Here is a 115,343-nt window from a genome sequence, read left to right as displayed (position 1 = left end):
TTACATCGCCTACACGGATTGGCGGACAAAAGGGACCATTGTGATTGAAAAATTGAATGCTGATTATCTTTCAGGAACAGGAGAGCATGTGAAAACTGTGACAGCGGGAAAGACCGAGGCACCGGGTTTGTTCAAACGCAATGGGGTTTATTATGTTACATATTCTGATCCGAACTGTGGTTATTGTTCGGGGACGGGAACTTCATACCGGACAGCTGCTTCGCCTCTTGGACCCTGGTCTGAGGGGATTAAAATCAGTGATAAATCATGTGGCGGCCAGCCTTCTTTTGTCTCTACGATTAAACTGAATTCAGAAACTATTTTCCTTTACGGCAGTGATTTATGGAACAACGCAGCCAGAAACGAAGCGCTGGCCAATTACTACTGGGCGCCGCTCACCTTTAACGAAGACGGCAGTATTAAACCGATGACCTGCAAGGACACCGTGCTGGTGACGCTTGATAAGGGTGTTAGGGAAAGGAAAGTAGCGACAGTGAAAGAGCTTGACAACAGTGCAGGGATTAATGGTTTTATCACCAAATGTGATATCGCGAAAAACATGCAGCGTTCCCAATCTTTTACGGCTACGCGCTCTGGAAACTTGTCAAAAGTAACTTTTACGACTTTTAAAAACGGGGCCACGGACGATGGTTTGCAAATTGAGATCTATCAGGCTGATCAATCTTTAAAACCGGCCGGAAAAGCTCTGTACAGTACCATTTTTGCTGCGGATGCGATTGGCTGGGCACCTAAAAATCTCGTTGCCACGCCTGATATTAAGGTAGAGGCTGGCAAACACTACGCAATTGTGGTGAAGTCGGCTACCATGACAGGATGTTATGGTCTGCAATATAATGATGACGCGATTTTTAAAGGCGGAACGGCTGCATTCAGTGTGAATGGCGGAGCGGTTTTTACGACAGAGAAAGACAGGACACTCAAATTTGAAACCTTTGTCAAAAGGAATTAAAAGAAGCCACGAATGCACGCATTGGTTTTATTAAATGAAACCGCTCAGCGTGCATTCGTGGCAAAAGTTATGCTTCAATTAATTCAGCTCTTTGATACGGATGTTACGAAACCAGACTTTTTCTTTCACATTATGATTTTGCAGGGCAATTTTACCTTTCGCATGGGCCGTGGCATAAGGCCAGTCTGCAAATTTACTTTTTGAAAGTTTGGCTTTCCAATCGTCACTTCCATACTGGTATTCAACAATTTTCTTGCCATTAAGGTAATGTTCAATCCGGTTGTTATGCACGACAATTCTTCCTTTGTTCCATTCGCCGACAGGTTTTACCACCGAAAGATCCGTGGGGGCATCCATATCATAATTTGCCCCGGAGAGCTGACTGTCTTTTAATTGCAAAATTTTTCCGTCAGCACTTTTCCAGACGTATCCTTTGTCATCAATGATCTGATATTCCGGACCTGAAAATACGGTGCGTTTGATCTCGGGTTTTTCCACGACCTTATACAATACCCCACTGTTGCTGCCTGCCGGTATTTTGAACTCAAATTCGAGGTCGAAGTTCTCATATTCCTTGTCTGTGACCAGATCTCCGCCGGTTCCGTCGGGCGTCAGCGAGCCGTCTTCGATAAGCCAGCCCACTGCTGCTTCTTTGGAATAACTATGCCAGCCGTTTATGGTTTTTCCATCGAACAGGGTTACCCATCTGCCCTTTGTCAAATCAAAAGGAATGCCGACCATCGAGATGAGGAATGTGGCGAAAATGATCATGCATGCTGGCGCGAAAACTTGTCTGCGTCGGGAAGTTCTTTTTTTCATATCTGTCAGTTTTGAAATTAGCTTTGGAAATATGTGGTAACTGAATATTAAGGTAATGCAAAGGCCATAATAAATCCGGAAGGATTGTCTTTATTTCCGCCGACTGATAATGCGACGAACTGTTTTCCGCCCGACACATACGTGCAGGCAGTAGCATTGGCAACCCCGGGAAGTTCGGTTTGCCAAAGAATTTTTCCTGTTTTTTTGTCAAAAGCCCTTAGTTTTTTATCGTTTGTACCGCTGATGAAAACTAAACCGCCGGCGGTTACGATGGGGCCAGCAGAACCTTCCTGCCCTGTTTCTGGACCATTTTTCTCCTGACGTTTCTCGTCATTTCCCAACGGAATCTGCCACTCATATTCACCCGTAGAAAGATTGACGGCGTTTAACGTTCCCCAGGGAGGCTGTAACGCGGGGTTTCCATCGGGATCACGAAAATGGCCATAGGCCGTCAGGTTAAGGTATTTGTCGGCGCCGGCTTTGGTTTGTCCGGTTTCAAGTTTGGTTGCTTTAAGCGAATTTTGTTCCCGTTCATACAAAAATGCAATAATACCTTTTTCCTTGCCTTTGACGACACTGGCAAAGGCTGGCATTTTACCACCGCCTTTTTTGATCTTATCCAGAGCAGCTTCCCGCGTCATCCGGTTTTTTAAACCAACCAGCGACGGATAATTTGGCTCGTCTCCGTTTTTATCCTGGCCATGGCAACTCACGCAATACGTCATGTAAACCGATTTCCCCTGCTGAAAAACGGTCTGGTTTTTAGCCTCTAACTCGGGATCTACTTTTTTCATCGATTCTATTTCGGGTGAATCATTTGACTTGATGAAAAGCACAGTGCTGGAAGGGTCATACGCGGCGCCTCCCCATTCTGCGCCTCCACGGGATCCGGGTAGCATTAGGGTGCCTTTCAAATCCGGCGGTGTAAAAAGTCCTTCATAACGCAGCGATCTGAATTTCTTCACAATCGAGTCGCGACCGGCCACGGAATAATTGGTCAGATCTTGTTCTGTCATCCATTGCCGTGCGAAAGGTTTTGGCTTCAAAGGAAAAGGTTGTGTTGGCCAGGATTGTTCACCGGGAATGGTCGAAACGGGTACTTTGCGTTCTTCAATAGGGTACAATGGTTTTCCGGTAATGCGGTCAAAAACAAAGATAAAACCATGTTTGGTGATCTGCGCGACCGCGTCAATTGCCTTGCCGTCTCTTTGAATCGTGACCAGATTCGGCGGCGCTGGCAAATCATAATCCCATAAGTCGTGGTGGACGATCTGGTAATGCCAGATGTATTTTCCGGTCGCTGCTTCGAGTGCTACGACACTGTTTCCATAGAGGTTACTGCCAAGTCTGTCGGCTCCGTAATAGTCATAAGAAGGAGATCCCAGAGCCAGAAAAACGATTCCGCGTTTAAGGTCCAGGCTCATGCCCGACCAGTCATTTACACCGCCTGCGTACTTGTAGGCTTCTTTTGGCCAGGTTTCATAGCCTGGTTCTCCCGGTTTTGGAATGGTGTGAAAAGTCCATTCGAGTTTCCCCGTCTTGCAGTTGTAAGCCCTGATATACCCCGGTTGTGCGCCATACAATTCAGAAACTTCTGCGCCCATGATCAGAAGATTTTTGAAAACAATGCCGGGCGAGGTGGGAATCACGGAGATTTTTTCAGGATCATCCCGCAAACCTACATTCATACTCACGCTGCCATTTTTTCCAAAGCCGGGGATCGGTTTGCCGGATCTGATGTCGAGCGCAAAGAGTTTATCGCCGCCTGTTACGAGAATTCTTTTGTCGTCACCTTCTTCCCAGTAGGTAAGGCCTCTGCTTACGCCACCTCCCTCGGCACCGTCAAAAGGGTCGAATGACCAGATTTGTTTGCCGGTTTGCGCGTTGACGGCGTACACCCAATGTTTGGCAGAGGTGGCATACATGACGCCGTCTACAACAATCGGATTGCATTCGCTGCTGCCGGGCCGGGCGCCTTCCTTCATATCATTTAAGGTAAAAGTCCATGCCGCTTGAAGCTGGGTGACATTGGAAGTGTTGATCTGATCCAGTTTTGAATAGCTGGTACTTTCGGCATCGGCTTTGTAAATACTCCACGTGCGCTCATCACCGTTCTGTGTCTGGTAAGCAACCAGAAGGAAAAAGGCTGCCAGGAGTGATAAAGAAACTATATTTTTATTGACAATCAGGTTGTAACACTTTTTTCGAAAGGTCATGAGGAAGTTATCGGTTCGGTTTCTGATTTAAGGATTTAGGATCTTATTGTAAATCAAAAAGGATATAAGACAACTGTTTTACTATAACGGTTACCTCACTGGCGGCTAATTTTTTTGATCGGCTTGGGGGCCAGGCGTTCGGATTGGCCGACCGACACCACACGCGGGCAATTTTCCGGATTTGTTGACGAAATCGATGTGTTTATTTGCTTGAAAACTAGATAGTTACTGCTGTTTTACGTTAAATAAGAATAGCTCGTAATATTAGGATTATCACAGGATGTTTCATTAAATTAGTTTATATCTAAACTAGTTAGGAACATGAAAAATCTGGCTACATTCCTGCTGTTGATTAGTATTTCCGGGTTTAGTGCTTATGCGCAGAATCCGTCGCCAAACACGAAGTCTTATAGGGTGCAAAAGTTGGATACGACGATTTCAGCTTACCAAAAGCAGACGAAGAAAGTTTCAAGCGGAAGTGAATATAACAAAGGTCTTTTAGAGCGAGGGGTTGCGCCAAAGGACACGCTCAAAAGCGATTCTATTCAGATTAACCCAGCGCCGGGTGTCAAGCCCAAAAATATTACTACTGAAATTAAAACGGAGCGTGATAGTGCAATATTGGACAAAACTCAGGAGCTGATCAGGGTGTTGGATTTAAGAAATCCTGCGGGCAACGAAGACTCGCTAAGTTTTTATTTGGATCAGATCCGGAATTATGAGACAATGGTTTTTCTGATGACGGCTTATCAGGTCGAGGTGGATTCTTTGGAAAGGAATTTTGAAAATTCAAAAAGCGTCTTTCTGGAAAAACAGCGGAGGAATTTGAAACAGGTTAAACGGCAATATCAATTTTTGGAGAATCAGATTTATTCGATTTATCGGGACAGCAATATCAGCAATGATTGGTTCAGAGCTTTTATGGCGTATCATGACAATGATTTTTTGCTGCTACCTCCTTTTGGAAAAAAGATGAACAAAGACCGGGATTATACCGGCGGGGCCCGACTTGAAATTTTGACGGACCAGTTTAAACTTCGTTTCTTTTCGGATCTTTTTAATCAGCTCTGGTTTATCAATGGCAGCGAACTATTTAACAATAAATTTATTCTTTCTTACCAGGGGATTTTCTATGGCGTTGAAGCCTACACGCCGTATATCCGCTTTGGAAGTGACAGCACGATTGCATTAAATGGTGAAAATGCTCTAAGGGATATGTCTTACAATGTTGACAGACCCTTCGCCTCTTTTCAATATTTTGGACGATCAAAGTATTACTTACACTATACCGGAGCTTGGCGGGCCAAATTAGAAACCAAAATTGGATGGATTGGTAAAGATGCCGGCCGAAAAGTGCAGGATATTTTACACCGGGATATTACGCTGGCATCCGTCCACGTCAATAGATGGGAGGATCAGATTGGTAACGGCGGACGACTTGCTTTCAACCTTGATTACAGCCTGGACTTGATGCTTTTTTCAAGGGATGGGGATGTTTTTAAACCAAAACGTCCGGACAATGAATCGAAAGAAACGTACAGAAAGAGACGAATTAATATTTATACCCCTGTGGAACTGCACTACGGAAATGTTTTGACGGCAGCAGGTGCCGGTATAGGATTTTCAAACCGAAGTTTCAAAGACAGAAGCGGTAATTATGGCTTTATGTATCCTGAATCAAGATTTGTCAAATCGAAGTTTCGGATTGTAAATTGGATAAGGCATACGTTCTATTATTCCGTTGAAACCAAACTGAGATATGTGATCCATAACTCGCTGATACAGGGCGTAGGTGTCTTTAAGACCAGAGAAAGCGATCAGGATGGCACCGATGACGAGTTTCTCTCCAAAAGAAAGCTCATTCCCTACACGGGACCGGCACCTTTGGACCCGCTGCTAAATTACAATTTTAAGGAAGGGAGATTGATTAACTGGATATGGACCACGGATTTTTCTTTATCCATGAAACTCCGTAAATCCACGCTCTTTATCACGCAGAGTTTTAATACGAGGGAATATAAATATCCGTCTCGCTATGTTGATGAAGTGGTGCAATTTGCCAATCAAAAAACACCCCTGGGAAGCAGCACCTGGAATGAAAATCGAAGGGAAATTGACAAAGAGGAAAAGTATGCGGTAAACCAGATCGACGCAAAACTGTATAATGCCAGAATAAGAGGTTTTGGCAGAGTCGGATTTTTATTTGAGTTTTAATTGAAAACGTGAATGCCTGAATGTGGCTGGATCGTTTGTTCGGGTGTTCGTTACTCGGTAATGTTTTAAACATTGGTAGAATTTATTCATGACAGGATCCCGAAGGCAGTTTTTCTTGTTTTTAACCACTGTGAATTTGCAGGAACCTTTTATCAATAAAACGACCCTACATGATCGTTTTGTTTTGATATTTGGCTACGACATTAATAAGTAATCAGTGACCGGAATTCAAAAGCAATCAGCCATATCCATAGCGCTAATCTTGTTCAGCTCCTGCTATTTCATTTATAGCTTCCCGGACGAGGATCATTTTTTTCCTACCGTGGCTATGCTGATCATGATCGTAGCCAGCTTTGTTTTGTACCAGACATTTTTAAAATACTTCCCAGATAACAATGTAGGAATACTGGCCTTTTTCCTTGGGAGACTACTCTTTGCCGGCGCGTTGATTGCCGTTAATGCCTGGATCTGTAATAATCTCAGGGAGAAATGGATTGAGCAAGACGGAATAAGAACTTACGCCATTGCGGGGCGTATTTCAAGCGAATATCGCAAGGGAAGGTACGAGTTTTACAGGCATTATTACTACCGCGCCAATGGGCGAGTGGTCGAAAAGAGGATGCCTTTTAACAAACAAATGAAAACCGGCGATACGCTTTATTTAAAGTATTCGGCAACTCATCCGTATGTGATTCAATTGGAAAATAATGACTAAAACCACTGGTTTGGTCTGAAAAATAGAGCTGCTAGGCTGTGCTAATACTTTGGAGACGGATGGTTTTAAATAGAAAAAAGGGATGTGACTTTTGAGAAATAACCGGAAGACTTTATCCTTGTTTTTGAATAAAAGCCGATATGGATTAAAATATAACCGACTGACTACATTAATATTAAACAATACTAAATATGGCCAGGCGGATATCCTTTTGCTGTGATAATTATTTGTGCGCTAGTTGTTTTTGTAATGTGTGATATTAATTTTTACGAGCTTGCCGTCTTTGAAATTTAAGTGGATCAGATCCATCAATTTGTCCCCCGGTATGTGGGTGAAATACCATTGCGGCGACTGCCCCAGGATAGGGTCATATTTTAAAGACATATCTTTGGTGAAGAGGGAAATACGCTCGAATTTATTGACATAGGCGCTCAATTTATTTATTTTTAACAGCCTGGCATAGAGTGAAGTGACGTCGTCACCGGTTCTTATGGCTGTTTCGGCATTTGCTGAGGTTGGCCATTGGGAAAGTTGCCGGCCGCTGTTTAGAAATATTTTTGAAACTTTATTTTTTTCAAATGAGATCTGAACACCGGAATCAGTACCTTTTTGCTCGTCCAGGAAAATGGACTGATATAGAGGAATTCGGTCTTTAAGCTGGCTCAAACCCGAAAATATGTTATTGACTACATTGAGATATTGAACGTTTTTCGTATCACGCAGCTGTTCCAGGGCTGTATAAACATCCGCTGCCTCTTTATTGATTTCCAGACCGAGATAACTTCCGGAGGTCAAACTATCCTTTCCGATAACATGGTTACTGAAGCAATCACACACAATTGGCGGAACCTCAGTTTCTTCCTTGATACAGCTGCTGGCTAGCAGGGATAAAAACAGAATGGCAATAAAATTACTTTTCATGGGCTATTCGTATGGGTTGGTTTATGGAATAACAGTAAATACTGATATTCTCGTGACACAACTTTGAATTCTATGGTTGTAACCGATAGAAAAAAAACTGCCCTATTTATTTGAAAGCCTCATTTTACATAAACTGTCATGCTAGAAGGCTTATAGAAAAACACCGTGACGCCCGATGAAAATGCTTCTTGATGAAAGAGGTTCAGCTGGATTTTATTTTTAGAATTTTTAAAGAGCGGCTTTCCTTTTCCAAGCAAAACAGGGTGCACCCAAAGCTGGTACTCATCGATCAGATCTGATTTGATCAAGGCAGAAACAATGCTGCCGCTTCCGAAGACAATGATATTTTTGCCTTTCTCTTCTTTGAGCCGCCGTATTTCCTTTTTTAAACCGCCTTTCACCAACCTTGAATTTTGCCATCCTAAATGTGTCAGAGTCCTGGAAAAGACGACTTTTTTGTAGTTGTTCATCATATCCGCAAACGCAATATCCTGTCTTGCAAAAGACAAATTGGTGGTTTGATAAGGCCAGTAAAGCGCCATGGCCCTGTAAGTGATCCGCCCGAGTAAAATGGTATCGGCTTTACTTAACTGCCTGGCGGCGGCTTCAGCCATTTCATCATTCCAGTAAACGAAATGCCAGTCCAGTTCACAGTCGGGACCGGCCATGAAGCCGTCGAGGGTAACGTTCATGGAAACAATTACTTTTCGCATTTTTCTATCAGTATAATTCGGTACTTCATCCGCAATAGCGAGGGTTTTATCACGATAATCCTGCTATTATTTCAGGTTTTCATTACAAAATTATAGGCAATTAGTATATTTGATGACGTGTAAAAGAGACTTCTTGTGGGGTACTTTGCGACTTCAAATTTGAAGGACATTGTATTTGAGTAATGCCGGATTTTAACCAGTAAATTACCGATTAGCCATTATATCCAATGAAACACATTTCAATTATTATTCCGAATGAGGCTGTTTTAGCCAGTATTGTTGACCCCCGGACGATATTTACCGGTGCCAACGATTTTTTAGAGGCGTTAGGGAAACCTGCACAATTTAAAGTTCAGCTTGTCGGACTTGCCAAAGATGTAAAAGTGCATGGCGGAATGTTTTCGGTACATGCGGATCTGCTGTTGGACGAGGTTGACAAAACGGATCTGATTATTATACCCGCGATTAGTGGTGATTTGGTCACAGCTGTGGAGTTGAACAGGGAATTTTTGCCGTGGATCGTGAAACAATATCAGCGCGGCGCCGAGGTTGCCAGTCTTTGTATCGGAGCGTTTTTGCTGGCTTCTACGGGTTTACTCAATGGAAAAGAATGTTCAAGTCACTGGAAAACTGCGCCCGAATTCAGGGAAATGTTTCCCGAGGTGACACTGGTTGATGGCAGAATTGTGACCGAGCAGCAAGGATTGTATTCTTCGGGCGGCGCTACTTCCTATTGGAGTTTACTTTTACATCTCGTTGAAAAACATGCGGGCAGGGAGATCGCCATTATGGCTTCCAAAATTTACGCACTCGAAATCGACCGAAAAAGTCAGTCTCCATTCGTGATGTTTAACGGGCAGAAGAAGCATGAGGACGATCCGATAAAAAAAGCACAGGAATTCATTGAAAATAATGTAACCGAGAAGATTTCAGTAGAGGATCTGTCGTCAAGATATGCCATTGGGAGACGGCATTTTGAGCGGCGTTTTAAGAAAGCAACCAACAATACACCCGTGGAATACATCCAGAGGGTAAAAATAGAGGCGGCCAAAAAACATTTTGAAACCACCGGTAAAAATGTCAGTGAGGTCATGTACGATGTCGGATACTCTGATGCCAAAGCATTCCGATCAGTTTTTAAAAAAATAACCGGCTTATCACCGATCGATTACCGGAATAGATATAACAAAGAAGCAGCCGTGGCATAACCGACCGCCTGCGTTTGTAATGGCGCATCAAGCCCCGGAGTTCAGGACAGTTTTTTCCCGAACTCCGGGGCTTTTTATGATATTTTCTATTTGTTTATGGAGACATTTTTATCGAAAATGACTGGTGAATAGCGGGTTACTCCGATCGGTCATTCGGTTGATAGCTACATTTTAGTAAGGGTTATTGTAAATATGTAAGCTTAAAATGCTCTTGTATCCAGGTATTTACTTCAATAATTAGCCTGTTATTTAATAAAAATTAAGTGAAATTGAATTTTTGAAAAAGGGAATTCTAATCTAAAAATTTTAATTTATAAATATAATTTTTAGATTTGTCTAAATTTAAACTTTGATACACTGGAAAGTGGTTTTGAGCGATATCAGAGTGTATTTTTTAATGATGGAAAATATTTCTCCTTGAATTTGATTATTCCGTAATAAAATAGAGACTTACAAAGAAAGTGTAGGTAAATACATTTATATTTGCAACATTGTTGCATTAATTGAATTATGAGCGCTGACATTATAAAACGACGACAAACTGCCTGCTTTTTGCTGGTATTGTGGGGCCTGATCTGCCTCAGCAATGTCGTGTTTCGTCACGCCCACCGCATGCCCGATGGACGGATTATCAGTCACGTACATCCTTATGCTGAATTTGGTAGTAAATGTAATTTTCCGGCACATCAGCATACGCAATCGGAGCTGCTTTGGCTGGATTGTATCGGTAATATACCTTTTGATTCATTTCTTCCGGAACTGACCTTCTTTGTTCCGGCCACTTGGTCGGCCTTGCGCATGATCTATGTTTATGAAGAAAGGGAAACGTTTCGGAATACCCGGGTCATTTTTCTTAGGGGGCCTCCAGTGCAGATCGGTTAACCTAACTCTTTTACTATTTAAATTTTTTAATTCAGGATTCGATCGTTACGCACAAATGATGCGGCTTTATGTACGACTGGAAGCCATTATTGCTACTCAATATTTTTTTCAATGAAAATAACTATCCTTTTAACATCTCTATTATTAGCCATCATTGCCAGTGCACAGGCACAAACCGGGCAGATTTCGGGCGTGGTTCGCTCGGGGGATAAATCGGTGCCTTATGCAAATATCACGCTGGCAAAAACGCGTTATGGAACCCAGGCTGACAGCTCCGGAAGTTACAAATTATCCAATTTTCCGGCAGGTTCTTATGAAATTCAGATTTCCGGCGTGGGTTTTCAGCGTTACAGAAAAATGATTGATATCATTGCTGGTGAGCCCGTTATCTATGATGTGGAATTGCATGCGGCCAATACCACGCTGAACGAAGTGGTGGTGACCGGTGTTTCCCGTGCTACGGAATTGCGAAAAAGTCCGGTCGCTATCGCCGTCATGACCAAAAAGGAAATGGACATGAATGTCAACAACAACATCGTGGATGCTGTTTTAAAGGGTGTACCCGGGCTAAGCGCGGTGACCACCGGTCCGAACATTTCCAAACCTTTTATCAGAGGTTTGGGATACAACCGGGTGCTGACGCTCTACAACGGTTTAAGGCAGGAGGGACAGCAATGGGGCGATGAACATGGCATAGAAATCGACCAGTATGGGATCGAACGTGCGGAGGTTGTGAAAGGTCCGGCCAGTCTTATCTACGGATCTGATGCGGTGGCGGGTGTGATAAATTTTATTCCTTACCTTCCCAAAGGTCCTGAGGGAAAGCTTAAAGGCGATATTACCAGCGAATTTCATAGCAATAATGGCATGATCGGAGCTTCGGGCGGTTTGGCTTACAACAAAAATGGCTGGAAAAGTGCTTTTCGTGTTTCTGGAAAAAATGCCACGGCTTATAAAAATAAAATTGATGGCAGAGTATATGGAACGGCTTATAATGAACTAAACCTGTCGGCTATGACCGGGTTTGAAAAGCGCTGGGGATCCTCCTATATCTACGCGACGCTTTACAATAACCTTCAGGAAATTCCTGACGGTAGCCGTGACTCGCTGACACGCCGGTTTACACGTCAGGTTTTTGAAAGTGGTCAGGACAATATCAAAGACCGTCCTTTTGTTTCGGAAAAAGATTTGAAAACCTACCATATCAATCCGCTTCACCAGCATATTCAGCATTACCGGTTATTTTCCAGAAATCACTTTTTACTTGGAAAAGGAGACCTGAACGCGCTGTTTGGTTTTCAGCAGAGCGTAAGACGGGAGTATAACCACCCAACTACGCCAAAGCAACCCGGACTGTATATTCAGCTCAATACGTATAACTATGACGTTAAGTATAATTTACCGGAATGGAAAGGGCTGGAAGCGACATTGGGTGTGAATGGGATGTACCAGACCAACAAAAATCTTGATGGTACGGATTTCCCGATTCCCGACTACAAACTGCTTGATATCGGAGGTTTTTTATTCCTGAAAAAATCACTTGGAAAGGTTGATGTGAGCGGCGGGGTTCGCTATGATACGCGCTCATGGAACTGGGTTGATCAGTACGTGCAGCACAATCCGGAAAGTGGATATGACGAGCTTCTTAAAGTTCCGCGCAATAGCAATGCCGTTCTTCAGTTCCCGGCTTACAACCGAAACTTCAATGGTGTCTCAGGAAGTTTGGGGGCCACCTACAACCTGTCGGAAAGGTTGCTGGTAAAAGCCAATGTTTCCCGTGGTTACCGCGCGCCGAATATCACCGAAATTGGCTCCAATGGATTGGATCCGGGTGCACATATCGTGTATCTTGGTAACCGTGATTTCAAACCGGAATTTAGTCTGCAAACGGATATCGGGTTTATCGGTTATCTGAGGGAGCTGGATATCAGCCTGGAATTGTTTAATAACAAGATCGATAACTATATTTATCAGGCAAGATTGTACGATGATGCGGGCAAACCGGTGATCATCGTGCCGGGGAATTTTACCTACAAGTATCAGCAGTCCAAAGCGCAGTTATTTGGAGCGGAGGTCAGTGTAAACCTGCATCCGACCAGGCTGAAATGGCTGACATTTAACAATAGTCTGGCATTTATCCGAGGTCTAAACCGCAATGATGCACTTATCGAGAAGGAGGGGGATGCGGCCAGATATCTGCCTTTTATACCACCAATTCATGGTCGTTCGGAGCTCAGAGTGTCTGTCAGCAAGGAAATCGGGAATTTGTCCTCGGTATATTTCCGTGCCGAAGTTGATTATTACGGAGCACAAAACAAGTTTTACGGCGTGGATAATACGGAAACGGCAACAGCGGGTTATGCGTTATTCAACCTGGGTACGGGGGCGACGGTGAATAACAGAAATAAAAGAGCGCTTTTTCAATTGTTCTTGCAGGTCGATAATCTGTTTAACAAATCCTATCAGTCGAATTTAAACCGGCTAAAATATTTTGAATATTACTCGGCCTCACCAAATGGCCGGTCCGGGATTTACAACATGGGGCGAAACGCAAGTGTAAAAGTGATTATCCCTTTTTAAGTTTAAGTTTTTAAATTGATAAAGGTCTGTCGGGTAACTACCTAGCAGACCTTTTGTTTTTTACAAATTGAGGAGGCTCCGATGGAGCCCCGTTGTTTTGTTTGTTCCGTTTAGGCTATAAACAGGGAGCTCTTACAGCGCTGTTTTGGCTTATCGAGAGTTATTATGTATACTTTGTTTTACATATCGAAAGCTCTTCCGATAACTTACCTCGAAGAGGTATCCTGTTTATAGAAATCAGGAGATAACAACTATCGAAAAACTCCATCGGAGTTTCCCCTGCGTATCGTCGAAATTGGGATAATTTCAAAATCAGGAACTAGAAGAAAAAAGGCTGCAAGAAAACCTGGCAGACCTTTTGTTTTTTATAAATTGAGGAGGCTCCGATGGAGCCCCGTTGTTTTGTTTGTTTCGTTTATGCTATAAACAGGGAGCTCTTACAGCGCTTTTTTGGCTTGTAACGAGTCATCAAGTATACTTCATTTTACATATCAGAGGCTCTTTTCGTGCTGAAACTATTCGATAACTTACCTCGAAGAGGTATCCTGTTTATAGAAAAAAGGAGATAACAACTATCGAAAAACTCCATTGGAGTTTCCTCTGCGTATCATCGAAATCGGGATAATTTCAAAATCAGGAACTAGAAGAAATTTCATGTCTCTGTGTAACCTTTTTGCTTTGATAGGGTTACCACAATGTATGTGTGAACCGGATGAGTTTATACCGTTGGCTAACAGATAAAAGCCAAATCAGAAGCAGATGCAACTTTTTACGGATTTTAGTGCCTTTGCAATAAATTGAACTAATTATTTAGCCATGAAAAAATTTTTCTTATTTATCCTTTTGCTATTCTTTTCTAATGTGCTGATTGCCCAGACATTTTCCGTGCAGGGTTTGGTTAACGACCAGCAGCATACCGGTGTTCCCTTTGCCGGGATTGCCGTACTCAGCAGTCGCGATTCCACACTGGTAAAAGCGGATGTAGCTGATGAAAGCGGGGTTTTTAAAATTACAGGCATTGCCAAAGGAAGTTACCTGTTAAGGATTACGGCAGTTGGGTTTGTCCCCTTTAAATCACCAATTCTAAAAGTAGAGGATAAGGATATTCAGCTGGAATCCATTGTTTTATCCTCCGATACAAAACAGCTCAACGAGGTGAAAATTACGGCGGCAAAACCCATGATCGAAATTGCCAATGACAAGATAATTTTCAATGTCGAAGGCAGCGTCAATGCCACAGGCTCTACGGCCCTTGAATTGCTCAGGAAATCTCCGGGTGTACAGGTAGACAAGGATGAAAATATTCTGGTGAAAGGGAAGTCGGGTGTCAGGATTTACATTGACGGACGTCCTTCTCAAATTTCCGGGCGGGACCTTGCTTCCACGTTGAAAAGTATGAATTCTGCCGACATTGAAGCCATTGAAATCATTACCAATCCATCGGCTAAATACGACGCGGCGGGTGATCTCGGCATCATTAATATTCGCCTAAAGAAGAACCGCAAGATCGGTACCAACGGAAATGTGAGTCTGGGCACCAATTTTGGGATAACACCTAAATACAATACTTCGCTGAACCTGAATCATCGGGATAAAAAGTTCAACATCTTCGGCACTTACGGATATAGCCAGGGTGCCTGGCACAACCGCACGCTGGACGATCAGATTCTGAATGATATTAGCTACAAAAAGACATGGAAAGGACTTTGGCGTGATACGACGCACAACGCCAGGATAGGCGCCGATTATTTTCTGAGTTCAAAAAGCACATTTGGTTTTAATGCCAACGGACGTGCCAGCAATCACAACGGAGGCGGAGAGAGCCGGACGCTGATCAGCAAAAGATTTGCAATGGATACCGATTCTGTCGTGCTGAATTCAAAGACTTCCAACCCCGAAAAGAACAAAAATCTTAATTTTAACCTGAACTACCGCTACGCCGATACCACCGGGCACGAATTGAATGTAGATGCGGATTACGGGATTTTTTCTTCCAGAGGAATCAGTTACCAGCCCAATACCTATCAGTTTGACGAGCCGGAAAAAGAACCTTTGGAGCGAAACTACGTGACAAAAACACCTGTCGAAATCAGGATCAGGTCTTTCAAGGCCGACTACGAGCAGCCGTTTAAGAAAGGGAAACTGGGTTATGGTTTCAAACTTTCCGATGTGAAATCAGACAACACATTCGATTTTTTTAACGTCATCCACGATACCGAAGTGATTGATATTGACAAAAGCAACCGGTTTAAATACACCGAAAGAGTGTATGCTGCCTATATCAATTACAACAAATCTTTTGCGAAAAAATGGGACTTGCAACTTGGCCTGCGTGCTGAAAATACCCATTCACTTGGGAATCTGATCAGCTACAAAGAAAACGCGCTGAATAAGGTGGACACTTCTTACACCAATCTTTTTCCAAGCGGTGCTTTGTCTTTCAAGGCGTCAAAAAATCATAGTTTTAACCTGAATTACAGTCGCCGGATCAATCGTCCGAGTTATCAGAACCTCAATCCGTTTGAGTACCGGATCGACGAGCTTGTTTATTCCAAAGGCAATCCTTTTCTCAAACCGGAGTATGCCAACAGTTTTAAACTGACGCACGTTTACAAGGCGAAACTGACCACTTCCTTTGGGTACCGGAGGACCCGTTTGCCGGTGGTAACGCTGCGCATTCCGTATGACAGCAGCCATACCTATTTTATTACCCAAAATCTGGACTATTCGCAGGGATTTAACCTGGATGTCAGTTTGACGACGCCGGTTACCAAATGGTGGGAAATTTACTTTACTATAAGCGGTTATCACAGTTTATGGAAGGCTCAGCTTGAAAATGGTTTGATTATTAATAACAAAACGACCGCGTTCCTGCTTAATGGCCAGAATACTTTCAAGCTGAAAAATAACTGGACGCTTGAACTGTCGGGCTGGTATAACTCGCCTTACCGACGTATCGATTACAACTGGGCCATGGGCATGATGGATGCCGGTGTACAGAAGAAATTCTGGAAAGATAATGCCACTTTGAAGCTTTCATTCAGCGATATTCTGCATACGGCCAGAGGCGGTTATACCTCTGAATACGCGGGTATTGAAACCCGTCTGCGGTTCAAATTTGAAGGACGCATGCTGAAACTGAACTTTAACTACCGGTTTGGAAGTAATGAAATTAAAGCTGCCAGAAGCCGTCGGGCCGGAAGCGAAGACGAGTTGAACCGTATCAAGGGTGGTTGAAAAGAACCTGAAAATCCTTTTTACATAATCTGATCACGTCGTGGAAATGCGTTTGCTTTGATTTATATTTTGGTAAATTGAGGGCTTAATCAGAAAATACTGGAACAGAATCTTATGAATATCATTAAAGCAAGTGAAATATCGGATCTTTCCGCTACCGGAGATACGGTGATCATTGACGCACGTGGTGGTGCCGATGCGGAAGACCGTTTTGATACAGGTCATTTGGAAGGAGCACTTTTTGTAAATCTGGAAACGGATCTTTCCGACAAAGCAGAGCATGCGGCAGACGGTGGCCGGCATCCGCTGCCCGATGTGAAGAAATTCGCTTTGCTGCTGGGTCAGCTTGGTGTTACGCCTGAAACGACGGTTATTGTTTACGATGATAAAAGAGGGGCGATGGCGGCTGCGCGTTTTTGGTGGATGTTGAAAGCTGTCGGCCATCAGGAAGTCTATGTGGTAAGCGGCGGTCTGGAAGCTATTGTGAATGAAGGACTCGTTGTTTCTCAGGATAGCCTGGAATTGCTGACAGAATATCCCGGGTATCCCGCTGAGGCGTGGCTTTTGCCTACGGTTGATCTGGCAAAGGTTACCGAGGCATCGTCAGACCCGAATTATGTGATCATTGATGTGCGGGAAAATTACAGATACAACGGCGAAAGTGAGCCGATTGATCTGGTGGCCGGGCACATTCCGGGAGCAGTCAATATACCTTATCTGGGCAATATGGGGGAAGACGGTGATTTTCTTTCGGCCGAGGTGCTTAAAGCAAAGTATGCAGAAGCATTAAAGGGGCATGCACCGGAAAAGATAATCGTTCATTGCGGGTCAGGGGTAACGGCTTGTCACACCCTTTTGGCGCTTGACGAGGCAGGTATCACGGGTGCAAATCTGTATGTGGGGTCATGGAGTGAGTGGTCCAGAAACGACAAGCCAATCGTGACGGAAGTATAAGCTGATACCTGAACTGTCAACTTCCCGGACCGATTTGTGATTTTCATGATCTAAGGCAGATGTAAAGAGAAGATTAAATTATTTTGCTCCGGTTACATATTTGGATTTTACAGGTTACATTTGAGTATCCATCACTAGCCGGAAAACCTATGAGACCTGTAATTTTCCTTCTTCTTCTAATTGTTTCTTTGCCGGTGTTCAGTCAAATCGTCTTCGAGAAAGATCTGACCTGGGAGCAGGCTTCTAAAAAAGCAAAAGCTGAAAACAAGCTGGTTTTTATTCATTTGGAGGGCAACAAATGCCAGCAATGTAATGAAGTTGCTTCACAAGGCTTTAATTCGGGAGTTTTGAGAGAAAAATTTGCTGTCAATTTTATTTCGCTTCGTGCCAATGTTGAAACGGAGGCAGGCAAAAACTTGCAGATAAATTCGAGATAAAGGGGGCTCTTGTTTCGTTATTTGTGGATCCGCAGGGGAATATTTTACATCGTTATGAGGGTTCTACAAGTGCCGGTTTTGTTTACGCCGAACAAGCAGATATTGCATTGAGCAGACGCGGAGGAAAACAACTGGACCAATTTATGAAAGAATATGAGGCGGGAGATAGGTCTTTGCCGTTTTTGAAAGATTATATTGTGAAGCGAAAGCAAAGCGCTCTTTCTGTTGAGGATATCTTGGACGAATATGTTGCCTTGATATCTGTCGATTCCCTGAAAAACTTTAATACAATCAGATATCTTTATGCACAAGGGCCTTCACTGGATAGTAAAGCTTTTATGAGTATTCGTGCTGCTGCCCCCAAGACTTTGATGGACAGCATTTACAGGACAGTTCCTTTTAGTGAGGCAGTGGCCATGAACAATGCCATCATTAATGCTTCATTCCGGAAGGCTGTGAATAAGAAAGATCGCGCGTTGGCCTATGCAGTTAGCAGTTTTTCTGCGAACTCGTATTTGCCTGATTTTACCAAGGGGATGCTTGCTTATAACAGAAGTATTTTGCGTTATTTTTATTCTGTAAAAGACACTTCCAGGTATTTTCTGGAAACCCGAAGATTTTTAGGGGAGGTTCATCAGCGGCTTACAGTTGATTCGCTTTTGAAAATGGATGAAAAAGAGTTTCGTAATCAGTCATTTCCCAAGCCGGACCCTTCTAAGGAAGTGTCAGTACAAAAAATTGGCTTTACTGCTCCTTCGCAATTTTTCCATATCGAGCTGAATGAACACGCCTGGCACTTCTTCGAAATGGCAGGAAAAAAGGAAGATCTAGAAAATGCCTTACAATGGTCGCAGTTATCGATGACCTGGTTTGACGAGTTAACTAAAAATAAGCAACATCCCATGAGACTGGGCAATGCAGCGTACCTGGATACCTATGCACATATTTTGTACAAACTAGAAAGAAGAGATGAAGCGATAGCGTGGCAAATCAAAGCAGTGGAGGCCCAGAAAGTAACAGGGAATCCAACCCGTTCCTTTGAGACAACGTTGGCAAAAATGAAAGATGGTAAATTATGACAGGTGTTGAATGGCGCGAATTAAAGTCCTGCCATTCAACACATATATTTTGTGTGACTTAAAGTAATTTTTGACAAAGAAATAGGCAAAATAACTACTCGCTTCGCAAAGACTTTACCGGATTCATCAATGCCGCTTTAATCGCCTGGAAGCTTACCGTGAGCAATGTGATTATAATGGCCATGGCGGCTGAAAATACAAATGCTTCCCAACTCAGACTGATATGATATTCATAACTTTTAAGCCAGTCACTTAAAAAATACAGGGCGATGGGGCAGGCGATGAGACATGAAATACTAACCAGATAAACAAATTCCTGGGACAACATGGCCCACATTTGTACCACATTAGCGCCAAGTGCTTTTCGGATGCCAATTTCCTTGGTACGTTGTTCAGCAGTGTAAGCCGCAAGTCCAAACAGGCCAAGGCAGGAAATCAGGATGGCGAGCACGGCAAATACGCGGGCGAGTTTGCCAACCCGTTCTTCTGAGTGGAACTTTGAGTCATATTCGGTGTCAGCAAACTTAAACTCGAAAGGTGTTTCCTGGTCGTACTTTTTGAAAATAGCTTCTACTTTCTTAACCGCCAGATCCGTTGGGATCTCCGGTTTTAGCTTGATATTAATCAGATTGGCCCCTTCGTAATCCATCATAAATATGGTTGGAAAAGTTGCTTTGTATGGTGATTTCATCACCATATCTTTGACGACACCGACGACAATTTTGGGCTTTTGATTGTAGCGAATGGTTTTTCCGACCACCTCTTTCAAACCAGTTAGCTTTACTGCGGCTTCGTTGAGGATAATGGCCGAGGTATCGGTCGAATAGTCTCTTGAAAAATCTCTTCCTTCAATAATTTTCCAGCCGATTGTTTTTCCAAAATCATGCGTACAGCCGATCGTTCCAAACAACGGGTCGCTGTTCGGATCTTTACCTTCCCAGCTGAATCCGATCTGGTTGGACCATATTTCCGTTGTAGGACTGGATGATTCGCTCATTTCTGTCACTGCTCCGGATTTCAAAAGATCGTCACGAAGCGGCCCATATTTGCCATAATGACTCGGTACCATCTCAACTTGCAGCAAACCGGTGCGGTCGTAACCCACGGGCCGGTTTTTGGCGTGTTTGATTTGCTGAAACACAACGATTGTTCCAATAATCAGTGTGATCGAAACTGTAAACTGGACAACAACCATCACTTTACGCGGCGTAGCTGTCCAGTTTCGGGATTTCATTCTTGAAGATAAAACACCGCCTTTCAATACTTTTAGCGGATTGAAAGAGGAGAGGTAAAACGCCGGATAACTACCGGAAACAAACCCTGTAAAAAGAGAAAATACCGTTATAATCAGCCAAAAAAGCGGATACTGAAAGGGAAAACTTACATTTTTGCCCGCCAGATCGTTAAAAGCGGGTAATACCAGGAGCACAATGATGATTGATAACAGCAGTGAAAATGCAACAACCATGATCGATTCACTTAAAAATTGTCCGATAAGCTGGCTGCGCAGCGACCCCACGGCTTTGCGTATACCAACTTCTTTGGCACGTTTTTCAGAACGGGCTGTACTCAGATTCATAAAATTGATACATGCCAGCAGCAATACAAAAGCGCCGATAATGCTGAAAAGCCACACAAACTGAATGCCGCCGCCAATATTCTTCCCATCTTTGAACTCTGAATACAAATGCCAGCGGCTCATCGGATGAAGAAAGTGCTCCGGGTGATCGGTTTTTGATTCAGCATGGGGTTTTTCTACGTCCCGGATTTTGAGGGAGACTTTGTTCAAGTCAGCTTTGTCGGTGAGTTGCACAAAGTATTGAAAAGAGTGGTTGTCCCATTGCTGCTCGGATTTTTTCACCCAGGGTTCTGCCACGCCATAATCCGACCATGGCAAAAAGAATTTAACGTTGTAAAATTCGGAGTTGCCGGGCATATCCTCGTAAACACCCGTAACCTTGAAATTATATTTTGTATCCAGCTTGATAACTTTGTTGACAGGGTCTTCATGTCCAAAAAGTGCCTCGGCGATGGATTTTGAAATTAATACCGATCCCGGCTCTTTGATGGCGTTTGAATAATCGCCTTTAAGCATTTTCAGGGATAACATGGCAGGGAAATCCGGCTGGGCATACATTCCGGTTTTGTTTATTTTCCTTTCGCCACTGACCAATAAATGGGTCATGTTCCAGGACGTCAATGCCGTCTGTTTAAAATCGTTCTGATATTTTGTTGCTATTTCTGTTGCTGACGGAAATGATAAAGCGTTACTCGTTCCGATTGTTCCATTGAAGGTCTGATTGATCATCACCTGCGCAAGTCTGTCGTAAGTCTTGTGAGATTTATTGAAAGAGATTTCATCCCAAACCCAAAGGCCTATCAGCATCGCTACGGCAATACCAACGGCAAGTCCGGTTATATTGATAAAGGAGTAGATTTTGTTCTTGCCGAGATTTCTTAGTGCAATTTTCAGATAGTTTTTAAACATGGCGTTTCAGGTTTCAGGAACAAGGAGTTTGGATGTGAACGACTGCTCTTGGGTATGATACCAAATTTATGCCTGTAAATTAATTAACTTATAATGAGATTGTTATGTGATTTTTAAATAACAAAACTGTCCGAATGCGGACAGTTTTGTTCAGTGTTGGACAAGTTTCGTGGAGCGTATTTTGAAAAACACCGCTCGATTTGGGACAGGATCGTTAATCAGAACTGATTTCATTGATCCTGATATGGCACCGCTTTTATGAGCCGAATGTTATTATACTCCGCAATGATTAACGTGTTTTCAGACGGCACAATGCCTCTTTTAATCCAGTTGCTCACTGTTTGCGTATTGGGGATATTGAACCGGTTACAATATTCGGCGACGGTTACCCACTGGTCGGTGGGGTACTTTTTGCCATTTATATACAAGTAATTTCGTAGAGCGTTTTCGCTGTCCGCTAGTAATGTATCCAATTCTGTTTTTTTTATTACTGCTTTCATAGTCCTTATTTACTGTTGACAAATTCAACCGATCAACTATTTTTCTCATTTAGTGCATCCAATATACGGGCGATGAGGTCTAAAATTCTGTTTATCTCGTCTTCTGTCATTTCGTGCTGCCTGTCTCTGAGATATTGCCTGAGTGCAGCAAGCTGCATTCGGAGGTGAAACTCTTCCATGTATCGTGTGTGTTTGTCGTTAAATTTACACAATGTTACGTTGCGTAACAAACGAATTTCAACGACAAACACACGATAATCGAAATTTGAATAAAATATTTAAACTAAACCTTTTCCACTAACTGCCACTCTGCACGTCATCGTTTCTGATCCCTCTTTTATTCTTTCTGATCGCGTCTTTTAGCTTCCCGAATTTATAATTTACACTGAAATTAAAGGAACGGAAATAATCCCGACGGTCATTGTTCTGGGCAAAATCCGGGCCAAATGATTCATTGTGGTTACGTCTGAATTTGGTAAATGGATTGTTTACCGATGCCGAGAGCGATAACTTGTCTTTCACGATATCCTTGTTGACGCTGAACGAGGAGCTAACCATTGCATTGGAAGTGCCTTGCAAGCTTACACTCGGTCCGTTTGCATTCAGGTTTGCGTTAACCCGCCATTCTTTTTCAAAACGATAGCCGGTTGAACCCGAGAACTGATACATCAGTCCTTCATTTTTAATCAGCACATTGTTGACCAACCCTTGCACCATGCCATACGCGGCTCTTAAATTCATGCTGAAATTCCATTTTTTTGTAATCGGGTAGTTGATATTCAGGTTTGCCTGAGGAAGTTTTGCACGGCCCGTGTTACCGTATGAAGTCCTGGTAATATTGGTTGTAGAATCATAGACGGAAACCGGGAAAATAAGATCTTTGAAAAAAGTATAACCAAGTCCGAAATTGATGGATGCCTTCTTCGACCAGTTGTATCCAAGCTGGATATCGTTCACATTGGCAGGACGAAGGTCCGGGTTTCCGGTACGTTCAAAATTTGGATTGGATTTATCGACGAACGGATTTAACTGGTAAATACCCGGACGCTGAATTCTTTGCGTATAACCCAAATTCAAAGCGCTGTTACCTTTCAGTTTTCTGTTAACAGATACCGAAGGAATCACATTGAAATAATTCTGCCGCACCTTCGAGTCCGTTGAAATAAAATCGGCATTAATCACAGTTTGTTCGATCCGGGCACCGGCTTTAAAACTCCATTTTTTTAGGTTGTACTGATACGTATTGTAAGCCCCGAAAACATTCTGTCCGTTCCTGAATTTATTTCCCAGACCGGGTTGTACTTCATACTGATCCGTTTCATCGTTGTAAGACCAGTTTTGAAAATCACTTTTATTATCCCGGATAATGGCTTTCAAACCGGCCTCGATGTTCAATTTTTTTACCGGATAAACATAGTCAACCTGGAAAGTTTGTTCCGAAAAGCGCTGATCATTAAGCTGTTTGTAATCTGGGATGTCGTAGTTCACCCGGTCGGTAAAGGCCAGGTTATTGTTCGATTTATTACCATAAGAAAAGTAGCGGTACGAAAAAGTAAGCAATCTGTTTTTGTCGGCCTTAAATCCTTTTTGATAGTTCACGGCTGCGTCCATACCCTGACCATTTCCGCCATTGCTATTTTGCAGGATATACTTTTGCAGAATTTCTTCGGTACCGGTCAGCGAACTTTTCTGCGTGTTGATTCCGTTCGAACGGTTTCCATTGATATTAAACTGGCCGGAAATCAAATTAAGACTGTCTATTTCATACGTGATCTCGTATCCCAGATAGGCATTTTTACTATCCGATTTATTTGTTCCGTTTTGAAGCAGACTGGTTGGATCGTTTCCGAAGGTGTTGCGGGATGTGGAATTGGTGGTTACGGGCGTATTATAAATGCTGGCGCCTCCAAATGCTGACATGCCCAATTTTCCGAATTTAGCCGACACAGACCCGCCAAATCCCGGACCTCCCGTTGGAAAACGCTCGCTGATATTCAAGGATCCGTTGTAGCCATTGTCTACTTTTTTGTTTGTAATGATGTTGATGATACCGGCCAATCCCTCGGCGTCATATTTGGCTGGTGGCGTGGTGATTACCTCGATACGTTCAATAGACGAAGCAGGCATACTGCGCAGTACTTCCTTGTAACTTCGCTCCATCATACTGGACGGTTTTCCATTGATCAGAATTTTGAAATCGCTGTTTCCTTTCATATAGACCATATTGTCAGCGTCCACGGAAAGTAATGGAACCTTACGCATCATGTCCAGTACGCTAAAAACCTTGCTTTCCGGATCGGCCTGCACGTCGTAGGAAATACGGTCTACTTCCTGGGTTACGACGGGTTTGGTCGCCGTGATTTTAACTTCTTTTAAACCTACCGTAGCCGGACTTATCAGGATGTTTTCCAGATTCACCGTTTGTTTGGTAGAGTCGCTCAGGTCGGCGGCCAACATTTTATCTTTGTATCCGACACCCACAATTACGACCTGATACTTTAACGGTTTCAAGCCGGAAAAAGTAAAAGAGCCGTCCGTTTTGCTGTAATCGACCTTAACCACGGTGTTTTTGTCGGTCATTAGGTTAACGGTAATAAAATCAAGCTTTTTCTGCGAAATAGAATCGGAAATGGAGCCGGTGATTTTACGACCTTCGGAGGCATTTTGGGCCAGAGTTTTTTTCGGGATGCAAAGCAGAATACTCAAAATGAGGATCTGGAAAAATAGAATAGATGTAAGTTTCATGGTAGTTAAATTTATGGCTAATAGATTTTTAAGGCATAGGAAGTCTTCTCCGGAAAATTCAATTTTTCGGTTGCATCGGGTACTTGTATGCTGATTCACGGCGTTGAAATCTTTGTCAGAACGTCTTCTTGAAAAGTATCAACACAACAAAGGTATATCAAGGTACTATGTTTTGCAAGGTACTTGGTGAAAGGTTTTTGTGTTCGTGACAGGTGGTGTAATAGCTACATGAGTGGCAGTTTTCGGGATAATTTCGGTGCGGGCATTAGTTATTTATCCGCCAGTTTTCTTTCAATAATAAAATTGAGGATCAGGCTCAAACCGCCGAAAAGGAATATCATGGACAAAAAGGAAGGTCCTTTGCTCAAATCGTAGCATGCATGCAGGACCTCACCGATAATGATGCCAAGGGCAACTCCGACAAACAACATGCCGAATTTCAGGGTAGGCGAAATGGATTTGTTCTGATCAACAAATATAGAGGCGTCAACACCTCTTTCTATCATGGCTATACGTTCTTTGTATCGTGTCATCAGAAATACGTATACAATTCCGAAGATCCCGGCAAAGCCAGCCATGGAAATAAGGGCACCTGCGAATACTCCACTCATTTTGTTTCAGTCGTTTAAATTGAACTTATACTGCATAAGACCAGTGCCGCGGTTCAAAGGTTACAAAAATTGTTTAAATTTATCAGAAGAAAAATTTTTAGCGTTTTTTGTAACCAGAGTGGCTCGGGCCGGGTCTAACACGCATCAGGCAGCCATCCATAGGAATGAAAAATACGGAAGACCAGGTTTATATTGATCAGGTAAAAAAAGGAGATCTGGCTTCTTACGCTTTTCTTGTTGATAGGTACAAGGATATGGCCTATACCATTGCCATGAAGATCATGCGGAATGCAGAAGATGCCGAGGATGCAGCCCAGGAAAGTTTCATCAAGGCCTATCAGCAGCTGCACAGATTTGAAGGGAAATCCAAATTTTCGACCTGGTTGTATACCATTGTTTACAGGACCTCAATCACCAGGTTACAGAAAAACGGAGTACCGGCATTTTCAATTGATGAAGAAACCGGCGACAGTTTTACCTATGATCATACTGTTCCGCAAATGGAGCATATGCATGCGCAGGAGCAAAGCAGATTCATCAAACAGGCGATTTCAAAATTGCCGGAAATGGAAGGGCTTTTGATTACGCTGTTTTACATGAACGAAAATACGGTGAAAGAGATTGAGGATATCACCGGTCTGTCGTCGTCTAATATCAAGGTTAAGTTGTTTAGGGCAAGGAAAATACTGGAAGCAGAACTTCGTTTTTTATTGTGAGCGAATGCGCAGACTTTGAAATGACTATGGAAAAGGAGAAAGAAGATCGTTTCAGAAAGCTGATTCAGAAAACGGGGCCAGACAAAACCAGTCCCGATTTTACTGGTATGTTGATGAAAAATATACAGATGGAGACTGAGCAGGCGCTTGAAAGAGCGGCTGTTTTGGAAACCATTTTGACAAAGCTTCAGCCGGAAACACCGTCTCCATTGTTTCGGAAAACAATCATGACGCAAATTGCTTTGGCAGAAAAAAAAGCGGAACAGCCAATTGTCAGCAGGAAAGTCTGGTATCTGGTGGCGGCGACAGCTGTGTTGATCATTGGATTTTGTGTTTTGGGACAATCGGATACGGCGGTAGAGGGGGCACCTAATTTTTTTGTTAAGATAGATCAGGAGTTATTCAAATTGCAAGAGGGCATGATGGTGCTTCCAATGATTTATCCGGCAGTAGTATTTGCATTGAGTACGTTGATTATGGCTGATTATTTTGTACGTCAGCGGGTTGTAAGAAATTGAAACGAACTTAGCGGGATTAAATGATGTTGAAACGTCGTGTATGTGTACGTAAAATATACGTACATTTGAATACCATATTTGCAATGTATTCATCGTAGGAAAAGCAAAGATTAGACAGAAATGGCTACAATAATGAATGACAGAATTGATGTTCGAATTAGCAAGGAACAAAAAGAGCTTATTAAGCTGGCTTCTGAATTAAGAGGGTTCAAGAGCCTTTCTGAATTTATCGTGTTTTGTGTCAATGCAGAGGCGAAGCGAATAATTAAGGAAAATGACAACGTTCTTAAAACCATCGACGATAAAAGAATATTTCTTGATGCACTATTGAATCCACCGGTGCCAAATGATAAGCTTAGAGAAGCGCAATTGAAATATCTTAAATTCAACAAAGCCAATGGAGTTTCTGATTAAGAGATTGGATACATCATGCGAAAAAAAGAATTTTGATTGTGGAAATGATCTTTTGGATAATTATTTGAAGAGGCAGGCGAAACAAGATGTAAGCAGAGATCTGTCAGCCTGTTTTGTGTTGGTTGACCGTGATAAGATTGTGAAGGGTTATTACACTTTATCAGCCAGCTCGGTTCAAAGAGAAGATTTTCCGGAAGAACTTCAAAACAGGCTTCCGCCAGGATATTTAGATTTGCCAACAGTTTTGCTTGGCAGGCTGGCAACAGACAAAAGCATCCAGGGGCAAGGATATGGTGGTATTATGCTGCTCAGTGCCTTAAACAAATGCCTTGAACTTTCAGAGAATCTGGGAACTCTGGCTGTGATTGTTGATCCGGTAGATTCAAATGCCGTAAGGTTTTACGAAAAATACGGGTTCATATATTTGCCGGGTACCGGGAAGATGTTTATTCCAATGAAAACAATTAGGCAGTTGCCATTATAAGTAAAACGTCCCGGAATTACTTCCCGGGACGTTTTACTTAATACATGTCAGTTGAAATTACTCACTCCGCAACGCCTTCACCGGATTCATCAACGCCGCTTTTACACTTTGGAAACTTATCGTGATGAGTGCAATGATAACGGCCATAAAGCCAGCCAGCGCAAATATCCACCAGCTGATTTCGATCCGGTAAGTATAATCTTTCAGCCAGCCGTCCATGGTATACCAGGCAATGGGTGAGGCCAGAACCAGTGCGATCAGAACGAGTTTGACAAAGTCTCCGGAAAACAATCCGAAAATATGGAAAGCCGAAGCGCCGACTGCTTTTCTGATTCCCATTTCTTTTGTTCGGGATTCGGCCATAAAAGCAACCACACCATACAGTCCCAGACAGCCGATAAAAATAGCAATCCCCGTCAGAATCCGGAAAAGGGAAAAAAGCTGTTCTTCCTTTTCATAGAAACTATTTAATGTCTGATCAAGATAAGTGTATTTGAACATATAATCCGGGAAGGTTTCCGTCCATGCTTTTTCAATTTGCGATAGCTGTTCCGTGGTTGCATTGGCGGTAAGTTTTAAACCAAGCGTGCCATAATTGTTCCGTGACGTGGTGAGCACACAGGGAATAATTTCTCTGTGCAGACTGTACGTATTGAAGTTTTTCACCACTCCGACAATGGGTAATTTAATTCCACCACCACCGATGGCCATTCTTTTGCCGATAACATCCTGTGGATTTTTAAAACCGAGTTTTTTGACAAAAGCTTCGTTGATGATGTACTCCCGCATGGTATCCGCCGGAAGGTAAGTTCTGCCTGCGAGCAAGGTGAGTCCATAGGTTTTGACGTAGGAAGTATCAGCAGGGCGCATTACTATTTCGAAGTCAAGGACGTCTTCGTTGTTTTCATATTTGAAGCGCGTTTGCCAGTTACTCTTGGACATGGGGGTAAAAGCGCTGAAGCTCATAGATTTTAAGCCCGGTACCGATTTCAATTTTGCCTGCAGATTTTCAAGTTTTCCGTCTGTTTGTTCGGGAAGAGGAACGTTGATGATTTCGTCTTTTTGAAACCCTAAATCCAGTGTCCTGAAATATTTCATCTGGCTGTAAGCGATGATTGTCCCGATCAAAACTACCTGGGAAATCGTAAATTGAAGCACAATAAGCCCTCGCCTCAAATTGGACTGCTGCCTTCCGGATTTGCCGACTTTACCTTTCAGTGCCAGAATGGGCTGGTATCCCGAAACGACTAATGCCGGATAAAAACCGGATAAAACCGTAGTCAAAATACATAAAATAGCCAGGAAACCCATAATTACGGGATCGGTGATAAATAAAGTTCCCTGCGATTTGACGTTAAGAATCTGCGAAACATAAGGCAGTGAAAGCTGTGCGATGATGAGTGCGAGCAGGACAGAAAGTACCGTGATGATGCCTGTTTCAGAAAAATACTGACGAAGTAATTGTCCCCGGGTGCTACCAAGTACTTTTCTTATACCTACTTCACGTGCACGGCGAAGCGCCTGAGCAGTGGCCAGATTTACGAAATTTACGCAGGCGGTGATCAGAATAAAACTGCCCACAAGAATCATCGACCAGATCAATCCTTTGCTAATGGATCGGCCAGCGTAGTTTTGCGTATTGGTGGCAAAATGAATATCATGCATAGGCTGAAGAATCCAGTCGTTTTCCGCCGCATCTTTTGGGTCGCGGTATTTTTTTGCGAAAGCCGTCAGTTGTTTTTCCATCTGGCTTTTACTGAAAGATTCGGGAAGTTTCATATAAACCTGACCGCCGCCATAAGTTGACTGCCAGTCGTCCCAGCTTGTATTGGCGCCATATTCTTTCAGCGAGGAGTAAGAAAGCATGACCGTAAAAGGAAAACTTGTTGTCGTCGGAGGATTGTCGATAATACCACTAACAACGAAGTTCATCCGATTGTTAACCCGGATCGTTTTCCCCATCGGATCGGCATTTCCGAAGTATTTCTTCGCCTGATCCGTGCTTAACACCACTGAGCCGGGGTTGGTCAGGCTGCTTGCCGGACTGCCTTTTAACCAGGTATAATCGAAAATATTGAAATACTCAGGATCGATAAACGAGACAGAATTAATCGGATCTATAAACTTCTTCCTTTTTTCCCCTTGCCCCACGGTGATTAGCATTTCTTTGGATGCGTAGGTGTTGGTTACGGCATTTCTGATTTCGGGGAAATCATTTCGCAAAGCTGCCAGGAGCGGGAGCGGGGCGCCAACGTTGTAACCTTTGTCTCCGTGCTCTTTATTTCGGTCGGCAAAACGATAAATACGATCGCCGTCGTGATGATGTTTGTCGAAACTAAGCTCAAAACGCAGAGCGAAAAAAATCAAAAGGCAACAGGCCAGACCAAGTGTAAGACCGGTTATATTGATAACGGTGAAATTCCAGTTACGCCGAAGGTTGCGAAAAGAAGTGATCAGATAGTTTTTTATCATGGCTGCTGATTTTGTGAAGAAGAATCTTTATCAACTTTACAAATTTGTGCCAGGATTTGTCTTGTGAGTTATTTTGTTGATAATAAGCGTTTTATAATTTTGTTGTAACTGAAATATGTCCGCTTTCGAACATATTTCAGTTTGAAAGCGGACATCCTAAACGGGTTGTTAAAGTTAACCACGGCCGTTAAAACGGCCCGAATTGTGGTTATTTTGGTAAGCGATCCAGCGTTGGCGTTGAACCGGGGTTAATACAGACATAATCTCTTTTTGTTTGTTCCATTCAAGCTCTTTGTAGTTGCGGACTCTGCTTCGGGCCATTATTCTGTCATAACGGTTTTCAATTTTTTTGATCTTATTTTCCTGTTTGCGGCTAAGCTTTACAATGTTGTCAAGTTTATTGATCTGAAATTCCTCATAGGCATTATCTCTTGGCGAATTGTAAGCAGGTTTTTCATTTACATGAGCGCGTTGGGCGAAAGAATTTCCAACAGAAAGTGTTACGAAAACGGCGATTGCTATGATGTACTTTTTCATGGTTTTCAGTGTTTAAATTGGTTTGTTATGCCTTTTAGAGGACATTCAAATCAATTGGTTTAACCACACCATAAGCCCAATCTACCAGTTACCGTTTTTAATAGATGAAACTAAAAGTTACACCGATGAAATGCCGCATTTAAGAAATATTGAAATGCATCACTGCATGGTTTATTCACTCCTTAACGATTTTACGGGGTTCATCAGCGCTGCTTTGGTACTTTGGAAGCTGACGGTCAAAAAGGCAATGGCTACGGAAAGAATCGCCGCGGCAATAAATATCCACCATTTGATATCCGTTTTGTACGCAAAATTTTCCAGCCATTTATACATCCCGTAATAGGCCAGGGGAGAAGCGATCACAAATGCGACAATTACCAGTTTGAGGAAATCTTTTGAAAGAAGTCCAACAATACTGCCAATGGAAGCGCCCATCACCTTTCTAACCCCTATTTCCTTGGTTCGCTGCATGGTGCTGTACGATGCCAGGCCCAGTAAACCGAGGCAGGAAATGAAGATGGCCAGGATCGCAAAATTGAAAAACAGTTTTTCAAAACGCTCTTCGCTCCTGTATTGCCGGTCGAAAAATTCGTCCATAAAATAATAGCTGAAGGGCCGGTTCGGCATCGTGGCTTTCCATTTTTCTTCAATGGCAGCAACCGTACCTTTGATATTTCCGCCGTCAATTTTTACTGATACGAGGTCACTTCCACCGGGCTCGATACGCATGGTCAGTGGTTTTATCGTTTCCTGTAAAGCGCGGAAATGAAAATCCTTGACCACGCCAATGATTTTTCCTTCACGTCCCCACTGCTTGAATCTGCGTCCAATGGCTTCCTGCGGTGTTTTGTAGCCGAACAATTTTACGGCTGCCTCATTCATGACCATGGCCTGCGTCGTGTCTGTTCCAAATTCTCTTGAAAACGGCCGCCCGGCAATGACTTTCAATTGAAACTGTGGAATGTAATCGAAGTCAACAAAGTATAAGTCCAGATTGGCAATCTGTAAATCGCCGCTTTTATTTTCGATTTCCGAATATGCTCCCGGATTCCCGCTTCCTGGCACGCTCGACGATGCAGCCGTCGATTTTACGCCCGTAATACCAGACAACGATTGTTTGAAAGCTTCCCGTTTGGGATCGCCTTCCGAGCTTACAATCAGCATCTGGTCTTTGCTGAAACCGAGCTCTCTGTTACGCATGAAGTTCATTTGGGTGTAAACGACCAGCGTGGCAATGATAAGCGCAATGGAGATGGCAAACTGAACGGTAACCAATCCTTTTCTCAGTAAAATGCCCTTTACGCTCGTCGTAAAACGTCCTTTTAAAACTACCACGGGTTCAAATGAAGACAAAACCAAAGCGGGGTATAAGCCAGCGACAAATCCGATGATGATGGCTCCGATAAACATAATACCCAAAAATGGAAGATTCGCGAATATCCCTGTGCTAATGATTTTACCTGAGAGATTGTTAAACAACGGAATTAAGATGGCGGATAATGCGATTGAAAAAACGAAGGCGATCAGGCAAATCAGGATGGATTCGCTGATGAACTGACGGGCCAGCAGCATTCTTGGCGCACCAACTACTTTTCTGATCCCGACTTCCTTGGCTCTCTCAACGGAACGCGCCGTGGTCAGGTTTACAAAGTTGATACAGGCAATCAGTAAAATAAAAATCGCAACCGCAGAAAAAACATAGACGTTATTGGCACTGCCCGTTTCCTGTCCGCCCCGTGTCGAATGCAGATAAACGTCTCTGAGAGGTTCGAGAAACAATGTGTAATGCATTTGCATTTCTTTCATCATTTTTCCGGCCCGGTTTTCAAGAAATGCCGGAAACTTTTTTTCCAGGGCCGCGCTCGTCGTCTGCGGTTTCAAAAGCAGATAAGTAGTCGCGCCAAAATTGCCCCACTGCTCGTCAATTCCTTTGTTCATGCGCTGCGTCAGCGTGGCCATCGACAAAAACATATCCGCTTTAATCTGGGAATTTTCAGGAATGTCTTTAATAACTCCTGTGACGGTGGCCGGCAACCCTTCTCCTGATAAAAGCAAGGTTTGCCCGACAGGATCCGTATTGCCGAAATATTTTTTCGCCGCTTTTTCAGTGAAAACGATACTCAACTGCTCTTTCAAAGCCGTTTTTGGGTTTCCCTTGATCAGTTTAAAATCAAAAACTTTAAACAGGGATGAGTCTGCGAATAATGTTTTTTCCTCCTGAAATTTGATATCTCCTTTTCTGACAAGATAGCTTCCGCCGCTCACCCGTGTAAAGGCTTCCACCTCCGGGAAGTCATTTTTGATATTGGGTGCAAAGGCCCAGCTGGTTACACCGGTGTTGATGGTTTCGGAAGGTGTCTTAATGTCTGTTACCAATCGGTAAATCCGGTCGGACTTGCTGTGGAAGGCATCATAACTTACTTCAAAATGGACATACAAGAAGATCAGAAAGCAAGCCGACATCCCGACGGTAAGGCCGAGCACATTGATGAAGGAAAACACCTTGTGCTTCCAAAGGTTGCGTAATGCGATTTTTAGATAATTCTTTAACATAGATTGCTTATGTAGGAATTAAGGATTTTAAAGACGATCATTCAGGCTTTTCGTTTGTTCTGTATTAAATCTATGCCTGGTATTTAAAGATTTTATTATCAGTGTGTTGACTTGTTTTGCGAAATAAAAATTGTTCATTTTCGGACACTCGTGTCCAGCGCTGGTGGGGTTACAAAAAAAAAAACGTCAGCACCGGAATACATCGTGCTGACGCTGCAATTTGGGTATTCAGGTTAAAACAAATCTAGCCGGTAATTCTGTACGCCAGTAAATTGCCATAAACCACGGTTCCGTCTTGTAAAATCGCATAGGTCCGGTAATAAACCAGTGGGACACAGGCACCACCGGCAAATTTTTCTTTTTCGCCCAGCGTCAATGGCAGGTCAAAAACTACTTTGGTGTCTGTTCCAACGACTGGCGGATCGGTTGGAGGAACTCCCGGGTGATAATCCAGTGGATTGCCTTGTTTCCACACAATGCCGTATTCTGTAACAGGGAAGTCGCCAATCCTTCTTACATTCAATTTGTAAGTAAATAAGAACCTGCAATTTGCGCCATAAACCAACGTTTCCAAATCGGGTTGTTCCTTAATATCGTGATCTGTACAAGACAGCGTGAGAAAGAGCAAAACAGCCACAAGGTAGCTGCCAATGGTGGATAGGTGTTTCATGACGATAAGTTGTTTGGGATTGAGAGACTTTTTAACCGTTACTTATCATGTAATTACAATCAAATGTTCAATTATTTACACAAAAATCCTAGTTCTTTTTATTTAATGGTTTTAATGAGAATCTGATACAATGTGCTGGGATACAGTATACTTGCTTTTCTTCTGCTTACTCGCTCTTCAAACTTTTTACAGGATTCATCAAAGCCGCTTTGATAGCCTGAAAACTTACTGTGAACAGGGCAATCAACAATGCCGAAAACCCGGCGATGACAAAATACCACCATTCCATTTCAATGCGGTAGGCGTATTTTTCCAGCCAGCTTTTTAAGAAATACCAGGCGATTGGAAATGCGATCAGCGCTGATATAGCTACTAATTTTACGAAATCGGCAGAAAGCATACGGACAAGATTTGTGACGCTGGCGCCCAAAACTTTCCGTACGCCGATTTCCTTGGTACGTTGTTCCGCCGTAAATGCAGCCAGTCCGAATAGCCCCAGACAGGAGATAAAGATTGCCAGAAAAGCGAAGTAACCGGACAGCCGGCTGACAACATTTTCAGATTTGTATTGTTTGCCAAACTCTTCGTCTGCAAATTGATATTTAAACGGAAAACCAGGATTAATTCTCTTAAATACTTCTTCCACACTGGCAATGGCCTGTTTCGTCTGGCCTGTCTCGGTTCGTATGATGGCGGCTCCGAAGTTGGGACTTTTGGCTTGCAGGTTAACGATCAGCGGTTCAATGGCCACATGAAGCGATCCGATGTGAAAATCTTTCATAAGTCCGATGATTTTTCCTTTTTTACCCCAAAGTGTCAGTTCTTTACCGACAGGATCTTTGTAGCCCATCTTTTTTGCAGCGGCTTCGTTAACCAGATAATTCGTCGAATCTGTACCGTATGCCGGACTGAAATCACGACCGTCGAGTAGTTTGATTCCCATCGTTTTTACAAAATCATAACCGGATGGATTGACATTGAAAAGCAATTGCTGGGTCGTATCCTTTCCCGGCCAGCTCACACCCCTGGTATTGCTTACATAATTCAACGGGTTTGCCTGGGAAACCGAAACAGCCTTGATCCCAGACTGATTTTCGAGCGCCTGTTTGAAGGTTGGAAATTTCTTTTCCATACTTTTTTCAATATCGGTGAGATAAAGCAGGTTTTCCCGATTGAAACCCAGATTTTTTGTCTGGATATACTGAATTTGCCGGTAAACAACAATCATCGATAAGATCAGCAGAATGGACAATCCAAACTGAAACACGACAAGTCCCTGGCGGAAATAGGCTGCGCTTGGTTTGAATTTTAAAGCACCCTTTAAAACGATAACGGGATTCAATGAAGACATAAACAAGGCCGGATAACTGCCAGCGATGATGCCTGTGATGGCCGTTAATCCCAGAAGCGCAAATAACAGATACGGATTTGTGAAGTCCAGTGACAATTGCTTTTCCGTCAGTGTGTTAAAGGAAGGGATCAGCAAAAAGACAATAGCCATGGCTAAAATAAGCGCCAGAAATGAGATCAGAAGAGATTCGCCCATAAACTGGCCAACCAAACTGCTTCGATAAGCGCCAACTGCTTTCCGGAGACCGACTTCCTTGGCGCGCTTGACCGAACGTGCCGTAGCAAGGTTCATGAAATTGATACAGGCGATAACCAGAATGAAAATGGCTACAATGATAAACATCCTGACATACTCAATTCTTCCTCCGTTTTGTTTGCCGGAATCCCATTTGGAATAGAGATAAGATTCGCCGTAATTCGTCAGGAAAAGCTCCACATTGCTATCCTTATTTTTGGTTTTGATATAATCCTTGATCTTGGCCGAAACTTTTTCCGGAGACGCATTTTTTGTCAGTAGCACAACACAGCTTGGGCCGTTATTGCCCCATTCCTTTGCCCAGGTATTGTAGGTTTTCCAGCGATTGAAGCTCATCAGGAAATCAAATTTCATTGAAGATGTGGACGGTATTTCATCTAAAACCCCTGTGACAATTACATCATCCTTGTTATCAATCCGCATCGTTTTGCCCATCGGATCGGTTCCTTTGAAATACTTCTCCGCCAGTTTTTTTGAAATGACCACACCATCGGGACGCTTCAAAGCGGTTGCTGCGTCACCCTCCGTAAGCTTGAATGAAAACATGTTCAGGAAATCTCCCTGAACAAAACGCCCTTTTTCGTTATCGAATGTATCGCCAACCCGGAAAACCGGAGCGGTTTCCCATAACAGCTGGCTCGCTTTTTCAATGTCAGGAATATCCTTTACAATGTTTTCAGCCAGAATACCCGGCGTGGACGCATACGTATTGATAGTCCCCGAATAATGCTGGTTTTCCATTACATTGAAGAGCCGGGCATCATTTTCGTGAAAACGGTCCATCTTGATTTCATCCTGAACCCAAAGCATAATCAGCAGGCTGCACGCCATACCGAGCGCAAGTCCGAGGATATTAATCAGGCTGAAAGTCTTGTTCTTTAAAAGATTTCGCCAGGCGATTTTGAAATAGTTTTTTAACATATTGGCGTGGTTGACGAGTTACAATTGGGTTAACTTTCTTTTAAAGGATCTTGGCAGCATAATCAAACCGGCGGCCACTTATTCACTTCTCAATGATTTTACGGGATTCATCAGTGCTGCTTTTATGCTCTGGAAGCTAACGGTCAGCAGCGCAATAAGCAGCACCAGAACAAACGGTGCGGCAAAAAGCCACCACTGAATACCGGTCCGGAATGCATAGCCATCGAGCCACTGACTTGCCGCAAACCAGGCAACGGGTGCGGCGATCAGGAAAGAAATAAAAACAAGCACCGCAAATTCCCGATAAAGCATTTCAACGATCGCATAAACAGTGGAGCCTAATACTTTTCGAATCCCGATCTCTTTGGTGCGTTGCGCGGTTGTGAAGGAGGCCAATCCGAATAATCCGAGGCAGGCAACCAGGATAGCAAGTCCTGTAAAAATACCAAACACTTGCCCAAAACGCTGATCGGCTTTGTACTGGTCATTGAAGCGTTCATCCAGAAATGTGTATTCGAAAGGATTGCCGGGAAAGAATTTGTTCCATTCAGACTGAACACTGGCGATGGCGTTGCCGGACGATCCCGGACTTAGTTTAACCGAAAAATATCCACGGACATCAGGAATTAAACGGATAATCAGTGGTTCATAAGCATCTTTTAAAGACTGCTGATGGAAATTATCTGTAACGCCAACGATCGTAAAGATCTCTCCCCAAAAATTAATTTCCTTACCAATAGCCTGCTGAGGGTCACTGAAACCGAGCTGCTGTACAGCCATTTTATTAAATACCACGGCCTTGGGATCATGCCCGAAATCTTTCGAAAAATTCCGGCCGGCTATCAGTTTTAAATCATAAGTCTGTAAAAAATCATAATCCACACCGATGATACGGTATTGTTTTCCCAGACTTTCATCTGCGCCTTTTAGACGAATCCCACCCGCGTTCCAGTCGGATGGCTGGCCGGGCACGACAGTCGATGCGGTAATAGATTTTACACCGGACTGGCGGAGCAATTCTTCTTTGAACGCAGCCATTTGCCGCATAAACGTAGAATCATCGGCAATAATAGGCGGGTTGATAACGAGCGTCTGGTCAATATTGATACCCAGACTTTGCTGACGCATAAAACGAATTTGCTGAAACACGGTCAGCGTGCCTACCAGCAGGAACAGTGAGGCTGCGAATTGAAAAACCACCAGTGATTTCCTTAGCAAAATACCCCGTGAAGAGGCACTTACTTTTCCTTTCAACACCGCGACCGGCTTAAAACCCGAGAGGACAAACGCGGGATACAAGCCAGAGAAAAACGCGCCGATCAGGAACAGACCACCCAAGGGCAGCCAGAATAATTTACTGCCCAGAAGTTTGAATGAAAGCTCCTGACCCGATATATCGTTGAATTTGGGCAGGGCCAGGGCGACAAGAATCAGCGCCAGCACTACGGCAAGTCCATTCAGCAAAACAGATTCGGTCATAAACTGTCCGATAAGCTGGCTCCTCAACGAGCCGACCGCTTTGCGAACACCAACTTCCTTAGCCCGGTTGATGGCCCGTGCAGTTGCCAAATTGATGTAGTTCACCCAGGCAATCACCACGATAAAAAATGCAATTCCGAGCAAAAGATATACCGTCTTGCCGTCTCCGTTGGGTTCGGGCTCCATCATCAAATGAGAATAAAGATGAATATCCCGCAACGGCTGTAAAAGGTAAACCGCTGCCGATTTGTATTTCTTATGATCTTCACCGGCCAGTTTGTCCACCAATGCGGGAAACTTGGCTTCAAGCCTGGCGGGGTCCGTACCCGGACGCAGCTTAATGTATGTCAGACAGCCGTCCCATTGCCAGGCGGTTTCAGGATTATCGGGTTTTACGTTGTTGAGAAATGTAGCATAGGAAACAAGCAGATCGGCTTTGATATGCGAATTTTTGGGCATATCCTCATAAACGCCTGTTACTTTAAACGGTTTTCTTTTGTTTTGAAATACTGTTTTTTCCACCGGGTTTTCGTTGCCAAAAATTCGTTTTGCAAGGGAAGAGGATAGGACAACCGTATTGGGTTCTGTCAATAAAGTTTTCGGGTTTCCGCTTAGCAGTGGAAAGGAAAAAATAGAGAAGAAGGAGGAGCTGGCGATATAAATTTTTTCAACCTTAATACTCTTTTCGCCAAAGTCGATAATTGAAACGCCTCTTCTAAGCAGTTTGACATAATCTTCCACTTCCGGATAAGCATCTCTGAAAGAATTGCCAACGGCGTAGGCTCCGGCAGCCCACTGGGTACTCAGTTTTCCATCATTGTACCGGTCTTGTTTTACACGGTAAATCTGGCTGCCATTTTTATGGAAATTATCATAACTCAATTCAAAGGCGACATACTGTAAAATCAGGATACAGGCCGCGATGCCCAGCGCAAGTCCGACAATATTGATCGCTGAAAAAGCCTTGTTGCGGATCATATTCCGCCAGGCGATTTTGAAATAGTTTTTAATCATGGCCAAGGTTGTTAAAGAGCATTGACTATGCGTTTCTTAAAGGGCGGAGTTTACTCGCTCTTTAAAGACGCAATCGGGTTCTTTAAAGCTGCTTTGATGCTCTGAAAACTTATGGTCAGGATGGCAATAGCTGCCGAAAGTACCCCGGCGCCAATAAATATCCAGGCAGAAATTGTTGTATGATAAGCGAATTCCTGCAACCAGCGTTGCATGCCATACCAGGCAATGGGCGAGGCGATGAGGATGGCGATCAAAACCAGTTTGAGAAAATCATTGGATAACAACACGACCAGGCTCGATACACTGGCGCCCAACACTTTTCTCACGCCAATTTCCTTCACCCGTAGTTCTGCCATAAACATGGAAAGTCCGAGTAAGCCCAGGCAGGAAATAAAAATGGCGATTCCCGCGAAAATGCCGAAAAGAAGCTGCTGGGTTTGTTCTCGTGCATATAACCTGCCAAAACGTTCATCCAGAAATTCGTAGACAAAAGGCCTTCCGGGAAATCTGCTTTCCCAAACCTGTTTGATATGGGCTATGGAAGCCGAAATACTACCCCCCGAAATCTGGACGGAAACCCATCTCATATTTCCATGCTGAAACATGACGACCGGAGGAACTTTTTGATGTAAAGATTCAAAATGATAATCCTGGGTGACGCCGATGATCTGACCGCGGATATCTCCGTAACCAAACCGGTTGCCAACGGCATCCTTCGGATTTTTCCAGCCAAGAATTCTTGCGGCAGTTGCGTTTAAAATAAAGCCTTCCGTTTTATCCGTTGGATATTCTCTTGAAAAATTTCTTCCAGCAGCCATCTGAATTTTGTAAGTCGGAATAAAATCCGGATCAACAGCCAGCGATTTTATTGTGATATCGGTAGATGCCATCGAGTCACCTTTCATCACATACGCGTCCCAGGAATCAAGAAGCCGTACCGATGGAATCCGTGACGACCGACTTACTTCGGTAATGCCGCTGTTTTCCTTTAATTGCTGGCTTATTGCTTCATAGTTGGTCGAAGAGTCACCGGCAGCCTGTAAGAGAATCACCTGATCTTTAGAATAGCCAAGTTTGTAATTCTGAATGTATTTCATCTGACTGTAAACCACAGCCGTGCTGATTATAAGCACTACGGCGATAGAAAACTGAGTAACGACAAGCGCCTGTCTCAATCTCCCGTTTTTAAGCGCCGAGGCAATTTTCCCTTTTAAAACGCTGGTAGGTTGAAACGACGTCAGGAAAAACGCAGGATAACTTCCGGCAATCAGGCCGGTAAAAAGTGTGATGGAAATCAGAACAACGATAAAAACGGGATCAGTCAGGGAGGTTAATGTCAGCTGCTTTTTGGTAAATTCGTTCAGGAATGGAAGGCAGGCGGTTACGATCAACATCGCTAATAGGAGTGCAATACAAACCAGAAGAATTGACTCGCTTAAAAACTGCTTGACTAGCTGACTTCGCATGGCGCCAACTACTTTTCTCATACCGACTTCTTTGGCCCTTTTCGCCGAACGCGCGGTAGCCAGGTTCATATAGTTGATGCAGGCAATCAGCAAAATAAATATGGCGATGGCAGAAAACAGATAAACATACTGAATATCGCCGTTCGCTTCCATTTCAGAGTCCATGTGCGAGTGCAAATGGATGTCTGAAAGTTTCATCAGATTAAGTATCGAATAGGTGGACGCTTTTGGGTCAATATGACGGTTTTGGAATGCCGGAAATGCACTGACGAGTTTTTTCGGATCGTAGTTTTTAGGCAATAATAAAAAGGTTGAAAATGAGTTATTGCTCCAATTGGTACGCAATCCTTCGGCTCCGTAAACACGGTTATCGTTCAGGGTGGAAAAGGAAATAAGGAAGTTTGGATGAAAAGTAGCCTGGGCTGGCAAGGGCTCATAAACGCCGGTTACGGTATAATCCAGTTGGTTGTCAAGCCGGACTGTTTTGCCCAAAGGGTTTTCCTTTCCAAAATATTTTTCAGCCATTGGCCGTGAAAACATGATCGAAAATGGATTAACCAGCGCCTTGCCCGGATTTCCCTGGATCACGTCAAAAGTGAAAACCTTAAAAAGATTGGCATCGGCTGCGTATAAATTTTCTTCATTGAAAAGGTGTTCCCCATAACGAACGATCGCATCGGTTTCCAGCATTCTGGTCACTTGTTCGACCTGTGGAAAATCCTGCTTGATCAACGGCCCGAAAGGAGGTGCGGCATGGCCCAGACGAAGCGACTCGGTTCCGTCCTTGGAAAGAAATGTTCTTGATAAGCGATAGATCCGATCCGCATTGGCATTATGCCGGTCGTAGCTTAGCTCGTCTTTGACATAAATGGTAAGAAGCAAAAAACAGGCAAGGCCCATCGCGACACCAATAATGTTGATGAAGCTAAACGACTTATGTTTAAGAAGATTTCTGAAAGCGATTTTAATATAGTTTCTGAGCATGGCGGTTAGCTTGTAAGTGGGCACCTGAGGTGTCAGATAATAATTTTATGCCAACATGTTTATCAGTCAATTACGGAGCAAATATGTTCAAAAGCGGACGTTTTTGTTCAGAAGCGGACAGCATTTTAATGATTGGTAATCAAATCATGTTGTTGTTTTTTCCGTAATAACTGGGTGTTTGCCCCGTAATACTTTTAAAGATTCGTGAAAAATAGGAGAGACTTTCAAAACCCGTTTCAGCGGCGATCTCATTCAAGGTAAGATTCGTGGTCAGCATCAGAAACTGCGCCCTTTCGATCCTTTTTGTCTGAATATAGGGCAGCGGTCGTAAGCCCGTATGATCCTGGAAAACCCTTGAAAAGTAATCGGCATTTTGGCAAGTTCTTTCGGCAAGTTGTGCCACGGTTAAAGGTTCGCCGAGATTTGTTGCGATGTAATTGATCGTTTCCAGCGTTTTGGACGGGATGGGTTTTGCTATGGAAGGATTATACAGATCGGCTGTCAAAAATCGGGACAGAAGCTGCAACAAAATGCCTCGCGTTTCCATAAATGCAGCAAGCGGCACTTCATTGTTCAAATCCTGTGAATGCTGCATAACCGGCTGTTTTTGATAGTCTTTCGGGTTGTACGACTGTTTTATGTTCCGTCCGGGGTTAAGCGTCAGCAGCCTTTTGAAATGATTATGATCAGTCGGTGTGGCGCTTATTCTTAAAATTTTCTGATTTGATGAAAAAAGTGATGTCCCGTCCGGAGCTTCTTCTAAAAAATGGATGTAATACTGGCTCAGAAATTCAGGACAATGGTAATTGCAGATTGTAAAACTGGGTATCAGGTACAAATAATTTTCTTCCAGCGCGACTGTGTTATCGGCCTGATAAAGCTTGCCGCGCCCGCCGTCGATCAGGTATAACCGGTAGAATGGGCTGATGACATTACGGTAATTCCAGTTTTTGTTCAATTTGACATAATCAGCATTTAATAGGGAAAATGTCGATCTGGCAATGGATTGGTTCGTCATAACTTCTCTTTGTTATACTGGGGAACGGAAATTTATCAATAAAAGTCGGATTTGTGAAAGTGGTGGTCAGTTTTGTATAATTTTTACAATTTATTAAACTATACATTTGTCGAAGTTTAATTCATGACCTGAATCCAGATGCGGTTTTATCACTTTTTGGTACTTTTTTTAGTTGCTGCCAGTCTGTTCTCCTGCGGCCCGGATCTGCCTGCCGATGTGCAGGTAGCCTATAATGACCTGCCAGATAAACTGGATTATAATCAACATGTTAAGCCGGTATTATCTGACAAGTGTTTTGCCTGTCATGGACCGGATAAAGCCAAGCAAAAAGCAGGCTTACGATTGGACTTAAAACAGGCTGCTTATGGGGATCTGCCTGAAAATCCTGGTAAAGTCGCCATCAATCCGGGGAATCTGGCAGGGAGTGAATTTTTTCACCGCATCATGTCTTCGGACCCCGATTATATGATGCCAACCAAGGAGTCGCATTTGAGCTTGACAGCCATGGAAAAGGCGATTCTGATTAAGTGGATCAAGGATGGCGCCGAGTACAAACCGCATTGGGCGTTCGTTAAACCCGAAAACGTGGCATTGCCGGACGTTGAAAATAAGGAATGGGTAAAAAATCCGGTTGATCATTTTATTCTGGCAAAACTCGAACAGGAAAAATTAAAACCGGCAAAGGAAGCCAATAAAGAACTACTGTTGCGAAGGGTTTCGCTGGATTTGACCGGACTTTCCCCAACATTGGAAGAGACCGATGCTTTTCTTAAAGACAATGCCCCGAATGCTTACGAAAAGCAGGTTGACCGTCTTTTGAAATCTCCTCACTATGGCGAAAAAATGGCTGTGGATTGGCTGGATCTGGCCCGTTTTGCCGATTCACATGGCTATACGGTAGATCGTCTCCGGGATATGTCACCATATCGGGACTGGGTCATTAACACCTTTAACAAGAACATGGCTTATGATAAATTTGTCCATTGGCAGCTTGCCGGGGATCTTATGCCCAAGCCAACAAAGGACATGATCATTGCAACGGCCTTCAACCGCAATCATCAGCAGAATATGGAAGGCGGGATTGTTGAAGAAGAATTTCAAACCGAATATGTGATTGACCGTACGAATACGTTTGGGGATGCGATGATGGGTATTTCGGTAGGCTGCGCCAAATGTCATGATCATAAATACGACCCGATTTCCCAGAAAAATTATTATCAGCTTTTTAGTTTTTTCAACAATGTAAAGGAAGCCGGACAGATTTCCTGGGACGACGCTTTGCCTACGCCGACACTGATGCTGCCCACGGATCAGCAGGAGAAAATGCTGCGTTTTATTAATGCCCAAATCCTGGCACAGGAAAAAACGGTCGAGAATACAAAGACAGTTGCCGAACCGGATTTTCAAAAATGGATCAGCGACAAAAAATATCAGAAATTGTCAAATGAAAAACTGCCGAAACCGGGATTGCAGGCTTATTATTCCTTCGATAACAATTCCTTGAAAAATGCAGTAAATCCCCGTCAAGCGGGTGTGATGAAAAGGGAATCAGGGCAACCGGGAGACGCGCCGGTGTTTTTCGGCCATGACCAGGGGCAGGCTATGACTTTGAACGGGGATGTGTTTTTGGATCTGGATCAGACTGGCGTTTACCGCCGATCGGAACCGTTTAGTATCGGTGTTTGGGTAAATATTCCAAAAGATCTTGAAGAAGGCGTGATTTTGCATAAGTCGCAGGCGGAGCGGTTGTACAACTTCCGGGGCTATCATTTGTATCTGAAAGATGATCAGCTCGAACTGAATATGGCGCATACGTCGCCGTCGAATGCAATTACGAAAATCTCGAAAAAGGGCATTCCACGCGAGCAATGGATTCAGCTGACCATCCTTTATGATGGCTCTTCAAAAGCAAATGGCTTCCGGTTATTTTTAAACGGAACGGAAATGGCTATGCAGACCACGATGGATCAGCTTACGAAGGATATTCTTTTTAAAACAGATAAACAGCCTGGTTTGCAAATTGGCGGATGGTGGCGCGGACTCGGGTTTAAGGGCGGGAAAGTGGACGATATTTCGGTTTATAACCGGGTGCTGACCGATTACGAAGTTGGTATTTTAGCCGGCAAAAATGAATGGTCGCCTATTGCTTCCAAGTCGCAAAATGCCCTGACTGATACGGATATCAAAGTGTTGAAAAATTATTATCTGTCGGCGGTTTCTCCACGGATAGCGATTGCCCAAAATGAGCTGACCAAAGTCAGAACTTTGCAGGCGGATTCAGCCGAAAAAATCAAGGAACTGATGGTGATGCAGGAAATGTCAAAACCAAAGAAGGCGCATATCCTTAATCGGGGGAATTATGATTCTTTTGGGGAGGAAGTCTTTCCTGACACGCCGGAGTCGATATTGAAATTTCCGAAAAATCTGCCCAAAAACAGGTATGGCCTTGCTTTGTGGCTCACCAGTAAGGACAATCCGTTGACTGCGCGGGTAGCGGTCAATAGATTTTGGCAGAATTTCTTTGGAACGGGAATCGTAAAAACAACCGAGGATTTTGGCAATCAGGGAGAAATGCCCAGTCATCCCGAACTGCTGGACTGGCTTGCTGTGACTTTTCAGGAGTCTGGTTGGGATGTGAAAAGGCTAAATAAAATGATCGTGATGTCGGCCGCTTACAGGCAGGATTCGCGCACTTCGAAGGAAGCACGGGAGAGGGATCCGGAAAACCGGTGGCTGGCCCGGGGGCCTTCCGGTAGATTGTCGGCTGAAATGATCCGGGACAATGCTTTGATGGCAAGCGGCCTGATCAATAAAAAAATAGGGGGCAAAAGTGTGAAACCTTATCAGCCGGAAGGGCTTTGGGAAATAAATAACACGACCTATAAGCCTGATTCCGGCGAGGCTGTTTACCGGAGAAGTTTGTATGTGATTGTAAAAAGATCCGTCCCTAATCCGACACTTTCGACCTTTGATGCGACATCAAGAAGTTTTTGTGTCGTAAGACGGCAGAAAACAAATACGCCTTTGCAGGCCCTGATAACGTTAAATGATCCCACATTTATTGAGGCGATGAAAGTGATGGGCGTTCAGATGGCCTCCATGGCTGATCGTAAAAATGCTATTTACACGACATACAGAAAACTGACGGGTAAAACACCGTCGGTAAAAGAGGTTGATCTGCTTTCGGCAATGCAGAAAGTACAGTATGAAAGATTTAAAAAATCGCCGGATAAAACGGTGGGCTGGCTTGGTGAAGGCCAGTTTGTCATTGACAGAAAAACAGACGCAGCCTTAGTTGCGGCAAACGCCGTGGTGGCCAGTACGATACTCAATTCCGACGCCACATTAACCAAAAGATAACCATGTCACACCATCATGACGACGAATTCCGGCTGAACAGTCCTGAATTCAACCAGTTAAATAAGAAGCTTGACAGGAGACGTTTTTTGACGAAAACATCATTGGGGTTGGGCGCGCTCGCGATGGGTACATTGTTTGGTGCCGAAAAGATCTTCGGATCCTCACCGGACGCTTCCCCCGAGAGTGCCGCGAAATTTGAAGAGGAGATATTAAAAGCGTTGCCTCACATTGCTCCGAAGGCGAAAAGGGTGGTGTATTTGTTTATGAGCGGCGGCCCTTCGCAGTTTGAAACATTTGATTACAAGCCAAAACTGGTTGATCTGGCCGGACAAAATCTTCCGGATTCGGTTCGGAAAGGGCAGCGGCTGACAGGTATGAGCGCCAACCAAAGTGCCTTGCCGATGGTTCCGTCGATCTATAAATTTAACCAGTTTGGCCAAAGCGGAACCTGGATCAGTGAGCTGATGCCGCATACTGCCAAGGTTGTTGACGATCTTTGTATCATTAAATCGATAAACTCCGAAGCGATTAACCACGATCCGGCCATCACTTTTTTCCAAACTGGAAATCAGCTTCCCGGCCGACCTTCAATAGGTTCCTGGGTGAGTTACGGGTTAGGCGCCGACAATCAAAACCTGCCAACGTTTATCGTGCTGGTTTCCAAAAACGGATCAAAAGATCAGCCCCTGTATGCGCGTTTGTGGGGTAACGGTTTTTTGCCTTCCAAGCATCAGGGGGTGCAGTTTCGTTCGGGAAAAGATCCGGTTTTATTTTTGAACAATCCCGAGGGATATGATGGGGCGGACCGTAAAGAAATGCTCGATTATTTGTCGAAACTCAATCAGCTGCAAAATGAGACTTACGGAGATCCGGAAGTGGATGCGCGAATTGCTCAATATGAAATGGCATATCGTATGCAAACTTCGGTGCCGGAAGTCATGGATACCAAGGATGAGCCGGATGAAGTTTTTGATCTGTATGGACCCGATAGCCGGGATTCGGGGACTTATGCGGCTAATTGTCTTTTGGCCAGAAAGCTTTTGGAAAAGGAAGTCAAATTTGTTCAGCTTTATCATCAAGGTTGGGACAACCACGGCGGGCTGCCCAAGGGAATCGCGCAGCAATGCAAAAACACCGATCAGGCTACGGCTGCGCTGATTATTGATTTAAAAAGAAGAGGATTGCTGGATGATACCCTTGTGATTTGGGGAGGGGAGTTTGGAAGAACCGTGTATTCGCAGGGCAAACTTACCGCTGAGGATTATGGTCGTGACCATCATCCGCGGTGTTTTACCATGTGGATGGCTGGCGCGGGCGTTAAACCTGGAATCAGTTATGGAGAGACCGACGATTTTAGTTATAATATTGTAAAAGATCCCGTTCATGTGCATGATTTTCAGGCGACGCTGATGCATTTGATGGGCGTCGATCATGAGCGGCTGACGTATAAATTCCAGGGCAGGCGGTTCCGGCTGACCGACGTACACGGAAAGGTAGTAAATGATATTTTGACATAGCGTAAAACCTTGTCAACTATTCCCTTTTGCATGGGGATAGAAATTCTTGCTTTTTTATTCACACGAACGACCTGTTTTATCAATCTATCCGGATTGATAAAACAGGTCGTTCGTGTGGGGTACAAGGAGCAAAAAAACTTATTACCCTGAGGAGAAGCTGGCTGATTGCGGCGAAATGGCGGCTTGTGATTTCTTTGGGTCTGGTTTTATAATGCACGAAAATAGCACGAATTGATCATATTTATGAATTAAACCAATTCGTGTTAATGCCTGAAATAGAGAAAATTGAAATCAAAATGGAATTTTCTTGCTTTAATTGAAAAACTTAATAAATTTTATAATTAATTGTAAAATAGTGCTATTGTCTATGCACTCACATTTTTTTAATGTACTTCACGTGGTTTATTAGAATATAAGTTGGATTTTTACTTAAATCTCCGAAAATTGGAAAATCTTTATACTTATATAAATCATCATACAGGTCTGCCCGAAAAAAGTTGGCAAGCTTTAATCAAGGTTTTGACAACACGACACTACAAGAAAGGCGAAGCACTTTTGGAGTTGGGAGAAGTCTGTACATCCATTTTTTTTATAAGTAAGGGCTATTGCAGGGCCGTTTATGATTATGAAGGGCAGGAGATCAACACCAACTTCTACTTTGAAACGGAGCTGGTTACCAACATTCGCAGCCTTAAACTGGAGCAGGGATCTGAATACGTAATTCAGGCAGAGGAAGATCTTGACGCGATTGTCTTTAATAAAGACAAGCTGTATGCACTCTTCAGCAAGTCGACCGATATTGATTCCATGGGCAGAGCACTCATGGAAGGTGTTCTGGAAAGGCAGGAAGCGCATGCTCAGTTATTTAAACTGGATACTGCCCGCGAACGCTACGATTACATGCGCAGTATCCAGCCTCAGATCATTGAAAGGGTTCCGTTGGAACATATCGCTTCTTATCTTGGCATTAGCCGAGAAACCCTTTTAAGTATACACAATACCGATCAGAACAAGTAGCATCGGATCACACATCCTGCCTCAATACTTCAAGGGGCGATTTGGAAAGTATTCCACGGCTGTTGATTAATCCAATAAACACTGTCAAAGCAGAAACCAGCATGAACAATACCAGTACCGGTAATAATTCGGGTTTGAATTCTGTGTCAAAAGTATAAGTTGCCAGTGCCCAGCTGCTACCCAGTGCCAGAATAATTCCGGTTAAGGAGGCCATCGTACCCAGGAAGAAATATTCAAGTGCCGTGATGACAAAAATCTGTTTTCTGCTTGCGCCTAAAGTCCTGAGTAGTACACTTTCCTGCAAGCGCTGATATTTACTGATTAAAACGGATGAAATTAAAACAACCAGTCCGGTCAGGATACTGAACCCGGCCATAAAACGGATTACGAATCCGATTTTATCGAAAAGGTCATCGATTACTTTCAGTACCAGGGCAAGGTCAATAATAGAAACATTGGGAAACCTTTGCACGAGTGCCTGTTGGAACCTGGCCGAGACCTGCGGAGAAGTGACATGGGTTAATATTACGTGAAATTGGGGGGCATCTTCCAGTACTCCTTTCGGAAATACGACCAGGAAATTTGTTTGGACTTCTGCCCAGTTCACCTCACGCATACTGCCGATCACCGTTTGCATCATAGCGCCCTGCACGTTGAAAATCAGCGTGTCACCAAGTGAAATATGGTTTCTTTTAGCAAATCCTTCTTCAATGGAAATCGGGATAAGTGCGGCAGGATCGGCATAGGTTCCTGTCCATTTTCCCTGCACCAGTTTTTCAGAGGCCGTTAACGAATCGCGAAAGGTAACCCGGTATTCGCGGCCGAAAATACGTCTGGATTGTTCTTTGGATGTGTCACTTTTGGATTGGGCGCCGTTCCGCCCATTCACAGATTCCAGGCGCATGTTGACAATAGGCACGGTTTCATTCACCGGCAACCCCTGTTGCTTTGCAAGTGCCATGATATCGTTTTTCTGGCTGGACTGGATATCAAATAAGACAATATTGGGCTTGTTTCCACTGGATGAACGTTTAACGCGGTTTAACAGGATTGTTTGCGTGAAAAACAGTGTGCAGATAAACAAGGTCCCGAGTCCGATGGAGACAATTAAAATAATGGTCTGATTATTAGGTCTGAACAAGTTGGCCAGTCCCTGGCGCCACAAATAACTCCATGACGCGGGGAAAAACCTTCTGACAAGCCACATTAACAGCATTGCCATGGCCGTCAGCACGATAAAGGAACCCAGAATTCCGCCGGTAAAAGAAAGCGCCTGAATCCAGTTTTTGGTTTGCAGAAAAGAAAAGCCAAAGATAAATAACAGGATAAGGATGTAAACAAGCCAGGTTACGGGATCTCTTTCAAGTTTCACAGCGTCGGCAGTATTACGAAGCACGTTTAACGGCGAAATCTTTCTGATTCCAATCAACGGAGGCATGGCAAAGAGGATTGAAATAACAAGTCCGATGCCTATGCCCTGACCGATAGCAGGCCAGGAAATCGTGGTTGTCAGTTCAAAAGGAAGGAAATCTTTAACGACAAAAGGTAAAAACTGCTGAATGACGCTTCCCAACGCGGCGCCCAGAACGGAGCCGAAAAGGCCGATGCCGGCAATCTGGATAAGATAAATAAGAAATGCCTGATAACCTTTCACACCCAGACAACGTAATATCGCTATGGAATTAAGCTTTTCCCGGATGTAGATATGCACTGCGCTGGCCACGCCGATGCAGCCCAGCAAAAGGGCAATAAAACCAACCAGTGCAAGAAACTGGGTTAAGTCCTTAAAAGATCTGCCGGTATCCTCTTTCTGTCTTTGAACCGTTTTAGAGTCCAGATCGGCGGCATCCAGTTTGGGTTCGATGGTTTTTACCAGTTTTTCAACATCGGTTTTAGGTTTAAACCTGATGTAATGACGGTAAGTGATGCGACTGCCTTTTTGCATGAGGCCTGTCTGGTCAAGATAAGCCATTGGAATATAAACGGATGGGGCGACAGCCGCGGTAATACCGGTTTGCCCGGGTGCTTTTAACAAAATCCCGGCGATGGCAAAAGTTACTTCCCCGACTTTGATAGAATCGCCCACTTTGGCCTCGTACTGCAGCATCAGTGTTTGATCTACCACGGCCTGTTTGCCATGGCGGAAGGTTTTCCCGGCGCTGGCCGGAACAGTTTCCAGGTCTCCATAAAAAGGGAAATTTCCTTCCAGGGCTTTGACCTGGGCGAGTCGGTTCCCGCCATTTTTAGGGAAAAGGATCATGGAAGCAAAACTTCTTTCCTCCGAGCGCTCTGTTCCAAGGGATTGTATGAGCTGCTTCGCTTTTCCGCTTACAGGCCGATTACCCGATATCTGAAGGTCAGCGCCCAAAAGTGTAGCTGCCTGACTGTCGATGTTGTCGCGCAGACTATCCCCTAAGGAATAAATGGCAACCAGCGCAGCAATACCCAGCACGATGGATGAAACGAAAAGCAGCAGCCGTGAGCGGTTTCGACGACTATCCCGCCAGGCCATCTGCAGGAGCCAGGAGAAATTTAAACCTTCTTTGTTATCGTTAAAAGAATTATCTGATGGGATCATTTTGTATCGGTATCAGAGATGATTTTTCCGCCCTTTAATTTTATGATTCTTTGTGTTTTTGCCGCCAGGTCAAGATCGTGGGTAACGACGATCAGCGTTGTGCCGGCTTCTTTATTCAGGTCAAAAAGGAGTTTGACCACTTTTTCGCTCGTTTCTGCGTCCAGGTTACCGGTCGGCTCGTCGGCAAATAAAATCTGGGGTTTATTGGAAAAAGCCCGGGCGAGTGAAACTCGTTGCTGTTCTCCGCCGCTAAGCTGGGTAGGATAATGATGACCGCGGTCGGCCAGGCCAACTTTATCAAGCAGGTCCAGCGCCCGCGGACGGATATTTTTTTCACCGCGAAGTTCAAGGGGAACCATTACGTTTTCCAAAGCTGTGAGGGTAGGCATCAGCTGGAAATTCTGAAAAATGAAGCCAACGTATTTGTTTCGGACGGATGCCAGCTGATCCTCGCTAAGCCGGTCCAAACGGGTTTCATGTAATTCAACCAGTCCCGATGTAGACCTGTCAAGGCCTGCACATAAGCCGAGCAATGTCGTTTTTCCACTGCCCGATGGTCCTACAATGGACATGGTGGAACCCGCTTCAACGGTAAAGCTGATTTTGTCGAGGACAGTCAATGCGTGATCTCCGCTTTGATATATTTTACTAACTTCCTGAAGGTTAAGTATCGTATTCATTTAACTTTTTCGTTGTAAAGGTTCCTGGGTCTATCCTTTCGGATCGGACAGTAATCGGCACACCTGACCACAATAATCTGCCAGGTTTGTTACCTAACAGGAAATATAAATCATTAATATTATATTTTTACATGTTGATGATGGGCATTTACAAAGTTAAAGGCTATAAAATTGTATTTTCAATAAATCATCAGCACGGAATCTAAAATCATTTTCGCTACATGAAATTATTTTTTTCATATACACGCTTGCTCATTCTGGTTGTTTTGATTGCAGCGTGTAACGGTAATAAAAAAACTGAACCAGGCCAGGGCGAACCGGCAACGGCTGTAAAACAGGCTTCGGAAAAGAAGACAAAAACAATTCTTTTCTTTGGTAACAGTCTTACCGCGGCTTACGGGCTGGATGACCCGACGCAGGGTTTTGCGGGATTAACACAAAAAAGAATAGACTCGCTCGGGCTTGATTATAAGGTAGTTAATGCAGGTGTTAGCGGTGAAACTTCGGCTGGCGGCAATAGCCGTGTCGACTGGATCTTAAAGCAACCGGTGGATGTGTTTGTACTCGAACTAGGTGGAAATGATGGTCTTAGAGGAATTCCCGTCAGTGAAACCAAAAAGAATCTGCAATCGATTCTGGATAAGGTGAAAGCAAAATATCCTGATGCGAAACTGGTCCTGGCTGGCATGCAAATGCCGTCGAGCATGGGTAAAACCTACATTACCGATTTTAAAAATGTTTACCCGGAACTCGCTGCGAAAAATAACATCACACTGATCCCATTTCTTCTTCAGAACGTCGGAGGAGAACCAAAGCTAAATCTTCCCGATGGTATTCATCCAACGGTGGAGGGGCATAAAATTGTGGCAGAAACAGTCTGGAAATCGTTAAAAGATATTCTTTGAAAATCCGCCTATCCAAACGGAGTTGGTGATTTTTTCGCGTTTCAATCCATCTTATTGAATACCACTCCCTGGATTTTATGATCAAGATTTTTTTTAATCTTATTCATTTTAAAAATAACAGGGTCGTCGTCTTCATTATTGAGCATAAACTTGATATAATCTTCTTTAATCCTGCCGGTTACCTGAAACTGGTGATCCTCCGAAGTTTTGTAAATAATGGCTTCCAGATCCTGTTTTACGAATTCATCCAGGATTTCGTCGGCCACATCTTCCGGGTACTTCTCGATCGTATCAAACAGGAAAAATCCATTTTCATGCCTGCATTTTACATATTCCTTCATGTCGTGGATTAAGTCTTTAATTGGGGTTTATTTTTAAATTTTACACTGAATTTAAAAAGCCGTTAGGATTTCCTAAGCATATACCGGCTTTAATTTAGTAAAAAGGGATTAAATTGTAATAGGCTCTTAAGCATAACGGTACAAAAAAGCTCAGAACCATTTAAGATCCTGAGCCAATATTTATTGATGAAGTATTTCTAAACCACTCGGTCTCCACGTATCACCCTCAGGATTACTGCAATAATAGCGATGACCAGCAGTATGTGAATGATGTTGCCTATTCCGAAACTGGCAAAGCCAAAATAACCGATCAGCCATAGAATGACCAGAATAACGGCTATTGTATAAAGAAGATTTCCCATGGTGGTAGTAAGTTGGTTTGATAATAAGATGTTTGATGACGCACATTCAATTTAAGTGCCAACGCTGTTTTTAATGGTTATTGCTCTTGTTTGACCGGAAATTGTGATTTTAGGTGTATGATGGGAGTGTAGTTGTAGAAAAAAACACTCAGTATCGTTCGCAGTTGTTTTTCGGAAATCGATAGCATATATTCGACTGAAAATTAACAGGATAATGCAAGTGATGAAATACGAAGATATTGCGTTGACAGATAATAAGGAGCTCCACAATTTTGAATTTGTGGTCGATGGCTACCGTTCTTTTATTGATTATGTGATTAAGTATGAACTGGTTTATTTAATTCATACCGAAGTGGCTCCTGAACTGGAAGGGAAAGGTGTAGCTTCGGTCATGGTCACCAAAACACTTGAATACCTGGAAGCGCAGGGTAGACAAATTGTTCCCCGCTGTTCGTATGTGTTGGCTTATCTAGAGCGTCATCCGGAATGGAAAAGACTGGTGGCGCACAATTAAATATCCTTGATTTTTTTGCCGGAATAATCTTTGAAAATCAGGTTTTTGGGCTCGCCGATAACCTGGGCGTGATAGATACTGTTGTTTCCCGAAAACAGATAGGACACCACACAGGCAATGGCAACGTAAATGCCGCATTCGCTGCCGAAAAGCTCGATTGCCATCAGGGTGCAGGCCAGAGGGGTGTTGGTGGCGCCCGCAAAAACGGCAACGAAACCCATGCCTGCCAGGAGTCCGACGGGAAGCGGTATAAAGTAGGAAAGCGCGTTTCCGAGTGTTGCACCTATAAAAAATAAGGGCGTTACTTCTCCGCCTTTAAATCCTGCACTCAGCGTGATGACCGTAAAAATGATTTTAAGCAGGAAATCGTAGGGCGGCAGATTCTGGTCGAATGAAAGCAAAATAGTAGGGATCCCCAGGCCAATGTATTTTGTTGTTCCCAGCAGCCATACCGCCAGTGCGACGATAATACCACCCACAAAAGGTCGTAAGGGGGCGTAACTTACCGTCGATTTGAAAAAACGGGCGCAATAACCTATCGCTTTGCTAAAAGCAGCTGCGGTGATACCGAATGCAACCGCGGCGAGAATGCTGTATAAAATCGTAGGGACGGAAACTTTGGGGATGAGTGAAATGTGATAATGTGTGTGCGCTACCTGCCATGCATCCGTAACCAGACTGGCCAGAATAGCCGCCATGAAGGCCGGGAAAATAGCATCGTACCGTAACCTTCCGATTAGAAATACTTCGAGCCCGAAAACAGCACCGGCCAGTGGCGTGCCGAAAACAGAGCCAAAACCGGCGCTGATCGCTGAGACCAGAAGGATTTTTCGGTCATTGACACTTAATTTGAAAAGTCGGGAAAACTGTTCACCAATAGCCCCGGCCATTTGCAATGCCGTGCCTTCACGCCCGGCAGATCCTCCGAAAATATGTGTGGTAAGGGTCCCGATCAATACAAAAGGTGCCATACGAAACCGAATAAACTCTTTTGGGTTGTGTATCGTATCAATTAACAGATTGTTTCCGGCTTCCACTTCTTTGCCGAAATGATAATAGAGCAACCCGATTAAAAAACCGGCAACCGGCAGCAGCGTGATAAGCCAGCGCTGCGATTCTCGTAGTTCGGTCGCCCATTGGAGCGATGCCAGGAAAAAAGCAGAAGCAGAGCCTACGCAAATGGACAGAACGCTGCAAAGAAACAGCCATTTTATGATATACCCGGATGTCGGAAATTTCTGATTGAATAAAAATAAAGAGAAGCTCCTTTGCAGATGAATTGGCGACATTTTTTGTTTTGGTACAGACATAATGATCCTGGTATATAATGATTTTCATTAAAAATTACCAGGCGCCATCAGCTTTTCAGGGCGGTTCAGATAGGAAGACACTATTTCCTTTGTGACACAAATATAGTATAATCGTCTTTTGCCGGACTACATTCAGCTGTTAAAAAAGAATAAAAGGCTTAAAAAGAAAATTCCTGAAACAATAGCATCAATATCGTTTCAGGAATTTTAAAGTTATTGTCGCCGATCGCTATTTACTTAATGGTCAGCGTTGAGTGATTTCTTACTTCTTCGCTGGCTGTTTTCACCAGCTGATCATCTATTTTTAAACTGTCACTGAAAATCTCGACACTACCATCCGTTTCCCGGCCCTTCTGGACATCAATCCAAACCGCTTTTTTATCTATAATTTTCACAACAAAAACCCTTTCCATCGAATTGACAAGCGCTGATTTTGGAATGACGAAAGAACTGGATTTGGAGGCTAACGGTATAGCTACTTCTGCAATCATACCCGGCAGAAGTTTTTTATCAAGATTGATCACATCCATTTCAACACGTTCTGAACGAAGTCTTGTATCAAGAGCTCCGGCCATACGCTTCACTTTTGCTGTGAATTCCTGGTTGGGATATGCTTTTACGGAAAATTTAATTTCAGTCTGATTGTTAACATAACCCACGTAAGCTTCCGGAATGGAAACCACAAGACGCATTTTCTTTTGATCCTGCAAAGTAAACAAGGGGAATTCGGAACCTTTGCCGGATGGCCCCACGTAGGCACCCAAACTCACATTTTTTGCCGTAATGATCCCGGCAAATGGCGCCCTCACTTCAAGATAATTTTTGGTTGCACTAATTTCCTTTTGACCGGCCTGGGCAGATTGCAGCTGTGCATGATCTGCATCCATGCGTGCAAGGGCCTGATCCAGGTCGTTTTGAGAAATCGTCCCCGGTGTTTTACTTGTTTCCAAAAGACGGCTATAATTGGCTTTACTGGCAATGTAAGCAGCTTCCTGCGCTTTTGCTCTTGACTCGGCACCAGCCAAACGTGAATTCAGTTCCGGCGCTTCCATCGAGATCAGCAGTTGTCCGGCCTTAACCTCTGTTCCCACGTCCGCATAAAGCTTTTTTACAAAACTGGTTTCCCGCGCATACAAATCCACCTGCTGAAAAGAGATCAGCTCTCCCGGCGTGTGAAATGCGGTGGAAAGGTCTTCTTTTTTCAAAGAAAAAGTTTCGGTGACAGGTACTGCGGGCGCTTCAACCGGGGCCTCGCCGTTTTTGTGCTCTTTCTCTTCAGCGCTGGTCTGGCATCCGATTGCGGTGGCAACAAGGAAAGCAAAGATCACACTGTTTATGGTTGAATATTTAGGAGCTGGTTGCATCGTGAATGTTTTGAATTAGTGAGCAGGTATATAATATTTGCTGTCCTTATCCTCGGGATCCAGGGAAACCGAAGCTGTCGATGTTTTTTCCTGAACCCAGGCAAAAACCAATGGCAGAATAATCAGCGCAGAGAAAGTAGAAGCAATAAGCCCGCCGATCACGGCTCTTGCCAGCGGTGATGCCTGATCTCCGCCCTCACCAAATCCGGCAGCCATCGGTATCATACCTACAACCATCGCAACACTGGTCATTAAAATTGGACGAAGGCGCAGGGCCGTAGCCTCTTTTGCCGACAACAAGGCATTCCCGTTGTGTCTTCGTAGTTCTTCAGCATTGGTCACCAGCAGTACGGCGTTGGCAATGGATACCCCAACCGACATGATGATACCCATATAGGATTGCAAATTTAAGGTAGATCCGGTAATAGTCAACATGGCAAGTGCTCCTAGTAATACAGCGGGTACGGTGGTGAGTACAACCAGGGAAACCTTGAAAGACTGAAAGTTGGCGGCAAGCATTAAAAATATCACCACGATTGCCACACCAAGTCCCGACTGAAGGCTGTCCAGAGTCTCGGTTAGCACATTGCTTAATCCGATCGGTTCGATCGTTAACCCGCGCGGCAGTTCACCCAGCGAAGCAATAGCAGCCTGCACTTCTTTGGTAGCGGTTCCCAAATCTGTTTTATGCAGATTGGCCGTAACAGAGAGTATTGGCATGGCACCCAGGTTATCGTTTTCTCCGTAGGTCGTATCCATTTTGATGGATGCAACATCGCTGAGTACCGGTCTCGAATTGTTTTTCAGAACCGGAATTTCACCGATGCTGTTAATGCTGTTCATTTTGTTTTCAGGAATCTGCACCTGAACGGCATAACTCAACCCAATCTTTTGATCCAGCCAAACGTTTTTCTCGGTGTAACGAGAGGAGGACGTGGATGCGGTCAGAGAGCGTGAAATGTCGGACATGTCAACACCAAGTTGGGCGGCACGGGTTCTGTCTATATCGATATTGATGGCCGGATAATGAAGGGGCTGAGCAATCTGGACGTCCCGAAGGAAATTGATCTGCTGTAATTTGGCTGACAGTTTATTTGCGTATTCTTCATTTTGCTTTTTATTTTTACCCATGATCCGGACTTCAACCGGTGTAGGGGAGCCCTGGCTCAGGATTTTGTCGGTCAGCTCGATCGGTTCAAAGGAAACTTTTACATCCGGTAAGTTCTGCTTCATTTTGTTCCGCAGACTTTCTTTAAGATCATCCAGGTTTACATGATAATCTCCTTTTAAACTCACCTGAAGAATGGCGTCATGAGGCCCGCTGGTAAAAAGGTAAATCGGGTTTGTGGAAAACTGGGCGGGGTGCATACCGACAAAAGCGGAAGTAATTGAAATATTTTCCTTGCCCACAACACTTTCGAGAAGTCCGATGGTTTGAAGCAGTTTTTCTTCGGTACGTTCAATACGGGTTCCATCGGCGACGCGGATATGTAGCTGGAACTGACGGCCGTTTACTTTGGGCAGTACATCCCTGCCGATATTAAGCAATAAGAATCCGGCAAAAGCAGAAATTACCACCACATAAGCAATGACAACCGGCTTTTTTCGGGGCAGAAGCTTATCCAGCATCGCCATAAAACGATTTCTGAATTTGTCAAATCCACTTACTTTCTTGTTGGTGTTAAAGTGATCATGTTCAGCCATTTCCTTCTTTTGATCCCAGGTATCATTTTCAGTACCGCCTATGGATAAATCAGATGGTTTTTTGTGCTTATGTTCCTTCATAAGCCAGTTGGCCATTATCGGAACGAAGGTTTGCGACAACAGATAAGAAACCAGCATGGAAAATCCGATGGCCAGTGCAAGTGGCAGGAAAAGTGCGCCCGGTATACCCGTCATCGTAAACGCAGGTGCAAAAACAGCCAGAATACACAACAGGATGAGAAGTTTTGGAAACGCGATTTCTTTACAGGCATCCCAGATGGCCAGAGCCTTGGGTTTTCCCATATCCAGATGCTGGTGTATATTTTCAATGGTCACGGTTGACTCATCCACGAGGATCCCAATGGCAAGGGAAAGTCCGCTCAGCGTCATGATGTTGATGGTTTGCCCGAATAATTTCAGGAAAAGGATCCCTGCGATGATCGAGGTCGGGATGGTCAGGATTACAATAAGTGCACCACGCGGATCGCCCAGGAACAGCAATACCATGATTCCCGTCAGTATAGCGCCTATTGCGCCTTCTGTGATAAGACTTTCAACGGCATTGATTACATACGCTGACTGGTCAAATTCGTAGGAAATTTTTACATCATCCGGAAGCAGGCTCTGGAATCTTGGCAAGGCCTTTTTTAGGTTTTGAACAACTTCCCAGGTTGATGCATCGGCCGATTTGGCGATTGGGAGATAGACGGACCTTTTTCCGTTTACGAGCGCATAGCCGGCAGTTAAGTCAGCGCCGTCTTCAATTGTCGCAACATCCCGGAGATAAAGATTTTGCACACTTCCTTTAAATAGCGGGATGGCGCCAAAATCTTCCACATTTTTGATGGAAGTATTTGCAGGTGTCAGATAATTTTTGTCTCCGATCCGCACATTTCCTGCCGGTGTAGCCTGGTTATTCAACCGGATCGCCTCCACCAGCTGGTCGGGCGTCAGGTTGTGTGAGCGAAGCAGCTGGGGATCGGCCTTAATCAGTATGGTGCGCAGGTTTCCTCCAAAAGGTGGCGGCGAAATGAGTCCCGGAATCGAGGTGAAGGAGGATCGTACATATACGTGGGCGAGATCCAGCAGTTCGTTGTTTGAACGGGTCGGGCTGCTGAAAACCAACTGGCCAACCGGTAATGTCGAAGCATCGAACCTGATAATAAAAGGAGGCTGGGATCCCGGTGGGAACGAGTTTTGCATCCTGTTACAGAATGAGCTCAGCTCAGCGGCCGCCTGCGCCATATTTGTGCCTTCGTAAAAACTCAGTTTCATCAGTGTCAAACCCTGAATATTCTTGGTTTGTACACTTTTTAAACCGTTTACAAAAAGAAATATATTGACATAAGGTTTACCGAAATACGCCTCCATCTGGTTCGGTGTAAACCCGCCAAAAGGGTGCGATATGTAAATGACCGGCAAGTCCATTGCCGGGAAAATATCTATTTTAATGGTTCGCGCCGCGTTGATTCCAAAAAAGAACATCCCGGCAACAAGCACTAAAATTGAGATGGGTTTGCGAAGTGCACTTCTTATTAATTCCATATAATGGGGGAAGAGGTTATGAAGGAAGGGATACGTTATAATGCCTGCTTCACAACGATTCTAAAAACTGCTGGTGAATAAATTAAAGTCTCCGGTGGCTGCTGCTTTAAGCAAAAGCCCCTGCCATACATTGCTGTAAGCGATATCTCGGTCGGTCTCAGCCCTGTTTAAAATATACAGCGCCTGGGTCAGGTCAACAATGTTGCTCAGGCCATTTTTATAAAGCGTGCTTTTCTGGATATAGGCGTCCGTTGCCGATTTGATCTGAACAGGTGCTTCCTGATAATTACTCATCGCATTTTTTATCTTGTTGTTAGACAAAAGAAGCTGATTTTTGATCTGTTGATCCACCAGGTCGTATTCATTTTGCAAGGCATTTGAAACAAATTTTTGGGATAATACCTGATGCCTGATACGCAAAACATTGGTCATGTTCCAAACAACACCAACACCCAAAAGATAATTGGACCTTACCGGTTTTATACCTTCCGTGAAACTTCCCGTGTAAGAATGCTGGTCCTGTGCATAATTGGCATTGAAGCCCGAGCCTCTCGTCTGGAATATACCAAAAGCTGAAAACACGGGCATACTCAACGTATGGTAATATTTTGCCTGTTGGTTACTGAGTGCAATCCGGTTTGAATAGTATTGGAGAAGCGGATGATTTTCATTCGGTCCGTTGATCGAATCGCTGAATGAAATCGGTATTTTGGAAATGAAAAGGGTGTCCAGGACGAATTCCTGCTGGTCGACGCCCATCAGAATGGCAAGTCTGTTGGCCTGTTCCTGCTCAAAATCCCGGGCTCTCGTAATGGCGATTTTCGCATTACTTACTTCGGCATTCGCAAGCGAAGAATCCACACCGGCGATAAGGCCGTTTTTAGCTCTTGTTACCACAACCTGTTTTATTGCAGTAGCGCGGGTCAGGTTATTTTGCCATGATTTTGTCAGCCTCTGAGCGGCCAGCAGGTTGAGATAAGCACCGGCAACGCGAATTTCGTGCTGGAATAATTCTTGGCCCAGGTCGCTTTCATCGCGGATCACGGCAGATTTGGCTACGTTAATTTTTTCACGTGCACGGCCAAAAGCAAAGAAATCCCAGTTTACGTTGGTCAGATAAAGCGCTCCAAATGCTGAGTTCCAGTTTTGGCTCGCCAGCGGAAGGCCGGATGAGGCCACACCTAAACCACCCAGACCGTATAACGGACCGTTTTGCCCGTTGACAGTGCCATAATCCTGTTGCAGCGAAAGGTTAAGGTTTGGTAAATAATCTTTGATACTTTGCTGCACTATGGCCTTGGAAGCATTAACATAATTGGCCTTTGCTTTCAGACTGCCATAATTACTTTTTGCAGTGGCAATGGCGTCGTGTAGGGTTAGTATCTGGGCGCTGGTTGTTGCCGTAACGAAAACCGCTGCCGTCAGCAGTGCAAGGAAAAGCCCGTTGCGTTTTAATAAATATGGGAGATATCGGAAATGTCGAAAGATTAATAAAGTCTTGGGGGGATCTGCTACGAAAATAAATTTCATTTTAATCATTTTCTAAAAGGGTATTCTTGAGATGCAAAAGTAATATGAGCTGTCTTACTTATTCTTATGTATTTCAAACAATAAACTATAAAATTCAAACAATCATTTCCTGAACGAGTTTGGTGTTATTCCGGTTTGTTTTTTGAAAAGGTTGTTAAAGTACTCAGGATATTCAAATCCCAGACAGTAGGCGATTTCCGAGATGCTCCAATTGGAGTTTTTTAATAATATCTTTGATTCTTGTATCAGTCGCTCCGTTATGTGTTCCGTTGTAGTCTTTCCGGTTACTTCTTTGAGCGCACGGTTCAGGTGGTTGATGTGTACCGACAGTCTTTGGGCATAGTCCCTGGCCGTGCGAAGCTGTAACTGATGCTCTGGGGAGTCAATCGGAAATTGTCGTTCCATAAGTTCTGTAAAACATGAAGTAATCCGGCTCGAACCATTAACGTGATTATCACCAGCTCCGGAAGCTTGCATTTTTACGGCCTCATGAATGATCAGATTTACATAGTTTTTTATCAGGTCATACTTGTAAATGTAACTTGATTCCATTTCGACGGCCATTTTCTGGTATAGATCCAGTAAGTATTCCTGTTGCGATTCGTTAATGAAATAAACCGGAATGGTATCATTTTTAAAAACAGGGAGATCCATGAAATTTTTTGTACGGTTCATCCCGTTCAGGAAATCGTCATTGAAGAGGCAGAAATAACCCGATTGCTGTTCCGAAAATGTTTCCCAGGAGTAGGGGACGTTCCTGTTGAAAAACACAAGGGCGTTCTGATTTATGTCAATTTTCGTGCCGCCGTAGAGCAATTTTCCTTTACCGATGATCAGCGAAATTTTGTAATAGTCCCTGCGGCTGTAAGCGTTGTAACGATTACAAAATTTCCGGGAAAATACATTAAAATGTTCTTGCTGCTGGTGTACGGGAATGGTATCGACGGGAGCCTGTTTTGCTGCCGGGTGGGTTTTGTAAAAATCCGCTATTGACTCACTTTCTATCATTTCATAAAGCTATGAAATTCAAATATTAGCTACAAAATTTGACAGGGTGTAATTGGGGATTTTAATATTAAATTAATTTTTAACGCAGTCAGCGGAATATACATCCGTATCTCTGAATTGAGAATTTGATGCATATTCCGCTGAGTAAATTTTGCGGGAAATACCTAAAAACAACGAATCAATAGCCGAACCGGAACTTTTTAAGATTCAAAGACTTCAAAATGCCTTAGGCAATCAGGATCGATTTTGTCGAGATCATGACAAATCGGGTGTGTAACGAAATTGATGCACCTGGCAAGCTCATTGATGCGAATGTCATTTTTGGGTTTCCATACATAGGTCTTGTTTTTCTTCCCCGGCGGGTTAGAAGAATAGCCGTCTGCTGTCGAACGTGGAATTAGTGGGTTCTCGCTCATAACATTCCAAGTTAAGTTTGAGGTTTGTATAGTTAAACTTACGAAATTGACGGACTAATGTCAAGCGATATAGATTTAATTCTACAAGTTTATAGAACTTAATGGTATGTTAACTTCAAAATAATTGTCAATGCGGGGTTGGAATGGCCTTTATCAATTTTAAAATCGAGGCAGGAATACATTGAAAGAGCCTGTTATAATCAGCGCCCCGCGTAAATCGTATTTTTATCCAGCACGACGATTTTTTCTTCAAATTTTGGCTTTTCAGCCTTTGTTACGCTAACGATTTGCTTTGTTTGAGGTTTTCCAAACGGAGTTGTCCAGCACACGTAAAATCCAACCGCCAAAACCAAAACAACGCACGATAGCCCGACAGACCAAAGCAGTGCGTCAAAACAACGTATGGAAAATGAAATTAAACTTTTCATGGTGTTTTCAAGATGGTTAAACTTTCAGAAAAGAGGGGTAGTCATTCCTGATCTTATGCTGTGAGGATAGTATAAGAGAAAATCGTGCCAAACCTTTTTTAGGACTTGTTTTTTCGATAATTCAGACCAGTTTTCGGCCTTTCCACTCATATTCGGGCTTTTGTGCCGCTAAACCGAAAAAACATACATAGAAAGGATAGAAAATCTGGGTGACCGGGATGAAGAGAATTGATACACTTTTTCTTAAAAAGTGTAGAATTGTACCAAGAAATAACCATTCGGGGACACACTTGATCAACCATAACGTCAGGAAGCTACCAGTCGATAAGTTCCCCGAAAACCACAGCGCAAGGCTGAGAATGAGCGCCAGGTTGCAGGAAAAGACATAAAGCGCCAGGATCAGCGGCGTTTTGCTTTGGTAATGTTTCCATTTGCTGGCCCAGCGTTTTCTCTGTTTAAAAAACAACGACCATTGTTTGTGTGGCTGGGTGGCAACGACGGCGTCGGATGATTTGAGGAAAGTGACTTGTCCGGGGTATCTGGTTGAGATTTTGTGCATCAAAAACTCATCGTCACCGGAGGCAACATGGCGGACACCGTCATAACCATTTACTTCTATAAAGGCCTGCTTTTCATAAGCCAGATTTGCTCCGTTGCAAAGTGAAGGGAAACCCGCCGCTATGGCACTGGCGCCACTGCCTATCAGACTTGAAAATTCTACCGTCTGTAAATGATCGGTAAAAGAAGTTTCGGTGGTAAATGTTACAGGGCCACTGATTAATTTGGCTTTTGTGCGATTATGGCAATGAGCAATAGCCCGAAGCCAGCCCGCCGGTACGCGACAATCGCCATCGGTGGTAACAATAAGGTTTCCCTTTGCATGTGCTATGGCCGTTTCAATCGCTCTTTTCTTGGGAGAAGTTGTCGGTGTGTCAGGAAGCGTTATAAGATGTATCGTACAGGCTGAATGTTGACTGAAATTTTTCACGAGCCCGGCGGTGTTGTCCGTGGAGCCGTCGTTCATAATCAGTACTTCAAATTGCTTCAATGGAAATGATTGTTTTTCCAGGTCTTTCAGCAGGTTCAGGATATTTTCCTGTTCATTACGAACCGGAATGATGACAGAAATGAAGGCATCGCTATCTGTTTTACTTTTGGCATACAGGGGCAGAAGCCTCCAAAGGCACATTAGGGCAATCGTGAATAGGGCGTAACTCACGATCAGTATCCATAACACCGGCACGAGCCAGGAAGCGACGTATTGTTCAATCATTCATTAATTTTTTAAATTTTCCTTGGGATAAGTTTAACGGCAGATCACTTCAAACTTTTCCATTTATACTTCCAAATTAAGAATATCCCAATCAGTATCGGCCCGAGTACGTTGATCGTCCAGACCAAAAAAGTGGCCGCAATGACCTGCTCTGGCGGCAGATTATATTGTTTAAAGACAAATAGCGCGGTAAACTCCCTAAGACCCAGATCTCCAAGAACGTTAATGGCCGGGATAAGTGTTTTTGCAAGAAATATCAGGGCTACACATGCCGCCAGATCGATAGGCGACATGGGAAAGTCAAAGAGTGATAAGGCGAGTAAAAATTGTGACAAAAATACCAGATATCTGAGCATGCCATAACTGGTCGCGACCAGCAGATCGGTACCCGTGTAGGCGCCGATGATCCGGAAATAGGAGAGTGCCCTGGTAAGGAAAGCTCTGTTGGGTTGCCAGTTTGTAAGCCGTTTACGGAATAAAACAATAATGATTCCGAGCAAGCACAGTGTGGTCAAAAGCGCATAAAGCATGTTTTTGCCCGAAGTGTCGATACCCAGTTTATTGCCGATCCAGGCCAGCCCCCAACCGCCAAAGATCAGGGAAGCATAAAACTGAATTCCGTTGGAAACAACGGCCGCCCCAATGGCTTTCAAACGATCATCCGACCTAAGCGCCGCAACACGGCCTATCGTATCGCCCAGCTGCGCAGGAGCGGCTACGCCCACGGCCAGGCCTGTTAATGTGCCGCGAAAGGCTTCCCGGAATGTAATAGAAACCGCCTTGTTTGCCAGTCTTTGCCATTTCAGACTTTCCAATGCCCAGTTTAATGGAACCAGAAATAACATGATCAATAAGGTAATAAGGTGATTTTCGGCCAGGATTTGCCTGTAAACAGCTCCGATATCCCCAATACCTTTTTGTTCGCTTTGAAATGTTTTATAAATATAGCTCAGAATCAAAAGGGTAACCGCAAGCTTGCCCAGCCAAAAAAGCTTTTGCCAGGTTGTTTTTTCTTTTGAAGTAGAGAGTTGCTTATCTTGCACCATGATAAAAATGCAGCAAGCTGACGCTACCGAAAAGGTGATCATTGGTGTGGATCCTGGCACGCAGGTGATGGGTTACGGTGTGATATCGGTAAAAGGACAGCACATTACTTTGGTTCAATACGGTGTTATTCATCTCAGCAAATATACTACTCACGAGTTGAAGTTGAAGAAAATCTTTGAGCGTATCTCACAGCTGATTGATGACTACCTTCCTGATGAGATGGCCATTGAAGATCCGTTTTATGGTAAAAACCCACAATCCATGCTTAAATTGGGCCGTGCGCAGGGTGTTGCCATGGCGGCAGCGCTGGCCCGGGACATTCCTATTGTCGAATATTCTCCTAAAAAAGTAAAGCAGTCCGTAACCGGAAGTGGCGCAGCCTCCAAGGAACAGGTCGCTTATATGCTTGAAAAAATATTGAAAATGGAATTGAGTAAAGAATTCATGGATGCCACCGACGGTATTGCCATCGCGATTTGTCACCATTATCATGCCAATTCTCCTGCCGCCGCTGCGTCGTCTTCGAGGGGGGGTAAAAAATCTAAAAAAGGTGGCTGGGGCGCTTTTGTCAGCGAAAATCCTTCGAGAATTAAATAAATTACGGTTTTTAGTTTTGTTGCAATACATGTTGCAGCAAAACTTCCAGTTTAAATTGTGATCGCTATATTTTGTAACGACCACTGGATCAGTGTGTGGTTATAGTTTGTTTTAAGTTATTGTCCTGTCACAAAAATCTCTGCTTTCCCGTACGACGCTATCCCTCTATTTTCAAGGTTTAACAGACATTAAAATTTTTTTAATGGTATTTATCCGATGATTGGTTGAATAAATCAAACGTTTGTTTAGTAAAATCAAACAAACGTTTGATTTATTATTTTCCATAAACTACATTTGTTGCGTCAATCAGCAAAGCGTTCAATACTCATTACTAATGTGCTGATGATCAGAGCAATGGAATACAACGCAAAACAGTTGCAGATCATAGAGGTAGCAGAAAGGCTTTTTGCTGGAAAAGGTTTTTCCGGTACATCGATACGCGATATCGCACATGAGGCTGACATTAACGTTTCGATGATTTCCTATTACTTCGGTTCAAAAGAAAAATTAATTGAAGCGCTCTTCGAAGTGAGAAGTGTAGAATCAGCCGCAAGACTGGAAACCATTATTTCGAACGAAGACCTTTCTCCGCTGCAAAAAGTATATATCCTGATAGACAGCGCGATAGAGAAATTGATGGGTAACCAGTGCTTTCACAACATTATGCTACGTGAACAGCTGTCAGGCGATGACCGCACACCGGTCATTTCGGACCGGATCTTTCAACTGAAATATAAAAATTGGAAAGGTCTGGAAAGTATCATCCACGAGGGGCAGCAGAAAGGACATTTTCGTGAAAATGTCGATATCTCTTTACTTTCTGCGACGCTCTACGGTACGATTAACCAGGTCATTACCACACAGTCATTTTTCCGGAAAATAAATAATCTTGAACACCTGAGTCAGGCCGAATTTGAAAAAGTCCTGAAACGTAAATTGAGCATACACCTAAAAAGCATATTCAAAGCAACAGTAACATATGAGACCATCGAGTAGTAAAAGAATGTCATTTGCAGCAATCGCGTTATTTGTGCTGGCTGCATCTCATTCATTCGCACAGACACCACGCAGAATTACGCTGGAAGAAGCCGTTGCGCTTAGCCTGAAAAACAGCAAACAGTTGAAATTAAGCCAGTCAAATATCGACCTGGCCGGACTTAATGTACGTCAGATTAAAGACAATCAATTGCCAAGTTTTAGTGTTTCTGCCTCTTATTTAAGAATGAACACACCCAATATCAGCCTGAAACAAAATTCATCCAGTGATAGCTCGGGAGCTGGCTCACTGCATGTGAACCAGGTGGCCTACGGTATGGCGAGCGCGTCGATACCGCTGTTTTCAGGATTTCGGTATAAATATGGCCTGGAATCAGCCAGGTTTTTACAGGAAGCATCGAAACTGGATGCTGAAGGTGACCGCCAGGCGGTGATCCAGAATACGATTTCTGCTTATAGCAACCTGTACAAAGCCAAAAGATCGGTTGATCTGGTATCCGAAAACCTGATACGGGAACATGAACGTGTCATTGAATTCACAAACCGGGAGAAAAACGGGATCATTGCCCGTAATGATTTATTGAAAGCGACCTTGCAGGAATCCAATATTCAACTGGCTTTGATGGACGCTGAAAATGAACTAAAAATTACAACCATCAACATGAACCTTTTGCTGGGCTTGCCGGAGTCTACGGAAATTTCAGCCGATTCAAGCAGTTTTGATGTCCTTAAAGATGTGGGGAATGCCGCGGATTGGGAACAGACAGCACTTACGCACCGTAAAGATATGGCTGCCATCGCGATTCGTCAGAAAGCAGCCGGATCCGATATTAAGGTTGCCAAAGCTGACCTTTATCCGAGTGTTGCGTTAACGGGCGGATATGTCGCGTTAAGTATTCCCGGATTTGTAACGGTTCCTAATGCATTTAACGCAGGAATTGGTGTAAGTTATAACCTTGCATCGTTATGGAAAACGGGCGCAAAAATTGAACAGGCAAAAACACATCTTTACCAGCTGAGAACGAATGAAGAGATTCTACTTGACCGTGTCCATTTGGAAATCAACACAGCGTATTACAACTATGTGCTAAGCAAGAAAAAGATAGAAGTGTATGAAAAGGCTGTCGAGCAGGCCAATGAAAATTACAGAATAACAAAAAATAAATTCGACAACAGCCTCGTAACAACTACCGAACTTTTGGATGCCGACGTTGCCCAGGTTCAGTCGGAAATAAACTATGCTGCCGCCAAGGCCGATGCTATTGTGGCTTACAAAAAGCTTGAGCAAACCGCCGGCGTGATTAACTAACCAAATTTTTAAACCGCGGTGGATCTTGCCAGCATCAACCGCACTTTCTAACATTCTATTATTCCAAAGATTATGGAGACCAATCAAAACACTGGCGTTGCAAACGAAGCAGCACCTAAAAAGAAAAGTTACACATTTGTTATCATTCTGGCTCTTTTGGTTGCGGGCGGAGGAACCTGGGGTTACACAAAATACAACCACGGCCTGCACCACGAAGAAACCGATGATGCGCAGGTTGATGCCAACATCAGTCCGGTGATTCCTCGTATTTCGGGATATATTACAGAAATCAGGGTGAAAGATAATCAGCAGGTTCATAAGGGCGATACGCTGATCGTACTGGACAACCGTGATCAGCTTATCAGGCTGGAACAGGCTAATGCCGCCCTGGAAGGTTCAAGGGGAAATTTGGTTGTAGCCAACGCTACTACCTCGGCATCGGTCGCCAGCGGTAGTACGTATATTGCCAATGTTTCGGTTGCTGAAGCACAGATTGAAGAGGCAAAAGTAAGCGTATGGAGAGCCAATCAGGATTTCGCGCGTTATGAAAACCTGATCAAAGATCACTCGATCACACAACAGGAATATGAGCAGGCGCTTGCCAACAAACAAAAAGCGGAACGTCAGCTTCAGGTGTTGGTGACACAGAAAAATGCGGCAGAACGTCAGGCAAAAGCAGCAACGTCTCAGACAGCCGCGACTTCACGTCAGACGAGTGTGGTGAACGCCAATATTAAAGCCCGTCAGGCTGATATTGACAATGCAAAACTGGTACTTTCTTACACGGTGATCACAGCGCCAACAGATGGCCATGTTTCCAAAGTAAATGCGCAGCTGGGGCAGTATTTACAGGCTGGTCAGTCCTTGTTCAGCATTATCTCCAATGCTCAGCCATGGGTTGTGGCGAATTTTAAAGAAACACAGCTTACAAAAATGAAACTGGGGCAGCATGTGAAAATTCATATTGATGCATATCCTGACCACGTTTTTGATGCGACAATCGCTTCGTTTTCGCCCGCAACCGGTGCACGTTTCGCACTTTTGCCTCCCGATAATGCCAGTGGAAACTTCGTGAAAGTAGTGCAGCGTCTTCCGGTTCGTATCGAGTTTAAAGAAGTAAAAGATGAATTTATCAGCCGTCTGCGTCCGGGGATGAATGTGTTTGTTGATGTCGAGCTAAATTAAGATATAGGAATGTCGGTGGCGGGTTTGCAGTAAATCCGACGGACCATAGCTTATCATCATTAAAATTATTAGCATATGGAATTACAGCCATCCCTGGTAGAATACGGCTTTCGACGGGTTATTATTACAATTACAGCCGTCATGTGTGCGCTTCTTGAAATTGTTGATACGACAATCGTGAACGTGGCACTCAACGATATGCGGGGGAATCTTGGTGGAACGCTTTCCGAAGTGAGCTGGGTGATTACAGCTTATGCCATTGGAAATGTAATCATTGTACCGATGACCAGCTGGCTGTCGCAGCAATTCGGCCGCCGTAATTATTTTGCCGCTTCCATTATTATTTTCACGGTGGCTTCTTTTTGCTGCGGTAATTCAGATAATATCTGGGAACTTGTATTTTTTCGTCTGATTCAGGGTTTTGGCGGCGGTGCGCTTCTGGTAACGGCGCAAACGCTGATCACCGAGAGTTATCCTCCCGAAAAACGTGGTATGGCGCAGGCTATTTATGGTTTGGGTGTTATTGTGGGCCCCACGCTGGGCCCGCCGCTGGGGGGGTATATCGTGGATAATTATAGCTGGCCCTATATATTTTATATCAACATTCCGCTTGGGATTATTGCCACACTTTTAACCCTTCAGTTTATCCGGAGCCCTAAATATTCGGAGAAAAAATCTGCGAACGAAATTGACTGGTGGGGTATTGTCTTGCTGGCCATCGCGGTAGGTTCGCTGCAATATGTTTTGGAAAAAGGCCAGGAAGATGACTGGTTCAACGATGAGGCAATCATTGTGCTGACGGTCGCTGCTGTATTCGGGTTCTTCTTCTTTATATGGAGAGAATTGACTTACAAAAATCCGATCGTGGCATTGCGGGTGTTGAAAAACAATAACCTGATGGTTGGTACCATTCTATCCTTCGTACTCGGTTTCGGTTTGTACGGATCGACTTTTGTAATTCCAATGTATACCCAGGCTACACTGGGCTGGACTGCAACGCAGTCGGGGCTACTGATGGTCCCGGCGGCATTGGTGACTGCATTTTTTATGCCTATTGTCGGACAACTTATCCAGCGCGGCGTAAAACAGCAGTATCTGGTTGCAGGCGGTATGGTGGTGTTTTTTATATACAGTTTCTGGGGTTATAAAATCCTGACACCGGATACGAGCGCAGATGCATTCTTCTGGATGCTGATGGTGCGGGGAGCGGGGCTTGGTTTCCTTTTTGTGCCCATTTCAACACTGGCTTTATCGACGCTGAAAGGGCGGGAAATTGGAGAAGGTGCTGCATTTACCGGAATGATGCGTCAGCTTGGCGGTTCGTTTGGTATCGCCGTTATTACCACCTACATCGCCAGACAAAACATGCAGCACCGCAGCGATCTGGTGAGTCACCTGGACATTAATAATCCCGCTGTTCAGCAGCGCGTGGAAGGTTTGCAGCAATCGTTTATGGCAAAAGGTATGTCGCCGGATGCAGCCTTGAAAAGTGGTTATCAGATGCTGGAATACGGTATTTACAAACAGGCAACAGTACTTTCCTATATGGATGTGTTCCTGTTTTTAGGATGTTTATTTTTATTCTGCGTACCGTTTGTTTTAATGACACGGAGCGGGAAAACCAAAATTGATCCTTCATCGGTTCACTAACAATAAGTGTTTGTTAATTTGGTATAGTAGTAGTTTGAAAGAAGCTTTCCCAGATGTTGCGGGAAAGCTTCTTTTTTTATGATGGTTTCCCCAAGATAAGATCACTCGATTTTTAAACTTTTTAGCTCGTTAAGCCCTATCCCGGCTTCTTGTTTAAGCGCTTCCAGCTGCTGTTTTAAATCGGGAATGTGGGTGTTGCTTTTTAATTCCCCCTCAATTTTTTTGTATTTATCAGCTGTTCCAAGTAATCCCACAGAAAACAAAGAGGACCTGAATTTATGTACATACTGACGCAATTTTTCATGATCCGCAAGTGCTTCCGCCTGTTGTATCAGTGCGGACTGGTTGTTAAGTTCACTTTCAAATAAAAGGATAAGCTCCCTCTGAAGATCCGGATCTCCTCCGGTAATTTCATTTAAGTAGTCAAAATTTACAATAGTGCTGTCCATGGATTCAATAGGGGGGGTATTAAAGGGACTCGTTTCGGAATAATTTTCATTGAATTTACCCATAAGATTTGAAATGGTGTGAAGCAGTTCATTTTCTCGGAAGGGTTTGGAAATATAACTATTTGCGCCAATGCTAAGGCATTCGTCTTTTTCTCCGACCATCGCGTGAGCCGTCATGGTGATAATCGGGAGCGTTTGGGAAATTGAATTTCTGATTTTCTTAATGGCCGTGTAGCCGTCCATGACGGGCATTTGAATATCCATCAAAACCAGATCATAGGTGTTGGTTTCCAGTGCATCAATTGCTTCCTGTCCGTTGTTTACAATCGTCAGATCCATCGAAAGTCTTTCGAAAATAGCGGCCAGCAGTTTTTGGTTTAACAGGTTGTCTTCCGCTGCCAGCACGTGAATATTACCGATGGGTTCGGAAATAAAGTGTAAATGTTGTGTCTCGTCCGGCGCGGAGAAATCCGTTACAACGGTAAAAGGGAAGTCCAGGATAAAGGTAGTACCGGCTCCCAGGCTGCTTTCTACCTTGATCGTCCCTTCGAGAATATGGACCAGAGATTTTACAATGCTAAGCCCAAGCCCGGTGCCTCCAAAAAGGCGGGTTGTACTGTCGGAGGCTTGAACGAAGCGTTCGAAAATCTTATCAATCTTATCGGCCGGGATACCAATACCACTGTCGGCGATCATAAAACGGATGATCTGAACGTTGTCAATAACGGGAGAAACGGGAGCGACATTGATCTGTACCTGACCTTTTTCGGTAAATTTTATAGCATTTCCACAGATATTCAGAAGGATCTGTGTCAATCTGAGCTTGTCTGTCAATATCATTTCCGGAAGTTCAGCAGACAGTGTTTTTTTATACGCTATTCCTTTTTCGAACGCCCTTTGGCTAATAATAATGGAAACCGATTCGATCAGTTCGGCAATAGAGGTGTTGGTCTGGTCAAGGGCAATCTGCCCGGCTTCCATTTTTGAAAAATCCAGGATATCATTGATCAATTCGAGAAGGTTTTTGCTGGCCATTTTTATATAGCCGACATAGTCCGCACTTTTGGCGCCTTTAACTTCCCCTTCCAGCAGATTTGTAAAACCGATAATAGCATTGAGCGGAGTCCTTATCTCGTGGCTGACATTGGAAAGAAAAATTTCTTTAACCCGAACTGATTTTTCCGCCAGTGTCCGGGCTTTTTCCAATGCGGCTTCGTAATTGGCACGCTCCGTAATATTTCTGAAAACGGTGATCGCGTTGGTGATTTCTCCATTAAGTCCCAGAACCGGGCGTACGCTTGTTTCTAGATGGGAAACCCCATTGTTTTTAATCAGATCGATCTTGTTGCCGTCTGATTTTTCGCCTTCAAGCGCGCGGCTGACCGGTAGCGTCTCGGATGTAAACCGTATGTTGTAGCTTGAAGGATCAAGTAGGACAAGATTATTTACTTGCTCTGCAAGTGTCTCCAGTTTCCCTTCAAGTCCCAGAATTTCCCTTCCTGACTGGTTCAGTAAAACAATATGTTTTTTGGTATCAACCACCATCACGCCGTCGGGAATGGCCTCGATATATTGTGCAAGAATCTGTTCTTTTTGTTTTATTTCGAATTGTAGTAACCTTTGTTTTTTCTGGTTTCTAAGCAATGAGACAATTGAGAAGACGGTAAGGAAAAAACCGAAAATACTCGTCACCAGGATGAAAAGTGTTGTCTTTTTCTGGGTTTCCTGAATTAATTTCCGCTGCTGTTCAAGGTGATAATTTTCGGAACTTTCTATGGACTCAATTTTGTCCATCAGCAGCTTGTTCAGTTGAAGTCCCTGTCCAAGTTTGATCTGTTCAAATGCCTGCTGAGTTCCTTTCGTCCGATACACAGTCATGACATTGTGTGTGTGCAGCACGATCTTTCCGGAAATATCAAGCAGTTCGCGAACCCGGTCAGTTTGTACTTTATCGTCCTTGACCAGATTAAACAGGGTATCTGTCATGCTGAGCAGCTTGACTTTTTTTGCATACGTATCCGCCAGCAGTTTTTCATTGCCTGTAATGACAAACTCGTGCATGTTAGACTGGATGTCTTTGTTGGCAAGCCCGAAATTTGCGGTTTGGTTGAGTATGCCGATTGTGACCTTTACGCCCTGGTTATGGAGGGAAAGATCCTGTACGTTTTTATATGCGAAATATTGAGACGCGAAGATTAAAATCAGACCGATGAAGATACTGATGTACGACCACCGGAGTGCTTTGTCTTTAAAAGAAGTTTGCATGTCAAAAAAAATCCCGTTGAGTCTTACTTCAAATGTAAGATTGTTAGGGATAAAGTAAAACTAATTTCTTGACGCTGAAAGGGAACTGCCTGAATGAAAATATGGGGAATGGCCTTGGGTGTAAATGTAACTGATTGAAAACTAGTATATTTAGTGCTCGTGCCGGGTCTAAATAGTCAAAATAGAATTCAGGAAAAATGATAAAAAATATCCGAATCAGTGATTTATTGTAGTCAAACGGTGATATTCTATTAAGGTTTTTTGAGGGCCTGTAACAAGTATCATGCGTTTTATGTGTAAAATTCTCCTCAAAGATTTCTACAATCCGTCAAGTGGTTGGTTTGTCGTTTATTTTTGAAAAGAAACCATTCCATCGAATTTGGCAACAACTTTCTCACGAAAGGAAACGGGTGCTGGGCTGTCCAGGCTCATCACCAACAGGACTAAACCTTCTCTGGTCATAAGCACATTAGGATCCGGTTTCCCGGAAGGCCAGGTGCCTGGTGAGGGTATGAAATTGTTGTTTCTGAATTCCTGGCTGCAAGACAACTGTTCAATGGAACGTAAAATATCGTTATGAGATTTTCCGAACTGATCCGCTACTTCCGAGGAAGAGGTTATCGGTTTTCCATTTAAGAATGATACGAAATACATTTTCTGAGTAATTGGTTTATGCATACTGTGAAGCAAATACCATACCAGTACAAAACAAAATCCGGACAGCGATTTGCCTTCACAATTTTATCCGTTTTCCCTTCATTAATCTGGATAGCCGAAGGGGCGGCCACGCCAACTGACGATAACACTGTGAAATGAAATCGTGATAAAGTTTATTATTTATTGAGCTCCTGCAACAGACCGTCCAGGTTCAGAATCCTTGTATACATTTGAAGATGTCCGTCTTCGGTTTTTGGCCAGGATTTTTCCGGTCTGTCCCAGTAGAGCTCTATGCCATTATTGTCAGGATCGTTTAGATACAAGGCCTCGGAAACGCCATGATCACTGGCACCGGTTAACGGATAATGTGCATGGATCAGACGCTGATAAATTGCCGCCAGATCTTTTCGGGTTGGATAAACAATCGCGGTATGAAACAGGCCAACCCCTTCTTTCTGAGCAGGAGGGTGATTTTTGCTGTACCAGGTATTCAGGCCGATGTGGTGGTGATATCCCCCGGCTGAGATAAAAGCGACCTGATCGCCATAACGCGTCGTGATTTCAAAACCCAGGAGCCCGCAGTAGAAATCAAGTGATTGTTCCAGATTTGATACTTTCAAGTGCACATGGCCGATGCGGGTCTGCGCGGGCACTAGATATTCGTTGGACTGCATAAGGGACTGAGTTTAAATTGAACAGGTAAGCATTCCGGATGTAAAACTCTAATTTACCAATCAATTTTCACAAAATGACCGGTAAAAACGTAATGGACTAATCTTTTTAGTAAATCATACAATTCTTTTAAAATATCATTGATGACTCGCCGCGAAGCACTAACCTCAATAATAGCTGTACCCGCAGCCGCTGATTTTCCATTTGAAACGAACAAGAAAAAGCCAGGTTCATTTATCTATTCGCTAAATATGAGCACGTTGCGTGGGCATAAACTGGGTTTTAGAAAAGAGCTGGAAGTGGCGGCCAAAGCCGGTTTTACCTCGGTGGAAATCTGGGTAAACACGTTACAGGATTTCCTGAAAACAGGCGGGACGCTGGCCGATGCCAAACGGATTGTGGACGATCTTGGATTAAAAGTAGAGGACGCGATCGGTTTTGCAACATGGATTGTCGATGACGAAACGGCGCGTTCAAAAGCGCTGGATCAGCTGAAAATGGAAATGGAACAACTGGCGCAGATTGGCTGTCCGCGTATTGCTGCGCCACCCATGGGCGCTACCACGGGAGCGTCGCTTGAACTCCCTAAAATGGCTGAGCGTTACCGGAAAATACTCGAACTGGGTGATCAGACCAAGGTTGTTCCTCACCTGGAATTGTGGGGTTTTTCGAAAAATCTCAGCAGGGTAGGAGAGCTGGTGTATGTAGCCGTGGAGGCTGACCATCCATCGGCGCGCGTGCTGATGGACGTATATCATTTGCATAAAGGCGGCTCAGGTATGGATAGTGTAAAAGCGGTAGGCAAACCTTTGATCGAGATTTTCCATATCAACGATTACCCGTCGACGCCGCCAAGGGAGACGATTGTGGATGCCGACAGAATTTACCCGGGAGACGGCATTGCGCCACTAAAAGGACTGTTAACCTCACTAAAAAATTCAGAAAAGCCAGTTATCCTTTCTTTTGAAGTTTTCAACAAAGAATATTATGCCCAGGATGCGCTGCTGGTTGCAAAAACTGGTTTGCAGAAGATGAAGCAGGTTACGGAGGGCGTGTGAAAATTAGGAAGTGCTTTAAGATTTAAGTTTCTTAAAGCACTTTTTTATTCCCATATCTCATTTGCCCCGGTCAAAATAACCGGTTTCCCATCGGTGATTATAATGGTATGTTCGTGCTGGGCTACAAAACCACCCTTATTACCGGTAAGCGTCCATCCGTCTTTTCCCTGGTTTGCATACGTCGAACCGGTTGAAATAAAGGTTTCAACGGCAACAACTGAATTTTTCTTAAAACGCTGTTTGTTGTCGTGGTCATAACAATTCAGGATTTCGTGCGGCTCCTCATGCAGACTTCTTCCAACACCATGTCCTGCCAGGTTTTTGATGACTTTAAAGCCGGATTTTTTTGCTTCGGTTTCTATAAAACGCCCGATCTCCGAAACTTTTACGCCACCTTTAATACGGTTAATGGCTTTCTGCAAAATGATTTTGGAAGCATTCACAAGCGGCAGATGGTTGTGAACATCCTCCCCGATAACAAAGGAGCCACCGTTATCCGCCCAAAAACCATCAAGCTCGGCAGAGACGTCAATATTGATCAGATCACCTTCTTTCAAAACCGTTAATTCAGACGGGATACCATGGGCTACTTCATGGTTGACACTGATGCAGGTCCAGCCGGGAAATCCGTAAGTTAATTTAGGTGCGGATTTTGCACCAAATTCATTCAAAATACGTCCACCGAAATCGTCCAGTTCTTTGGTTGTCATGCCGGTTTTGGCATATTCCCGCATTTGTTTGAGTGTGCTCCCAACAACTTCACTTATTTTCTGAATCCCTGTTAGTTCTGATACAGTTGTAATGGACATAACGATAATTTTAATTCCTGAAAAACGTCTGTGGTGTCTCCCGTCCGACGGCTTTTTTGCCGTCGGACGGGTATTGGAAAATTCCGAACCACCGGCATAAAAACCTCAATATCCGGAAATGCAACGACATTTCTAAATTTGCTTCTTCAACAACCACAGATTGCTATTGTCAGGTTCCGGTCTCATGCATTTGCCAGTGATTTATTACCTGACTTTGCTTGTTTCAGGCAGCGGAGCCTCTCTTTATTTTTGCGTAGATTTTGTTACCCGAAGCCCATTTTTATTTTCTGCATTTTTATCATAATTTTAATAACTGCTGCATGAAAACAACAAGACTATGGCGATATTTAACTTAACAGTAAACAACAAAAAGGTAAAGGTCGATGTCGAACCCGATATGCCCCTTCTTTGGGTCGTAAGAGATTTCGTCGATCTGAAAGGCACCAAGTTTGGGTGTGGTATGACACTTTGCGGCGCCTGTACCATTCACCTGGACGGTCAGCCAACACGGTCGTGCCAGACACCCGTTTCGAGTGTCGGTAAAAATACGAAGATTACTACGATTGAAGGAATTGGTAACGGGAAACTTCATGCCATTCAACAGGCCTGGATCGAAGAGCAGGTGCCTCAGTGCGGGTATTGTCAGTCCGGGCAGATTATGTCTGCCGTTGCTTTGCTCAAATCGAATCCGAGTCCAAGCGATCAGGATATTGATTCCGCGATGAGCGGAAATCTGTGTCGCTGCGGCACGTATGACCGTATCCGTAAAGCAATTCACCGTGCAGCAGATACGATTAAAGTATCTGAAAAAGGTATTGGCAAGAATTAATCCTTCACAAAACAGCAATCAAAGACATTGGAAAATATAAAAGCAACACGCCGTGATTTTCTAAAAACCACTGGTTTAACATCTTTCGGGCTGGCTTTGGGCATTTCTTCTTTTGCCAAAGATGCCGTGGTTAAGAAAATCAATCCGGCCATTATCAAGCTGGAAATTAACCCATTTATCATCATTGATACAGCTGGGAACATCACCATCGTTAACCCGCGGCCGGATATGGGGCAGGGCTCTACGCAGGCCGTCCCTTCGCTGCTGGCCGAAGAGCTGGAAATAAGCCTGGAACAGGTGAAAATTGTTCAGAGCGACGGGAAAGATAAGTATGGTAACCAAACGTCGGGTGGAAGCAGTTCAGTAAGGTCGTTATGGGAGCCTATCCGAAAAGCTGGTGCGGCAGCGCGTGAAATGCTGACCGAATCGGCCGCAAAACGCTGGAACGTTCCGGTTATTGAATGTTATGCCAAGGATGGAACCATTGTTCACAAGCCAACAGGCCGTAGCCTGAGTTATGGAGAACTAGCCGATGATGCATCGAAACTTGAAATACCCAAAAATCCGAAATTAAAGGATCCGAAAGATTTTAAGATTATCGGTAAATACAATAAACGACTGGATGTGCCCGAACGCGTTAACGGTAAGGCTGTGTACGGTATTGACGTGGATGTGCCGGGAATGGTTTACGCAAGCATCCTGCATTCACCTTCCTTGCATGGAAAAGTTGTTTCCATTGATGATGCGGAGGCAAAGAAAATTAAAGGTGTCTTAAAGGTTGTCAAAACCGAGCGTACCATGCCACACCGCACTTCGGAGGCGGTTGCTGTGATTGCTACCAATTGGTGGGCGGCGCTTAAAGGTAAAAAAGCACTTAAAGTCAACTGGGACAATGCTGATTATGAAAAAACGCTGAGCACGGAAAAATACTTTGCCGAAGCGCACGCAGCGGCAACAAAGGAGGGTATTAATTTCGAAGAAAAAGGGGATTTTAGCGCGAAGTACAATTCGGCTGGAAAAAAACTTGAAGCCAGTTACGAGACGCCGTTCCTTGCGCATGCACCCATTGAGCCGGAAAATGCGGTGGTGCACGTAAAAGAGGATGGCACGGTGGAGATCTGGGCGCCCATTCAGGGCCCCGACTGGGCTTTGCGGGATGTTTGCGCTTATCTGAAAGTCGCGCCGGAAAAGGTAAAGATTAACGTTACATTGCTTGGAGGCGCTTTCGGGCGTAAGGCTTATCATGATTTTCTTTTAGAAGCCTGTCACCTTTCGAGGGAGCTTAAAAAGCCGGTGAAAGTAATTTGGACCCGTGAAGATGATATCACGCAAGGGCCATACCGTCCTGGAATGGTTAGCCATATGCAGGGGTTTGTCGAAAACGGGGCGATAGCGGGTTATCATCACCACGCCATCGGAGAGTCTATTTTGGGGCAGGTTTTTAAAGGACTTAAATCGGATGAGGCAGATCCATGGCTGAGTGAAGAAATCAGTACAAACAACAATAAATATAATTTTGCGACGGCCTCAAAAGTGAGCTGGACCAACGTGAAAACAGATATTCCGATTGTCTGGTGGCGCTCTGTCTATGCTTCCAATTTTGGTTGGGGACAGGAGTGTTTTATCGATGAACTGGCACATCTTGCCGGGAAGGACCCAATGAAGGCACGGATGGAGCTTGTCAAGGATGACCGTTTCAAAAAGGTTTTAGAAACGCTGGCTGAAAAATCGGCCTGGGGCGAGAAGCTTGCAGAAGGCCAGGGGAAAGGAATTGCTGTCTTTAAATCCTTTGACAGTATTTCAGCAACCTGCATTACCGTGACCAAAAAGGATCAGGGCGTAACAATCGACAAAGTGATTTCTGTGATTGATTGTGGTTATTATGTCAATCCTGATAATGTGAAAGCGCAGACAGAAGGAAACATCGTGATGGGGCTAACGGCAGCTATCAAGGACGGTATTACGTTCACGAATGGCGTTTGTGATCAAAGCAACTATCATCAGTATAACATAATGCGGCTTAACGAAACGCCAAAAATGGAAATCTACATCGTGGATAGCGGAGCTAACCCTGGTGGGGTAGGTGAGCCGGGACTTCCTCCGATTGCGCCTGCACTGGGCAATGCCATTTTTGCGGCGACGGGAAAACGGATGAGAAAGCTGCCTTTGGATATCAATAATCTCGCATAAAGACATTGCGTTAAATTGAAAAATCCCTGAGAAGCACAAGCGTTTCAGGGATTTTTTGTTTGCTGATGAAGAAGATTAGAACCTGCCAAATTTCAGGGTTAAATTATAGGATACGTTGCTAAGGTCAGCATCGGATAAGCCGTGACCAGATGCCCCAAACGTTTTTCTGTAAGAAATACCGGGGGCAAAGCGCATCCATTTTAAAAGATTGAATTCAACCTGCACCCCAGGCTCCATCACGAAGAAGCAATTTGGATCTTCATGATCGTCGTCATCCCGATCGTCCCAGTGATCAAAATCATCCCAGTCTTTCCGGTCGTATTGCATGGTGAAACCTGCGCCGGTGGTCAGGTTGCCCACCACGTGAACACGTCTGTTGGATGCAAAAACGTATTCGGTCATCAGACCCACCTGTCCGTATTGGTAAGTCAGTTTCTGCCAGGGTCTTTCACTATAAATTTGCGGTACAGGAATGTGATTGGTGCTTCCGGCTGCGCTTAATCCAATTAAAAATTTACTATTGACAAACCAGCCGCCATAAATCTCAGCAATGTTGGCATAATCGCCGTTGATGGTCGTGAACTTATTGGAAATGGCTGCATAGCCACCGGATCTCTGGATTCCGCGTCCTTTGAAAACGGTTTGCATTTGCTGGGCAAATGCGTTGGAAGCGAGTAAAGACGACAATAGCAGGATCGTAAAGGTTATCTGTTTCTTCATGACTTTGATGGTTTTTCCCTTGTGACAATTCAAAACAGGAAGCCCCCTATGTCGTCAATAAATTGTTTGAAAATAAGAAACGTGCTACCCGACAGCCCCTTTTCCCAAACAAAAAGTGCCGGAACCCGACAGATTCCGACACTTTTTACTGTTTTTTTTAAATATTTTATTGAGCACCGTCCGTTTTGGCACGCTGTACGGCATAGTCCCCAACTTTGTGGCCTGTGGCTAATCCTTGCTCGCAGTCAAAGCGGTAATGAATAAGTCCGTAGATCCTTGAAAGGGATGCTTCGGCAGCCATGGCGTCCAGTTTTTCTTTATCCTTTGGGAAAATGTAAGAAAGAACTTCGGCCGCAGCACCTGAGAACATCGAGTGACCGGATGTATACGATGGGAAATTCGGCAAACCGACGGAAGTTTTAATTTTGCTATCCATTTGGTTTGGACGGGGATAATAATAGTAATATTTGGCATCCCAGCAGCAAACGCCAGCATCCTGAACCGCCGTGCCAAGCAACGCAAAAGTCCTTGCCGTACGCACTTCACTGAAATTATTGGCATGGCATAACTCGGCTGCTTTGCGGTGCCAGTGTCCCGGAGGCGTATAGCTACCTACACCATCGGCCCAGAAATTGGCAATGCGTGCCTGTTCGCGCGTTTGTTTTTTAGCAATCGTAAGAAGCTCTTCCATGTTCTCTTTAAACTCAGGACTATCGATCAACGGCGGAGCCTTAGGCCGAAGGGCGACCACGGTGGCGCTGTTGAAATTCCACGGCTGTACGAAACCATAGGTGGGAAGCATTGGTGGCCTGGCCGGGAATTCCTGGCTCAGCCACGGTTTGGTAATGCCTATTTTAGCTGCGTTGGTAATCATTTCCGCCGTTTTTGCCTGGTTGTTGGCAGCGCCCATACCATCTGCCTTGGCACGTGTCATCACTTTTTGCCCGACCGCTTTTCCAAGTACTTCGCCGGCTGTGATATCACTTTCTACGTTCATACCCGCCCATAAACGGCTATTTTTATGTTCGGCGAGTTTGGCTTCCAAAAACGGTACTTCACCAGGAAACATGGCTTTTAATATTTCAAAAGAGGCAGCCGCAACCACAGCATCTTCTGAAGGGTAGGATGGAAGGTCCGAAACAGGAAGCAAAGCCTTGATGGATTCATCTGTTTTGGAAGGTGCTTTACGGTTGAATTTAAATTTGTAATTCCAGGCCGATATCAACGCGTCATACTGCGCAACGCTCAGATAGGCAAGCGCCCTCGCTGTATAGGGTGGATTGGCAAATGGAAATTTAGGATCTGCGAGCGGATTGGCAGCATCCGGAACCGGATATTTTCCATCGGCATTTGAGGCGGGTGCACTGTTGTAACGAGCCGAAAGTTCTCTTCCGATTTCGTTCCAGCGGAAAGCTGCACCAGCTCCCCAGTAATTTACGATCTCGCGTTGCGAGGCCGTAACCGTAGTCATCGATTCTTTAAGTTTCTTTAACTCTGCCAGGTATTCGGTAGAAGCTGCGCCTTTGGGCTCCGCTACGGGAATTTCACTGGAAGACGAAAGAATGTAAGGTTTCCAGTTACCTGCATTGGCGTCGATCGTTGAAGGGGCGCTGACAGATGCAGAGGGTTCATTGACGGTTTTGTTGCAAGAAAAAAGAGCAATCACGACCATTATACTTCCTGTTAACGAAGTAAATGCAGGATGCGGGGATGATATTTTGATATTCATAACAAGATTCGTAAAACTGTAAATTATTTTTTGCCCGATTTTATGTAGCCAAACTGGTAAAGAATCCCAGCCTGGTAGCTTATCGCCTGACCCGCATTTTCTCCATCAACCACATAGGAAACTCTGGCGTTGAAGCCCAGGTTTTTGGGTTGGAATTTGCCATACCAGCCCACAGCCGTTGATTTCATGTTGTTGGTTGGAAAAGGCATTTGGTTGCGACGGATGTAGTCACCATCCACACAGGCGCCACGTTCTACAAAAACTTCTGTTTGAATCGCCTTATTGGTAAAGCCAATCCGCGCAGAAAGATCGTAGGCATTGGGTACGCTTACTTCATTGGTATTATAAAGTTTTTCGTACATCAGGTATGAATCCCGGTCTATTTTGATCTTGCTTCTGAAAATGTAGCTTGAATAGGCCGTTAAATACACGCCGCTGGTATGCTTGTAGCGCACCACAAGTCGCCCCGTCGCGGTTTTGGACCGAAGCCCGATCGACATAGGCATAAAATCCGGAACATAATTGGTCATTGGAACGGAGCCCCCAACCACGGCATTCAATGAAAGCCCCGATTTATTGAAGAAGCGGTATTTAAGCCAACCAGACACATCCTGGAAGCCTTTGTCCCATTTCAGGTTGCCCGCACTGGCTTTTGTCCAGATATACGGGACGCCAACAATAACATCGAAATTTTTCGTTACACCCACTGCAAGCATCGCCATCGCGGTCTGGGTTGTCTGGGTGCCGATGTTCAGGTTTTCTCGTTTGAGCTTGTTTTCCCAATATTTATCCCAGGAACTGTGGTTGTAGGATAAAGCCAGGCAGGCTGTATTTTTAGACATATAAATGGCATCGTTGGGCATTTGTGCATAAGCAGCACGGCTCACGATCATTACAGTCACAATCAGCGTCAAAAGACGCATTTTGGTTTGTATAGTTTGAGGCATATTTATTTTGTAATAATAGGGATTGTAACTGCCACGGTGAAAAGGCAGTGCTAATAAGAGTTTGTGGGTTACTGCCATCGAAGCAGAAACAATATTCTGCGTACAATCAACCGGTAAGACAGACCTGTCATACACACGGATTTCAGGAATCACGATAACGCTTTACGTTGATACCTTATTTCACAAAACGTAGTTAGTCTCAGGCGGGGGTGTTTGCAGGCGGAGCAGGTATGATGCATGCATCTGATTGGCGGACTGATAAGTCACAGCAACAGACGTTATCTGCGGAAGCGGTGGCTGGATCAGAAAATCCCCTTTATTCTGAAGATAGTTTTTTAACAAATTGCTAAGCAGTTTGATTGCTTTGCCATGCATATTGTCGGGTGAATCTTTGTCAGAATCGGTCAGTGACTGCATCATTTGAACGAGCTCGAAAAAATGATCACGTGCAGGCTGGTTGGATTTCATCGTCACATACAAAGTGTCGTTGGTATGCAGCACATGGGTGGCGTTGTAAAACTGTCCCTTGGCTTTGAAAAGTCCTTCAAGACCGTCCTCGTTTTCCCACTGTTCCGTATAGGGAAGCGAGGGCATATAAACCTTTAAAAGCTGATACTCGTCGTCGGTCTGAACCAGGGAGGCAGACTTATGCTGATCTTCAAATAAAAAAATAGCAGTTGTTAGCCCAAACATGTTGTAGAGCAACAAAATCAATAACCCTATGGCTGCTATTCTTTTCAATTTTTAGAGGAAAATGTATTCAAATGTAAGAATTAATTCACTATTTTAATATTCCGGCATGACTTATATATACATCATTTATAAAAGAAAAATTATGATAATTATGAAAAATATTTTCGGGGTAAATGCGGCTCTTAAAGTAACCATCATGCTACTTGTCAGTCGTTTAGGTTATGCTCAGGGGACTTCCTTTTCTCAGGGCAATTTTCGCGGCCTGGACAAGCTTGTGGGTACCTGGCGGACGGAAAAGAAAAGCGGTGTGCTGTACGAACGCTGGCAGAAGAAATCAGACGATCAGTTTGATGGTAAAAGTTTCAAAATTGTTAACGCGGATACGATTATTCTGGAAAAAGTCAGACTTGCCAAAGAAGGAGCGCGTATCGTTTATGCGGTCCGGGTTGACGGAGAAAATGATGGCAAAGAGACACTTTTTTACCTGAAAGAGATAAAAGGAGATGACTACATCTTCGAGGATAAGGAGCATGATTTTCCGCAGCGTGTGGTGTACAATATGCAGCCGGGCAATGCGCTTCATGCTTATATCGAAGGCGAAATAGCGGGGAAATCAAAGCGGTCGGCGTATCACTATGTCAGATTGACGACCAAAAAGTAAATCCGGACAACAGAAGAAATTTTTAAGGTTTGATTCTTAATATTGAAGTATTAACAGCCCGTTTTATGAAAAGATCTGATATTAACCCCATGCCTCAGTTTTTTGACCGGTACATCAATCTGGTTGAAGATATTGACATTTTTGAAGCTTTTGAAAAATATTCACCCGCCAGGATTTATGACAACATCAGTAAGTTGACTGCCCTAAAAAATAAAGTATATGCGCCGGGAAAATGGACGGTAAAAGATATTTTACAGCATCTCATTGATAATGAGCGGATCATGGCTTATCGGGCACTGCGTTTTTCAAGAAATGATGATACAGTGCTGGCGGGATATGAGGAAGAATTGTTTGCAGGGAACACATTGGCCGCCAAACGTACGGTCGCTGACCTGATGGAAGAATTTGAGCTGGTCAGAAAATCGACGATTCTGCTTTTCAGGAACATGGATAACGAGATGATGCTTCGCAGCGGAGTGGCTTATAAAAGCCGGATATCTGCGCTGGCGCTTGGCTTTGTGGTGATTGGGCACGCCATCCACCACATGAACGTGATCCGAAACAGATATTATTCACTATTGGATTAAAAAAAAACTGCGATGGTGAACAGCGTTACCGTCGCAGTTTTTCAAAATCGCAATTAAGCAAGCTGTTCAAGCGCTTCCTTTACGGATGTGACGGGCAGCTGGCAGGTTTTATCATAACAGACATAAATAGCTGTCTGGCCATTTACTGGTGTGCGGTTTTCCAGAAGCGGGAGTGAAGACTGCGTGGTAGTCCCGGCAATAATTTTATTGGGAACAAAAAAGCGGTCAAAGTCCTTACGAATTTCATCGGCGTTTTCTCCGACAATAACAATTTCGGCCGTTGGTGTAACCCGCTGACAATAAAGTGCCGCCCAATTGGTGACCCACTGTACATCGGCAAGCAGGATTTTCGTCATTTTGGAGAGCATTTGATCCGATAACTCCTGGTAATCGGTGCGGTCCAGCATCTTGCCAAGGGTATAGAGGTTCTGGGCCATCATCGAGTTGGAGGCCGGAATTACATTATCAAACAGCTCCTTTTTTCTGGCAATTAATGTTTCTCCCTCGGTATCAGTAAAAAAGAAGAACCCTTCGGAAGCATCGTAAAAATTGGCAATCGTATAATCGCAGAGATTTGTCGCTTCGGCGAGCCATTCAGGATCAAAGGTGATCTGGTAAAGGCCAAGATAAGCTTCTATAACGGCAGCATAATCTTCGAGGAATGCGGTAATGGAAGCTTTCCCGTTTTTGTAACTATGCCAGAGTTTTCCGTTTTCAGTCATTCTTTCGAGAATGAAACGACCGGTTTTGACAGCCATTTCGCGGATTGATTCTTCACCGGTTGCCTGATAAGCCGTTGTCAGCCCCTTGATCAGCAGTCCGTTCCAGGAGGCGAGGATTTTGTCGTCAAGTCCGGGCCGGATTTTTGAAGTACGGGCCGCGGCTAGCTTATCCAGCGCATTTTGATATTTGTTTTCAAAATCTTCACTATAAATTCCCGCTGCTTTTGCCGTTTCCGATGCGAAATTGGTTAAATGCAAATGGTTAAAACCATGCTCCCAATTACCATGCTGGCTAATGTTGTAAAGTTTTGAAAACCAGTTAAAATCCTCGCCGAGAATTTGTACCAGTTCGTTTTTCTGCCAGATATAAAATTTCCCTTCCACGCCTTCACTATCAGCGTCAAGCGCCGAATAGAAACCACCGTCCGGACTTAGCATTTCATTTTTAAGCCAGGCGACGGTTTGATAGATTCGCTCAGCATATAGCGTATTGTCTGTCAGTGCGAAAGCTTCTGAAAATATGGATAAAAGCTGCGCATTGTCATAAAGCATTTTTTCGAAGTGGGGGATAAACCATTCGTCGTCTACGGAATATCTCGCCCAGCCGCCACCGACATGGTCATAAATACCACCAAGGGCAATTCTGTTCAGGGATAATTCGATCTGCGCCAGAGCCTCCGGATTTTGTGTAATGTCGAAATAACGGAGCAGAAATTTGTAAATGGACGGCATCGGGAATTTGGGCGCACGGTCCATACCTCCTTTCAGGGTATCAAAGTTTTGTTTTAACTTTTCAAACATTTCGTCCAGCGCCTCAACGGTGTACGGCGTGGAGGTTTGGGTCAGTCCGTATTTTTTGATATCCGACTGCACCATATTTTCAACAAAACCATCCGCCGACTTTGCCAGGTCTTCATAATGACTGATGAAGGCGTTGTTGACGCTTTTTAGCAATTGAACCCAGTTTTGCGGCGGGAGATAAGTCACGCCGTAAAACGGTTTGGTGTCGGGGAGCAAAAAAACATTAAGCGGCCAGCCACCGCGTGTCCCCATCGCCTGCAAAGAATCCATGTAAACGGCGTCGACGTCCGGCCGTTCTTCCCGGTCAACTTTAATGCAGATGAAATATTCGTTCATGATTTCGGCGACATGGTCTTGTTCGAAACTTTCACGCTCCATGACATGACACCAGTGACAGGCCGAGTAGCCGATGCTCACCAAAATGGGCTTATTTTCAGCCTTTGCTTTTTCCAGCGCCAACGGCCCCCAGGGATACCAGTCGACCGGATTATTGGCATGCTGTAACAAATAGGGGCTGGTTTCCTGGCTAAGACGGTTCATTATTTTGTGATGACAATTTTTTGAGTAATAGTTTTATTGGCGCTTTTGAAGCGAGCAACATACAGGCCGGCCGCCAGCGAAGGCAATGTGACGGGCTGGTCCGACTCGCCTACCTGTGCCTGTAAATTCTTTTCATACATGACGGTTCCCTGTATGTTGATCAATGAGAACGCAACATTGGTAACGCCGTTGATTCCGGTCAATCTGACCTGTGACTCGCCAACAAGCGGATTTGGATAAAGAAATGCTTCGATAACCGTAGGTTCTGTCGAAGAATTATCCTTGCTCAGATCGAACTTGCAAAGAAAAACGTCTTTGCCTTTCAGTTTGATGGTTTTTACCCATTTTTGATAGGATAGTGTAATACTTGTTTCTGTATTATCCGCTGCATAGGGATTTTGTGCCGCGATCAGAATATGCCCGTCTTTAACCACACCGCGCCAGACTGGCTTTTTTGAAGTCATCAAATCTCTTGCCGAAGTCGGAATGACAAGCTCGTGATTTCCCTCGAACATATCCTTGAATTCAGAAAGACGGTATAATCCGTAAATAAAGTTTTCATAGGTGCTGTAATTTTCCTGGCGACCGGTTTCGTAAAAATTGTTTTCCCATAACCATAAACCGTTGGCCCCTGAAAAGAAAGGGAATATGGCGGTTGCCTGCGCCTGAAATGCAGTAATCATCGGCACTGTCGGGTCGAAGCTGTCATGGATACGCATCCAGACAAACGGAATAATAGGCTTGTCGCTCCATGCCCGGTTTGCTTCAATCTGAAAAAGGAGATAAGTCAGGTAATCCTTCCCGATCGGACTTTCATAACCATAGTAATAATACGGCGACGGTGTCAGGCTGTTGATGGCACCGTAAAAATTACCACCCAGTTTACCCGAATTATCCTGCATCAGGTAGTGCGTACGAGCCAGATTTGTCGTCCAATCCTGCCAGCTGTTACTTTCAATGTTTAACCAGGTGGAGCGCACGGGCACATCGCTGTAACTGCTTATGAGTGTAGATGCGTCCAGCCCTTTGCCCTTCAAATGATTAACAGCCTCCGTATACCACCAACGGATATCTCTTTTATAGGTCGCCAGAAACTCCGCATCTGAAAGGCTGCGATATTGTGCAGGAATGGCTGTATTGGTTTTTAGTTTTAATATGTCACGATCCTCGGTTAGCATGCGTTCCACATCCATGCAAATGATATCGGCTTTGGGAACTCCGCTACCATAGGAATCATTGAAGGTGTTGGCCATGTTGCTCAGATACTGATCCCACAATTTTCTGTAGGTCGTTGTATCATTTTCCCACGGACTTCTGAGCGCATCCATGCCCCAGGGCTGGTTTTCGCCGATGGTCGCAACGCTGTTCCAAAGCATGGCGCGGTTCTTGGCGGGAAGCGTGTTGCCCTCATTGCCCGTGAAGAGCGCAAGGTGACTGAAACCGTGTTTTAATGGTACCGATTCTGTATCGCCGAAGCGTGGGCCATTATAAATAATCTTAAAAGGTAAACTGAATTCGGGGAATTTGTTCCACTCGATTTTATTATTGACCGTAACCGGATTTAAAACGTAAGCGGGCTGGCAATCCTGTGCAAAAGATGGGATTGAGCTGATTATCAATAGTATAATTTTAATGTGTAAATATTTCAATGACATATTTGTGTGATGATCGATAAGAATTGATGAAACAAATCGTTATTTTTGCGATGCCAGCCGAAACTCAGTTAATTTAACTATTTTAAGATAGATTATATTTCTTATTTAAGATAGATTATATTTCTTAATCTGAAAACGGGTGGTTTAGCCAAACCTATTACTTTAAAAACGCAAAAATGAACCGTTTAATTAATCTTGTTGCTGTATTTGCCATTTTATTTCTGCTGGGTTCCTGTGGTAAAGATAGTGACGATCCCGCGAAGCCTACGGAAAAGAGCAAAATTCTTGTAAATTATCCATGGCTTATGACCTCCGTGACGGATTTGAAAGGCGTAGCCATTTCGCCTAGCCAGCTGAATCTGGAAACAAGAGCTATCTCCGAAATGGAAATTCAATTTTTGCAGAATAACGTCGTAAAAGCGAAGGACAAAAATACGCAGCAGGTCACGAATGGTGGAACCTGGGCGTTACAAGAAGACACGAATATTCTTGACATAAAAATTAGCGGTTTCTCGGGTGCATTTGGTGTTGAGGAAATCAGCAACAGCAAATTGAAATTAAAAAACAAAATGCCTGTAAATGGCGTTGCGGGAGTGGAAGCGATTATGGTATTTGAGCCGGTGATCAAATAATTCAGGCCTATATTCAATGATTGTACAGAAAAGCGGCAGCATTAATCTGCCGCTTTTCTTATTTTGCAGTAAATTTCTGCTTATGCAAAAGAATAACCCGAAAATTATTAACGCCTGGTGTATGTACGACTGGGCCAATTCAGTCCATGCTCTTGTTATTGTTTCAAGCATATTTCCCGTTTATTTTAGTGCGGCGGCTTTAAATGCATCTGCCGGAACGGGAATGGTTGATTTTTTCGGGCTTTCGGTCAAGAGCTCCGTGCTGTTTTCTTACACGGTTTCCGCCTCCTTTTTACTAACGGCATTACTTGTTCCTTTGTGCACGGCCATTGCGGATTTTACGGGTCAGAAAAAAAGGTTCATGAAATTTTTCTGTTACCTGGGGGCGATCAGCTGTATGTTGCTGTTCTTTTTTACAAAAGATACACTCAATTTCTCCGTCATCATTTTTGCGTTGAGCCTGATCGGGTGGAGTGGGAGCATCGTTTTTTACGATTCCTATCTTCCCGAAATTGCAACTGAGGATAATTTTGATAGTTACAGCGCCAGAGGATTTTCGATGGGCTATCTCGGCAGCGTGCTGCTCCTGCTTTTTAATCTGAGCATGGTTTTATTTCCCGCTATTTATGGCATTACCGACAAAGCAATGCCAGCCAGAATTTCATTTTTTACGGTGGGTGTCTGGTGGATACTTTTCGCTCAGATTCCTTTTCGTTATTTGCCTTCGGGTCAGCATGGAAAAAAACAGGTTAAAAACTGGATATTCAATGGTTTTACGGAGCTCGGGAAGGTTTATAGCGAACTTAGAGAGCAGCCATACCTTGCCAAATTCCTGGGTGCTTTTTTTGTGTACACGATGGGACTTCGTACGGTGATGTATGTGGCTACTATATTTGGGGCAAACGAATTGAAATTACCCTCTCAAAGCCTGATCATTACCGTTCTTTTGATTCAGCTGGTAGGTATTGCCGGATCTTTTCTTTTCGCCTGGCTATCCTCGCAGATAGGAAATATTTATGCATTGATGATTGGTGTGGCGATCTGGATCGGGATTTGTTCCGGTGCGTATTATACCACCGAAGCCATGGAATTTTACCTGATCGCCTGTGCGGTGGGTATGGTTATGGGGGGAATTCAGTCGCTGTCACGGGCGACCTATTCTAAGCTTATTCCTGACAATACGTCCGAATCAGCCTCATTTTTTAGCTTTTATGATGTGACGGAGAAATTGGCGATTGTAATCGGGACTTTTATTTACGGTGCTGTCGAGCAGGTAACGGGCAGTATGCGCAACAGTATTCTGGCACTCTTGGTTATTTTTGTGATCGGACTTATTCTGCTATCGAGAATCCCTTCACAAAAAGTGTATCGATATGGATTGGAGACAAAAACAAATTAGTATATATTTGCAACGATAAAAAGGATGTTAGCTCAGTTGGTTCAGAGTGCCGCCTTGACAGGGCGGAGGTCAGCGGTTCGAGCCCGCTACGTCCTACGGATGATTTTTCTAAGGAGCTGTAATATAGACTATTGCAGCTCTTTTTGTTTTTCTGCTGAAACAATGCTGAAACAAACTCTAAATTTTGCTCATTTTCGGAGCATTTCTCCAATGCCTGCCATTAACCAGTCTCCGGAAATATCATATTTTTTTATGACCAGGGAGAGTAGCGTTCCCGGGATCAGATATCTCTTTGGATAGAGTCTCATCTGATATAAGTGAGCAGTCTTGATTTCGTTTTCAATAGCAAACGAGTTGAAGTTTTTTACCACACCATTTTGTAGCAGGTATTCCAACATTACGAAAAATCTCTCGTGGATTTCTAACAGCTCAGGACGTTCAGTATTTGGCACAGTTTTCGCCGTAGATTTTTTTTCTTCTACAGGTGGCCGGCCGCGGCGCTTTTTTGGTAGTTCTTCTGTCATCTATGTAGAATATTTTATTGTTTTTCTCCCTCTGATATTTGATTTATTCGAGATTGAATTAATGGGGTATTTTCTTTCGTAGGAAATAGCGTAGATACACTTTCTTCCATGTTCAATGCGGGACGGAATTCAGCACCTTTTGACATTAACTCATCAAGTGTTTTGATTGATAATTTTAAATGTTCTAAACTTTCGTTTTTGCTTGGTATGTCGAAGCTATGCATAACAGCGCTTGCTTCGGCATCTATTAATGTGTTAATAGCTAATTTCTGGGCATTAATAACAGCTTCTCTCATGTCATTGCTGAGTTTTAGTTCTCTCAATTGTTGAACCATAATATCAGCTTCCAAGTGTTTTCTTCTCACCACAGCTGCTGACCAGCACAATTCGGCAATTAGTTTTAGGGCTCTTTGTCCAACTACAAGAACTACGAGCCATATTGAGCCCGGCTCCCCTCTCAAAATTTTTATATCACCATCTATGCCATCAAGTCGAATTGGCAATGATATAGATCTTTTTAAGTCATTTATATATTTTCCTAATTCATCGAAATCATCAGCTGCTGGTAGCTTTATTCGTATACTGGAACCTTCGTCAAGATTAATGTTGTTTTCAAGATAGGTTTTAAAGGCAAATACAGTTGATTTTAAATTGGTAAGTATAGCTTTCAAATTATCAGCTTCTGCAATGCTAGTGTCTATTGAATCAGTATCGGTAGTATATAATATTGAATGTTTAATTGTTCCAATTTGGTCATCGAATAGTCCGGTTTTACCAATTATGTTTATGTAATATTGTACATTTTTAATCGGACTAATTTGATATCTATTTTCATTTTTATTTGGGTTGAAATAGACTTCATAAGATAGATCGAGATCAGATGGATTAATATCTTTAATAATTTCGAAAACTTCAATCAAATTCATAACACACGCACAAATGAAGGATTTAATAAATATTTTTTTAGAGCTTAACACAGTTGTTCAGTGCGTAACCCTGATTTGTTTGACTATACTTATATTCAAGTTTTTGGATGTAATTTTTGGTGGTGGTATCATGGATCGATGGAAGGATAGGGGATAGATGGCTTATCACTGGCGGTAGCTAATCTATTTAGATTTTACCAACGCAATAGCTTTCATTAAATACTTGTCGGCGATAACTGACATAATTTTCGGTCCCGCTTGAAATCCATTGTATGCACTTGGGCTTTTACCAACTTCCTTTGTTCGTGCAATTTCTTCACCGGATTTGGAGTCGGAAATCTTGACATATCCGTGAAACATTGCACCTAATTTCCACGCGTTATACTGGCCATCTAAAAGACAATCAACTGTGTAATCTGACTGTAATTTATCTTCTGTCAGTTTTACACCTTCATACTTTAACTTGTCAATAATTTTTGATTCAAATTTTTTCTCAGAAGGTGTTACATAGAATACCTGACAATAGGTGCTCAGTGAAATTCCTGTTAATATTGATGTTATGAGGAGAGTCTTTTTCATTGATTATATACTGGAGAGTCTGTTTTAATTTTCTGATACGATAATTGTTTTCAATGATTGGTTATTATGCTTTTTTATAGGCCAGTTCACTCGCTCAATAATTTTGAAAGCTTATCTGAGAAATCTCTATTAATTTCTGAGTTTGAAGTTAGATCATCTGAATTACCTATGGCATATGTTGTAAAAAATCCGAGTGAAGCATTCACAGATAATATAATGCCATATTTTCGATCATCGCTCAAGTGGACAACATTGCCACCAGCTAAACCATGGTTGGGGGAAGCGTTCCTTAAAGTAAGTGGTAACATCCATTACAGTGGTCGTTATATTTTCAAATATCAATAATGCAGTTGTAATTTTCCCGTTTTGTTTATAATAGGAAATCAATTTTACCTTACTATTCTCTCCTTCATAAACTAGCAAATCATCTGTTTCCTGTACTAGCTTCCTTTTTTCTTTACTTTTAACATTTGCAATAGTTGAACCAAACTCAAGAATTGGCTCGGTCACAAATGTCTTTAAGGGTGAAATTGTGACCTTGCTCTCTACATTTTTTCCATTTGAAGTTCCAGTAATTGTAGTTTCGCCAATTTTTCGAGCTGTAAATCTTCCATTAGCATCGATTTTACCGACTTTTTCATTAGATGATTTCCAGGCGAATGTTGAAGCAAAGATATCCTCGGATCCCTTTTTTAACGCAAATTGATGTTGTTGGTCATATTTAAGCCCCAATGTCGGGGAATCAATAATCACGGATGGCTCTGGATCACTTTTTTTTGAGCATGATGTGATTAATAGCACTGATAAAAGTAGAGGAAGTAAGTTTTTCATTTTAAAAGGAGGTAGAGATTAAATATATTATTGTACTTTTTAGTAAGTGCGGGGGTATCGGTTAGAGAGTTATCGGCAATGCATTAACAAAAACCAGAATTTCCGAACCGGCTTGATTCTAAATTGAAATATTATGTTCATTCAAAAATTCCGTAAACTCATCTTTTCGTTTAAGCTTGTTTAAAACTATTCTGAGGCGATTGACATCATATCCGTAATGCGTTATTGTTAGATTTTGGCTTGCAATCCCAAACACAATCAAATCTTTATAAGTCGATACAGCTTGTTCAAGTTTGCCGGATTTTTCATAAGCTTTGGCCTTTGCCTTTCTGTTCATCAACTCTTTCCATTCCTTTTCATTAAAAATAAACCGCTTTCTACCTTCCTCTAATTCATTTAGCAATGACTGCTCAACAATGACTGACTTTTTACCTGATAATGTCGCGTTAGTAAGCAAATCCAAAGTATGCGGATCTATCACCGCCCCTTTAATATATTTTTCGAGACTTTTAGTAGTGACTTTCTTTTGTGTAGAGGATATATATTCAATGGTTTTTGGGGCACTCTTTTGTTTGCCAATTTTACTAACCTTTGGCGTTTTGAAAATATCTTTCGCTACGGAGGTTAACAGTTTGCTGAAAAATGATTTTTTTGCCATTTATGATTGCTGGATTATTTTTTCTGAGCCCAGAATACTTCACTACTCAATTTTTGTAAATTTTCCATTTACTGTGAGATAATCAAAAGAACCATGAGTCTCAAATACCATTGTGCTCCTATTCATTGCCCCGAAGCCATTTTTCGCGCCGTAGTCTACGGTGAATTTCACCTCAGGTGATTTTAGTAACTCTACTTTTTCTTCATGGATCACAAGCGATTCGGGGTCTTTTAGAGTTTTTTGAAGGTATTTTTCATAAATTTTTCTACCCGTAGATATATCATTGTTTTCGCACGCGGATAATAAAACTAACAAGGCAAAGGGAAGTAATAGTTTTTTCATTTTTAGAGAGGGTTCGGTTAACTATTAATCATATATGGGTCTTCTTAATCACTCCTTTAACTAAATAAAGATTCAAGACTTCCTCCATTCTCATATCCATATCGTCAAAATCTTTATTGTAACTCCTTAAGATAATCCATCCAACCTTAGGACTTCGGCGTATTATTTTAACTAGTCGATATTCAGCAGTTACAACCAGAAAGATATCCCCGAAAGAAATGGATTCCCTATTATTGATTTCCTTACAGGCGATGATGTCTCCTGATTTTATTCTATCCTCCATGCTATCGCCACTGACTCTACAAGCAAAAGTGCAATCTTCAAAGCCTGGGGAATATATATAAGTGGATGGAATTTCATTTGTGTCATTATAAACTGTCACCGGACCGCCTTGGCCTTGTCTCCATTCAAAAAAAGGAATGCTGCCGGGAATATTTCTAAGTGGATCGTCGTAGATGATAGTGCTTTCTTTTGCTTCTACTGAGCTATTTACAAGTTTTTGGCCACTCAGTATTTCATTTTTTCTTTCTCTTTTTGTCATTTCTCCATTTCCGGAAATTAACCACTCTAAGTTTAAATCTGGATATTTGATGAATATTTTCTCCAATGTATCCATTCCAATAGTTTTTCCATTGGCTATCGCCTTGGAAATAGCCCCATTGGAAACATCAATGCTCTTTTCTAGGGCATATGGTGTTATTTTTAAATAGTTGATTATGAATTCATTAAGTCTCTGTGAAAACATTTTTAGAAAATTTTCTCTCAATGTACTTGTAAGTAGAAAATATTCAAGTACATTTGTTATGTCAAATAGAAAACAAGTGCAATACTAAAACAAAAGTAACCAAAATGGATAAATCAATTCATAAAAAACTAACCGAACGGCATAATGAGTTGATAAAGATGGGAAAAGTCATGGTGGCTGTCAAGGAAAGCACGTACACGTATAAGACCTATGAGAGGGCGATTAAGGGCGGCGACGAGGTTAGGGCTGATACGTTGGAGCATATTTTAAGCGCGCAATCCAAGGTGATCGATTCAACGAGAAGGAAGTTACTTGCGCTGTAATTACGTTTTTAATTGTCATTTATTAGTTATCTACTATCAATTAGAATATGGAGAATCTTATTCCGATTTCAGTTAGCGAAGGTGGTAAAAACATAATTTCATCAAGAGATTTATATGTGTTCCTTGAAGTAAAAAGAGACTTTACAAACTGGTGCAAACAAATGTTCGATTATGGCTTTGAGGAAGGGAAAGACTTTACGCCAATTTTGGCGAAAAGTACCGGAGGTCGCCCAAGCATTGACTATGCGATAACGCTTGATTCCGCAAAGGAGATCTCAATGATCCAGCGCACCGCCAAAGGAAAACAAGCTCGCCAATATTTCATCGCTTGCGAGAAAAGATTGAAAGAAGTTGTTGCCGGTGTTCGAATTCCACAAACATTGTCGGAGGCATTACAGTTGGCCGCTGACCAGGCAAGGAAAATTGAAGAGCAGACTAAGCAGATCCAATCCGACAAACCGAAAGTAATTTTCGCAGATGCGGTATCAGTTTCAAACGATGCGATTCTTGTGGGCGAAATGGCCAAGATCTTAAAGCAGAATGGCGTCAACATGGGGCAGAATCGATTCTTCGAATGGTTGAGAAAGAACGGTTATTTAATCAGCCGGTCCGCCACTGATTACAACATGCCAACCCAATATGCCATGGAAAGAAACCTCTTTAAAATCAAAGAAACCTCCATAGCACATTCCGATGGCCGGGTAACGATTGGGAAAACAGCTAAGATTACAGGAGAAGGTCAAATTCATTTCATCAACAAATTTTTAAAAAGGTAAGAATGCCAAAATCGCAACTAAACCTCAATAAGATTCATCTCCAAGTAGAAGGTTTTATTCTGTCATATGATTCAGAAGCGCAATTGCAGGAGGAGCTTTACCAAATGTTTATCGCCAGTATTATGAATCAGTGCGAAATGTCACCTGAGCAGTTAACGAGTAGAGCGCTGCTGTTTGATGGATTAAAAAATTTATTTCAACACATAAATCCTGAAACGATATGCAGGCAATGATCATGATTGAGCACTCGGAATGGAAAGCAATGACTGACCTTGTGCAAAAATTGTCCGACTCTGTTGATTTGATAGCAAAGGACCGGCTTACACCTGAAACGCTCACACATAAAGAAGCAGCTGATTACCTGGGATATTCTGAAAGGAGACTGCATCAGTTAAAAGACGACAGGAAAGTCTCTTTTTCGCAGCATAGCAGGAAAATCACCTATAAGCTTGCCGATCTCGACGAATTCTTAAAGGAACACAGAATCCAAAAACGTAAAACATAAATCATGAACAAGCTTTTACACGCATTTATTACCTGGATAATTGATGTTGTCTGGGTATTGATTTCAATCCTTGGGGTTATAATTGTTTTCCCCATCTTATTGGTTCAAACGTTTGACAGGCTCTTACACTTTCGAAAATCAAAATGGAAAAGTTTGTAATCTTTATCGCGTTCGCACTTACGCCGGCAGCTATTCATTTTCTAAAACCGGTCTTAAACTGGCTCATTTCAAATCCGACACTTTACACACGGGAATTTGGTTATCTGCCACTTTTACTAATCGTTTTCACTGTTTTTATCACTATCAAAATCAAGTGTAAAAAATGAAATTCATCGAACTGGAATACTGGCTTGCCGTGATCGGCGAGAATGGATACGCATGGGGTGTTGGTGTGGGTGTATGTGTGATTGCAGTGATTATTATGCTCCCGATGCTTCTTGAAGGCCTTTTTAAGCGAAGAAATAATTCGCGTATATAGTTAGTAGTTTATTGTAAAATCTTAATAAATCAAATAAAATGGAAGTAATTCAGATTAACCAAACCGAAATGATTAGCGCTCTAAACAGAGCCGAGGTTGATATCCAAATTGCAACGGCAAAGCAATACCCTCGAAACATTACCAATGTTTTGAAAACCATTGAAATGTATGCTACAATGGATGAAGAAACAGCTGAGGATTGTTTCTATGCACTAAGACGAGGGAAAGGCGACGATACTGCTGTGATTGAAGGGTTGTCAGTTCGTATGGCCGAAATATTTGCCGGAGCCTGGGGAAATATCAGAGTTCAAACTCGGATAATTGGCAATGATGGGAAAACGATTACTGCACAGGGAATGTGTCATGATCTGGAAACCAACTTTGCAACCTCCGTTGAAGTAAAGCGTCGTATCACAAACAAATCCGGCCAGACTTTCAGTGAAGATATGCAGGTAGTTACTGGTAACGCAGCTTCTTCTATCGCTTTTCGGAATGCTGTATTTAAGGTAATTCCTAAGGCTGTTACCAAAAAGGTTATTGGAAACATCAAACAAGTGGCGTTAGGTCAGTCGATAGATTTGGAAGAAACACGCCAGAAAATTGTGGCCTACTTTCTCAAAATTGGAGTTACAGAACAACAAATTGTTGAGCATCTGGAAATAAAAAAGATTTCGGATATCAATAAGGAAAATGTTTTCTATTTGAGAAGTCTTGCTAATGCCATTAAAGAAGGCACTACATCAGTAGTTGAGACCTTTAAGAAAAACACCGCTGATTCTGATAAAATTGCGTCGGATGCAAAGCAAAAAGCTGAGGATATTAAAAGCAGGACCGAAAACGCAATGAACAAAGCAAATGCGGCAGCTGGCAAACCGGCTGTAACTACAGCAGACAAATTTGACGGACAGGCTGCTGTAAATGTAGATCCGGAAACGGGTGAGGTTACAAAATAATCAACATTCATAAACTTATCTGACATCAAACATTGCAACAGCGATAAGCCCGTAGTCGGGAGATGCCGAGTGTTGCAAGTGGAATGGAAGTCGATTCCTGTCAGTTTTTAAATTCAAAAAAAACATGTCAAGTACATTCACCGCAATCGCAAAACCAATTAAGCTTTCTCCGAAATCTCGTGAAGAATGGTTATCACTTCGTCAGGGAATCGGTAGTTCAGAAATTGCAACCATACTTGCTTTAAACAAGTGGGAAACGCCGTACCAGTTATGGCTGAGAAAAACCGGTCAGACGCCGCCCAAAACTGAATCGTTCGCGATGAAAGCCGGGCACTATCTGGAAGACGCCGTGTCACTTTTCTGGCAGGATGAATCCGGGCGCCAGGTTATCAAATCATCGTCAGCTGAAAACATTTATGTTCATCCGGAAAAGGATTTTCTCCGAGTATCTCCGGACCGGACTTACTGGATACCGGGTATGACCAAAAACGACGACAACAAAGGGATTTTGGAGTGCAAGACAACTCAAATGCCCGTTGATGGTGATGATCTGCCGATGTATTGGTTTGCTCAGGTTCAGTATCAAATGGGCGTCATGCAAAAGGAGCAGGGATCCATTGCCTGGCTGCAAGGTGGTAGAGAGTTCGGGTACAAAGATGTGGCTCTTGTCCCTGATTTCTACGAGTATCTTGTTGAAGAAGCGGAAAAATTCTGGTTCGTTAACGTTCAGGGTAGGGTTGAGCCTGATATGATTAGCTCCGAGGACGTCCTTCTTAAATATGCCAAGCATTTTGACGGAAAGATTGTCGAGGCGCCGGAAAGTCTTGTATTTGAATTGTCTCGCTTGAAGGATGTCAAAGAACAGATTAAAGAGCTTGACGCCAAGAAAGACGAGATCGAAGAGTACACAAAGCTTTTTATGATGGACGCAGAGGCGCTCATGTATTCCGGTCAGTCGTTAGCAACATGGAAAGCGGCCAAGGATAGTCAAAAGTTCGATACCAAAGCATTTGAAAAGAAACATCCTGAATTGTATTCCCAGTTTTTGGTAAATACAGCTGGTAGTAGACGGTTTCTTTTGAAATAATAAAAATAAAATAAAAGGAGGGTGTTTATGCCGTCGACATTTTTCGGCTCCTGTTTTACAGGGTTTCTTTCAATTTCAAAATTTTAAATTTATATGAAATATCAATTTAAAGGAACAGTAGGTCCTTGGAGATGGGAAATAAACGAAAAGCACAAAAATGTTCAATTGTGCGGTGGGGTTCCGGCTTTCGACTTGACTGTTATGGACTTTGCTCGATACGGAACCGGCGGAGCAGCTCCAAGATTTAACAAAGATATAGGAGGCGGATTATTGATCATGGAACGAGCCGAGCAATACAGTGAAGAAGTTGAAGGAAGGCGTCATCATGCCAGTTGGTTTAAAACATTAAATCACCCGGACGCAAATCTTATTGCCGCTGCGCCGGACCTGCTAAATGCTGCCATTCTTTATTTGGAACATAAGCAATTTGGTACCGGAGATGCTTACGATGTCTATGAATTTATCAAAGCTGCCGTAAATAAGGCGCTCAACAATTAAAGATAGAGGAGGGTAATTATGCCGCCGGACATTCTTCCAGCGCTGCATTGCAGTTAACCGTGTCAAATTCATTTCATCATGATTAAAATACTAAATATCGTTCATGCACTCGTTTGGCTGGGCATTCTTGCTGCTTCCTGTTTAATTTTTATACCTTTTTTTGCCCTGGAAGCGATCTTTAAACTTTTTAAATTCAAATAGTCCATGGAACTGAAACGTCGTATCTGGACCGATGCAGAAGTTGAAATATTTAAAAGGATCTATCCAGATCAAAGTTCAGCTGATATTGCCGCAGTCTTTGGGAAATCTTTAAATCAGGTGTACAATCTGGCGCAAGAACTTGGGGTTAAAAAGTCAGAAGAGTACCTGAAATCAACACAAAGCGGTAGAATCGTCGGTGGCGACCTTGGAATCCCATACAGATTTACAAAAGGCTTCACTCCACACAACAAGGGAAAGGAGATGCCAGCTGAAATTTATGAAAAGGTAAAGGGGACAATGTTTAAAAAGGGCATCATCCCGGCCAATTCAAAAAAAGAAGGTGATATCTCAATTCGGAACGCCAAAAATGGATTTCAATATTATTTCATCCGTGTCGAAAAGAAATGGATCCCGCTGGCCCGTCATGTTTATGAAAATCTGCATGGCCAGATACCCAAAGGTTTATTGATCACCCACATTGACGGGAATACATTGAATGTTGAGCCCGATAATCTAAAAATGATCACCCGTGGTGAAAATTCAAACCGAAACAGGAATCGGGAAAAGGCGTCGGAAACGATGCGCCGGTTGTACCGGGAAGGTAAAGTGAATAATCCGATGATTAACGCTTCGGACCAAATCGTAGCCAACTGGATTGCACCCAGAAATAAACAGCTTCAAACTGAGGTATTGAAGCACCCGGAACTAATTGAATTAAAACGTAATCAAATAAAACTTCGCAGATCATGCAAACAACAGAATTAGCTCAGCCGAACAAATCGATGCTGCCACCGATCCAGATTCCGGAAGGAATGGTAAACCTGGGTGAAATTTCCAAAATGCTCATAGAGCAAATGAAGGAGGTTAAAAACAACCCTGCAGCAATTCCCCAGGCCGAATGCGCCGCCATGGTGGCCGGCAGAATAGTAGACATCGCAAAGACGCAAGTGGCGCAAATGTCGGCGGTCAATGATTTGATCCGGACAAAGAACGGATTGTCATAATAGAATTTTTCAACAGTTAATACTTAATCAAATCCAATGGAAACACAAATGTTAATCACGTCACCTGCGAATGCCTTAAAAGCATACAACAACGCAGATCCATCCATTAAAAAATGGATGAAGGATTTTTATCCGGAGTTTAATTTCGACCCGAATATTACCGATATCGTCATTAGTTATGAGGCGGCATGTGAGGTTGTCGAATTTAAGCCATTGACTATCGAGAACTTTGGCTTTTATCCTGAGGAGGATCGTGAATCTAAATTCGCTTCGCATCAGATCGATATTGTTGCCAAGGCTCTAAATGGGAAAGACGAAAACGGCAATTGGTGGAAGCCGGATTATTCGGACGGAACTCCGAAGTATTTCCCAAGACATTATTGGGATGAAGGTGCTGCGGGCGGTCCCGGTTTCTCGTTCGACGGCTACATCTACGCCTACTCGATCTCGAACGTCGGTGCCCGCCACAGTTTCAGAAAAAGAGAGCATGCTGTTTTTGCAGGCCAACATTTCGTTTCAACTTATAATAAATTTTTATCCCCATCCGTATAATTATGAAAAATTACGAATCAATTCAGTCACTGGAAGACGCTTACAAAGCAACCAAATTCGATCCAACCATTGACCTTTTCCAAAACCCTTCTACTGACCGTCAAATTGCGGCTAACTCATTTACTAATGCAACAGTATTGACGGAGGCTATCAATCAAAATGATGACGGTTCAAAATGGATCCCCGATTTTGACACCTATGAAGATAAGTACGAGATATGGTGGAGGATGCGAAGCGAGGCTGCGGGCGGTCCCGGTTTCTCGTACCACGACTTCAGCTGCGGCTACTCGCGCTCGTGCGTCGGTGCCCGCCTTGTTTTTAGAAGTAGAGCGCGTGCTAAATATGCCGCCACGACTTTCCCGCATATATTCAAGCCATTTATGACAATGGAAAAATAAAATATTAGGGTTGTGTTCCGCTGGCTGCAGGCAGTCCCAGTTTCTCGTACAACGACTACAACTACGACAACTCGAACTCGAACGTCAGTGCCCGAAAATGCTAATGAAAGATAATTGGCGGAGCAAACCTTGGCAACATGCCAAAAAATGACTTACAAATTTTATGGGGCTTTGGTACCGTTTCGGGAAGATGACCTGCAAAGCATAGGCTTTATGAAGAGATATGGAAATTTGTACGGACGAATCGTTGATATGGATAATCTTCGATTGGCCGCACGAAAAGCAATGAAAGGGAAGTTTTACCAGGCTGGCGTACGAGAGTACTTGAAAGATCCAGAAGGGAATTTAACGAAGCTCCATCGGGCGCTGGTTGACAAAACCTATAAAATTTCTCCGTACAAAATTTTTGTAATTTTCGAACCAAAACGCCGAGAGATATACCGGTTGCCTTTTATAGACCGCGTTGTTCAACACGCGATCATGAATATCCTGGAAGATATATGGGTGAGTATGTTCACTGCTGACACTTATAGTTGCATAAAAGGAAGGGGCGTCCATTCTGCTGCTTTAAAAATCAAAAAAGCATTACAGGATGAAGAAAATACCACATACTGTTTAAAAATTGATGTTCGAAAGTTTTATCCAAGCGTTGATCGGAAAATATTGAAACAGATCATACGGCTTAAAATAAAGGATAAAGATCTTTTAAGTCTATTGGACTCAATAATTGACAGTGCAGAAGGTTTGCCCATCGGCAATTATCTTTCACAACACCTGGCCAATTTATACATGACGTATTTTGATCATTGGTTGAAAGAGACAATGAAGGTTCGATATTATTTTAGGTACTGCGATGATATAGCCATATTTTCAGGATCCAAAAGGTACCTGCATCAGATATTGTCGGATATCCGGATTTATTTGGAAGTTGACCTCCATTTATCAATAAAGTCGAATTACCAGGTATTTTCAGTAGAAATCCGTGGCGTTGATATGCTTGGATATGTTTTCAGGCGAAGGTATACTCGACTAAGAAAATCGATAAAGAAAAATTTCGCGCGAGCTGTTGCCAAGAGGAAATCCAGGTCCACTATTGAAGCATACAAAGGATGGACCAAGCACGCCGATTGCAAAAATTTATTAAAAGTACTCTCCGATGAAAAAAATAAAGAAGTTCAGCGAAATGGGCATTCAGGCAGAGGTCGGTGGCTTGATTGGCGAAAAAATCAGCATGAAAAGGCTGGTGAACCGAGAAATTACAGTGCACGCGTTTAAAATTAGTAATTCTAAATATCCCGAAAAGGGCAACGCAAAGTGTCTTCAGATACAAGTTTCTATCGGGGGCGAGATGAGAGTAGTTTTTACCGGATCAACAATACTTCAGGCGACGATTCAAAAAGTATCTCCGGAAGATTTTCCCTTCACGACTACGATCGAGGAAGATAATATGAGACTAGAATTTAAATAACGTATTTCACCTTTAAATAATCAAGATAATGGCCAGTTGGTACAAAGCGAACATTCGCTACCAAAAAGAAGACAATGCAGGAGCATTGCAAACGATAAATGAGTGTTACCTGATTGATAGTGTCAGTTTCACTGAAGCAGAGGCACGGGCTTACAAACAAATTGTTACCGGCGCAAGCGACTTTTCTGTCACTGCAATTAATAAGATGCGCCTATCGGATCTGTTTACCTACGAAGACGGCGAAAGATGGTTCAAGGCCAAAGTGATCTATTACTCTGTGGACGAAAAGTCTGGCAAGGATAAGAAGGTTGTGAACTATATGCTGGTAAACGCCGACGGAATTGACCAGGCATTGCAGCGGATCACAGAGAGCCTTCGCACGATGCTCATTCCATATGAGACCACAGATCTTAATTTAACGACAATCCTGGACGTGTTTCCTTATATGGTCGACGAAGAGGAAGAAGAGATCCCGGATAACCTCAGACCTCTTTCCGAAGTGCTTGCAGAACGAAGCAAAGAAAATTCACAGGAAGAAAATATTCCTTGAATGAATATTAAATAGTTGCATTGCAACTAAATATTTTTAAATTTGTTTCTTATGTTTCCGGGGTGGACTTCCGGTTAACAACAAAGGCAGAGATACTCAAATCCCTGTACGGGCAGTTAGTGCGTTGCCTTTCGCACGTTGGTCTAGTCCGCCCTGCCCGTACAGGGATTATTTAGTGTTAAATCGCAATTCAAAGATATAATGAATATTCATTCAAGTGTAAAAACTGGGAAGCTTGTCATCGTCAAAACCAGAGGTGAGGACAGCGCCCAAAGTAACGCGGCTCCGCCATTATCGTTTTCAGGGCGTCTGGAATCAATCGAAACACAGGAGCGGGGTAAAGAGGAAGTCAAATTTATTCATTTGAGTTATTGGGGCCTGGTAGCCAAAGTAAATCATTTTGGCAAACTGATAGGATGGGAGCGAGGTAATAAGGTCCTAAGTATACCCATCCGGAATGTTGTGGAGGTTACACCATTGACAAGAGGATAAAAGTGGGTGCGTATAGGTATAATGGTTAGCTGATTTTAGAAGGGAAGTATATCCATTTTTGTTGTTTTTAATATGAAATTTTCGCTCACCATTGATAACATATCATCATATGCCTGGGAGTTGAATATTCAGGAAGCTTATCTTTTTTCCTGGATATACACACTGCCGAGCTGGGCGGACAAAACGGTTATTAACGGCAGTGATTACTTCTTTTCTTCCCGCCACAAAGTGATTGAAGAGCTGCCGATCCTTACCGATAAGCCAGACACTGTGTATCGTTATTTCAAAAAGTTGGAAGAGAAAGGCCTGATTTTACTTCAAAAAATCGATAGTAAAGACTACGTTTCGATCACTGAAAAAGGAAAGAAATGGAACAGTCACGAGCCAAACCCGGAAAAAAATCCGAGTGCCGGAAATTATTCCGAGGGTCGGAAAAAAATCCGAGCGACGGAAAATAATCCGGGAAAACTCGGAAAAAAATCCGAAAATAACTCGGAAAATTTTCCGACATATAATAATACTAGTATTAATACTACTACTACTATAATTCAAAAAGAAGAAGAAGTTGAAAAAGTCGATTTCGATGAACTTGAAGATGCTGAATTGGGAGAAACTCAGCAGGAATCTTATCCTGCATTCGTCGAAGAAGAAAGAAAAAAGTTGAAAGAGGCTATTGCCGCGGATCACCAACCTGAACTCGGTGACGACGATCCCAGGATTGAAGAATTGAAGCAATTCGGTCGGCAGATGTGGAAAAGCGAATTGTTGGTCGAGACTGTCTGCAAGGTTAATTCAATACAATTGGTTGATTTTCAGAGTTATTTGCAAACATTCATAGCTGAAAAAATTATCGAAGAGAAGTTTTCAAAAAGCTATTCGGACGCAAAATCGCATTTCATGAATTGGGTCAGGTTACGCCATGAAAACGTCTTAAAGTCCAGTAAATCAGTACAGGTGATGGAAATTCCAGCACACTTACGAATGAAAAAAATATAGGTCATGAGCTATATTTTCAAAACTCCCTGGCGAGATGCAGCGTATCGGGGGAAATTAAAACCAACGCCGGACGTAAATCCAGCAAATGCGCCGCCACCGATTATTGATGATCTGATTGGTCTAACGCTTGAACTTTTGATTGAGGAAAAAATAACCGACCAACAGGCCAAGAGGCTTTTGACCCACTATGAAGAACTTAAACAGCAAGGACACTGGACATTACCGAAACGAGTTCTCTGATATTTGGTCCGAACGAATGCTGGTAACATCGCTTGTACACCATCCAGAGTTTATTTCCATTGTTCAAAAATTGATACCCTATGATGAAGTTTTTCAGGATGAAGCAGCGAGAATGGTTTACTCCGCAATCAGAGAGCTTTATAACGAGAGAGCTGAAATTAAAAACCTATCTGTTTTCCAGCGGTTAAGGTCCAAAGATCAGTTTTCAATCATTCGCAGGGAGAAGATCAGTCTTAGCAATGATGAAATGGTGCCGCAAACCGAAAGAGAGGTTTTCGATACAGCTGAGGGTGTTTTGTCTCTTTTTAGACGCAGCAGAGCATCAGATCTGAATATCGAACTGAATTCCGAATTGAAGAAAGAAAACAAGGATTCAGAGGTTGCTGAGTTAGTTTACAAGACTTATGAAGCGCTGACTTTAACCGGTGGTGGGATTCTGGAAAAAACGGCCAAAGACTCTGGCAAAAATGCACTGGCACGCATCGATCAGAATATGAAGCTGCAACAGACTGGAAAGATTTCGGGCGTGACCACGGGATCCAAAAAGCTTGACAGCATTCTCGGCGGTTGGCAGGATGATCAGATGATCATCATCGCGGGAAGGCCGGCAATGGGGAAAACGGCTGTTGGAATTGATTTTACACTCGCCGCAGCGGAATCTGGGGCAGGAGTCGGGTTTTTCTCTGTCGAAATGCCTTCTGAGCAGATAACGTTCAGAATGGCGGCAAGGAAATCGGGAGTGCCGTACCAGCGGATCCGAAAGGGAGAAATAGACATCGAGGAGTACAAGCGAATTGAAACCGCGATATCTGAAATTGGGAAGCTTCCGATCTATTTCTACGATGACATGTCAGTCAAGGATGTGAGAAAACTTGAAGCTATCGCTACCGAATGGAAACGGAAAAAGGATATCAAGCTGATCATCATCGACTACATCCAGTATCTGGATATCAAGGGATATAAGAGCTCGTACGACCGGGTAACGGAAATTAGTAAGGCGATCAAAACAATGCAGCGAAATTTGAAAATACCTGTAATCGCCTTGGCGCAGCTCAGTAGGGGAACAGAGGGAAGAACTGACCCTCGGCCCAAGGAATCAGATTTAAGAGATTCGGGACAGCTTGAACAAGACGCCAGCTTAGTTATCGGACTTTTTAACCCCTTGTATTACATCCGGAAGGGGATTAAGATTTATGATGAACTGGAAGATGGCGAGGTGCTCTTTGACGAAAAAATGTACTGCTATTACATTTTGAAAAATAGAGATGGAGAAGCTTGTCGAGTGGACCGTTACGCTGATCTGGGTACCAACCACTTTTCGGATTATCGAGGGTCAGGACAGCCGGTCGTTATGCCGGAACCAGTAAATGCTGCTGTAAAAAATGCCCAGCAAATCCATAATTATTCAAGAAACGAAGTTTTTAACCACCTGGGAGAACCTCCCTTTTAATCTTACACAAACATGATCAGATCAATTTCGCAACCAAGGCGAATTAAACCGGTTCGTCAATCCCGCTCGCTGAACAACAAGGAAAAAGGACTTGCGCTGACGCTCTCTGCATCCGTTCATTACTTGATCCGTACGCTGGACGAAATGGAGCACACGGATCTTTACAGGCACAAATTGAAGCTGGTGGCCAAGGCATTCGTCTACGAGCTAGAAAATCATGCGAAGTCCTGTCTTTGGGGAAATGAAGTACCTGGCACGGACCTGAATAAAGTCAATGATCAGATGGAAAGCATCGTGAGCATGCACCATAACCTGCTGATGATCGCTCTTTCGATGGGTGAAATTCATAAGGCACAGCAGCCTCTTTTCTGGCAGGAAATGCAGAAGCAATTCAAGCGCTTCGATGTCCCGCTGCGCATGACTCCTGAGGGAGATCTGGAATTTATAAACAGGGATTAAGATCATTCAAGCTTCAACACTGATCGTATGAAATCAACAGACGACTTCAAAAAAGTCATAAGCCAGTATCTGGAAGACCTGGCCCAAAATGACGAATTGTTTGCGGAAACACTGAAAAAGACAAACAAAAGTATCGAAGGATGTATCACCTACATTCTTAACCAGGTCCAAAAAAGCGGATGTAACGGATTCGCTGACGCCGAGATCTTTGGAATGGCCGTGCACTATTACGATGAAGACGACATCAAGCCAGGGAAGCCGGTCAACTGTCAAGTCGTGGTCAATCGCAGCGTCGAACTTCCTGAACTTTCTCCGGAAGATATCGAAAAAGCGAAACAGCTTGCATTTGATAAGATCGTTGAGCAGGAAGCGCAGCGGATCAAGAAAAAACCTCAGAAAAAACAGGAGCAACCTGTATTAGTTCAATCTTCATTGTTTTGAGTCATGCAGCCGAAAACGAAATTTCAAAAGAAGGTAGTCGAAGTTCAGAAGAAGTTAAAACCGATTACGGAACAGCAAATCCGTTGGGGATATGACAATTGTTTTGAAAACTCGGGTACGATTACAAAGCATAAAGCCGGTTGTTTGGAGTGTGGTCATTCTTGGAGCCAGAAAGCAAACCTTCTGGTAACGATTGGTGGTTGCGAGTGTCCGTCATGCGGGAAGGAATTGAAAATCGAACTGACAGCGAAAAGAAAACACCAAAAAGCATCGTATTGGGCTATCCTGACAACGATCGGCGAATTTCAGGTCGTCAGAGTGATTTATCTAACAAAGTATTGCAAGATTGGGACAGTAGCTCATTTGAGCTGTACCGAAGTAATGCAGCATTGGATTACGGCAGGTGGGAAGTCGGCGGTTTTTTCAAAATCGGTAAATCCTATGTCACTTTACTACGATAACTGGATCCTTTTGAGCGAATTGGAATTGAAAGGAACAATGTCGCAAGCTTCCAATTTGCGGAGCTCGATTATTCCAAACAAGATTCATCCGAAACGTAAAGTCCTCCCTGAAATCAGGAGGAACGGATTTAAAGGGAACTTTCATGGTATTTCTCCGGCGAACTTCTTTAAGGTCATACTTCAAGACAGTCAGTTCGAAACGCTGCTCAAAGCGAATCAAATCAGTATGTTGTCGTATTACTATTCTCGATATTCTTACAATGATCCGATAACGAAGTATTGGAAGAGTATCAAGATCTGCATCCGAAATAATTACATTATTAAAGATGCAGGTACGTGGGTGGATTACTTGAACATGCTTTCTTTTTTCAATAAGGACCTTCTCAGTAGCCATTACATATGCCCGATCGATTTGAAAGATTCACACGATCGGCTTGTTAAAAAGCACCGTGAGGTATCAAAGCGAAGGAAACTTGAACAAGCCCGGAGAGATCTTCAAGACTGGCAAGCTGAGTATGAAAAGCAGAAAGGCAAGTCCTTTGGGATTTCATTCAGCGAGGGAGAGATCACAGTCAAAGTGCTTGAAACGGTTGAAGAATTTCAAAAGGAAAGCGAATTATTAAGACACTGTTTATTCGGGAGTGGATATTACAAAAAAGAAGGTTCATTGTGTCTGTCAGCGCGAATAGAAGATCAACCTATTGAAACGATCGAAATTTCTCTGTCTACGTTGACGATCGTTCAGGCACGAGGAAGGGGTAACCAAGCTACCGAGCACCACGAAAAAATAGTAAATCTGGTTAAAAATAACCTGAACAAGATAAGCCGATTAATTAATTGAAGTATATGTGGAGTTATTACGGAGCCAAAACCAATGTGGTTCAGCATTACCCACCACCTAGACACGGAAAGATCATTGAGCCATTCGCCGGTACCGCTCGTTATGCTCTGAGATATTTTGACAGGGAAGTTCTTTTGGTTGACAAGTATGAGGTGATCATCAAAATCTGGAAGTTTTTACAAAGCTGCTCCGCAAATGACATTTTGAGTTTGCCTAGATTCACGCATGGTGAGAATATCAATAATCACAAATACGATTGCGAAGAGCAGCGGCTTTTAATGGGGTTTTTAATTGGATATGCACATCGCTCACCCACCGATAAAGCCACGGTAAGAGCAAGGGAAAGACCAAATAGGCTAAATTATAATATCAACCAGGTCGCGCAGAATCTTTGGAAAATAAAACATTGGCAGTTTCAGTGGAGCAGCTATGAAGATATTCCGGATCAGGAAGCAACCTGGTTTATTGATCCACCTTATCAGTTCGGGGGGCATTGTTACCGGGAAAGCAATCGGAATATTGATTTCAATCTTTTAGCGGATTGGTGTCAATCTCGGACCGGCCAAGTTATCGTTTGCGAAAACACCAAGGCGAATTGGATGGACTTTAAGCCTCTGGTTTCACAGCAATGTTCATCTGGTCGGAATTATGAAGCTATTTGGACAAATGGGCAATCATCATTTGACTTTAAACAACTATCAATTTTTTAATCAATCAACAAACAATGAACATACCAATCACTGACGTCGAACGTGTCGTCATTTTGGGTCGATCTGCCCAATATCAGGTCAAAGATGAAACAAATGGATGGGAAACGAAAGTCCGTAAAACCTACGAAGGGGAATGGAAAGGCAACCTGGTTGAAGATATGAAACAGCTGTATCAGCAGGAGGTCCGAAAGGAATCCTATCGGTTCTCCAAATTGGAACCATACCATTAACCCAGTACACAATAAACCTTAAATCAATTTTTAACAAATCAATTTATCATCACAATGAAAAAATCACTCGCAGTTTTACTTCTCTCAATCAGCCTTTTTAGTTGCAAAGAAGAAAAGGTAGTTGTCGTACAGCCATCAGATCAATTCACTGGTACCACTTGGAGCAGCTACCAGACTAATCTACCTGATGGCCGACGTATTTATAAGATCGTTCAGTTCGAAAAGCCTGATGTCGTTAAAATCGACTATCGGATTGACAAGATCTATCTGCATTATTCGATAGGGGAGTTTACTTACCTGACTACCGGTGATAAGATTTGGGTTCGTAATCCGGACAACACAATTGCACCGGGCGAGATTGTCGATAATCAGTTTGTTTTTGGTGGCGAACATTTCGTGCAGGAGAAATGAAATTAAAAGACGTAACAACACTCGTCGATATCAATCAGGGGGACTTTCTCCTGATTGATGGTTTCTTCGATGAAGGCGAACGGATCCAGCTTCATAAAGTTCAGCGGGTGAAATTGTCGGTAAGGGACGGCACTGAGATCATTCTCAAAAAGAAAGGGAATGTGTACTTCAATCTCGGCATGTATTTACAAGGGACGAGCTGGGCGAAGAAGGTTTGTATTGTAAATCCATAAATAAAATTATCAACCTGGCTTTAATGAAAGCCGTAATCGATAAAGTATTTCATGACAGATAAACAAAAATTAGAGTTTGGGTTCGAAATAATCGCAGGCATGCACGCCGAGATTGCAGATCAAGATATGGAATATGGCCGAGCCGAAACTGCGGAGGGCTTGGCACTCGACCCGGATTGCCCACCAGAATATATTGAAAGTCACTCTCGTGGTGTTGAGCTGGCAAATATTCGAATTAATAGACAAGCTCCATTCATGGCAAATGTGGTACTGGCGAAATTGGAAGCGATGGGTTTCGAGTTGAAAGAAAATAAAAACACAAAGAATCCACCATCAATTGTAACCAGAGATTAGGCCATGACAAAAGTTCTAACATACAGTCGGACATTCCCGGCATTCCATCCGAAAAAAGGTCAGCCGACTCATTTTGTTGAAAAACTTATCGAGGGGTTCCTTGAATTGGGAGATATAGAAATCACAGATGATCAGTTAAACCTTTGCGATTTCAGCGTAATGCGGCCCGACGTTTGGTCAAAGTATACCACCATCCGCGCCGGCAATAACTGGAAAGCTGGCGACATGTTCAGCCCTCGCGTATGGTCCGGGAAACCGTACAATTCGCCTCAGATAATTATTGCGCCTGATATCAGGATTGAGAAGGTTTGGGACGTGGAAGTTGATGAAGACTTATGCTTGTGGATTGTAGGCGGCGATGAACAGGATGAAGGTATCCTTGAAAAAGTTGCCCGAAATGACGGATTGGAGCTGCAAGACCTCCTATCGTGGTTTAATAAACCGATGTCCGGACAGATTATTTGTTGGAACAAAAACATTGAATACTGATGAAAAGCGACCCAGAATATGAAATGTGGCGATCGGCCATTTCGGGAGACTTGCATGATGAAGGCGTATCAGAATCAAAGACAGTTAGTCACACGGTACACATGTCGGTCAATATCCAAGGTTTTTTAAGAAATGCAGGCAAGAAAGATTTGACTGGCATATTCTCGGATGAGAACGGGAAAGAGCTTTCTGATTCCGAAGCACGACTGATGCTGCAAAATGCTTTGGCTAAGGGATGGAGAAAGCTTCCATGTAGCGACTGTGAAGGCTTTGACCATTTTGAACATGGATGTCCCGGTCATTCAATCGAATAGCATTCCGGGAACCAGTTGAGAGAAGACCCTCCGGGTTCCCATTTTTTGAAACATTAACAGATTCAAACCTATGGACAATAAATTATTGAATGCTTATATAGCGCAACAAATAAGAGACAAACGGAAAGAGCTTGGAGTGACTCAAGATGATATTGCCAATGCACTTGGATTGCACCGTGTTTCTGTGGTCAATATGGAAATGGAAAGACAGCAAATTAAGGCGGCCCACCTATTCGCCCTGGCTGGTATTTTCCAATGTCAGATTTCTGATTTTTTCCCAGATACTGAGAAAATGGAAATTTCGGAAGAACTGGTTGAAGTGGTTGTTTTGAAAAAAGTCAAAAGATTCATATCGAAACAACCTTAACAGATTTGAACCGTATGCCAACAAGCGAAGAAATATACAGGCACTTTACCCACATGCAACAAGCAGCATACCGGGAGCTGGACGAAGCTCAAAAGGACGACAAAGAGTTGAGAAACATCATTTGTGGGAAATTAATGGTGTTCGATGAAATGGCGGCTTGGTTTAAGCGAAAAATAAGCAGTCTTAAACCTTAACAGATTCGAACCCTCCGGAAGAGGATTCAACAATTTTGCCGAATTATGTAACCAGTTATGATGTAAATTCTATTTACCAATGAAAAATATTGCTTTATTGATATATAATAGTACTTTGCGCTTGTAACTGATTAGTGATTAATTAAACCTTAAAAAAACCTTCCATGAGTCAATACCTTCACAAAAACACAATGGCGGAAATGCGCGCTCTTACGTCTCCAGAAATCGCAGCCGTACTCGACGATACCTACGTAGGCGTAATGCTACATGGTTATTATGCATATGGAGATACACCTGCTGCAATTACTTATTACAAATCATCTACCACTCTGGCCGATGATCAGGGAAGTGTGATAGTCATCGGAACTCTGACGTTGGAGCATAAATTTTCAGTCTGCGATATGGCTTACTATGGCCTACAAACGGCGACCAATACTGCTGCTGTGGCGGATAGGAATACTTTGGTAATCAACAATGCGCTAAAAATTGCTCCTAAGGTGATCATTACCCAGCCTGGTGAATACTTTTGTCGGGGAAACAGAGGTGGAGAGGGAGGAGCTTACCAGTATTTTGTCGATCCTACCTACGGAGCCGTCGCCTGGCAAATGGGAAACGGTCAAGGACAAAGCGAATCCACACTTATCACGAGTGGAATCGATATTCCGTCCAATAGGACTTTTGAGATGGGGGACGATGTGACCCTTCATATGAGAGGGACATTCATGCAATGCTATAATTTTATAAATGTCTGGCAAAAAGAAAATGTAATCATTAGAGGCGGTAAAGTTATTGGTGACTTCGATTTGGATCCCGAACTAAACCAGCACAAAGGATTAGATCCAGCTGATCATTGGCATTATGGAAAAAATGATGGCGGTGAATGGGGGTTCGGTATCATCATCCAAGGAAGTAAAAATGTATTGATAGAAAACGTTGACATCTCACACATGTGGGCCGACGGTCTTTATATTTCTCCTGATTACCTGAATAATTATCAAGTAAGTACAGATGTGACCTTTGTAAATGTAAAATCACATCATAACAGAAGACAAGGACTAAGTGTCAACGGGGGGCTGCGTTTATCCTTTTATAATTGTGAGTTCTCGGATTCAAAAGGTACAGCACCCGAAAGTGGCGTTGATCTTGAAAGAGATTCTGACATTTCATCAGTGCACCTTAAAGATGTCCTGTTCTTCGATTGTAAATTCTTAAACAATAACAATTGGGGAGCAGTCACGGCACAGAGAGAAGACGAAGAATTGAACGTAAGATTCGAGAACTGCATTTTTGACGGAAATGTTGTACAAGATTATTACGGTAGCAGAGGGAATGGGGTTGCATTTACCAGTTGTCGCTTTGGGTATCAGCCATCAAGATTTTATTCAATAAAACTTGATGGGGCGTATAATCACACTTTTGACAAGTGTGAATTTGGCAACGCTATCCAAGTAATACAAAAGGTAATAGAGGTGGATGATAACAATTACCTGTATTATCGAAGTAAAAATATAACATTTACCAATTCGAAAATTCTGGATTTACGGCTAAGATCTAGTTTATTTGAATTTATCGACCTAGGCAACTCAATAAATGTCAGAATACAGGACTGCTATTTTGAAAGCACGACTATACAAGATGATCGAAGGCTCATTATCTCGAACGGTGGTGAGAACATAGAATTGCTTAACAACACAGTTAGAGAATTAGGATCTGTTTTCGACGTTCAAAACATAGTTGGCTTTCGGTTTAACAATAACGTAGTTATCAATTCACAGCGAGTTACAGGCATTTTGAGAGGAAATGTGAAATACTTTGAACTTTGTGACAACACAATTTCTGGAAACTCTTACTACGTAACTAACGCATTTGCTCCTGCGTTTATGCTGTGGGGGGCGGGGAGCGCGTACGGCAGGATATCAGACAATGTGATCTACAAGGACCCCATTTTTACAACGGTCGGGGTTTATGCTGGACAGGGGTCAGGTTTGTACAGAGAGTACACCAGTGCCTCGGATAATGTGGTTGTAGCGAATAATAAAACTTATGATTTTACAAATTCGAATGCTTTTCAGTTTAACGGAGGATCAACAAATTTGTCAGTAAGCTATTTAAATCAGGAGGCTGACACTACTTACAAAGGAATTGTCAACCAATCAGTTGCTATTTCAACAATTAGCACTGCTAATGCCACTGATGCATCTACGACGCAGGCTTTGGTCAATGAATTAAAAGCAAAGATCAATACACTTATAACTGATCAGAAAACCGCGGGTCTGATAAAAGTGTAGAATTTTGCACTTACTTGGATTGGCCAAAACTTGACTTGTCGGATAAGGTGGAATTAGTCAGCACGAGACTGTAAACTAAACTGTGTCACCTCTTAATTTATTTAAGGGGAAAAATAAGTAAATTAGTTTAACTTATAGACACAATGAAGACAAACGAATCGTTCGATTTTCAACGCTTCAAAG

General features: G+C 43.3%; 110 protein-coding genes and 1 tRNA gene (1 of these 111 running past the window's edge). 64 read left to right on the top strand and 47 right to left on the bottom strand.

Annotation, left to right across the window (positions count from 1 at the left end; translation table 11 throughout):
- Positions 1–970, top strand: partial view of a family 43 glycosylhydrolase gene (locus RB622_RS06005; RefSeq protein WP_308045631.1) — the 3' portion only. The gene continues 647 nt to the left of window position 1, outside the view; 970 of the gene's 1,617 nt are visible here — the last part of the coding sequence; its start codon lies off the left edge, out of view; it ends in the stop codon at positions 968–970.
- A 78-nt stretch (positions 971–1,048) separates the two neighbouring features.
- Here the strand turns inward: RB622_RS06005 and RB622_RS06000 are convergent, their stop codons facing one another.
- Both RB622_RS06000 and RB622_RS05995 read right to left on the bottom strand, forming a co-directional pair.
- The gene (locus tag RB622_RS06000) at positions 1,049–1,711 is read right to left on the bottom strand and encodes a DUF1080 domain-containing protein (protein ID WP_308045784.1); all 663 of its coding nucleotides are present in this window, start codon (positions 1,709–1,711) and stop codon (positions 1,049–1,051) included.
- 125 nt (positions 1,712–1,836) lie between these two features.
- Positions 1,837–4,005: a PQQ-binding-like beta-propeller repeat protein gene (locus RB622_RS05995; RefSeq protein ID WP_308045630.1), complete on the bottom strand. Its 2,169-nt coding sequence runs from the start codon at positions 4,003–4,005 to the stop codon at positions 1,837–1,839.
- Positions 4,006–4,326: 321 nt separating this feature from the next.
- Between RB622_RS05995 and RB622_RS05990 the strand changes: the two genes are divergently transcribed.
- Both RB622_RS05990 and RB622_RS05985 read left to right on the top strand, forming a co-directional pair.
- Positions 4,327–6,219, top strand: coding sequence for a lipid A-modifier LpxR family protein (locus RB622_RS05990; RefSeq protein ID WP_308045629.1), 1,893 nt, complete (start codon positions 4,327–4,329; stop codon positions 6,217–6,219).
- 217 nt (positions 6,220–6,436) lie between these two features.
- Positions 6,437–6,934, top strand: coding sequence for a hypothetical protein (locus tag RB622_RS05985; protein ID WP_308045628.1), 498 nt, complete (start codon positions 6,437–6,439; stop codon positions 6,932–6,934).
- A gap of 234 nt (positions 6,935–7,168) precedes the next feature.
- On the opposite strand, the gene RB622_RS05980 is transcribed toward RB622_RS05985, so the two are convergent.
- Positions 7,169–7,855 carry a hypothetical protein gene (locus RB622_RS05980; RefSeq protein ID WP_308045627.1) on the bottom strand — a complete coding sequence of 229 codons (687 nt, stop codon included), beginning with the start codon at positions 7,853–7,855 and terminating at the stop codon, positions 7,169–7,171.
- A gap of 119 nt (positions 7,856–7,974) precedes the next feature.
- The gene (locus RB622_RS05975; protein WP_308045626.1) at positions 7,975–8,568 is read right to left on the bottom strand and encodes a dihydrofolate reductase family protein; all 594 of its coding nucleotides are present in this window, start codon (positions 8,566–8,568) and stop codon (positions 7,975–7,977) included.
- Between the two features lie 227 nt (positions 8,569–8,795).
- Between RB622_RS05975 and RB622_RS05970 the strand changes: the two genes are divergently transcribed.
- From RB622_RS05970 to RB622_RS05940, 7 genes are all read left to right on the top strand, one after another.
- Positions 8,796–9,776, top strand: coding sequence for a helix-turn-helix domain-containing protein (locus RB622_RS05970; RefSeq protein ID WP_308045625.1), 981 nt, complete (start codon positions 8,796–8,798; stop codon positions 9,774–9,776).
- A gap of 510 nt (positions 9,777–10,286) precedes the next feature.
- Positions 10,287–10,658, top strand: a complete 372-nt coding sequence (locus RB622_RS05965) for a hypothetical protein (RefSeq protein WP_308045624.1) — start codon at positions 10,287–10,289, stop codon at positions 10,656–10,658.
- Positions 10,659–10,769: 111 nt separating this feature from the next.
- Positions 10,770–13,238, top strand: a complete 2,469-nt coding sequence (locus tag RB622_RS05960; protein WP_308045623.1) for a TonB-dependent receptor — start codon at positions 10,770–10,772, stop codon at positions 13,236–13,238.
- Positions 13,239–14,054: 816 nt separating this feature from the next.
- The gene (locus RB622_RS05955; RefSeq protein WP_308045622.1) at positions 14,055–16,475 is read left to right on the top strand and encodes an outer membrane beta-barrel family protein; all 2,421 of its coding nucleotides are present in this window, start codon (positions 14,055–14,057) and stop codon (positions 16,473–16,475) included.
- 114 nt (positions 16,476–16,589) lie between these two features.
- A complete protein-coding gene (locus RB622_RS05950) occupies positions 16,590–17,429 on the top strand; it encodes a sulfurtransferase (RefSeq protein ID WP_308045621.1) in 840 nt (279 codons plus the stop codon).
- A gap of 149 nt (positions 17,430–17,578) precedes the next feature.
- Complete coding sequence (locus RB622_RS05945) at positions 17,579–17,866, top strand: thioredoxin family protein (protein ID WP_308045620.1); 288 nt, start codon at positions 17,579–17,581, stop codon at positions 17,864–17,866.
- 23 nt (positions 17,867–17,889) lie between these two features.
- The gene (locus tag RB622_RS05940; RefSeq protein WP_308045619.1) at positions 17,890–18,945 is read left to right on the top strand and encodes a hypothetical protein; all 1,056 of its coding nucleotides are present in this window, start codon (positions 17,890–17,892) and stop codon (positions 18,943–18,945) included.
- A 94-nt stretch (positions 18,946–19,039) separates the two neighbouring features.
- On the opposite strand, the gene RB622_RS05935 is transcribed toward RB622_RS05940, so the two are convergent.
- The 5 genes from RB622_RS05935 to RB622_RS05915 form a co-directional block, all read right to left on the bottom strand.
- Positions 19,040–21,433 (bottom strand): ABC transporter permease, encoded by a 2,394-nt coding sequence (locus tag RB622_RS05935; protein ID WP_308045618.1) that lies wholly within the window; start codon positions 21,431–21,433, stop codon positions 19,040–19,042.
- 230 nt (positions 21,434–21,663) lie between these two features.
- Positions 21,664–21,933 carry a hypothetical protein gene (locus tag RB622_RS05930; protein WP_308045617.1) on the bottom strand — a complete coding sequence of 90 codons (270 nt, stop codon included), beginning with the start codon at positions 21,931–21,933 and terminating at the stop codon, positions 21,664–21,666.
- A gap of 32 nt (positions 21,934–21,965) precedes the next feature.
- Positions 21,966–22,112 (bottom strand): hypothetical protein, encoded by a 147-nt coding sequence (locus tag RB622_RS05925; protein ID WP_308045616.1) that lies wholly within the window; start codon positions 22,110–22,112, stop codon positions 21,966–21,968.
- Between the two features lie 118 nt (positions 22,113–22,230).
- Complete coding sequence (locus tag RB622_RS05920; RefSeq protein ID WP_308045615.1) at positions 22,231–24,678, bottom strand: outer membrane beta-barrel protein; 2,448 nt, start codon at positions 24,676–24,678, stop codon at positions 22,231–22,233.
- 269 nt (positions 24,679–24,947) lie between these two features.
- Positions 24,948–25,289, bottom strand: a complete 342-nt coding sequence (locus RB622_RS05915) for a DUF6249 domain-containing protein (RefSeq protein ID WP_308045614.1) — start codon at positions 25,287–25,289, stop codon at positions 24,948–24,950.
- A 164-nt stretch (positions 25,290–25,453) separates the two neighbouring features.
- Here RB622_RS05915 and RB622_RS05910 point away from each other — a divergent pair, with 164 nt between their 5' ends.
- From RB622_RS05910 to RB622_RS05895, 4 genes are all read left to right on the top strand, one after another.
- Complete coding sequence (locus RB622_RS05910; protein ID WP_308045613.1) at positions 25,454–26,005, top strand: sigma-70 family RNA polymerase sigma factor; 552 nt, start codon at positions 25,454–25,456, stop codon at positions 26,003–26,005.
- Positions 26,006–26,031: 26 nt separating this feature from the next.
- Entirely contained in the window at positions 26,032–26,523 is a 492-nt protein-coding gene (locus RB622_RS05905; RefSeq protein ID WP_308045612.1) for a hypothetical protein, read from the top strand.
- A gap of 132 nt (positions 26,524–26,655) precedes the next feature.
- The gene (locus RB622_RS05900) at positions 26,656–26,937 is read left to right on the top strand and encodes a DUF1778 domain-containing protein (protein ID WP_308045611.1); all 282 of its coding nucleotides are present in this window, start codon (positions 26,656–26,658) and stop codon (positions 26,935–26,937) included.
- The gene (locus RB622_RS05895; protein ID WP_308045610.1) at positions 26,921–27,421 is read left to right on the top strand and encodes a GNAT family N-acetyltransferase; all 501 of its coding nucleotides are present in this window, start codon (positions 26,921–26,923) and stop codon (positions 27,419–27,421) included. Before RB622_RS05900 ends, RB622_RS05895 begins: the two co-directional genes overlap by 17 nt.
- 57 nt (positions 27,422–27,478) lie before the next feature.
- Here RB622_RS05895 and RB622_RS05890 read toward each other — a convergent pair whose 3' ends face one another.
- The 8 genes from RB622_RS05890 to RB622_RS05855 form a co-directional block, all read right to left on the bottom strand.
- Positions 27,479–29,893 carry an ABC transporter permease gene (locus RB622_RS05890; protein WP_308045609.1) on the bottom strand — a complete coding sequence of 805 codons (2,415 nt, stop codon included), beginning with the start codon at positions 29,891–29,893 and terminating at the stop codon, positions 27,479–27,481.
- A 174-nt stretch (positions 29,894–30,067) separates the two neighbouring features.
- Positions 30,068–30,430 carry a hypothetical protein gene (locus tag RB622_RS05885; RefSeq protein ID WP_308045608.1) on the bottom strand — a complete coding sequence of 121 codons (363 nt, stop codon included), beginning with the start codon at positions 30,428–30,430 and terminating at the stop codon, positions 30,068–30,070.
- A 171-nt stretch (positions 30,431–30,601) separates the two neighbouring features.
- Positions 30,602–32,983 (bottom strand): ABC transporter permease, encoded by a 2,382-nt coding sequence (locus RB622_RS05880; RefSeq protein WP_308045607.1) that lies wholly within the window; start codon positions 32,981–32,983, stop codon positions 30,602–30,604.
- A gap of 244 nt (positions 32,984–33,227) precedes the next feature.
- A complete protein-coding gene (locus RB622_RS05875) occupies positions 33,228–33,653 on the bottom strand; it encodes a hypothetical protein (RefSeq protein ID WP_308045606.1) in 426 nt (141 codons plus the stop codon).
- Positions 33,654–33,819: 166 nt separating this feature from the next.
- Positions 33,820–36,180 carry an ABC transporter permease gene (locus RB622_RS05870; RefSeq protein ID WP_308045605.1) on the bottom strand — a complete coding sequence of 787 codons (2,361 nt, stop codon included), beginning with the start codon at positions 36,178–36,180 and terminating at the stop codon, positions 33,820–33,822.
- Between the two features lie 78 nt (positions 36,181–36,258).
- Positions 36,259–38,673, bottom strand: a complete 2,415-nt coding sequence (locus RB622_RS05865) for an ABC transporter permease (RefSeq protein WP_308045603.1) — start codon at positions 38,671–38,673, stop codon at positions 36,259–36,261.
- Between the two features lie 50 nt (positions 38,674–38,723).
- On the bottom strand, positions 38,724–41,123 hold the full coding sequence (locus tag RB622_RS05860) for an ABC transporter permease (RefSeq protein WP_308045602.1): 2,400 nt from the start codon (positions 41,121–41,123) through the stop codon (positions 38,724–38,726).
- A 139-nt stretch (positions 41,124–41,262) separates the two neighbouring features.
- Positions 41,263–42,141 (bottom strand): AraC family transcriptional regulator, encoded by an 879-nt coding sequence (locus RB622_RS05855; protein WP_308045601.1) that lies wholly within the window; start codon positions 42,139–42,141, stop codon positions 41,263–41,265.
- Between the two features lie 138 nt (positions 42,142–42,279).
- On the opposite strand from RB622_RS05855, the gene RB622_RS05850 reads away from it, so the two are divergent.
- The 3 genes from RB622_RS05850 to RB622_RS05840 all read left to right on the top strand — a co-directional run bounded on the left by RB622_RS05850 (position 42,280) and on the right by RB622_RS05840 (position 48,035).
- The gene (locus tag RB622_RS05850) at positions 42,280–45,501 is read left to right on the top strand and encodes a DUF1553 domain-containing protein (RefSeq protein ID WP_308045600.1); all 3,222 of its coding nucleotides are present in this window, start codon (positions 42,280–42,282) and stop codon (positions 45,499–45,501) included.
- Between the two features lie 2 nt (positions 45,502–45,503).
- A complete protein-coding gene (locus RB622_RS05845) occupies positions 45,504–47,018 on the top strand; it encodes a DUF1501 domain-containing protein (RefSeq protein WP_308045599.1) in 1,515 nt (504 codons plus the stop codon).
- A 519-nt stretch (positions 47,019–47,537) separates the two neighbouring features.
- Positions 47,538–48,035, top strand: coding sequence for a Crp/Fnr family transcriptional regulator (locus tag RB622_RS05840; RefSeq protein WP_308045598.1), 498 nt, complete (start codon positions 47,538–47,540; stop codon positions 48,033–48,035).
- Between the two features lie 7 nt (positions 48,036–48,042).
- Here the strand turns inward: RB622_RS05840 and RB622_RS05835 are convergent, their stop codons facing one another.
- Both RB622_RS05835 and RB622_RS05830 read right to left on the bottom strand, forming a co-directional pair.
- A complete protein-coding gene (locus tag RB622_RS05835) occupies positions 48,043–50,613 on the bottom strand; it encodes an FtsX-like permease family protein (protein ID WP_308045597.1) in 2,571 nt (856 codons plus the stop codon).
- Entirely contained in the window at positions 50,610–51,293 is a 684-nt protein-coding gene (locus RB622_RS05830; protein WP_308045596.1) for an ABC transporter ATP-binding protein, read from the bottom strand. Before RB622_RS05830 ends, RB622_RS05835 begins: the two co-directional genes overlap by 4 nt.
- A 221-nt stretch (positions 51,294–51,514) precedes the next feature.
- On the opposite strand from RB622_RS05830, the gene RB622_RS05825 reads away from it, so the two are divergent.
- Positions 51,515–52,198 (top strand): arylesterase, encoded by a 684-nt coding sequence (locus RB622_RS05825; protein WP_308045595.1) that lies wholly within the window; start codon positions 51,515–51,517, stop codon positions 52,196–52,198.
- Positions 52,199–52,239: 41 nt separating this feature from the next.
- On the opposite strand, the gene RB622_RS05820 is transcribed toward RB622_RS05825, so the two are convergent.
- The gene (locus RB622_RS05820) at positions 52,240–52,539 is read right to left on the bottom strand and encodes a hypothetical protein (RefSeq protein ID WP_308045594.1); all 300 of its coding nucleotides are present in this window, start codon (positions 52,537–52,539) and stop codon (positions 52,240–52,242) included.
- A 197-nt stretch (positions 52,540–52,736) separates the two neighbouring features.
- A complete protein-coding gene (locus RB622_RS05815) occupies positions 52,737–52,901 on the bottom strand; it encodes a lmo0937 family membrane protein (RefSeq protein WP_308045593.1) in 165 nt (54 codons plus the stop codon).
- A 223-nt stretch (positions 52,902–53,124) separates the two neighbouring features.
- Here RB622_RS05815 and RB622_RS05810 point away from each other — a divergent pair, with 223 nt between their 5' ends.
- Entirely contained in the window at positions 53,125–53,415 is a 291-nt protein-coding gene (locus RB622_RS05810; RefSeq protein WP_308045592.1) for a GNAT family N-acetyltransferase, read from the top strand.
- On the opposite strand, the gene RB622_RS05805 is transcribed toward RB622_RS05810, so the two are convergent.
- The 9 genes from RB622_RS05805 to RB622_RS05765 form a co-directional block, all read right to left on the bottom strand.
- Positions 53,412–54,704 (bottom strand): voltage-gated chloride channel family protein, encoded by a 1,293-nt coding sequence (locus tag RB622_RS05805; RefSeq protein ID WP_308045591.1) that lies wholly within the window; start codon positions 54,702–54,704, stop codon positions 53,412–53,414. The genes RB622_RS05810 and RB622_RS05805 overlap by 4 nt on opposite strands.
- A gap of 254 nt (positions 54,705–54,958) precedes the next feature.
- Complete coding sequence (locus RB622_RS05800) at positions 54,959–56,089, bottom strand: efflux RND transporter periplasmic adaptor subunit (protein WP_308045590.1); 1,131 nt, start codon at positions 56,087–56,089, stop codon at positions 54,959–54,961.
- Between the two features lie 15 nt (positions 56,090–56,104).
- On the bottom strand, positions 56,105–59,338 hold the full coding sequence (locus RB622_RS05795) for an efflux RND transporter permease subunit (RefSeq protein ID WP_308045589.1): 3,234 nt from the start codon (positions 59,336–59,338) through the stop codon (positions 56,105–56,107).
- A gap of 60 nt (positions 59,339–59,398) precedes the next feature.
- Complete coding sequence (locus RB622_RS05790; protein WP_308045588.1) at positions 59,399–60,868, bottom strand: TolC family protein; 1,470 nt, start codon at positions 60,866–60,868, stop codon at positions 59,399–59,401.
- A gap of 102 nt (positions 60,869–60,970) precedes the next feature.
- Positions 60,971–61,876 (bottom strand): helix-turn-helix transcriptional regulator, encoded by a 906-nt coding sequence (locus tag RB622_RS05785; protein ID WP_308045587.1) that lies wholly within the window; start codon positions 61,874–61,876, stop codon positions 60,971–60,973.
- 200 nt (positions 61,877–62,076) lie between these two features.
- The gene (locus tag RB622_RS05780; protein ID WP_308045586.1) at positions 62,077–62,292 is read right to left on the bottom strand and encodes a hypothetical protein; all 216 of its coding nucleotides are present in this window, start codon (positions 62,290–62,292) and stop codon (positions 62,077–62,079) included.
- A 200-nt stretch (positions 62,293–62,492) separates the two neighbouring features.
- Positions 62,493–62,720, bottom strand: coding sequence for a hypothetical protein (locus RB622_RS05775; RefSeq protein ID WP_308045585.1), 228 nt, complete (start codon positions 62,718–62,720; stop codon positions 62,493–62,495).
- A 121-nt stretch (positions 62,721–62,841) separates the two neighbouring features.
- On the bottom strand, positions 62,842–63,993 hold the full coding sequence (locus RB622_RS05770; protein WP_308045584.1) for a glycosyltransferase: 1,152 nt from the start codon (positions 63,991–63,993) through the stop codon (positions 62,842–62,844).
- Positions 63,994–64,037: 44 nt separating this feature from the next.
- Positions 64,038–65,039: a lysylphosphatidylglycerol synthase transmembrane domain-containing protein gene (locus tag RB622_RS05765; RefSeq protein WP_308045583.1), complete on the bottom strand. Its 1,002-nt coding sequence runs from the start codon at positions 65,037–65,039 to the stop codon at positions 64,038–64,040.
- Positions 65,040–65,046: 7 nt separating this feature from the next.
- Between RB622_RS05765 and ruvC the strand changes: the two genes are divergently transcribed.
- The 5 genes from ruvC to RB622_RS05740 all read left to right on the top strand — a co-directional run bounded on the left by ruvC (position 65,047) and on the right by RB622_RS05740 (position 70,777).
- Positions 65,047–65,637 (top strand): crossover junction endodeoxyribonuclease RuvC, encoded by a 591-nt coding sequence (ruvC, locus tag RB622_RS05760; RefSeq protein ID WP_308045582.1) that lies wholly within the window; start codon positions 65,047–65,049, stop codon positions 65,635–65,637.
- Positions 65,638–65,979: 342 nt separating this feature from the next.
- On the top strand, positions 65,980–66,633 hold the full coding sequence (locus tag RB622_RS05755; RefSeq protein ID WP_308045581.1) for a TetR family transcriptional regulator: 654 nt from the start codon (positions 65,980–65,982) through the stop codon (positions 66,631–66,633).
- Positions 66,634–66,640: 7 nt separating this feature from the next.
- On the top strand, positions 66,641–67,942 hold the full coding sequence (locus RB622_RS05750; protein ID WP_308045580.1) for a TolC family protein: 1,302 nt from the start codon (positions 66,641–66,643) through the stop codon (positions 67,940–67,942).
- A gap of 72 nt (positions 67,943–68,014) precedes the next feature.
- On the top strand, positions 68,015–69,127 hold the full coding sequence (locus RB622_RS05745) for an HlyD family secretion protein (protein ID WP_308045579.1): 1,113 nt from the start codon (positions 68,015–68,017) through the stop codon (positions 69,125–69,127).
- 75 nt (positions 69,128–69,202) lie between these two features.
- Entirely contained in the window at positions 69,203–70,777 is a 1,575-nt protein-coding gene (locus RB622_RS05740) for a DHA2 family efflux MFS transporter permease subunit (RefSeq protein ID WP_308045578.1), read from the top strand.
- Positions 70,778–70,878: 101 nt separating this feature from the next.
- Here RB622_RS05740 and RB622_RS05735 read toward each other — a convergent pair whose 3' ends face one another.
- From RB622_RS05735 to RB622_RS05725, 3 genes are all read right to left on the bottom strand, one after another.
- Positions 70,879–73,491, bottom strand: coding sequence for a response regulator (locus RB622_RS05735; RefSeq protein ID WP_308045577.1), 2,613 nt, complete (start codon positions 73,489–73,491; stop codon positions 70,879–70,881).
- A gap of 348 nt (positions 73,492–73,839) precedes the next feature.
- Positions 73,840–74,145 (bottom strand): Rha family transcriptional regulator, encoded by a 306-nt coding sequence (locus RB622_RS05730; protein WP_308045575.1) that lies wholly within the window; start codon positions 74,143–74,145, stop codon positions 73,840–73,842.
- A 179-nt stretch (positions 74,146–74,324) separates the two neighbouring features.
- Entirely contained in the window at positions 74,325–74,822 is a 498-nt protein-coding gene (locus RB622_RS05725) for a VOC family protein (RefSeq protein WP_308045574.1), read from the bottom strand.
- Positions 74,823–74,963: 141 nt separating this feature from the next.
- Between RB622_RS05725 and RB622_RS05720 the strand changes: the two genes are divergently transcribed.
- On the top strand, positions 74,964–75,878 hold the full coding sequence (locus RB622_RS05720) for a sugar phosphate isomerase/epimerase family protein (RefSeq protein ID WP_308045573.1): 915 nt from the start codon (positions 74,964–74,966) through the stop codon (positions 75,876–75,878).
- A gap of 44 nt (positions 75,879–75,922) precedes the next feature.
- Here RB622_RS05720 and map read toward each other — a convergent pair whose 3' ends face one another.
- The gene (gene map / locus RB622_RS05715; RefSeq protein WP_308045572.1) at positions 75,923–76,687 is read right to left on the bottom strand and encodes a type I methionyl aminopeptidase; all 765 of its coding nucleotides are present in this window, start codon (positions 76,685–76,687) and stop codon (positions 75,923–75,925) included.
- 337 nt (positions 76,688–77,024) lie between these two features.
- Here map and RB622_RS05710 point away from each other — a divergent pair, with 337 nt between their 5' ends.
- Positions 77,025–77,516: a 2Fe-2S iron-sulfur cluster-binding protein gene (locus RB622_RS05710; RefSeq protein WP_308045571.1), complete on the top strand. Its 492-nt coding sequence runs from the start codon at positions 77,025–77,027 to the stop codon at positions 77,514–77,516.
- Positions 77,517–77,543: 27 nt separating this feature from the next.
- Positions 77,544–79,706, top strand: coding sequence for a molybdopterin cofactor-binding domain-containing protein (locus tag RB622_RS05705; protein WP_308045570.1), 2,163 nt, complete (start codon positions 77,544–77,546; stop codon positions 79,704–79,706).
- 75 nt (positions 79,707–79,781) lie between these two features.
- On the opposite strand, the gene RB622_RS05700 is transcribed toward RB622_RS05705, so the two are convergent.
- The 4 genes from RB622_RS05700 to RB622_RS05685 all read right to left on the bottom strand — a co-directional run bounded on the left by RB622_RS05700 (position 79,782) and on the right by RB622_RS05685 (position 83,843).
- Entirely contained in the window at positions 79,782–80,426 is a 645-nt protein-coding gene (locus tag RB622_RS05700; RefSeq protein ID WP_308045569.1) for a hypothetical protein, read from the bottom strand.
- 166 nt (positions 80,427–80,592) lie between these two features.
- The gene (locus RB622_RS05695; protein WP_308045783.1) at positions 80,593–82,098 is read right to left on the bottom strand and encodes a phosphatase PAP2 family protein; all 1,506 of its coding nucleotides are present in this window, start codon (positions 82,096–82,098) and stop codon (positions 80,593–80,595) included.
- Positions 82,099–82,178: 80 nt separating this feature from the next.
- Positions 82,179–83,078 (bottom strand): hypothetical protein, encoded by a 900-nt coding sequence (locus tag RB622_RS05690; RefSeq protein WP_308045782.1) that lies wholly within the window; start codon positions 83,076–83,078, stop codon positions 82,179–82,181.
- Between the two features lie 204 nt (positions 83,079–83,282).
- Positions 83,283–83,843, bottom strand: coding sequence for a hypothetical protein (locus tag RB622_RS05685; protein ID WP_308045568.1), 561 nt, complete (start codon positions 83,841–83,843; stop codon positions 83,283–83,285).
- Between the two features lie 103 nt (positions 83,844–83,946).
- Here RB622_RS05685 and RB622_RS05680 point away from each other — a divergent pair, with 103 nt between their 5' ends.
- Together RB622_RS05680 and RB622_RS05675 are read left to right on the top strand one after the other, a co-directional pair.
- Positions 83,947–84,456, top strand: coding sequence for a DUF6265 family protein (locus tag RB622_RS05680; RefSeq protein ID WP_308045567.1), 510 nt, complete (start codon positions 83,947–83,949; stop codon positions 84,454–84,456).
- A gap of 65 nt (positions 84,457–84,521) precedes the next feature.
- Positions 84,522–85,043, top strand: coding sequence for a DinB family protein (locus tag RB622_RS05675; protein WP_308045565.1), 522 nt, complete (start codon positions 84,522–84,524; stop codon positions 85,041–85,043).
- 53 nt (positions 85,044–85,096) lie between these two features.
- Here RB622_RS05675 and RB622_RS05670 read toward each other — a convergent pair whose 3' ends face one another.
- On the bottom strand, positions 85,097–87,106 hold the full coding sequence (locus tag RB622_RS05670; RefSeq protein ID WP_308045564.1) for a thioredoxin domain-containing protein: 2,010 nt from the start codon (positions 87,104–87,106) through the stop codon (positions 85,097–85,099).
- Positions 87,106–88,725 (bottom strand): T9SS type A sorting domain-containing protein, encoded by a 1,620-nt coding sequence (locus RB622_RS05665; RefSeq protein WP_308045563.1) that lies wholly within the window; start codon positions 88,723–88,725, stop codon positions 87,106–87,108. The genes RB622_RS05670 and RB622_RS05665 overlap by 1 nt, the downstream gene beginning before the upstream one ends.
- A 212-nt stretch (positions 88,726–88,937) precedes the next feature.
- Between RB622_RS05665 and RB622_RS05660 the strand changes: the two genes are divergently transcribed.
- From RB622_RS05660 to RB622_RS05650, 3 genes are all read left to right on the top strand, one after another.
- Entirely contained in the window at positions 88,938–89,393 is a 456-nt protein-coding gene (locus RB622_RS05660) for a hypothetical protein (RefSeq protein WP_308045562.1), read from the top strand.
- Positions 89,394–89,475: 82 nt separating this feature from the next.
- The gene (locus RB622_RS05655; protein ID WP_308045561.1) at positions 89,476–90,792 is read left to right on the top strand and encodes an MFS transporter; all 1,317 of its coding nucleotides are present in this window, start codon (positions 89,476–89,478) and stop codon (positions 90,790–90,792) included.
- A 21-nt stretch (positions 90,793–90,813) separates the two neighbouring features.
- A tRNA-Val gene (locus tag RB622_RS05650) sits at positions 90,814–90,888 on the top strand.
- A 92-nt stretch (positions 90,889–90,980) separates the two neighbouring features.
- On the opposite strand, the gene RB622_RS05645 is transcribed toward RB622_RS05650, so the two are convergent.
- The 7 genes from RB622_RS05645 to RB622_RS05615 all read right to left on the bottom strand — a co-directional run bounded on the left by RB622_RS05645 (position 90,981) and on the right by RB622_RS05615 (position 95,418).
- Positions 90,981–91,316 (bottom strand): hypothetical protein, encoded by a 336-nt coding sequence (locus RB622_RS05645; RefSeq protein ID WP_308045560.1) that lies wholly within the window; start codon positions 91,314–91,316, stop codon positions 90,981–90,983.
- A 14-nt stretch (positions 91,317–91,330) separates the two neighbouring features.
- Complete coding sequence (locus tag RB622_RS05640; protein WP_308045559.1) at positions 91,331–92,242, bottom strand: hypothetical protein; 912 nt, start codon at positions 92,240–92,242, stop codon at positions 91,331–91,333.
- Between the two features lie 183 nt (positions 92,243–92,425).
- Entirely contained in the window at positions 92,426–92,821 is a 396-nt protein-coding gene (locus tag RB622_RS05635) for a hypothetical protein (protein ID WP_308045558.1), read from the bottom strand.
- Positions 92,822–93,052: 231 nt separating this feature from the next.
- Complete coding sequence (locus tag RB622_RS05630; RefSeq protein WP_308045556.1) at positions 93,053–93,652, bottom strand: Ig-like domain-containing protein; 600 nt, start codon at positions 93,650–93,652, stop codon at positions 93,053–93,055.
- A gap of 118 nt (positions 93,653–93,770) precedes the next feature.
- Entirely contained in the window at positions 93,771–94,310 is a 540-nt protein-coding gene (locus RB622_RS05625; protein ID WP_308045555.1) for a hypothetical protein, read from the bottom strand.
- A 42-nt stretch (positions 94,311–94,352) separates the two neighbouring features.
- A complete protein-coding gene (locus RB622_RS05620) occupies positions 94,353–94,652 on the bottom strand; it encodes a hypothetical protein (protein WP_308045554.1) in 300 nt (99 codons plus the stop codon).
- A 28-nt stretch (positions 94,653–94,680) separates the two neighbouring features.
- Entirely contained in the window at positions 94,681–95,418 is a 738-nt protein-coding gene (locus RB622_RS05615; RefSeq protein ID WP_308045553.1) for a S24 family peptidase, read from the bottom strand.
- Between the two features lie 83 nt (positions 95,419–95,501).
- Here RB622_RS05615 and RB622_RS05610 point away from each other — a divergent pair, with 83 nt between their 5' ends.
- The 32 genes from RB622_RS05610 to RB622_RS05455 all read left to right on the top strand — a co-directional run bounded on the left by RB622_RS05610 (position 95,502) and on the right by RB622_RS05455 (position 115,160).
- Positions 95,502–95,720 (top strand): hypothetical protein, encoded by a 219-nt coding sequence (locus RB622_RS05610; RefSeq protein ID WP_308045552.1) that lies wholly within the window; start codon positions 95,502–95,504, stop codon positions 95,718–95,720.
- Positions 95,721–95,767: 47 nt separating this feature from the next.
- Entirely contained in the window at positions 95,768–96,496 is a 729-nt protein-coding gene (locus RB622_RS05605; RefSeq protein WP_308045551.1) for a phage antirepressor KilAC domain-containing protein, read from the top strand.
- A gap of 2 nt (positions 96,497–96,498) precedes the next feature.
- Positions 96,499–96,729: a hypothetical protein gene (locus RB622_RS05600; RefSeq protein WP_308045550.1), complete on the top strand. Its 231-nt coding sequence runs from the start codon at positions 96,499–96,501 to the stop codon at positions 96,727–96,729.
- Positions 96,717–97,001 (top strand): helix-turn-helix domain-containing protein, encoded by a 285-nt coding sequence (locus tag RB622_RS05595; RefSeq protein ID WP_308045549.1) that lies wholly within the window; start codon positions 96,717–96,719, stop codon positions 96,999–97,001. The genes RB622_RS05600 and RB622_RS05595 overlap by 13 nt, the downstream gene beginning before the upstream one ends.
- Positions 97,002–97,323: 322 nt before the next feature.
- Positions 97,324–97,479: a hypothetical protein gene (locus RB622_RS05590; RefSeq protein WP_308045548.1), complete on the top strand. Its 156-nt coding sequence runs from the start codon at positions 97,324–97,326 to the stop codon at positions 97,477–97,479.
- A gap of 38 nt (positions 97,480–97,517) precedes the next feature.
- The gene (locus RB622_RS05585; protein WP_308045547.1) at positions 97,518–98,432 is read left to right on the top strand and encodes a hypothetical protein; all 915 of its coding nucleotides are present in this window, start codon (positions 97,518–97,520) and stop codon (positions 98,430–98,432) included.
- 124 nt (positions 98,433–98,556) lie between these two features.
- Positions 98,557–99,519 carry a lambda-exonuclease family protein gene (locus tag RB622_RS05580; RefSeq protein WP_308045546.1) on the top strand — a complete coding sequence of 321 codons (963 nt, stop codon included), beginning with the start codon at positions 98,557–98,559 and terminating at the stop codon, positions 99,517–99,519.
- 93 nt (positions 99,520–99,612) lie between these two features.
- Positions 99,613–100,017 (top strand): hypothetical protein, encoded by a 405-nt coding sequence (locus RB622_RS05575; RefSeq protein WP_308045545.1) that lies wholly within the window; start codon positions 99,613–99,615, stop codon positions 100,015–100,017.
- A gap of 78 nt (positions 100,018–100,095) precedes the next feature.
- Positions 100,096–100,218: a hypothetical protein gene (locus RB622_RS05570; RefSeq protein ID WP_308045544.1), complete on the top strand. Its 123-nt coding sequence runs from the start codon at positions 100,096–100,098 to the stop codon at positions 100,216–100,218.
- Between the two features lie 3 nt (positions 100,219–100,221).
- Positions 100,222–100,983, top strand: a complete 762-nt coding sequence (locus RB622_RS05565) for an HNH endonuclease signature motif containing protein (protein ID WP_308045543.1) — start codon at positions 100,222–100,224, stop codon at positions 100,981–100,983.
- Positions 100,965–101,222, top strand: a complete 258-nt coding sequence (locus RB622_RS05560; protein WP_308045542.1) for a hypothetical protein — start codon at positions 100,965–100,967, stop codon at positions 101,220–101,222. The genes RB622_RS05565 and RB622_RS05560 overlap by 19 nt, the downstream gene beginning before the upstream one ends.
- Positions 101,223–101,258: 36 nt before the next feature.
- Positions 101,259–101,774 carry a hypothetical protein gene (locus tag RB622_RS05555; protein ID WP_308045541.1) on the top strand — a complete coding sequence of 172 codons (516 nt, stop codon included), beginning with the start codon at positions 101,259–101,261 and terminating at the stop codon, positions 101,772–101,774.
- Between the two features lie 2 nt (positions 101,775–101,776).
- Positions 101,777–102,172 (top strand): hypothetical protein, encoded by a 396-nt coding sequence (locus tag RB622_RS05550; RefSeq protein WP_308045540.1) that lies wholly within the window; start codon positions 101,777–101,779, stop codon positions 102,170–102,172.
- A 147-nt stretch (positions 102,173–102,319) separates the two neighbouring features.
- On the top strand, positions 102,320–103,447 hold the full coding sequence (locus RB622_RS05545; RefSeq protein ID WP_308045539.1) for a reverse transcriptase/maturase family protein: 1,128 nt from the start codon (positions 102,320–102,322) through the stop codon (positions 103,445–103,447).
- A 221-nt stretch (positions 103,448–103,668) separates the two neighbouring features.
- Positions 103,669–104,190 (top strand): DUF4494 domain-containing protein, encoded by a 522-nt coding sequence (locus RB622_RS05540; protein ID WP_308045538.1) that lies wholly within the window; start codon positions 103,669–103,671, stop codon positions 104,188–104,190.
- A gap of 201 nt (positions 104,191–104,391) precedes the next feature.
- A complete protein-coding gene (locus tag RB622_RS05535) occupies positions 104,392–104,682 on the top strand; it encodes a hypothetical protein (RefSeq protein ID WP_308045537.1) in 291 nt (96 codons plus the stop codon).
- Between the two features lie 72 nt (positions 104,683–104,754).
- On the top strand, positions 104,755–105,678 hold the full coding sequence (locus RB622_RS05530) for a hypothetical protein (RefSeq protein ID WP_308045536.1): 924 nt from the start codon (positions 104,755–104,757) through the stop codon (positions 105,676–105,678).
- Positions 105,679–105,681: 3 nt separating this feature from the next.
- Positions 105,682–105,918, top strand: coding sequence for a hypothetical protein (locus RB622_RS05525; protein ID WP_308045535.1), 237 nt, complete (start codon positions 105,682–105,684; stop codon positions 105,916–105,918).
- Entirely contained in the window at positions 105,866–107,368 is a 1,503-nt protein-coding gene (locus RB622_RS05520) for a DnaB-like helicase C-terminal domain-containing protein (protein WP_308045534.1), read from the top strand. Before RB622_RS05525 ends, RB622_RS05520 begins: the two co-directional genes overlap by 53 nt.
- Before the next feature lie 12 nt (positions 107,369–107,380).
- On the top strand, positions 107,381–107,827 hold the full coding sequence (locus RB622_RS05515) for a hypothetical protein (protein WP_308045533.1): 447 nt from the start codon (positions 107,381–107,383) through the stop codon (positions 107,825–107,827).
- A 27-nt stretch (positions 107,828–107,854) separates the two neighbouring features.
- On the top strand, positions 107,855–108,268 hold the full coding sequence (locus RB622_RS05510) for a PcfK-like family protein (protein ID WP_308045532.1): 414 nt from the start codon (positions 107,855–107,857) through the stop codon (positions 108,266–108,268).
- 3 nt (positions 108,269–108,271) lie between these two features.
- Positions 108,272–109,570, top strand: coding sequence for a PcfJ domain-containing protein (locus tag RB622_RS05505; RefSeq protein ID WP_308045531.1), 1,299 nt, complete (start codon positions 108,272–108,274; stop codon positions 109,568–109,570).
- 5 nt (positions 109,571–109,575) lie between these two features.
- Complete coding sequence (locus RB622_RS05500; protein WP_308045530.1) at positions 109,576–110,280, top strand: hypothetical protein; 705 nt, start codon at positions 109,576–109,578, stop codon at positions 110,278–110,280.
- A gap of 14 nt (positions 110,281–110,294) precedes the next feature.
- Complete coding sequence (locus RB622_RS05495) at positions 110,295–110,510, top strand: hypothetical protein (RefSeq protein ID WP_308045529.1); 216 nt, start codon at positions 110,295–110,297, stop codon at positions 110,508–110,510.
- Between the two features lie 54 nt (positions 110,511–110,564).
- Positions 110,565–110,921, top strand: a complete 357-nt coding sequence (locus RB622_RS05490) for a hypothetical protein (protein ID WP_308045528.1) — start codon at positions 110,565–110,567, stop codon at positions 110,919–110,921.
- Positions 110,918–111,154, top strand: coding sequence for a hypothetical protein (locus RB622_RS05485; protein WP_308045527.1), 237 nt, complete (start codon positions 110,918–110,920; stop codon positions 111,152–111,154). Before RB622_RS05490 ends, RB622_RS05485 begins: the two co-directional genes overlap by 4 nt.
- A 51-nt stretch (positions 111,155–111,205) precedes the next feature.
- Positions 111,206–111,508: a hypothetical protein gene (locus RB622_RS05480; protein ID WP_308045526.1), complete on the top strand. Its 303-nt coding sequence runs from the start codon at positions 111,206–111,208 to the stop codon at positions 111,506–111,508.
- A 3-nt stretch (positions 111,509–111,511) separates the two neighbouring features.
- Positions 111,512–111,997 carry a hypothetical protein gene (locus tag RB622_RS05475; protein ID WP_308045525.1) on the top strand — a complete coding sequence of 162 codons (486 nt, stop codon included), beginning with the start codon at positions 111,512–111,514 and terminating at the stop codon, positions 111,995–111,997.
- Entirely contained in the window at positions 111,997–112,311 is a 315-nt protein-coding gene (locus tag RB622_RS05470) for a hypothetical protein (protein ID WP_308045524.1), read from the top strand. Before RB622_RS05475 ends, RB622_RS05470 begins: the two co-directional genes overlap by 1 nt.
- A gap of 70 nt (positions 112,312–112,381) precedes the next feature.
- Positions 112,382–112,678 (top strand): helix-turn-helix domain-containing protein, encoded by a 297-nt coding sequence (locus RB622_RS05465; RefSeq protein ID WP_308045523.1) that lies wholly within the window; start codon positions 112,382–112,384, stop codon positions 112,676–112,678.
- A gap of 14 nt (positions 112,679–112,692) precedes the next feature.
- A complete protein-coding gene (locus RB622_RS05460; RefSeq protein WP_308045522.1) occupies positions 112,693–112,872 on the top strand; it encodes a hypothetical protein in 180 nt (59 codons plus the stop codon).
- Positions 112,873–113,036: 164 nt separating this feature from the next.
- On the top strand, positions 113,037–115,160 hold the full coding sequence (locus RB622_RS05455; RefSeq protein WP_308045521.1) for a right-handed parallel beta-helix repeat-containing protein: 2,124 nt from the start codon (positions 113,037–113,039) through the stop codon (positions 115,158–115,160).
- The last annotated feature ends 183 nt before the right edge of the window (positions 115,161–115,343 follow it).

Source organism: Dyadobacter sp. LHD-138, from assembly GCF_030929615.1.
In the GTDB taxonomy this organism is placed as follows: Bacteria; Bacteroidota; Bacteroidia; order Cytophagales; family Spirosomataceae; genus Dyadobacter.
Note: the sequence above shows the minus strand (reverse complement) of the source record. Positions and strands in the feature narration are given on the sequence as shown.

Excerpts from the sequence above, each read along its gene's own strand:
- RB622_RS06000 (WP_308045784.1), bottom strand. The coding sequence starts at position 1,711 with ATGGTCGGCATTCCTTTTGATTTGACAAAGGGCAGATGGGTAACCCTG.
- RB622_RS05995 (WP_308045630.1), bottom strand. The coding sequence starts at position 4,005 with ATGACCTTTCGAAAAAAGTGTTACAACCTGATTGTCAATAAAAATATA.
- RB622_RS05990 (WP_308045629.1), top strand. The coding sequence starts at position 4,327 with ATGAAAAATCTGGCTACATTCCTGCTGTTGATTAGTATTTCCGGGTTT.
- RB622_RS05980 (WP_308045627.1), bottom strand. The coding sequence starts at position 7,855 with ATGAAAAGTAATTTTATTGCCATTCTGTTTTTATCCCTGCTAGCCAGC.
- RB622_RS05975 (WP_308045626.1), bottom strand. The coding sequence starts at position 8,568 with ATGCGAAAAGTAATTGTTTCCATGAACGTTACCCTCGACGGCTTCATG.
- RB622_RS05970 (WP_308045625.1), top strand. The coding sequence starts at position 8,796 with ATGAAACACATTTCAATTATTATTCCGAATGAGGCTGTTTTAGCCAGT.
- RB622_RS05965 (WP_308045624.1), top strand. The coding sequence starts at position 10,287 with ATGAGCGCTGACATTATAAAACGACGACAAACTGCCTGCTTTTTGCTG.
- RB622_RS05960 (WP_308045623.1), top strand. The coding sequence starts at position 10,770 with ATGAAAATAACTATCCTTTTAACATCTCTATTATTAGCCATCATTGCC.
- RB622_RS05955 (WP_308045622.1), top strand. The coding sequence starts at position 14,055 with ATGAAAAAATTTTTCTTATTTATCCTTTTGCTATTCTTTTCTAATGTG.
- RB622_RS05950 (WP_308045621.1), top strand. The coding sequence starts at position 16,590 with ATGAATATCATTAAAGCAAGTGAAATATCGGATCTTTCCGCTACCGGA.
- RB622_RS05945 (WP_308045620.1), top strand. The coding sequence starts at position 17,579 with ATGAGACCTGTAATTTTCCTTCTTCTTCTAATTGTTTCTTTGCCGGTG.
- RB622_RS05935 (WP_308045618.1), bottom strand. The coding sequence starts at position 21,433 with ATGTTTAAAAACTATCTGAAAATTGCACTAAGAAATCTCGGCAAGAAC.
- RB622_RS05930 (WP_308045617.1), bottom strand. The coding sequence starts at position 21,933 with ATGAAAGCAGTAATAAAAAAAACAGAATTGGATACATTACTAGCGGAC.
- RB622_RS05925 (WP_308045616.1), bottom strand. The coding sequence starts at position 22,112 with ATGGAAGAGTTTCACCTCCGAATGCAGCTTGCTGCACTCAGGCAATAT.
- RB622_RS05920 (WP_308045615.1), bottom strand. The coding sequence starts at position 24,678 with ATGAAACTTACATCTATTCTATTTTTCCAGATCCTCATTTTGAGTATT.
- RB622_RS05915 (WP_308045614.1), bottom strand. The coding sequence starts at position 25,289 with ATGAGTGGAGTATTCGCAGGTGCCCTTATTTCCATGGCTGGCTTTGCC.
- RB622_RS05910 (WP_308045613.1), top strand. The coding sequence starts at position 25,454 with ATGAAAAATACGGAAGACCAGGTTTATATTGATCAGGTAAAAAAAGGA.
- RB622_RS05905 (WP_308045612.1), top strand. The coding sequence starts at position 26,032 with ATGGAAAAGGAGAAAGAAGATCGTTTCAGAAAGCTGATTCAGAAAACG.
- RB622_RS05900 (WP_308045611.1), top strand. The coding sequence starts at position 26,656 with ATGAATGACAGAATTGATGTTCGAATTAGCAAGGAACAAAAAGAGCTT.
- RB622_RS05895 (WP_308045610.1), top strand. The coding sequence starts at position 26,921 with ATGGAGTTTCTGATTAAGAGATTGGATACATCATGCGAAAAAAAGAAT.
- RB622_RS05890 (WP_308045609.1), bottom strand. The coding sequence starts at position 29,893 with ATGATAAAAAACTATCTGATCACTTCTTTTCGCAACCTTCGGCGTAAC.
- RB622_RS05885 (WP_308045608.1), bottom strand. The coding sequence starts at position 30,430 with ATGAAAAAGTACATCATAGCAATCGCCGTTTTCGTAACACTTTCTGTT.
- RB622_RS05880 (WP_308045607.1), bottom strand. The coding sequence starts at position 32,983 with ATGTTAAAGAATTATCTAAAAATCGCATTACGCAACCTTTGGAAGCAC.
- RB622_RS05875 (WP_308045606.1), bottom strand. The coding sequence starts at position 33,653 with ATGAAACACCTATCCACCATTGGCAGCTACCTTGTGGCTGTTTTGCTC.
- RB622_RS05870 (WP_308045605.1), bottom strand. The coding sequence starts at position 36,180 with ATGTTAAAAAACTATTTCAAAATCGCCTGGCGAAATCTTTTAAAGAAC.
- RB622_RS05865 (WP_308045603.1), bottom strand. The coding sequence starts at position 38,673 with ATGATTAAAAACTATTTCAAAATCGCCTGGCGGAATATGATCCGCAAC.
- RB622_RS05860 (WP_308045602.1), bottom strand. The coding sequence starts at position 41,123 with ATGCTCAGAAACTATATTAAAATCGCTTTCAGAAATCTTCTTAAACAT.
- RB622_RS05855 (WP_308045601.1), bottom strand. The coding sequence starts at position 42,141 with ATGACGAACCAATCCATTGCCAGATCGACATTTTCCCTATTAAATGCT.
- RB622_RS05850 (WP_308045600.1), top strand. The coding sequence starts at position 42,280 with ATGCGGTTTTATCACTTTTTGGTACTTTTTTTAGTTGCTGCCAGTCTG.
- RB622_RS05845 (WP_308045599.1), top strand. The coding sequence starts at position 45,504 with ATGTCACACCATCATGACGACGAATTCCGGCTGAACAGTCCTGAATTC.
- RB622_RS05835 (WP_308045597.1), bottom strand. The coding sequence starts at position 50,613 with ATGATCCCATCAGATAATTCTTTTAACGATAACAAAGAAGGTTTAAAT.
- RB622_RS05830 (WP_308045596.1), bottom strand. The coding sequence starts at position 51,293 with ATGAATACGATACTTAACCTTCAGGAAGTTAGTAAAATATATCAAAGC.
- RB622_RS05825 (WP_308045595.1), top strand. The coding sequence starts at position 51,515 with ATGAAATTATTTTTTTCATATACACGCTTGCTCATTCTGGTTGTTTTG.
- RB622_RS05820 (WP_308045594.1), bottom strand. The coding sequence starts at position 52,539 with ATGAAGGAATATGTAAAATGCAGGCATGAAAATGGATTTTTCCTGTTT.
- RB622_RS05815 (WP_308045593.1), bottom strand. The coding sequence starts at position 52,901 with ATGGGAAATCTTCTTTATACAATAGCCGTTATTCTGGTCATTCTATGG.
- RB622_RS05810 (WP_308045592.1), top strand. The coding sequence starts at position 53,125 with ATGAAATACGAAGATATTGCGTTGACAGATAATAAGGAGCTCCACAAT.
- RB622_RS05805 (WP_308045591.1), bottom strand. The coding sequence starts at position 54,704 with ATGTCGCCAATTCATCTGCAAAGGAGCTTCTCTTTATTTTTATTCAAT.
- RB622_RS05800 (WP_308045590.1), bottom strand. The coding sequence starts at position 56,089 with ATGCAACCAGCTCCTAAATATTCAACCATAAACAGTGTGATCTTTGCT.
- RB622_RS05795 (WP_308045589.1), bottom strand. The coding sequence starts at position 59,338 with ATGGAATTAATAAGAAGTGCACTTCGCAAACCCATCTCAATTTTAGTG.
- RB622_RS05790 (WP_308045588.1), bottom strand. The coding sequence starts at position 60,868 with ATGAAATTTATTTTCGTAGCAGATCCCCCCAAGACTTTATTAATCTTT.
- RB622_RS05785 (WP_308045587.1), bottom strand. The coding sequence starts at position 61,876 with ATGATAGAAAGTGAGTCAATAGCGGATTTTTACAAAACCCACCCGGCA.
- RB622_RS05780 (WP_308045586.1), bottom strand. The coding sequence starts at position 62,292 with ATGAGCGAGAACCCACTAATTCCACGTTCGACAGCAGACGGCTATTCT.
- RB622_RS05775 (WP_308045585.1), bottom strand. The coding sequence starts at position 62,720 with ATGAAAAGTTTAATTTCATTTTCCATACGTTGTTTTGACGCACTGCTT.
- RB622_RS05770 (WP_308045584.1), bottom strand. The coding sequence starts at position 63,993 with ATGATTGAACAATACGTCGCTTCCTGGCTCGTGCCGGTGTTATGGATA.
- RB622_RS05765 (WP_308045583.1), bottom strand. The coding sequence starts at position 65,039 with ATGGTGCAAGATAAGCAACTCTCTACTTCAAAAGAAAAAACAACCTGG.
- ruvC (WP_308045582.1), top strand. The coding sequence starts at position 65,047 with ATGCAGCAAGCTGACGCTACCGAAAAGGTGATCATTGGTGTGGATCCT.
- RB622_RS05755 (WP_308045581.1), top strand. The coding sequence starts at position 65,980 with ATGATCAGAGCAATGGAATACAACGCAAAACAGTTGCAGATCATAGAG.
- RB622_RS05750 (WP_308045580.1), top strand. The coding sequence starts at position 66,641 with ATGTCATTTGCAGCAATCGCGTTATTTGTGCTGGCTGCATCTCATTCA.
- RB622_RS05745 (WP_308045579.1), top strand. The coding sequence starts at position 68,015 with ATGGAGACCAATCAAAACACTGGCGTTGCAAACGAAGCAGCACCTAAA.
- RB622_RS05740 (WP_308045578.1), top strand. The coding sequence starts at position 69,203 with ATGGAATTACAGCCATCCCTGGTAGAATACGGCTTTCGACGGGTTATT.
- RB622_RS05735 (WP_308045577.1), bottom strand. The coding sequence starts at position 73,491 with ATGCAAACTTCTTTTAAAGACAAAGCACTCCGGTGGTCGTACATCAGT.
- RB622_RS05730 (WP_308045575.1), bottom strand. The coding sequence starts at position 74,145 with ATGTATTTCGTATCATTCTTAAATGGAAAACCGATAACCTCTTCCTCG.
- RB622_RS05725 (WP_308045574.1), bottom strand. The coding sequence starts at position 74,822 with ATGCAGTCCAACGAATATCTAGTGCCCGCGCAGACCCGCATCGGCCAT.
- RB622_RS05720 (WP_308045573.1), top strand. The coding sequence starts at position 74,964 with ATGACTCGCCGCGAAGCACTAACCTCAATAATAGCTGTACCCGCAGCC.
- map (WP_308045572.1), bottom strand. The coding sequence starts at position 76,687 with ATGTCCATTACAACTGTATCAGAACTAACAGGGATTCAGAAAATAAGT.
- RB622_RS05710 (WP_308045571.1), top strand. The coding sequence starts at position 77,025 with ATGGCGATATTTAACTTAACAGTAAACAACAAAAAGGTAAAGGTCGAT.
- RB622_RS05700 (WP_308045569.1), bottom strand. The coding sequence starts at position 80,426 with ATGAAGAAACAGATAACCTTTACGATCCTGCTATTGTCGTCTTTACTC.
- RB622_RS05695 (WP_308045783.1), bottom strand. The coding sequence starts at position 82,098 with ATGGTCGTGATTGCTCTTTTTTCTTGCAACAAAACCGTCAATGAACCC.
- RB622_RS05690 (WP_308045782.1), bottom strand. The coding sequence starts at position 83,078 with ATGCGTCTTTTGACGCTGATTGTGACTGTAATGATCGTGAGCCGTGCT.
- RB622_RS05680 (WP_308045567.1), top strand. The coding sequence starts at position 83,947 with ATGAAAAATATTTTCGGGGTAAATGCGGCTCTTAAAGTAACCATCATG.
- RB622_RS05675 (WP_308045565.1), top strand. The coding sequence starts at position 84,522 with ATGAAAAGATCTGATATTAACCCCATGCCTCAGTTTTTTGACCGGTAC.
- RB622_RS05670 (WP_308045564.1), bottom strand. The coding sequence starts at position 87,106 with ATGAACCGTCTTAGCCAGGAAACCAGCCCCTATTTGTTACAGCATGCC.
- RB622_RS05660 (WP_308045562.1), top strand. The coding sequence starts at position 88,938 with ATGAACCGTTTAATTAATCTTGTTGCTGTATTTGCCATTTTATTTCTG.
- RB622_RS05655 (WP_308045561.1), top strand. The coding sequence starts at position 89,476 with ATGCAAAAGAATAACCCGAAAATTATTAACGCCTGGTGTATGTACGAC.
- RB622_RS05645 (WP_308045560.1), bottom strand. The coding sequence starts at position 91,316 with ATGACAGAAGAACTACCAAAAAAGCGCCGCGGCCGGCCACCTGTAGAA.
- RB622_RS05640 (WP_308045559.1), bottom strand. The coding sequence starts at position 92,242 with ATGAATTTGATTGAAGTTTTCGAAATTATTAAAGATATTAATCCATCT.
- RB622_RS05635 (WP_308045558.1), bottom strand. The coding sequence starts at position 92,821 with ATGAAAAAGACTCTCCTCATAACATCAATATTAACAGGAATTTCACTG.
- RB622_RS05630 (WP_308045556.1), bottom strand. The coding sequence starts at position 93,652 with ATGAAAAACTTACTTCCTCTACTTTTATCAGTGCTATTAATCACATCA.
- RB622_RS05625 (WP_308045555.1), bottom strand. The coding sequence starts at position 94,310 with ATGGCAAAAAAATCATTTTTCAGCAAACTGTTAACCTCCGTAGCGAAA.
- RB622_RS05620 (WP_308045554.1), bottom strand. The coding sequence starts at position 94,652 with ATGAAAAAACTATTACTTCCCTTTGCCTTGTTAGTTTTATTATCCGCG.
- RB622_RS05610 (WP_308045552.1), top strand. The coding sequence starts at position 95,502 with ATGGATAAATCAATTCATAAAAAACTAACCGAACGGCATAATGAGTTG.
- RB622_RS05605 (WP_308045551.1), top strand. The coding sequence starts at position 95,768 with ATGGAGAATCTTATTCCGATTTCAGTTAGCGAAGGTGGTAAAAACATA.
- RB622_RS05600 (WP_308045550.1), top strand. The coding sequence starts at position 96,499 with ATGCCAAAATCGCAACTAAACCTCAATAAGATTCATCTCCAAGTAGAA.
- RB622_RS05595 (WP_308045549.1), top strand. The coding sequence starts at position 96,717 with ATGCAGGCAATGATCATGATTGAGCACTCGGAATGGAAAGCAATGACT.
- RB622_RS05590 (WP_308045548.1), top strand. The coding sequence starts at position 97,324 with ATGAAATTCATCGAACTGGAATACTGGCTTGCCGTGATCGGCGAGAAT.
- RB622_RS05585 (WP_308045547.1), top strand. The coding sequence starts at position 97,518 with ATGGAAGTAATTCAGATTAACCAAACCGAAATGATTAGCGCTCTAAAC.
- RB622_RS05580 (WP_308045546.1), top strand. The coding sequence starts at position 98,557 with ATGTCAAGTACATTCACCGCAATCGCAAAACCAATTAAGCTTTCTCCG.
- RB622_RS05575 (WP_308045545.1), top strand. The coding sequence starts at position 99,613 with ATGAAATATCAATTTAAAGGAACAGTAGGTCCTTGGAGATGGGAAATA.
- RB622_RS05570 (WP_308045544.1), top strand. The coding sequence starts at position 100,096 with ATGATTAAAATACTAAATATCGTTCATGCACTCGTTTGGCTGGGCATT.
- RB622_RS05565 (WP_308045543.1), top strand. The coding sequence starts at position 100,222 with ATGGAACTGAAACGTCGTATCTGGACCGATGCAGAAGTTGAAATATTT.
- RB622_RS05560 (WP_308045542.1), top strand. The coding sequence starts at position 100,965 with ATGCAAACAACAGAATTAGCTCAGCCGAACAAATCGATGCTGCCACCG.
- RB622_RS05555 (WP_308045541.1), top strand. The coding sequence starts at position 101,259 with ATGGAAACACAAATGTTAATCACGTCACCTGCGAATGCCTTAAAAGCA.
- RB622_RS05550 (WP_308045540.1), top strand. The coding sequence starts at position 101,777 with ATGAAAAATTACGAATCAATTCAGTCACTGGAAGACGCTTACAAAGCA.
- RB622_RS05545 (WP_308045539.1), top strand. The coding sequence starts at position 102,320 with ATGACTTACAAATTTTATGGGGCTTTGGTACCGTTTCGGGAAGATGAC.
- RB622_RS05540 (WP_308045538.1), top strand. The coding sequence starts at position 103,669 with ATGGCCAGTTGGTACAAAGCGAACATTCGCTACCAAAAAGAAGACAAT.
- RB622_RS05535 (WP_308045537.1), top strand. The coding sequence starts at position 104,392 with ATGAATATTCATTCAAGTGTAAAAACTGGGAAGCTTGTCATCGTCAAA.
- RB622_RS05530 (WP_308045536.1), top strand. The coding sequence starts at position 104,755 with ATGAAATTTTCGCTCACCATTGATAACATATCATCATATGCCTGGGAG.
- RB622_RS05525 (WP_308045535.1), top strand. The coding sequence starts at position 105,682 with ATGAGCTATATTTTCAAAACTCCCTGGCGAGATGCAGCGTATCGGGGG.
- RB622_RS05520 (WP_308045534.1), top strand. The coding sequence starts at position 105,866 with ATGAAGAACTTAAACAGCAAGGACACTGGACATTACCGAAACGAGTTC.
- RB622_RS05515 (WP_308045533.1), top strand. The coding sequence starts at position 107,381 with ATGATCAGATCAATTTCGCAACCAAGGCGAATTAAACCGGTTCGTCAA.
- RB622_RS05510 (WP_308045532.1), top strand. The coding sequence starts at position 107,855 with ATGAAATCAACAGACGACTTCAAAAAAGTCATAAGCCAGTATCTGGAA.
- RB622_RS05505 (WP_308045531.1), top strand. The coding sequence starts at position 108,272 with ATGCAGCCGAAAACGAAATTTCAAAAGAAGGTAGTCGAAGTTCAGAAG.
- RB622_RS05500 (WP_308045530.1), top strand. The coding sequence starts at position 109,576 with ATGTGGAGTTATTACGGAGCCAAAACCAATGTGGTTCAGCATTACCCA.
- RB622_RS05495 (WP_308045529.1), top strand. The coding sequence starts at position 110,295 with ATGAACATACCAATCACTGACGTCGAACGTGTCGTCATTTTGGGTCGA.
- RB622_RS05490 (WP_308045528.1), top strand. The coding sequence starts at position 110,565 with ATGAAAAAATCACTCGCAGTTTTACTTCTCTCAATCAGCCTTTTTAGT.
- RB622_RS05485 (WP_308045527.1), top strand. The coding sequence starts at position 110,918 with ATGAAATTAAAAGACGTAACAACACTCGTCGATATCAATCAGGGGGAC.
- RB622_RS05480 (WP_308045526.1), top strand. The coding sequence starts at position 111,206 with ATGACAGATAAACAAAAATTAGAGTTTGGGTTCGAAATAATCGCAGGC.
- RB622_RS05475 (WP_308045525.1), top strand. The coding sequence starts at position 111,512 with ATGACAAAAGTTCTAACATACAGTCGGACATTCCCGGCATTCCATCCG.
- RB622_RS05470 (WP_308045524.1), top strand. The coding sequence starts at position 111,997 with ATGAAAAGCGACCCAGAATATGAAATGTGGCGATCGGCCATTTCGGGA.
- RB622_RS05465 (WP_308045523.1), top strand. The coding sequence starts at position 112,382 with ATGGACAATAAATTATTGAATGCTTATATAGCGCAACAAATAAGAGAC.
- RB622_RS05460 (WP_308045522.1), top strand. The coding sequence starts at position 112,693 with ATGCCAACAAGCGAAGAAATATACAGGCACTTTACCCACATGCAACAA.
- RB622_RS05455 (WP_308045521.1), top strand. The coding sequence starts at position 113,037 with ATGAGTCAATACCTTCACAAAAACACAATGGCGGAAATGCGCGCTCTT.